General features: G+C 49.1%; 111 protein-coding genes, 1 tRNA gene and 1 other RNA gene (2 of these 113 cut by a window edge). 33 read left to right on the plus strand and 80 right to left on the minus strand.

The features are described 5' to 3' along the window. On the minus strand, positions 1–1,030 hold the 5' portion of the coding sequence (locus tag XMA127_RS08115; protein ID WP_173483025.1) for an NADH-quinone oxidoreductase subunit NuoF. 521 nt of this gene lie to the left of the window's left edge; only the first 1,030 of its 1,551 coding nucleotides appear in the window; the start codon lies at positions 1,028–1,030; its stop codon lies beyond the left edge, outside the window. Next, the gene (locus XMA127_RS08120; RefSeq protein ID WP_173484365.1) at positions 1,023–1,559 is read right to left on the minus strand and encodes a formate dehydrogenase subunit gamma; all 537 of its coding nucleotides are present in this window, start codon (positions 1,557–1,559) and stop codon (positions 1,023–1,025) included. The genes XMA127_RS08115 and XMA127_RS08120 overlap by 8 nt, the downstream gene beginning before the upstream one ends. Before the next feature lie 85 nt (positions 1,560–1,644). Between XMA127_RS08120 and XMA127_RS08125 the strand changes: the two genes are divergently transcribed. After that, entirely contained in the window at positions 1,645–2,712 is a 1,068-nt protein-coding gene (locus XMA127_RS08125) for a substrate-binding domain-containing protein (RefSeq protein WP_173483027.1), read from the plus strand. A gap of 9 nt (positions 2,713–2,721) precedes the next feature. Here XMA127_RS08125 and purU read toward each other — a convergent pair whose 3' ends face one another. Continuing rightward, entirely contained in the window at positions 2,722–3,591 is an 870-nt protein-coding gene (purU, locus tag XMA127_RS08130; RefSeq protein WP_173481212.1) for a formyltetrahydrofolate deformylase, read from the minus strand. 105 nt (positions 3,592–3,696) lie between these two features. On the opposite strand from purU, the gene XMA127_RS08135 reads away from it, so the two are divergent. Continuing rightward, positions 3,697–3,888 (plus strand): hypothetical protein, encoded by a 192-nt coding sequence (locus XMA127_RS08135; RefSeq protein ID WP_173481213.1) that lies wholly within the window; start codon positions 3,697–3,699, stop codon positions 3,886–3,888. A gap of 8 nt (positions 3,889–3,896) precedes the next feature. Here the strand turns inward: XMA127_RS08135 and XMA127_RS08140 are convergent, their stop codons facing one another. Beyond that, on the minus strand, positions 3,897–4,838 hold the full coding sequence (locus tag XMA127_RS08140) for a ketopantoate reductase family protein (RefSeq protein ID WP_173499125.1): 942 nt from the start codon (positions 4,836–4,838) through the stop codon (positions 3,897–3,899). Between the two features lie 5 nt (positions 4,839–4,843). Continuing rightward, a complete protein-coding gene (locus XMA127_RS08145) occupies positions 4,844–5,722 on the minus strand; it encodes a LysR family transcriptional regulator (RefSeq protein WP_173484364.1) in 879 nt (292 codons plus the stop codon). Positions 5,723–5,833: 111 nt separating this feature from the next. Here XMA127_RS08145 and XMA127_RS08150 point away from each other — a divergent pair, with 111 nt between their 5' ends. The 3 genes from XMA127_RS08150 to XMA127_RS08160 all read left to right on the plus strand — a co-directional run bounded on the left by XMA127_RS08150 (position 5,834) and on the right by XMA127_RS08160 (position 9,577). Continuing rightward, positions 5,834–7,333: a CoA-acylating methylmalonate-semialdehyde dehydrogenase gene (locus XMA127_RS08150; protein ID WP_173483030.1), complete on the plus strand. Its 1,500-nt coding sequence runs from the start codon at positions 5,834–5,836 to the stop codon at positions 7,331–7,333. Between the two features lie 80 nt (positions 7,334–7,413). Beyond that, positions 7,414–8,322, plus strand: a complete 909-nt coding sequence (locus XMA127_RS08155) for a DMT family transporter (protein ID WP_173481217.1) — start codon at positions 7,414–7,416, stop codon at positions 8,320–8,322. Between the two features lie 79 nt (positions 8,323–8,401). Beyond that, entirely contained in the window at positions 8,402–9,577 is a 1,176-nt protein-coding gene (locus XMA127_RS08160; protein WP_371731524.1) for a YbfB/YjiJ family MFS transporter, read from the plus strand. A gap of 63 nt (positions 9,578–9,640) precedes the next feature. Here XMA127_RS08160 and pobA read toward each other — a convergent pair whose 3' ends face one another. The 3 genes from pobA to XMA127_RS08175 form a co-directional block, all read right to left on the minus strand. After that, positions 9,641–10,852 carry a 4-hydroxybenzoate 3-monooxygenase gene (gene pobA, locus XMA127_RS08165; protein ID WP_217362084.1) on the minus strand — a complete coding sequence of 404 codons (1,212 nt, stop codon included), beginning with the start codon at positions 10,850–10,852 and terminating at the stop codon, positions 9,641–9,643. 110 nt (positions 10,853–10,962) lie between these two features. Continuing rightward, positions 10,963–11,844 carry a helix-turn-helix domain-containing protein gene (locus XMA127_RS08170; protein ID WP_173495304.1) on the minus strand — a complete coding sequence of 294 codons (882 nt, stop codon included), beginning with the start codon at positions 11,842–11,844 and terminating at the stop codon, positions 10,963–10,965. A gap of 22 nt (positions 11,845–11,866) precedes the next feature. After that, positions 11,867–12,337, minus strand: a complete 471-nt coding sequence (locus tag XMA127_RS08175; RefSeq protein ID WP_173481220.1) for a MarR family winged helix-turn-helix transcriptional regulator — start codon at positions 12,335–12,337, stop codon at positions 11,867–11,869. Between the two features lie 207 nt (positions 12,338–12,544). On the opposite strand from XMA127_RS08175, the gene XMA127_RS08180 reads away from it, so the two are divergent. The 5 genes from XMA127_RS08180 to XMA127_RS08200 are packed head-to-tail and all read left to right on the plus strand — an operon-like array spanning position 12,545 to position 18,669. Then, a complete protein-coding gene (locus XMA127_RS08180) occupies positions 12,545–13,315 on the plus strand; it encodes a crotonase/enoyl-CoA hydratase family protein (protein WP_173481221.1) in 771 nt (256 codons plus the stop codon). A 16-nt stretch (positions 13,316–13,331) separates the two neighbouring features. Continuing rightward, positions 13,332–14,099, plus strand: coding sequence for a 3-hydroxyacyl-CoA dehydrogenase (locus XMA127_RS08185; protein ID WP_173481222.1), 768 nt, complete (start codon positions 13,332–13,334; stop codon positions 14,097–14,099). A 24-nt stretch (positions 14,100–14,123) separates the two neighbouring features. After that, complete coding sequence (locus XMA127_RS08190; protein ID WP_173484361.1) at positions 14,124–15,896, plus strand: acyl-CoA dehydrogenase; 1,773 nt, start codon at positions 14,124–14,126, stop codon at positions 15,894–15,896. A gap of 32 nt (positions 15,897–15,928) precedes the next feature. Further along, positions 15,929–17,779 carry a feruloyl-CoA synthase gene (locus XMA127_RS08195; protein WP_173484360.1) on the plus strand — a complete coding sequence of 617 codons (1,851 nt, stop codon included), beginning with the start codon at positions 15,929–15,931 and terminating at the stop codon, positions 17,777–17,779. An 11-nt stretch (positions 17,780–17,790) separates the two neighbouring features. Then, positions 17,791–18,669, plus strand: coding sequence for an amidohydrolase family protein (locus tag XMA127_RS08200; RefSeq protein ID WP_173484359.1), 879 nt, complete (start codon positions 17,791–17,793; stop codon positions 18,667–18,669). Positions 18,670–18,739: 70 nt separating this feature from the next. Here the strand turns inward: XMA127_RS08200 and XMA127_RS08205 are convergent, their stop codons facing one another. Together XMA127_RS08205 and XMA127_RS08210 are read right to left on the minus strand one after the other, a co-directional pair. Then, a complete protein-coding gene (locus XMA127_RS08205; protein ID WP_173484358.1) occupies positions 18,740–21,508 on the minus strand; it encodes a PAS domain-containing sensor histidine kinase in 2,769 nt (922 codons plus the stop codon). 150 nt (positions 21,509–21,658) lie between these two features. Continuing rightward, positions 21,659–22,825, minus strand: a complete 1,167-nt coding sequence (locus tag XMA127_RS08210) for an MFS transporter (protein ID WP_173484357.1) — start codon at positions 22,823–22,825, stop codon at positions 21,659–21,661. Between the two features lie 88 nt (positions 22,826–22,913). Between XMA127_RS08210 and XMA127_RS08215 the strand changes: the two genes are divergently transcribed. Together XMA127_RS08215 and XMA127_RS08220 are read left to right on the plus strand one after the other, a co-directional pair. Then, positions 22,914–23,345 carry a thioesterase family protein gene (locus XMA127_RS08215; protein ID WP_173484356.1) on the plus strand — a complete coding sequence of 144 codons (432 nt, stop codon included), beginning with the start codon at positions 22,914–22,916 and terminating at the stop codon, positions 23,343–23,345. 2 nt (positions 23,346–23,347) lie between these two features. Beyond that, positions 23,348–23,947: a glutathione S-transferase family protein gene (locus tag XMA127_RS08220; protein WP_173483038.1), complete on the plus strand. Its 600-nt coding sequence runs from the start codon at positions 23,348–23,350 to the stop codon at positions 23,945–23,947. 128 nt (positions 23,948–24,075) lie between these two features. On the opposite strand, the gene dnaB is transcribed toward XMA127_RS08220, so the two are convergent. The 13 genes from dnaB to XMA127_RS08285 form a co-directional block, all read right to left on the minus strand. Then, a complete protein-coding gene (gene dnaB / locus XMA127_RS08225; RefSeq protein ID WP_173481230.1) occupies positions 24,076–26,943 on the minus strand; it encodes a replicative DNA helicase in 2,868 nt (955 codons plus the stop codon). Positions 26,944–27,046: 103 nt separating this feature from the next. Beyond that, positions 27,047–27,493: a 50S ribosomal protein L9 gene (rplI, locus tag XMA127_RS08230; protein WP_173481231.1), complete on the minus strand. Its 447-nt coding sequence runs from the start codon at positions 27,491–27,493 to the stop codon at positions 27,047–27,049. Positions 27,494–27,580: 87 nt separating this feature from the next. Next, entirely contained in the window at positions 27,581–27,811 is a 231-nt protein-coding gene (rpsR, locus tag XMA127_RS08235) for a 30S ribosomal protein S18 (RefSeq protein ID WP_173481232.1), read from the minus strand. A 20-nt stretch (positions 27,812–27,831) separates the two neighbouring features. After that, positions 27,832–28,239 carry a 30S ribosomal protein S6 gene (gene rpsF, locus XMA127_RS08240; RefSeq protein WP_173481233.1) on the minus strand — a complete coding sequence of 136 codons (408 nt, stop codon included), beginning with the start codon at positions 28,237–28,239 and terminating at the stop codon, positions 27,832–27,834. Between the two features lie 144 nt (positions 28,240–28,383). Further along, positions 28,384–28,788: an OsmC family protein gene (locus XMA127_RS08245; protein ID WP_173488680.1), complete on the minus strand. Its 405-nt coding sequence runs from the start codon at positions 28,786–28,788 to the stop codon at positions 28,384–28,386. 12 nt (positions 28,789–28,800) lie between these two features. Continuing rightward, positions 28,801–29,610: an indole-3-glycerol phosphate synthase TrpC gene (gene trpC, locus XMA127_RS08250; RefSeq protein WP_173488681.1), complete on the minus strand. Its 810-nt coding sequence runs from the start codon at positions 29,608–29,610 to the stop codon at positions 28,801–28,803. Continuing rightward, entirely contained in the window at positions 29,610–30,635 is a 1,026-nt protein-coding gene (gene trpD / locus XMA127_RS08255; protein WP_173499126.1) for an anthranilate phosphoribosyltransferase, read from the minus strand. Before trpD ends, trpC begins: the two co-directional genes overlap by 1 nt. Before the next feature lie 142 nt (positions 30,636–30,777). Then, positions 30,778–31,764 carry an AEC family transporter gene (locus XMA127_RS08260; RefSeq protein ID WP_173499127.1) on the minus strand — a complete coding sequence of 329 codons (987 nt, stop codon included), beginning with the start codon at positions 31,762–31,764 and terminating at the stop codon, positions 30,778–30,780. Positions 31,765–31,802: 38 nt separating this feature from the next. After that, complete coding sequence (locus tag XMA127_RS08265) at positions 31,803–32,483, minus strand: phosphoglycolate phosphatase (protein WP_173481238.1); 681 nt, start codon at positions 32,481–32,483, stop codon at positions 31,803–31,805. After that, complete coding sequence (gene rpe / locus XMA127_RS08270) at positions 32,480–33,151, minus strand: ribulose-phosphate 3-epimerase (protein WP_173483045.1); 672 nt, start codon at positions 33,149–33,151, stop codon at positions 32,480–32,482. Before rpe ends, XMA127_RS08265 begins: the two co-directional genes overlap by 4 nt. Positions 33,152–33,242: 91 nt before the next feature. Continuing rightward, positions 33,243–34,049, minus strand: a complete 807-nt coding sequence (gene djlA, locus XMA127_RS08275) for a co-chaperone DjlA (RefSeq protein WP_173499128.1) — start codon at positions 34,047–34,049, stop codon at positions 33,243–33,245. After that, entirely contained in the window at positions 34,049–34,726 is a 678-nt protein-coding gene (murU, locus tag XMA127_RS08280) for an N-acetylmuramate alpha-1-phosphate uridylyltransferase MurU (RefSeq protein WP_217362085.1), read from the minus strand. The genes djlA and murU overlap by 1 nt, the downstream gene beginning before the upstream one ends. Before the next feature lie 5 nt (positions 34,727–34,731). Further along, entirely contained in the window at positions 34,732–35,766 is a 1,035-nt protein-coding gene (locus XMA127_RS08285) for an aminoglycoside phosphotransferase family protein (protein ID WP_173499130.1), read from the minus strand. A 111-nt stretch (positions 35,767–35,877) separates the two neighbouring features. Between XMA127_RS08285 and lptD the strand changes: the two genes are divergently transcribed. The 5 genes from lptD to apaG are packed head-to-tail and all read left to right on the plus strand — an operon-like array spanning position 35,878 to position 42,017. Beyond that, positions 35,878–38,520: an LPS-assembly protein LptD gene (gene lptD, locus XMA127_RS08290; protein ID WP_173499131.1), complete on the plus strand. Its 2,643-nt coding sequence runs from the start codon at positions 35,878–35,880 to the stop codon at positions 38,518–38,520. After that, positions 38,507–39,793 carry a peptidylprolyl isomerase gene (locus tag XMA127_RS08295; protein WP_371731525.1) on the plus strand — a complete coding sequence of 429 codons (1,287 nt, stop codon included), beginning with the start codon at positions 38,507–38,509 and terminating at the stop codon, positions 39,791–39,793. The genes lptD and XMA127_RS08295 overlap by 14 nt, the downstream gene beginning before the upstream one ends. After that, complete coding sequence (gene pdxA, locus XMA127_RS08300) at positions 39,793–40,782, plus strand: 4-hydroxythreonine-4-phosphate dehydrogenase PdxA (protein WP_173499132.1); 990 nt, start codon at positions 39,793–39,795, stop codon at positions 40,780–40,782. The genes XMA127_RS08295 and pdxA overlap by 1 nt, the downstream gene beginning before the upstream one ends. Positions 40,783–40,788: 6 nt before the next feature. Further along, the gene (rsmA, locus tag XMA127_RS08305) at positions 40,789–41,604 is read left to right on the plus strand and encodes a 16S rRNA (adenine(1518)-N(6)/adenine(1519)-N(6))-dimethyltransferase RsmA (protein WP_173481246.1); all 816 of its coding nucleotides are present in this window, start codon (positions 40,789–40,791) and stop codon (positions 41,602–41,604) included. A 26-nt stretch (positions 41,605–41,630) separates the two neighbouring features. After that, complete coding sequence (apaG, locus tag XMA127_RS08310; RefSeq protein ID WP_173481247.1) at positions 41,631–42,017, plus strand: Co2+/Mg2+ efflux protein ApaG; 387 nt, start codon at positions 41,631–41,633, stop codon at positions 42,015–42,017. Positions 42,018–42,030: 13 nt separating this feature from the next. Here apaG and XMA127_RS08315 read toward each other — a convergent pair whose 3' ends face one another. Beyond that, positions 42,031–42,885 carry a DUF72 domain-containing protein gene (locus tag XMA127_RS08315; RefSeq protein ID WP_173494870.1) on the minus strand — a complete coding sequence of 285 codons (855 nt, stop codon included), beginning with the start codon at positions 42,883–42,885 and terminating at the stop codon, positions 42,031–42,033. A 118-nt stretch (positions 42,886–43,003) separates the two neighbouring features. On the opposite strand from XMA127_RS08315, the gene XMA127_RS08320 reads away from it, so the two are divergent. From XMA127_RS08320 to XMA127_RS08335, 4 genes are all read left to right on the plus strand, one after another. Beyond that, positions 43,004–43,080 (plus strand) — tRNA-Met (locus XMA127_RS08320). Between the two features lie 563 nt (positions 43,081–43,643). Continuing rightward, positions 43,644–44,699 carry a PQQ-dependent sugar dehydrogenase gene (locus XMA127_RS08325; RefSeq protein ID WP_173499133.1) on the plus strand — a complete coding sequence of 352 codons (1,056 nt, stop codon included), beginning with the start codon at positions 43,644–43,646 and terminating at the stop codon, positions 44,697–44,699. A gap of 18 nt (positions 44,700–44,717) precedes the next feature. Beyond that, on the plus strand, positions 44,718–45,092 hold the full coding sequence (locus XMA127_RS08330) for a DUF2237 family protein (RefSeq protein ID WP_173481250.1): 375 nt from the start codon (positions 44,718–44,720) through the stop codon (positions 45,090–45,092). A 92-nt stretch (positions 45,093–45,184) separates the two neighbouring features. Beyond that, on the plus strand, positions 45,185–45,988 hold the full coding sequence (locus XMA127_RS08335; protein ID WP_173481251.1) for an ion transporter: 804 nt from the start codon (positions 45,185–45,187) through the stop codon (positions 45,986–45,988). Here XMA127_RS08335 and XMA127_RS08340 read toward each other — a convergent pair. From XMA127_RS08340 to XMA127_RS08350, 3 genes are read right to left on the minus strand one after another with little or no spacing between them, the layout of a single operon-like run. Further along, positions 45,985–46,482 (minus strand): DsrE family protein, encoded by a 498-nt coding sequence (locus XMA127_RS08340; RefSeq protein ID WP_173483052.1) that lies wholly within the window; start codon positions 46,480–46,482, stop codon positions 45,985–45,987. The two genes, XMA127_RS08335 and XMA127_RS08340, sit on opposite strands and share 4 nt — an antisense overlap. A gap of 35 nt (positions 46,483–46,517) precedes the next feature. Then, entirely contained in the window at positions 46,518–48,158 is a 1,641-nt protein-coding gene (locus XMA127_RS08345) for a SulP family inorganic anion transporter (RefSeq protein WP_173481253.1), read from the minus strand. A gap of 14 nt (positions 48,159–48,172) precedes the next feature. Further along, on the minus strand, positions 48,173–48,442 hold the full coding sequence (locus XMA127_RS08350; RefSeq protein ID WP_173499134.1) for a hypothetical protein: 270 nt from the start codon (positions 48,440–48,442) through the stop codon (positions 48,173–48,175). A gap of 169 nt (positions 48,443–48,611) precedes the next feature. Between XMA127_RS08350 and XMA127_RS08355 the strand changes: the two genes are divergently transcribed. The 3 genes from XMA127_RS08355 to XMA127_RS08365 all read left to right on the plus strand — a co-directional run bounded on the left by XMA127_RS08355 (position 48,612) and on the right by XMA127_RS08365 (position 51,216). Continuing rightward, positions 48,612–49,115 carry an LPP20 family lipoprotein gene (locus XMA127_RS08355; RefSeq protein WP_173483055.1) on the plus strand — a complete coding sequence of 168 codons (504 nt, stop codon included), beginning with the start codon at positions 48,612–48,614 and terminating at the stop codon, positions 49,113–49,115. 116 nt (positions 49,116–49,231) lie between these two features. Continuing rightward, the gene (locus tag XMA127_RS08360; protein WP_173481256.1) at positions 49,232–50,239 is read left to right on the plus strand and encodes a CsgG/HfaB family protein; all 1,008 of its coding nucleotides are present in this window, start codon (positions 49,232–49,234) and stop codon (positions 50,237–50,239) included. Beyond that, positions 50,236–51,216, plus strand: coding sequence for an LPP20 family lipoprotein (locus tag XMA127_RS08365; protein ID WP_173481257.1), 981 nt, complete (start codon positions 50,236–50,238; stop codon positions 51,214–51,216). The genes XMA127_RS08360 and XMA127_RS08365 overlap by 4 nt, the downstream gene beginning before the upstream one ends. Here XMA127_RS08365 and XMA127_RS08370 read toward each other — a convergent pair. From XMA127_RS08370 to XMA127_RS08410, 9 genes are read right to left on the minus strand one after another with little or no spacing between them, the layout of a single operon-like run. Further along, the gene (locus XMA127_RS08370; protein ID WP_173494865.1) at positions 51,205–51,903 is read right to left on the minus strand and encodes a tRNA (guanosine(46)-N(7))-methyltransferase TrmB; all 699 of its coding nucleotides are present in this window, start codon (positions 51,901–51,903) and stop codon (positions 51,205–51,207) included. The genes XMA127_RS08365 and XMA127_RS08370 overlap by 12 nt on opposite strands. A gap of 7 nt (positions 51,904–51,910) precedes the next feature. After that, complete coding sequence (locus XMA127_RS08375; protein WP_173499135.1) at positions 51,911–55,228, minus strand: response regulator; 3,318 nt, start codon at positions 55,226–55,228, stop codon at positions 51,911–51,913. 42 nt (positions 55,229–55,270) lie between these two features. Continuing rightward, entirely contained in the window at positions 55,271–55,906 is a 636-nt protein-coding gene (gene leuE / locus XMA127_RS08380; protein ID WP_173481260.1) for a leucine efflux protein LeuE, read from the minus strand. A gap of 3 nt (positions 55,907–55,909) precedes the next feature. Beyond that, positions 55,910–56,683 (minus strand): NRDE family protein, encoded by a 774-nt coding sequence (locus XMA127_RS08385; RefSeq protein WP_173481261.1) that lies wholly within the window; start codon positions 56,681–56,683, stop codon positions 55,910–55,912. A gap of 16 nt (positions 56,684–56,699) precedes the next feature. Next, positions 56,700–58,067 (minus strand): ribonuclease J, encoded by a 1,368-nt coding sequence (locus tag XMA127_RS08390; RefSeq protein WP_173481262.1) that lies wholly within the window; start codon positions 58,065–58,067, stop codon positions 56,700–56,702. 2 nt (positions 58,068–58,069) lie between these two features. Continuing rightward, on the minus strand, positions 58,070–59,287 hold the full coding sequence (locus XMA127_RS08395; protein ID WP_173484344.1) for a multidrug effflux MFS transporter: 1,218 nt from the start codon (positions 59,285–59,287) through the stop codon (positions 58,070–58,072). Between the two features lie 34 nt (positions 59,288–59,321). After that, complete coding sequence (locus XMA127_RS08400) at positions 59,322–59,999, minus strand: glutathione S-transferase (protein ID WP_173481264.1); 678 nt, start codon at positions 59,997–59,999, stop codon at positions 59,322–59,324. Beyond that, complete coding sequence (msrA, locus tag XMA127_RS08405; RefSeq protein ID WP_173481265.1) at positions 59,987–60,457, minus strand: peptide-methionine (S)-S-oxide reductase MsrA; 471 nt, start codon at positions 60,455–60,457, stop codon at positions 59,987–59,989. Before msrA ends, XMA127_RS08400 begins: the two co-directional genes overlap by 13 nt. A 34-nt stretch (positions 60,458–60,491) precedes the next feature. Next, complete coding sequence (locus XMA127_RS08410; protein WP_173483060.1) at positions 60,492–61,004, minus strand: DNA-deoxyinosine glycosylase; 513 nt, start codon at positions 61,002–61,004, stop codon at positions 60,492–60,494. A gap of 71 nt (positions 61,005–61,075) precedes the next feature. On the opposite strand from XMA127_RS08410, the gene XMA127_RS08415 reads away from it, so the two are divergent. Genes XMA127_RS08415 through XMA127_RS08425 form a run of 3 tightly spaced genes read left to right on the plus strand, consistent with a single transcriptional unit; the run spans position 61,076 to position 63,319 of the window. Beyond that, complete coding sequence (locus tag XMA127_RS08415; protein WP_173481267.1) at positions 61,076–61,885, plus strand: symmetrical bis(5'-nucleosyl)-tetraphosphatase; 810 nt, start codon at positions 61,076–61,078, stop codon at positions 61,883–61,885. A 19-nt stretch (positions 61,886–61,904) separates the two neighbouring features. Next, entirely contained in the window at positions 61,905–62,225 is a 321-nt protein-coding gene (gene glpE / locus XMA127_RS08420; RefSeq protein WP_173481268.1) for a thiosulfate sulfurtransferase GlpE, read from the plus strand. A 2-nt stretch (positions 62,226–62,227) separates the two neighbouring features. Further along, the gene (locus tag XMA127_RS08425) at positions 62,228–63,319 is read left to right on the plus strand and encodes a hypothetical protein (protein ID WP_173481269.1); all 1,092 of its coding nucleotides are present in this window, start codon (positions 62,228–62,230) and stop codon (positions 63,317–63,319) included. A 91-nt stretch (positions 63,320–63,410) separates the two neighbouring features. On the opposite strand, the gene secA is transcribed toward XMA127_RS08425, so the two are convergent. The 22 genes from secA to XMA127_RS08535 form a co-directional block, all read right to left on the minus strand. After that, a complete protein-coding gene (gene secA, locus XMA127_RS08430; RefSeq protein WP_173484342.1) occupies positions 63,411–66,155 on the minus strand; it encodes a preprotein translocase subunit SecA in 2,745 nt (914 codons plus the stop codon). A gap of 150 nt (positions 66,156–66,305) precedes the next feature. Then, positions 66,306–67,220 (minus strand): UDP-3-O-acyl-N-acetylglucosamine deacetylase, encoded by a 915-nt coding sequence (gene lpxC, locus XMA127_RS08435; RefSeq protein WP_173484341.1) that lies wholly within the window; start codon positions 67,218–67,220, stop codon positions 66,306–66,308. Positions 67,221–67,320: 100 nt separating this feature from the next. Further along, a complete protein-coding gene (gene ftsZ, locus XMA127_RS08440; protein WP_173483061.1) occupies positions 67,321–68,472 on the minus strand; it encodes a cell division protein FtsZ in 1,152 nt (383 codons plus the stop codon). A 93-nt stretch (positions 68,473–68,565) separates the two neighbouring features. After that, complete coding sequence (locus XMA127_RS08445) at positions 68,566–69,423, minus strand: cell division protein FtsQ/DivIB (RefSeq protein ID WP_371731526.1); 858 nt, start codon at positions 69,421–69,423, stop codon at positions 68,566–68,568. A 2-nt stretch (positions 69,424–69,425) separates the two neighbouring features. Beyond that, positions 69,426–70,376, minus strand: a complete 951-nt coding sequence (locus XMA127_RS08450; protein WP_173484340.1) for a D-alanine--D-alanine ligase — start codon at positions 70,374–70,376, stop codon at positions 69,426–69,428. Positions 70,377–70,381: 5 nt separating this feature from the next. After that, complete coding sequence (gene murC / locus XMA127_RS08455) at positions 70,382–71,815, minus strand: UDP-N-acetylmuramate--L-alanine ligase (RefSeq protein ID WP_173484339.1); 1,434 nt, start codon at positions 71,813–71,815, stop codon at positions 70,382–70,384. Next, on the minus strand, positions 71,812–72,891 hold the full coding sequence (gene murG / locus XMA127_RS08460; RefSeq protein WP_173484338.1) for an undecaprenyldiphospho-muramoylpentapeptide beta-N-acetylglucosaminyltransferase: 1,080 nt from the start codon (positions 72,889–72,891) through the stop codon (positions 71,812–71,814). Before murG ends, murC begins: the two co-directional genes overlap by 4 nt. Continuing rightward, positions 72,878–74,134 carry a putative lipid II flippase FtsW gene (gene ftsW / locus XMA127_RS08465; RefSeq protein WP_173483063.1) on the minus strand — a complete coding sequence of 419 codons (1,257 nt, stop codon included), beginning with the start codon at positions 74,132–74,134 and terminating at the stop codon, positions 72,878–72,880. Before ftsW ends, murG begins: the two co-directional genes overlap by 14 nt. Beyond that, the gene (gene murD / locus XMA127_RS08470; RefSeq protein WP_173481277.1) at positions 74,125–75,486 is read right to left on the minus strand and encodes a UDP-N-acetylmuramoyl-L-alanine--D-glutamate ligase; all 1,362 of its coding nucleotides are present in this window, start codon (positions 75,484–75,486) and stop codon (positions 74,125–74,127) included. Before murD ends, ftsW begins: the two co-directional genes overlap by 10 nt. Positions 75,487–75,494: 8 nt before the next feature. After that, complete coding sequence (gene mraY / locus XMA127_RS08475) at positions 75,495–76,577, minus strand: phospho-N-acetylmuramoyl-pentapeptide-transferase (protein WP_173481278.1); 1,083 nt, start codon at positions 76,575–76,577, stop codon at positions 75,495–75,497. A 1-nt stretch (position 76,578) separates the two neighbouring features. After that, entirely contained in the window at positions 76,579–77,940 is a 1,362-nt protein-coding gene (murF, locus tag XMA127_RS08480; RefSeq protein WP_173481279.1) for a UDP-N-acetylmuramoyl-tripeptide--D-alanyl-D-alanine ligase, read from the minus strand. Beyond that, a complete protein-coding gene (locus XMA127_RS08485) occupies positions 77,937–79,430 on the minus strand; it encodes a UDP-N-acetylmuramoyl-L-alanyl-D-glutamate--2,6-diaminopimelate ligase (protein ID WP_254443123.1) in 1,494 nt (497 codons plus the stop codon). The genes murF and XMA127_RS08485 overlap by 4 nt, the downstream gene beginning before the upstream one ends. Next, positions 79,427–81,136 (minus strand): penicillin-binding protein 2, encoded by a 1,710-nt coding sequence (locus tag XMA127_RS08490; protein ID WP_173499136.1) that lies wholly within the window; start codon positions 81,134–81,136, stop codon positions 79,427–79,429. Before XMA127_RS08490 ends, XMA127_RS08485 begins: the two co-directional genes overlap by 4 nt. Further along, entirely contained in the window at positions 81,129–81,419 is a 291-nt protein-coding gene (gene ftsL, locus XMA127_RS08495) for a cell division protein FtsL (protein ID WP_173481281.1), read from the minus strand. The genes XMA127_RS08490 and ftsL overlap by 8 nt, the downstream gene beginning before the upstream one ends. A 74-nt stretch (positions 81,420–81,493) precedes the next feature. Continuing rightward, positions 81,494–82,432, minus strand: a complete 939-nt coding sequence (rsmH, locus tag XMA127_RS08500) for a 16S rRNA (cytosine(1402)-N(4))-methyltransferase RsmH (RefSeq protein ID WP_173481282.1) — start codon at positions 82,430–82,432, stop codon at positions 81,494–81,496. An 11-nt stretch (positions 82,433–82,443) separates the two neighbouring features. Next, positions 82,444–82,899, minus strand: coding sequence for a division/cell wall cluster transcriptional repressor MraZ (gene mraZ, locus XMA127_RS08505; RefSeq protein ID WP_173494853.1), 456 nt, complete (start codon positions 82,897–82,899; stop codon positions 82,444–82,446). Between the two features lie 343 nt (positions 82,900–83,242). Further along, complete coding sequence (locus XMA127_RS08510; protein WP_173499137.1) at positions 83,243–84,199, minus strand: D-2-hydroxyacid dehydrogenase; 957 nt, start codon at positions 84,197–84,199, stop codon at positions 83,243–83,245. Between the two features lie 9 nt (positions 84,200–84,208). After that, complete coding sequence (locus XMA127_RS08515; RefSeq protein WP_371731527.1) at positions 84,209–85,207, minus strand: 2-hydroxyacid dehydrogenase; 999 nt, start codon at positions 85,205–85,207, stop codon at positions 84,209–84,211. Positions 85,208–85,265: 58 nt separating this feature from the next. Then, the gene (locus tag XMA127_RS08520; RefSeq protein ID WP_173499138.1) at positions 85,266–87,008 is read right to left on the minus strand and encodes an alpha-amylase family glycosyl hydrolase; all 1,743 of its coding nucleotides are present in this window, start codon (positions 87,006–87,008) and stop codon (positions 85,266–85,268) included. Between the two features lie 2 nt (positions 87,009–87,010). Then, entirely contained in the window at positions 87,011–88,237 is a 1,227-nt protein-coding gene (locus XMA127_RS08525; RefSeq protein WP_173499139.1) for a glycosyl transferase, read from the minus strand. A 14-nt stretch (positions 88,238–88,251) separates the two neighbouring features. Continuing rightward, on the minus strand, positions 88,252–89,076 hold the full coding sequence (locus tag XMA127_RS08530; RefSeq protein WP_173499140.1) for a mannosyl-3-phosphoglycerate phosphatase: 825 nt from the start codon (positions 89,074–89,076) through the stop codon (positions 88,252–88,254). Between the two features lie 184 nt (positions 89,077–89,260). Further along, positions 89,261–90,169 (minus strand): homocysteine S-methyltransferase family protein, encoded by a 909-nt coding sequence (locus XMA127_RS08535; RefSeq protein WP_173483069.1) that lies wholly within the window; start codon positions 90,167–90,169, stop codon positions 89,261–89,263. Positions 90,170–90,304: 135 nt separating this feature from the next. On the opposite strand from XMA127_RS08535, the gene XMA127_RS08540 reads away from it, so the two are divergent. After that, on the plus strand, positions 90,305–90,769 hold the full coding sequence (locus XMA127_RS08540) for a cytochrome c (protein WP_173481289.1): 465 nt from the start codon (positions 90,305–90,307) through the stop codon (positions 90,767–90,769). Positions 90,770–90,822: 53 nt separating this feature from the next. Here XMA127_RS08540 and rnpB read toward each other — a convergent pair. Next, an RNA gene (gene rnpB, locus XMA127_RS08545) (RNase P RNA component class A) lies at positions 90,823–91,173 on the minus strand. Positions 91,174–91,205: 32 nt separating this feature from the next. Beyond that, positions 91,206–92,033 carry a 16S rRNA (cytidine(1402)-2'-O)-methyltransferase gene (gene rsmI, locus XMA127_RS08550; protein ID WP_173499141.1) on the minus strand — a complete coding sequence of 276 codons (828 nt, stop codon included), beginning with the start codon at positions 92,031–92,033 and terminating at the stop codon, positions 91,206–91,208. A gap of 42 nt (positions 92,034–92,075) precedes the next feature. Between rsmI and XMA127_RS08555 the strand changes: the two genes are divergently transcribed. From XMA127_RS08555 to XMA127_RS08570, 4 genes are read left to right on the plus strand one after another with little or no spacing between them, the layout of a single operon-like run. Next, on the plus strand, positions 92,076–93,977 hold the full coding sequence (locus tag XMA127_RS08555) for a penicillin-binding protein activator (protein WP_173499142.1): 1,902 nt from the start codon (positions 92,076–92,078) through the stop codon (positions 93,975–93,977). A 26-nt stretch (positions 93,978–94,003) separates the two neighbouring features. Then, entirely contained in the window at positions 94,004–94,369 is a 366-nt protein-coding gene (locus XMA127_RS08560; protein ID WP_173484333.1) for a YraN family protein, read from the plus strand. A 7-nt stretch (positions 94,370–94,376) separates the two neighbouring features. Beyond that, a complete protein-coding gene (locus XMA127_RS08565) occupies positions 94,377–94,964 on the plus strand; it encodes an SIS domain-containing protein (RefSeq protein ID WP_173481293.1) in 588 nt (195 codons plus the stop codon). 6 nt (positions 94,965–94,970) lie between these two features. Next, positions 94,971–95,546 carry a BON domain-containing protein gene (locus XMA127_RS08570; protein WP_173481294.1) on the plus strand — a complete coding sequence of 192 codons (576 nt, stop codon included), beginning with the start codon at positions 94,971–94,973 and terminating at the stop codon, positions 95,544–95,546. Positions 95,547–95,602: 56 nt separating this feature from the next. Here the strand turns inward: XMA127_RS08570 and XMA127_RS08575 are convergent, their stop codons facing one another. The 12 genes from XMA127_RS08575 to aceE form a co-directional block, all read right to left on the minus strand. After that, on the minus strand, positions 95,603–96,052 hold the full coding sequence (locus XMA127_RS08575; protein ID WP_173483074.1) for a ClpXP protease specificity-enhancing factor: 450 nt from the start codon (positions 96,050–96,052) through the stop codon (positions 95,603–95,605). Positions 96,053–96,055: 3 nt separating this feature from the next. Then, entirely contained in the window at positions 96,056–96,688 is a 633-nt protein-coding gene (sspA, locus tag XMA127_RS08580) for a stringent starvation protein SspA (RefSeq protein ID WP_173483075.1), read from the minus strand. A gap of 93 nt (positions 96,689–96,781) precedes the next feature. Next, positions 96,782–97,555: a cytochrome c1 gene (locus XMA127_RS08585; RefSeq protein WP_173499143.1), complete on the minus strand. Its 774-nt coding sequence runs from the start codon at positions 97,553–97,555 to the stop codon at positions 96,782–96,784. Continuing rightward, positions 97,555–98,811 (minus strand): cytochrome bc complex cytochrome b subunit, encoded by a 1,257-nt coding sequence (locus XMA127_RS08590; protein WP_173481298.1) that lies wholly within the window; start codon positions 98,809–98,811, stop codon positions 97,555–97,557. Before XMA127_RS08590 ends, XMA127_RS08585 begins: the two co-directional genes overlap by 1 nt. Continuing rightward, positions 98,811–99,407 (minus strand): ubiquinol-cytochrome c reductase iron-sulfur subunit, encoded by a 597-nt coding sequence (gene petA / locus XMA127_RS08595; protein WP_173481299.1) that lies wholly within the window; start codon positions 99,405–99,407, stop codon positions 98,811–98,813. The genes XMA127_RS08590 and petA overlap by 1 nt, the downstream gene beginning before the upstream one ends. A 289-nt stretch (positions 99,408–99,696) precedes the next feature. Beyond that, a complete protein-coding gene (gene rpsI / locus XMA127_RS08600) occupies positions 99,697–100,089 on the minus strand; it encodes a 30S ribosomal protein S9 (protein ID WP_173481300.1) in 393 nt (130 codons plus the stop codon). 13 nt (positions 100,090–100,102) lie between these two features. After that, positions 100,103–100,534, minus strand: a complete 432-nt coding sequence (gene rplM / locus XMA127_RS08605) for a 50S ribosomal protein L13 (RefSeq protein WP_173481301.1) — start codon at positions 100,532–100,534, stop codon at positions 100,103–100,105. A 293-nt stretch (positions 100,535–100,827) separates the two neighbouring features. Then, a complete protein-coding gene (zapE, locus tag XMA127_RS08610) occupies positions 100,828–101,937 on the minus strand; it encodes a cell division protein ZapE (protein WP_173499144.1) in 1,110 nt (369 codons plus the stop codon). Between the two features lie 70 nt (positions 101,938–102,007). Then, entirely contained in the window at positions 102,008–102,715 is a 708-nt protein-coding gene (locus XMA127_RS08615) for an LrgB family protein (RefSeq protein ID WP_173484331.1), read from the minus strand. After that, the gene (locus XMA127_RS08620; RefSeq protein ID WP_173499145.1) at positions 102,712–103,062 is read right to left on the minus strand and encodes a CidA/LrgA family protein; all 351 of its coding nucleotides are present in this window, start codon (positions 103,060–103,062) and stop codon (positions 102,712–102,714) included. Before XMA127_RS08620 ends, XMA127_RS08615 begins: the two co-directional genes overlap by 4 nt. Positions 103,063–103,198: 136 nt before the next feature. Beyond that, on the minus strand, positions 103,199–105,157 hold the full coding sequence (gene aceF, locus XMA127_RS08625) for a dihydrolipoyllysine-residue acetyltransferase (protein WP_173494845.1): 1,959 nt from the start codon (positions 105,155–105,157) through the stop codon (positions 103,199–103,201). Between the two features lie 39 nt (positions 105,158–105,196). Then, entirely contained in the window at positions 105,197–107,854 is a 2,658-nt protein-coding gene (gene aceE, locus XMA127_RS08630; protein ID WP_371731528.1) for a pyruvate dehydrogenase (acetyl-transferring), homodimeric type, read from the minus strand. Between the two features lie 337 nt (positions 107,855–108,191). Between aceE and XMA127_RS08635 the strand changes: the two genes are divergently transcribed. Further along, entirely contained in the window at positions 108,192–109,091 is a 900-nt protein-coding gene (locus tag XMA127_RS08635) for an AEC family transporter (protein ID WP_173483077.1), read from the plus strand. A gap of 43 nt (positions 109,092–109,134) precedes the next feature. On the opposite strand, the gene XMA127_RS08640 is transcribed toward XMA127_RS08635, so the two are convergent. The 8 genes from XMA127_RS08640 to XMA127_RS08675 all read right to left on the minus strand — a co-directional run. Next, a complete protein-coding gene (locus XMA127_RS08640) occupies positions 109,135–109,431 on the minus strand; it encodes a ComEA family DNA-binding protein (protein ID WP_173481307.1) in 297 nt (98 codons plus the stop codon). A 208-nt stretch (positions 109,432–109,639) separates the two neighbouring features. Then, positions 109,640–110,368 carry an orotidine-5'-phosphate decarboxylase gene (gene pyrF / locus XMA127_RS08645; protein WP_173481308.1) on the minus strand — a complete coding sequence of 243 codons (729 nt, stop codon included), beginning with the start codon at positions 110,366–110,368 and terminating at the stop codon, positions 109,640–109,642. A 1-nt stretch (position 110,369) separates the two neighbouring features. Beyond that, complete coding sequence (gene lapB, locus XMA127_RS08650) at positions 110,370–111,554, minus strand: lipopolysaccharide assembly protein LapB (protein WP_173499146.1); 1,185 nt, start codon at positions 111,552–111,554, stop codon at positions 110,370–110,372. Continuing rightward, positions 111,551–111,856, minus strand: coding sequence for a LapA family protein (locus XMA127_RS08655; protein ID WP_173488704.1), 306 nt, complete (start codon positions 111,854–111,856; stop codon positions 111,551–111,553). Before XMA127_RS08655 ends, lapB begins: the two co-directional genes overlap by 4 nt. A gap of 2 nt (positions 111,857–111,858) precedes the next feature. Next, the gene (locus XMA127_RS08660; protein ID WP_173481311.1) at positions 111,859–112,155 is read right to left on the minus strand and encodes an integration host factor subunit beta; all 297 of its coding nucleotides are present in this window, start codon (positions 112,153–112,155) and stop codon (positions 111,859–111,861) included. A 53-nt stretch (positions 112,156–112,208) separates the two neighbouring features. Continuing rightward, positions 112,209–113,891: a 30S ribosomal protein S1 gene (gene rpsA, locus XMA127_RS08665; protein WP_173481312.1), complete on the minus strand. Its 1,683-nt coding sequence runs from the start codon at positions 113,889–113,891 to the stop codon at positions 112,209–112,211. Positions 113,892–113,916: 25 nt separating this feature from the next. Next, positions 113,917–114,618 (minus strand): (d)CMP kinase, encoded by a 702-nt coding sequence (gene cmk / locus XMA127_RS08670; protein ID WP_173481313.1) that lies wholly within the window; start codon positions 114,616–114,618, stop codon positions 113,917–113,919. A 3-nt stretch (positions 114,619–114,621) separates the two neighbouring features. Continuing rightward, positions 114,622–115,343: the 3' end of a prephenate dehydrogenase/arogenate dehydrogenase family protein gene (locus XMA127_RS08675; RefSeq protein WP_173494844.1), read on the minus strand. Its footprint extends 1,489 nt past the window's final position; 722 of the gene's 2,211 nt are visible here — the last part of the coding sequence; the start codon falls outside the window, past its right edge; the stop codon is at positions 114,622–114,624.

A 115,343-nucleotide genomic window follows, 5' to 3' on the forward strand; every position in this document is an offset into this window, starting at 1 on the left:
GAAAAGCCAGGGTCCCTCTTGAACGACCAAAGCCAACATCGGCATAGGCTTTAGCCCCTTCGCGAAGAATAAATGGAACTGAAGCCAACGTAAGCACGTTATTGACGATCGTTGGCTGACCAAAGAGTCCTTTTATCGCAGGCAGTGGCGGTTTAGCACGAACCATACCACGCTTGCCCTCAAGGCTTTCTAGAAGCGCTGTCTCTTCACCACAGATGTAGGCTTTAGCACCGAGACGCACCTCAAGATTGAAGCATCGTCCCGATCCACAGATATTAGTGCCAAGGAAGCCTTCGCTCTCTGCAGTGTTAATCGCAGCATTAAGGATACGGTGCGCTTCAGGGTACTCAGATCGAAGATAGATGTAACCCTGTTCAGCACCCACAGCCAGAGCCGCGATGGTCATCCCTTCGATCAACTGATAGGGATCCGCTTCCATAGCTAAACGGTCAGCAAATGTGCCAGAGTCACCCTCATCCGCATTACAGACAATGTACTTCGTTTGGCCAGGGTCGGCATCCACATCATGGACCGTTTGCCACTTTATACCCGTTGGAAAGGCAGCACCGCCTCGACCACGCAATCCTGACTCTTTAACCTCATCAACAATCTGCTGCCCCGATAGATTTAACGCTTGGCGCAAACCGACAAATCCACCGGTGGATTTGTAAAATGTGATTGAGAGTGGATCATCCAACCCAGCTCTGGCAAATGAAAAACGCTGCTGCTGTTTTAAATAGGGAATCTCTTCAGTCAGCCCAACAGACAATGGGTGAGATTTGTCTGCATTCAAGATCGCATTTACCAGTGATTGATCAACCTGTTGAGTTGTTACTGGGCCAAATCCAACACGCCCTTCTGGCGTTTCGATCTCAACTAAGGGCTCAAGCCAAAACATGCCCCTAGAACCATTCCTAACAATCTCAATTTCCTGCCCTGATGCACTGGCAAGCGCTAGTATAAGATCAGCCACGGCATCAGAACCTAAGGCTTTTGCTGTCATATCTTGCGGGATAAATAGTTTAGCCATTGGTTAGCTCCAAGTTGTGCGTGCGAAGCCCATCCATCAGGTCGTCAAACTGTTCAAGCGTGACACGAGCATAGGTTTGATCGCCAATGCGTATAGAGGGAGAACAGGCACAGTTGCCCAAACAGTAAACGGGCTCGAGTGTAATCTCGCCATCAGCGGTCGTCTGGTGGTAATCGATACCCAAAGCTTGTTTAGCGTGAGCCTCTAAAGCGCGGCCACCCATAGCCTGACAAGACTCTGCTCGACAGATCTCGACCTGATATTTCCCAGGCGGTGTCATTCTGAACTGGTGATAGAAGGTAATCACGCCATATACATCGGCTTTAGATTGATTGAGCGCAGCCGCTATGAGATCGATCGACTCAGGCGGAATGTAACCGACGGCGTTTTGAATCTCATGCAGAATAGGCAACAGCGCGCCTGGCTTATCTTTCAACTGCTCAATTGAAGAAACAACGCCATCAACCCACTGTTCTGTTGTAAAACCCGTAGGTAGAGAGGACGCCTCTGAATATGCATTTTTATTCATATTTAATCGCACTATATTGGCTGATTTTTTGTTTAAAGAACCTTATCATTGGTTAAAGCCTATACAAATATGCATTTTTATTCATATGAACAAGATCAAAGTCGAGCCTAACTGGACATTTACCGACAGCAGCGGACAGCAACTAAGTCCTCAGCTTTTTGCACTCTTACATGCACTGAAAAAATCAGAGAAACTGACAGACGCTGCTAAACAGATTGGCATCTCATACCGACACGGCTGGAACCTGATCAAACAGTGGACCGATTTTTTTGGAACACCTCTGGTAGAGATGCAGAAAGGTCGTGGAGCGAAGTTAACAATACTGGGGGAAAAACTGCTTTGGGCCGAAGAGCGAGTCCAAGCGAGACTTGGACCTCAGATGGAGAACCTCGCAACCGAATTGAATTTAGAGATCCATAAAGCGCTAGAGATACACAACCCGATCCTAAGCCTTTACGCCAGCCACGGCTACGCGGTTGCACTACTCCCAGAACACATTGAAGAGCTAGAACTTAATCTGCAATACATGCCGGCCGAACAAGCGATCCGTGCTGTGATCGCTGGGGAGTGTGATATTGCAGGCTTTCATCTTCCAAGGGGAGTGGGCGGCAGCCAATTGATTGAACAGCACAAACGACAACTGTTAAGTGATGACCTTACTGTCATTCGCTATATTACCCGCCAACAGGGGTTGATCGTTCAATCAGGGAACCCTAAACAGATTAAGTCGCTTAACGATTTAATACGTTCTGATGTTCGATTTATCAATCGGCAGGAGGGCTCCGGCACCAGCGCACTGTTTAATGAGTTGATTCATCGCGCAGAACTGGACCCGGAAAAGATTAATGGCTACACCACTCGAGAGTTCACACACTCAGCCGTTGCCGCCTATGTGGCATCAGGCATGGCAGATGTGGGCTTAGGTGTAGAACCTCCGGCACGAAACTTCGGGTTGGATTTTATCCCGCTTGCGCTGGAGCACTACCTTTTAGTCTGTAAAACAAACAGACTTGAACACCCTCCGGTTAAAGCACTTATCGGGCAACTCACCAGCCCAGGACTCACCTCAGCCATCGAAGCCCTGCCAGGTTACCAGTTGGATGGAATAGGCTCCCAAATGAGCACTGATAAGCTCTTTGCAGCGATAACCTAATTTGAAAAGCTATGAGAGCACTACAGTTTTCAGACCGTTAACAAAGACGCGCTGTTCGGTGTGAGCACGAACGGCTTTGGATAACGCCAGGTTCTCCATGTTACGACCCATATCTCGCAAGTCATCAGGGCCAAAACTGTGATCAACACGACCCACCTCTTGTTCGATGATCGGACCTTCATCAAGATCAGAAGTAACATAGTGAGCGGTCGCACCAATCTGTTTCACACCGCGATCATAGGCTTGGAAATAGGGTCTAGCGCCCTTGAAGCCTGGCAAGAATGAGTGGTGTATATTGATGCACTGCCCTGCCAACGCCGAACAGAGCTCTGGCGACAGAATCTGCATGTATCGAGCCAGTATCACCAACTCAGAACCTGTCTCTTTGAACGCTTGCAGAATGCGCTTTTCACGAGCAGCTTTGGTCTCAAGTTTTGTCTCCAGGGTAGGCAACAACTCGAAATCTAAGCCGTAGAAATTGGCGACAGGCTCAAGGTCTGGGTGGTTAGACAGAATGCCTGTCACTTCGATATTGAGCTCACCACGTTTCTGCTGGTAGAGCAGCTCCATCAGACAGTGATCGTGTTGCGAAACCAGTATCAGAGTTTTCATGGGCGCTTTAGCGCTGCGCCACTGAGCGTTCATCTCTAACGCATCCGCAACTTCACGATTAAACTCGTCGGCTATCAGGTCTAAATCCAATGGCGTGTGAGTAGTAAACTCTAAACGGCTGAAAAAACGACCCGACACCTCGTCATCAAACTGCTTCATTTCGACAATGAAAAAATCACGATTCGCTAAAAAAGTAGTGATTGCGGCCACCAATCCAGTACGGCCGGGACACTCAACCTTGAGTGTGTAATGATGTGACGTAGACACGCTGTTTCCTAATAGTGCAGTTCGAACTCAATTAGCTCGAATATCTAATATGCGTTTAGAATAAACGCTTCATTTTTATATGCAATCCACCTGAGGATACAAATTGTGATTCGCGACGATGACCTAGCTTTTTTCAAACCCAAAGCTCGCCGCTACGGTACTGTCATATTTACAGGACTTTGGGCTGCAGCCGAGTGGTTCTTTTGGGGTGCTGCCCCATTCTGGTCAATACTCGCTACGGGTCTGTTTGGATACACCTACTGGCGATTGATTCACACCTATCCTAAAGAGTTGTAGCCACTCAGTTACTTCACTCCTGACCAGAACTCAGATGAAATCTGGCGTGCCAATATGAGTGCCGTCATTAGCTCATTTTTGGGAACCGAAACACCCAACCGCTTCGCTTGTTCAACAACAAATCCATTCAACGAATCGACCTCAGTTAAGCGCCCCGCCCGCACGTCCTGCAACATAGAGGGCTGATGAAAGCGGTGTTCGGCACAAGCGAAGTTGATTAGGTTATGCAGCGCCTCTGTGTCCACAGTCGCATCCATTGCGTTCGCGACACTGACAGCCTCATCGGCCAACGCGTGAGCTTCCCGCTTCAATGCCTCAGTGTCGTTAACAATACCCGGGCCGGCATCAGTTAAAGCACAAACTCCGTTCATAGCGACATTGAAACAGGCCTTCTGCCAGATCTTGTTCAAAGGCTGATCGACATTGGCAGCAGTAATACCCGCCTCTGTTAGTATTTTCTCCAACTCAATCGCTGCAGAAAGCGCATGCTGATCATTCGGATTGAGTGGGCCAAACCAAGTATCGCTAAACCCGTGCGAGCGAACAAAGCCAGGCTCAACCTGAGTTGCGGGAATCATCGTAACGCCATGAATCACAGACTGTTTAACATGTTCAGCGATTCGCAGACCATTACCCAAACCGTTTTGAAGCGTTACTATGATCGATGAAGGTGATAGTTTTGGTTCAATGGCCTTGATAGCCTCTACACTTTGGTAGGTTTTAGTGAACAGCAGTACAAAACGAGCATCGCACGCGTGCTCTAACTGCACCGCACTTGGGTGAACAACAAAGGTATCATCACTGGTTTCAACTTTGAGCCCCTGAGCGTTTACCACTTCAGCATTACTGCTTGAGCGATTGACCAGTTGTACACTGTAACCCGCCTCAGCAATGCACCCACCGACATATGCACCCAGTGCGCCAGCTCCTAAAATCATCACATCATTCATAGACACTACTCAGCTTTTAGTCCCTTCATAAATTCGAGGGTAGCACCGATTCGAGGTACCTTCTCGGTACTCTGGTGATATACAAGATAAAACTCTCTTTGTACCTCAATCTCAGGGGTCAAACGTACCAGTTGATCACTCTCTCTTAGTAGAAACCTGTGCAGCATACCGATACCTAAACCAGCTTTAACTGCTTCAACCTGACCAATAGGAGAGTAGATTGCTGTTTGTGATTGCCACTGAGGCCATACAGAGCGAGGTGTATTGAGTTTGTCCGAAAAAAGAAGGTCTTCCACATAACCGATCAAACGATGCTCCGATAAATCCTCAATAGAGTCCGGCATACCGTATTGATCAATATATTGTTGAGATGCATAGAGACCAAGGCTATAGCTACCTATGCAGATAGAGTCCAGCTTGGGTTCGGTTGGTTTACCCACCATCACCGCAATATCGGCTTCACGCCTTGATAACGAAAAGCCGCGTGACTGAGGAACAATTTCTATATTTAGATCTGGGTTATCCTGAAGAAAAGATGACAACTGCGGTGTCAGCACGCGCAGCGCAAACCCCTCTGGCGCTGCGACACGCACAGTGCCACTGACGGAGCTGCTATCACTACCAAAGATTTCGCCGGCTGCTTCTATTTCGGCCTCTGCACGCTCGAGGTAATGCATCAAACGCACGCCTTCGTCGGTCAGTTTCAGTCCTTTACTCAGGCGGATAAAGAGCGGAGTTCCAGTCCTCTGTTGCAAATAAGAGAGGTGACGAGACAGTGTAATCGTCGAGATATTTAGGCTCTCAGCCGCCTTTCCCATCTGCCCTGCCCTAGCAACGGCAAGAAAGTAACGAGCATCTTCCCAGTTAAATGTTGAACTGCGCATAACCCACCCAATTGATCTATCAATTTTGATATATCATACATTAATTATTTTATATTGTTACAACAAATATGATGATGTCTAATAACTCCATACCAATAAAGGAGAAGTTCTATGTCTATCGTAGGTAACTACATCGGCGGCCAGCACGTCGCTTCAAACTCAGGTCGTACAGCACCTGTCTACAACCCTGCGACTGGCGCACAAACTAAAGAGGTTGCGCTTTCAACTGCAGATGAGACTCGTGCAGCGATTGCCAATGCACAAGAAGCTTTTAAAACTTGGAGCAAAGTGACTCCACTTCAGCGCGCTCGCGTCATGTTTAAGTTTAAAGAGCTAGTAGAAGCTAACGCTGATGAACTTGCTGAGCTAATTACTTCTGAGCACGGTAAAGTCTTCTCTGACGCGAAAGGCGAACTAACTCGTGGTCTTGAAGTTGTTGAGTTTGCTTGTGGTATCCCTCACCTTCAGAAAGGCGAGCACAGCCTAAACGTTGGCCGTGGCGTAGACAGCTACAGTCAGATGATGCCTATGGGTGTGTGTGCGGGTATCAGCCCATTCAACTTCCCAGCAATGGTTCCAATGTGGATGTTCCCAGTAGCAATTGCCTGCGGTAACACCTTCGTAATGAAGCCATCTGAGAAAGATCCATCAACGACTATGCGTCTAGCAGAGCTGCTTAAAGAGGCGGGCCTACCAGATGGTGTATTCAACATCGTAAACGGTGACAAAGAGGCAGTAGACGTTCTTCTTACAGATGAAGCAGTTCAGGCAGTAAGCTTCGTAGGCTCTACGCCAATCGCTGAGTACATCTACTCAACAGCGAGTGCACACGGCAAACGTGTTCAGGCTCTTGGCGGTGCTAAGAACCACATGATCGTAATGCCAGATGCTGAGCCATCACAGGTTGTTAGCTCTCTAATGGGTGCTGCATACGGTTCTGCAGGCGAGCGTTGTATGGCGATCTCTGTTGCTGTCTGTGTAGGCGATGCGGTTGCTGACCACCTGATCAAAGATATGACTGCAGAGATCGAGAAGATGTCTGTAGGCAACGGTATGTCTTCACCAGAGCCACACATGGGCCCTCTAGTTAGCCGTGTTCACGCTGACAAAGTATTGGGTTACATCGATTCAGGTGTAGAAGAAGGAGCAACGCTTGTCGTTGACGGCCGTAACTTCAAAGTGGTTGATCACGACAATGGTTACTTCGTTGGCCCAACGCTGTTCGATAACGTTAAGCCTGGCATGCTCATCTATAACGAAGAGATCTTTGGTCCTGTGCTTTCGGTTGTTCGTGTTAACAGCTATGAAGAGGCACTGAACCTAATCAACGAACACGAATACGGTAACGGCACGGCTATCTTCACACGTGACGGTGACACGGCTCGTAACTTCTGTGAAAACGTACAAGTAGGCATGGTCGGTGTCAACGTGCCAATCCCAGTACCTATGGCATTCCACAGCTTCGGTGGCTGGAAACGTTCGCTATTCGGTCCACTGCACATGCACGGTCCAGACGGCGTTCGCTTTTACACTCGCATGAAGACAATCACAGCTCGCTGGCCAACCGGTCTAAGTGCTGGTCCAGAGTTCACAATGCCAACAATGAAGTAATCTTCATTGAGCAACAAAAAGACGACCCTTGGGTCGTCTTTTTTGTTTATGCTATCCACTCAACCTTACGAGATCACACATTGAACCCTCAATACCTTAAATCTGACCTACTCATGCTGCTGGCCTCCCTGTTAGCTGCCATTAGCTGGATATTCTCTAAAGAGGTTCTGCTAGGTCTTGAACCCATTCTATTCATGGGCTGTCGATTTATGTTGGCGGGGCTCCTGATTGCCCTGTTCGCACGCAGTGAGTTGTTACTCTTCACCTTACGTGACCTTTCGCGGGTGACCTTGGTTGGTGTGATATTTGCCGCAGGCCTAGGGTTTTGGATATTAGGCCTGTTCCACGGAACTCATATCGGAATCGGCGCGTTTCTGACCAGTTTAGGTGCCATTTTTGCACCTCTTTTGGCGCCACTATTTGGTGACCAACCCACACGTTTTGCCTGGTTCGCGGTGCCGGTTGCTGTGATCGGTGCTGCTTTTCTCACCTTAACATCTAACTTTGTCTTTGGTTTGGGTGAGTGGTACTACTTAGCGTCAGCAATCTCTTTTGCAATCTACCTAAACATCAATAGTCGCGCCGCCGGTAAAACACCATTAAGAGCACTGACGTCGATTCAACTGCTGACAGCGGGCGCTGTTCTGTTGCCGATCTCATTATTAACCGAAAGCTGGACCATTAACGCCGAGATCTCGATTCTAGGCTGGTTTCTTGCCAGTGTGTTAATTGGGACCAGTCTGCGCTTTTTTGTTCAGACCTACTCACTGAAACTTGGCCCCGCAAGCCGAGGTGCTCTGATCCTGACATTGGAGCCTGTTTGGGTGGCTATCTTAGGTATGATTTGGCTGAAGGAGACGATGTCCGCGTCACAACTACTTGGTTGCACGTTGATTCTGCTCGCGGTTTTCATATCCAGAGCAGACCTATTGTTAAAGGTTTTCTGTAAATCGAAACGACTAAGATCCAATGGGCATTCCGCATCTTAAAATCGATGCACTAAAGGTTTAATACATTTATCTACTTTTTCGCATTAGAGTGATCGATCACCTTTAGGAATTGAGCATTGTGAGCAGCACAGATTCAAACAGACATTTAATCATTGAGCGCAACAAAGTTATCTTTGCTGGCATCTGTTCAATGATCCTGACGGTTGGCATAGCTCGATTCGCTTACACACCTCTGCTACCGCAAATGCTAGAGCAGACAGATCTCTCAAAGTTAGTGGGAGGCTGGTTAGCAACCTACAACTACATCGGCTATTTAGTCGGAGCTATCTTAGCGGCGAATATCAAAGAGCTGTCAGCAAAACTTCATCTCTACCGTTTTTATCTAATTCTTGCGACGGTCACTACGTATGGTACTGGCCTTACAGAGGATCACCTGCTCTGGTCAATACTCAGATTTCTCTCTGGCATCTCCAGTACCGCGGGGCTGCTGCTCGCCTCTGGACTGGTCATAAACTGGTTGCGCGCCAATCATTTCAAGCCACAATTAGGGGTCCATTTCATCGGCATGGGCATCGGTATTGTCTTTACCGGTTTGATCACAGCCCTATTTTCGGCCGATCTAAGCTGGGATCAACAGTGGCAAGACCTTGCATTGATGGGCGCTGTGTTTCTAATTCCAGCTTGGCTTTGGATGCCCTACCCACCTAAATTTGAAGCAGGTACGTCAAATCAAACTGAAGAGCCTGATTCGCGGTTCATGAATCTACTGATCGCCACCTATTTTTGTGCCGGTGTCGGTTACGTCATTAGTGCTACGTTCATTATCGACATACTACAGAACACCCCTCAGTTAGCCGGCAAAGGTGGTTGGGTGTGGGTCATCGTGGGACTTTGTGCGGCGCCGTCGGCACTGATCTGGGACAAGGTAGCTAACCGCATCGGACAGATACAAGCCCTGCAATTGGCCTACATCATTCAAATCGTTTCGTTTATCTTGCCGCTTGTGACCGACCACAGCTTGGCCAGTTTCATTGCCGCCGCTTGTTGGGGAGGCACCTTTGCCGGAATCGTCAGCTTAACCTTGGCTATTGTCGGACGTGCATTCCCCTACAACCCAGCGAAAGCGATGGCAAAACTGACCATCAGCTTTGGGGTTGCTCAGATCGTTGCACCGATTTTTGCCGGTTATGTTGCAGACCTATCCGGCTCCTACCTTGGAGCACTCATCGGTGCATTGGTTGTGATGATTGCAGGTATGATGTTTTTGCATAAGATTGGCTATAACCTGAAGTGAATGACCAAATAAAAACGCCAGGCTGCAACTAAGCAGCCTGGCGTTATTAGCAGATGCGTAAAATTACTCTTTTACATCTTCGTAAGGAAGACCTACATACTGCTCGGCAATAACACGACGACCATTTTCGTAGTTCATGAAGTAGCTGAGCTCAGAATCCATAAAGCGCTGACGCATTTCTGGATCAGTACCTGCATCGCTAACTTCGTCACCAAAGTCGTGAAGCATGTTAGTCATCATCCAGCTGAAACGTTCACCGTGCCAAACGCGGCGCAGTGCGATTTCAGAGTACTGATCAATGTATTTACGATCACCCGTTTCATAAACTTTAGTCAGAATCTTGTATAGCGTTGCCACATCAGAAGCAGCCAGGTTAAGACCTTTAGCGCCTGTTGGCGGTACGATGTGTGCCGCATCACCGACTAGGAAAAGATTGCCGTACTGCATTGGCTCACAAACAAATGAACGGAGCGGTGCAATAGACTTCTCAAGTGCTGGTCCAGTAGTAACATTGTCAGCCGCCTCTTTAGGTAGGCGCTTTTTAAGCTCTTCCCAGAACGCTTCATCAGACCAATCTTCAACCTTGTCAGTCAAAGGTACCTGAATGTAGTAACGTGAACGAGTTGGTGAGCGCTGTGATGCTAGGGCAAAGCCACGCTCTGATTTCGCATAAATAAGCTCATCGTGACATGGAGGCACATCAGCCAGTAGACCTAACCAACCGAATGGGTAGACACGCTCGTGCTCAGTACGTACATCTTCAGGAATCGTTTGACGTGAAACGCCGTGGAAGCCATCACAACCCGCGATGAAGTCACACTCAAGACGGTACTCTTCTCCACCGTGAGTGAATGTCACATAAGGATTATCACTCTTCACATCATGTGGCTGAACATCCGATGCTTCATAGTAAGTATCCAAGCCTTCAGTTGCTTCACGAGCAGCCATTAGGTCTTCAGTAATATCGACCTGACCGTAACAGACAACGACGTCACCGCCTGTCAAACCTTTAAGGTCGATACGATGATTTTCACCATTTACTGCAATGACGACACCTTCATGAACGTGACCACACTTGTCCATGTTTTCAGCAACACCGGCTTCACGGACTAGATCTGCAAAGCCCTGCTCAAGGATACCTGCGCGGATACGACCCAATACGTAATCACCTGTTACACGTTCAAGTATGACGTTAGAGATCCCTTTCTTGTGTAACAGTTGTCCTAACAACAGACCCGAAGGGCCGCCACCAATGATCGCTACTTGTGTCTTCAATGTTTTCATTATTCTGCTCTCGAGATGATTCAAAATCGTTCAAACATAATGGACCGACGGCTCTGCTCCCAACAGGGCCATTAACGATCATTAATAGTACTTTTCCGATCTTAATTAGAGTCGTAGTTATGAGAACTACGGTAGACAGCAGGGGTTTGATCAGTCAGTTTCTTGAAGAAACGCGAGAAGTAGGCAGGGTCTTTAAAGCCCAGATCAAAGGCCAACTCTTCGACACTACCGCGGGTGAACACCAGACGACGCTTGGCTTCCAGCAGCAATCGCTCTTGCACCATCGCCTTGGCGGTTTTACCCACCTCCTGTTTACAGAGGCGGTTAAGATGATCGGCCGATATTCCAATAAACGACGCATACTGCTCTACCGACAGGTGGTCATAAAGGTGTTGTTCGATCAGCTTCCGGTATCTTATTACCGGTTTGGCGGCTTGAAGTGATGGCGCGGTGTCGGCATCAGTCACTAGCAAACGACGCAGCTGCATCAACGTCGCTCGGGCTAACCACTCTGAAACCAGAGAATGCCCCATATCGACAGAGGCCAGTTCCCGCTCGATCATTCCTATATAGCCTTGAATCTCCTGGACAATACGCTCCTGGCCCACCAAAGAGATCACCGATGCACCAGCAAACAGGGAACCAAAATAGGGTTCACAACGCTCATAGGACTCGTTGGTCAACAGCGGTTCTGCCAATGTCAGCACGACACCCTCAGTTTCGGGCGAGAATCGAAAGCCGTGTACAACGCCGGCTGGCAATGAAATCGCAAAGGGGCCTGTGAGAGACTGTTTTTGATCATCGATGGTCACTTCAGCCATGCCATCAAAGACAAAAATGATTTGGAACATCCGTCCATGTCGGTGTGGTTGGATCGACCAACCATTATCACGACTGCGGCTCGCGATGTTCTCAACATGCACAAACACCGGATCATCGATATTAGATTCACCGTAGAGCCCAAACTGGGGAATAGGGTTCATGCTCGTTGAGGCGGTCATGCTTTTACTGAGCCTCAGCTCGATTCGATAAACGAGTCAGCATATCGACCAGTAGTTCGCGCTCTGAATCTTGTAACGGCTCATAGAAGGCCTCTTCGTTAGCCTGCACCTTCTTCTCTGCCGCTTGGTACCACTCGTTGCCATGCTCAGTCATTCTGAGCGCATAGGATCGTCTGTCATTCTCGGCAGCACAACGCTCTAGCAGATTCATTTTTTCTAGCTTATCGATCGCTGCGACCATAGCCGAACGGTCAGTACCAAGGGTATTCGCCACTGCGGTCTGCGTCAGGCCAGGGTTGCGGTAAACAATTTCCAACACTGAAAACAGACCTGGACTGATGCCTAACTCAGCACAACCTTTGGAAAACCCATTAAAGGCAGCAAGCTGAGCACGACGCAGGTGGTAACCCAGGGAGCTCCCCAATAGGCCAAGATCCACATCTAATTCATTTTTACGTTTTGAACGACTCGCCATTCTTTACCCTTAACACTAATACAGCAGCTATAAAGCACTTAAAAAGATAGGGATATTGTAAACACACTTTGTACTTAAATTAAAATTGTTTAGTTACTAAACAGTTTTAGACCAAAGCATATTGCTGAACCCTTTAATTGTTTATATGATAAACAAATATCAGACAGACACTGTGCTTCATAGCACCCAAACAAAATGAGGCTTCTTATGAGCAACTACACTTACATCCAGTTCACTGTTGAAGACGGCATCGGCCACCTACACCTTAACCGTCCTGAGAAGAAAAACGCGATCAACGACGAACTGTGTCTTGAGATCGAACAGGTATTTATCACCATGCCTGAAGATGTACGTGTCGTGATTTTCTCGGGTGCTGGCCCAGAGTTCTGTTCAGGTCTTGATCTTGCGGAACACAAAGCACGCCAAGGCCTAGATGTTGTTAAGCACTCAAACATGTGGCACCGCACCTTTGGACATATTCAAAACTCAGGCCTTCCAGTAATTGCCGCTATGCAGGGTGCTGTTATCGGTGGTGGCCTTGAGCTAGCAACCTGTGCACACGTTCGTGTTTCTGAAAAAGGCACTTACTACCGCCTACCAGAAGGCCGCCACGGTATCTTCGTGGGTGGTGGTGCATCACGTAACGTTGCACGCGTTATCGGTGCCGGCCGCATGACTGAGATGATGCTAACGGGTCGTGATGTCGACGCTGAGGAGGGCTACCGCCTAGGCCTATCACACTACGTTGTTGAAAATGGCCAGTCACTGGAGAAAGCAAAAGAGCTAGCAGCACACATTGCCACCAACTCACCCTACTCAAACTGGGCTATGACAACAGGCCTTCGTCACATCGACAGCATGTCTCATGACGACGGCATGTACACTGAGTCTCTACTTTGCGGTATTACACAGACTCACCCAGACGTTGTTGCTCGTCTAGAGAAGTTCCTAAACCGTAAAAAACAGCCACAGCAGTAAGCGGCCGGAGTTCACTATGCAGATTGCAGATAAACTATTTCTAGTGACTGGCGCTGGCTCAGGCCTTGGTGAAGCAGTGGCACGTCGTCTAAGTGCGATGGGTGGCAAGGTATGTATCGCAGATATCAATGAAGCAGGCGGCAACCGTGTTGCAGCCGATTTGGGCGACTCGGCGATCTTTTGTAAAACTGACGTCTCTGATGAAGCTTCTGTAAGCGCGTGTATTGAAGCAGCAACAGCTAAGTTTGGTGCACTCTCAGGGGTTGTTCACTGTGCTGGTGTTGGCGGTGCTAAACGTCTGGTTGGCCGTGATGGCCCACACGACCTTGCGAGCTTCCAGCGCATTGTAAACATCAACCTAGTCGGTACATTCAACATTGCACGTTTGGCTGCGAACGTCATGCAGAACAACGAACCAGGTGATTCTGGCGAGCGCGGTGTGATTGTCAACACGGCATCGGTTGCTGCATTTGATGGTCAGATTGGTCAGGCGGCTTACTCTGCATCTAAAGCCGGTGTAGCAGCAATGACACTACCACTAGCGCGTGAACTAGCGAAACTTGGCATCCGCATCATGACGGTTGCTCCAGGTCTATTCCGCACACCGCTGATGGACGAACTACCTGAAGAGGTTCAGGCAGCGCTTGGGGCATCTGTACCTTTCCCTTCACGTCTTGGTAATCCAGATGAGTTTGCAATGCTTGCACAGCAGATCATCGAAAACCAGATGTTAAACGGTGAAGTGATCCGCCTTGATGGTGCGATCCGCATGGCCGCCAAATAATCATTAAGCAGAGGTAAGTTAACGATGAGTGACTATCAAGCTCCGCTAAAAGAGATGCAGTTTTTGGTTCAGAACGCTGTTGAAAATACCGGTCTGAACGCCAATGAAGCTTTGGCTGATTTCGATGCCGATACTGTGGCAGCCATTCTAGAAGCGGCCAGTGAACTGGCTGGAAAATCGCTTTCGCCAATGAATGCTGTGGGTGACAACGAAGGTTGTCGCTTTGAAGATGGCAAAGTCTTCACACCTACCGGTTGGAAAGAGGCGTTCGATCAGTTCGCAGCAGACGGCTGGATGGGCCTAGCCCTACCTATGGATTTCGGTGGTCAGGAGCTGCCTAAATTCATCGCGCAGCCTGTTAACGAGATGTGGCATAGCGCTAACCTTTCGTTTGTCATGTTCCACGCAGTCATTCAGGGCTGTAGTGAAATCCTAATGAAGTTCGGCACGGAAGAGCAGAAAGCGCGTTACATCGAGAAGTTCATCACCGGCGAATGGACTGCTGCCATGGCTTTAACTGAGCCTAGCGCTGGTACTGACTTGGGTGAGCTCAAAACCAAAGCGATTCCTCAGGATAACGGCCAATACCTAATTAAAGGTCAAAAGATCTACATCACCTACGGTGAGCACGACATGACTGAGAACAAGGTTCACTTTGTTCTAGCTCGCACACCGGATGCGCCTGAAGGTAGCCGTGGCATCTCTCTATTTGCTGTACCCACTTACCGTATTAATGACGATGGTTCACTGGGTGAATTTAACGACGTTGTCTGTACCGGCATCGAACACAAAACCGGTCTACACGGTAGCCCGACCTGTTCAATGAGCTACGGTGACAAGGACAACTGTTTCGGCGAATTAGTCGGTCCAGAGAACAAAGGCTTGATGGCAATGTTCATTCTGATGAACGAAGCTCGCCTATCTGTCGGTGTACAGGGTGTAGCTCTTTCTCAAATCGCATATCAGCAGGCGTGTGAATATGCACTTGAACGTCCACAGGGTCGTCACTTTGCTACTGGTGAGCGTCGCGTAGCCATCGCACAGCACCCCGATGTTGCGCGTATGTTAATGACCATGAAGTCATTTGCGACTGGTCAGCGCGCGTTAGGTTACCTAATCGCGGCACTGTTCGATCAATCAGAACACGCAACGGACGAAGCTGAAAAAGCTGCAGCAGAGTCGCGTATTGCACTACTCACTCCTATCTTTAAAGCCTTCGCGACTGAACAGGCCAACCTAATGACCGGCACCGGCATTCAGGTATTTGGCGGCATGGGCTTTGTTGAAGAGACGGGCATTGCACAGTTTATGCGTGATGCTCGCATCACGACCATTTACGAAGGCACTACTGGTGTTCAAGGCAGCGACTTGCTGTTCCGTAAGATTCGTATGGATAAGGGTGTAGCACTGACTCAGTTACTTGAAGAGATCGATGCTGTCGCTAATGAGCTCACTACAAACACGGATCTTGCCAAACTGGGCCAGGACCTTACCGCAGCAACCGCAGCCGTTCGTGACACCCTCCCTGCCCTGCTGGCTGAAGAGGCTGATCTACTGCAACTGAATGCTGGCGCAGTCCCAATGCTGGATGCACTGGGCTTCTTACTGACAGCATGGCAACTTGGCGAGATTGCATTGAAAGCAACTGCTGAACAGAGCAACGATCCAGAGTTCTTTGGCAACATGATTGCGCTAGCCAAGTTCTACAATGCGCACCAGTTACCTCAGGTGTATGCAAAAGTGGCTAACTTCAATTCCGCAGCTGACGGGATTGCGGACTACAAATTTGATGCTTAACGCTTAGATGCATTAGGCATCAGGAGATAAAAATGACTGCAGAATTTCATTCAGTAAATATCAAGGACTTCGGCGTGACGATTGAGAACGCTGCCGAAGGCGTGCAATACGTCACCAGTGCAGAGCCATTGGCTGATTACCCAGTTAAGCTAACCGATAAACTGGTTCACTGGGCTAAAGAGACACCAGACACTGTACTGATCAGCCAGCGCGGTGAAAATGGTGAGTGGGAATCACTCACCTTCGCACAGACACTTGAGCGTGTACGTTCAATTGCCAGCTGGATGCTGTCGCAAAACCTGAGCAACGATCGCCCAGTGGTTATCCTGTCAGGCAACTCGACAGAACACCTATTGGTTGCTCTAGCGTCGATGTACATCGGTGTACCTTTCTCACCCATCTCGACTGCATATTCGTTAATCTCGAGCGACTACGGCAAACTGCGTCACGTCTTTGACACACTGACACCGGGTCTTATCTTTACCGATAACCTAGGTCCTTACCGTGATGCCATTGACGCGGTTAACATCGATAAAGCACCAGTACTGACCTGTTCAGCAGACCACGCAACGGATGGCTTAAGCTATGATGTGACCCACCTTGACCTGGCGCTCAATTGCGAAGCTTCAGCAGAAGCTGACGCAACACACGCCGCTCTAACTGGTGATGCGATCGCAAAGTTCTTATGGACTTCCGGTTCAACCGGCATGCCAAAAGCGGTGATCAACACTCAGCAGATGATCTGTGCAAACCAAGAGATGGTGCGTTCGGTCTACGCATTCCTGAAAGATGAGAAGCCCGTTATTCTGGATTGGCTACCATGGAACCACACCTTTGGTGGTAACCAGAACATCGGTATGGCGATCTACAACGGTGGTACTTTCTATATTGATGAAGGTAAACCGGTACCGAAGATGATTCACCACACTATGGAGAACCTCAAAGAGATTTCGCCAACCATCTACTTCAATGTGCCTAAAGGCTACGAGTTGATGGCGAAAGAGCTAAAAGCGAACCCTGAAATCGCTAAATCGCTGTTCAAAAACTTGAAGATGTTCTTCTTCGCCGGTGCTGGCCTAGCTCAGCACGTCTGGGATCAGCTTGACGAGCTTTCGGTTGAACACACTGGTAAGAAAGTACCTATGGTGACAGGTCTTGGCGCCACTGAGACGGCACCGTCTGTCTTGTTCGCATCCGTTGAAGAGTCTGCATCAGGCGTTGTTGGCAGCCCAGCACCCGGCATCACGCTTAAGCTCATCCCTAACGGTGACAAAACAGAAATCCGCGTGAAAGCGGTTACCATCACCCCTGGATACTGGCGTAACGAAGAGCAGACTAAGAAAGCGTTCGATGAAGAGGGCTTCTACTGTCTAGGCGATGCGGTTAAATGGATCGACGCGAACGAACCTAACCGCGGCCTTCTGTTTGATGGCCGTGTCTCTGAAGACTTTAAACTCGATACCGGTACTTGGGTCAGCGTAGGCACACTGCGTGCTTCACTGATCCACCACTTCGCACCTTACGTGCAAGATGCGGTAATTTGTGGTCGTGACCGTGGTTACATTGCAGCGATGCTCTTCCCAGACTGGGCTCACCTTCAGGCACTGGTTCCTGGTGGCAAAGAGATGGACAACGAGACATTGGTTGCTCAACCACACGTCAAAGAGGTGATGGCAGAACGTCTTGAACAGATGGCGGGCACCAGTACCGGTAGTTCAACACGCGTTAAACGCATCACAGTACTGTCTGAACTGCCATCGATCGACGGCAACGAGATCACAGACAAGGGCTCGATCAACCAGCGCGCTGTCATGGCTCGCCGTGCTGATATAATGGAATCACTATACGTTGAGTCATCTGATGACCACGTGATCTCACTTTAAGGGGATAGAGAATGATTAATCTAGACGAAATCATCGCCATCGACTTCCACACACACGCGGAAGAGCCCTGCTCTTGTGATCGTGATGACGGCTACTTTGAGTTCCAAGAAGCGTTCGCGAAGTACTTCAAGAACCCAGCTGGCCACAACATGATGCCATCACCCGATGAGACTGCGGCTTACTTCCGTGAGCGCAAGATCGCATCGGTTATCTTCCCAGTAGACGCAGAACGCAACACCGGCTTCAAGCGTTACGAAAACGAAGAAGTAGCGCGCATCTGTGCTGAGAACGATGACATCCTTATCCCGTTCGCATCAATCGACCCTGCTAAAGGCCGTTTAGGGGCTCGCGAAGCTCGTCGTCTAGTGCGCGAGTTTGGTGTGAAAGGCTTCAAATTCCACCCAACCATGCAGGGCTTCTACCCGAACGATCGCTCGGCGTACGTTCTATACGAAGCGATCGCTGAAGAGGGTGCTATCGCCCTATTCCACACTGGTCAAACCGGTGTAGGTGCGGGTGCTCCAGGCGGCATGAACATGCGTCTTAAGTACTCTCGGCCAATCTACCTAGATGACGTCGCTGCGGACTTCCCAGACATGACCATCGTTATGGCACACCCAGCCTTCCCATGGCAGGAAGAGCAGCTATCAGTACTGACTCACAAGCCAAACGTCTACATGGATCTATCAGGTTGGTCTCCAAAGTACTTCTCACCAATCCTGCTGCAGTACATGAACAGCATGCTGAAGAAGAAGATGCTGTTTGGTTCTGATTGGCCTGTCATCACACCTGATCGCTGGATTGCTGACTTCGAAAAACTCGACGTCAAAGAGGAGGTAAAACCTCTGATCATGAAAGAGAACGCTGCACGCATTCTCGGTTTGAAATAACCCTTCAAACTGACAAAAACGGGCCTCTAGGGCCCGTTTTTTTATTGTCTGAACTCACTTACTGCACTGCTTATTTGTCATACTCAATCAAGAAGGCTTGGAGTTTTGTCAGCTCGATCGGTTTAGAGATCACGATATCAGCGCCGGCCTCTAACATAAGATCGGTCTCTGCGCCGATGGTGGCTGCCGTCAGACCGACAATTGGGCCAGTATAGCCTCTCTCACGTAGCCCTTTCACTAGACCGTAGCCATCCAGTTCCGGCATAAAGATATCAGACAACACCAGATCAAAAGCACCCTCGGCATAGGCGTCTAGGGCCTGTTGGCCATCGCTGTTAACAACCACACTAGCGCCCTGCTTTTTCAACATCTTGGCGGTTAGCATCTGGATGACGTTATTATCCTCTGCCATCAAGACTCGCTTACCCTCCAGTGTATTATCGATCGGCTCTGGAGTTTCACTAGTCTGTTTGGATAGATTGACCACTAACTCGATCACAAATTCAGCGCCGCCCTGTTCAGAGGTTTCATAATGAAGATCCCCGCCCATCAAAGCCACTATCTCTTTGCAGACAAACAGACCCAAGCCAGTTCCCTCTGCGTTAGTGTCACCGCGTTGATATGCCTCAAACAGAGTATCTATTTTAGAGTCAGAAATACCCTTACCGTTATCTGAGATTCGAATCGTCAACGCCTTGGTGTGATTCCCTTTTAGTTCGCCACTAGCATGGAGTTGAACCTTATCCCCACCCGAGTGAATGATGGCGTTTTTAATGAGGTTCGCTATGGCCTGTCTGAGCAACGTGGATTGGATATGAACCGATTCACTGGTTAAATTCGATAAGTCCGCGGTAAGTTCGACACCCGATCGCTCTGCAAGAGCCGATAGGTTTGCAACCTGAGCCGTGAGCATTTCATCTATCACAACATCTTTAAACGCGGCTTTCGCCATACGTTCTGGCTGAGCCACTGCACGCAAAGTATCGATCACACCCAAAAGATGCTCAATATTGCTTTCGACAAGGGCTTTATCCAGCGTCTCTCCCTCTTCAAGATCATCCAGCATCATCTGCAGACTGGCCGCTGGGGTGCGCAATTCATGGCCGATTACGGCGTACATCTGCTTTTGCCGCTCTTGTTCGGCAAGTAATTTTTGTGAAGCTGATACCGCTTTTTCCTTAGCCTTGTGCTCTTCGGTAACATCGATTGATGTACCAAAGGCAAATAACTTATCGTCTTTTAATAGGGTTGTTGCCGTTACTTTCACAATAATAGGATCGGAGTTTACCGGTTGATAAGTGTGAGTAAACGACGTCACCGCCCCGATACCAGCCTCGATAGCATGCTGAACATTTGCATTAAACCCTGCTCGCTCTTCTTCAGGTATTTTAGACAGAACCTGATCCATCCCAACCGTATCAGCTTCAGACAGCCCTTCGCGCGCCATTAAAACTTTGTTACCCGTCATTGTTCCAGACTCTAGATCAACCTCAAAGAAACCGAAATTCCCACTTTCAGCCATAAGATCCAACAACTGGTTTTTCTGTTGCGCCGATCTCTGTGCATTAGTCTCATCAGTTATATCCAAAGATAAGCCAAGGAATGAAACTCGACCATTGAGCTCTCGCCTGATTCGAGTCACACGGTAGTAATGCAGATCGCCATTAGCCAAGTAAAACGGGTGCACAAAAGATTGCAGTTCACCCTTGTTAGAATGAGCCAAATCCTCTCTGGATTTGATAAAAGCTTGTCTAATATCTTCCGTCTGATGAGCGTAAAAGAGCTCTATTGAACGCTCCTCATCTGAGTCATCAATACCCAATCGCTTAGCGACTTCAGAATTACATTTAAAGGTTCGAGTCCCAGGGAAGAACTCAATCAAACCAACTCCACCAGCATTTGAAATAAGATTGATTTGGTCGGTTAAGTCTTCGGCCTCTTTGGCGAACTGAACCTCTTCAGTGATATCAATTGAAACACCGATAAATAGCTTTTCACCCTCACGTTCTATGGACTGACCGACCACTTTAAAATTACACAACACTCCACTTGGCTGGATACGCATATCGTGAACAAAATTCTTATGAGTGCCTACCGGACCTTTGATTAGTTTATCAAACACTTCACTAATAGCTGCCAGACTCTCCTCTGGAAAGCAGTGCGTATAGTCGCTAAACACTATCGGGGTATCAGACTCCGACAGACCGAATCGAGATGAATTGACGGCATCCCCTTTTAAAATTCCAGTTTCCAGACCGTATTCAAAAAAAGCGATGTTAGCCTCAGATGAAACCGCCTTTTGTCGAGCACTTTCCTCTTCAAACCATTTATTAGAGTTCATATGTTGACTTAACAGTTGAAACAACACCTCAAGCCCAATGATCGTCAACCCGGTAAAGGTGACGAACTGAAGCAGCACTCGAACCACTGATAGATCAAAGATAAAAACGGCAGCAGCGCCTACTGAGGCATTCATTACGGCTAAGAGAGCAAAGACCGCAAAACGAGGAAGCAACAGACACATCAACAGTGTGATGATCAGGCTGTAGGTATAACCTACCGTTGGGTTTGAATAACGAAGCGTTGCCACTGCACCCGCTATAAAGATAACCAGGATCGAAATCATTAGTCGGTGCTGATAACGCAGCGGAATAGAACGCAGCGACGCTATGATCAAACAGATGAACAAGACACCCTGGGCCATCACTGGCCCGAACGAACCATCAATAGCGATAGCGCCCCACAGGCTCAGCACAAGTGCTGGCAGCGATAGCAACACCATAAAAAAGGCGACTTTAATCGCTAACTTGTCATAAATCGTTTTTGAAGCACTGTTCATATATCAACCAACTTTTAACTATTTTGCGTTGCAAATTGCAAATACATAGAGAGAATTTGCAAAATAACACCGCTCATTCGAAACAGATGGGGCTAAAACAGCTCAATAAAGCCCTAAATAAAGTTAAGCAATTTTCAGGCCAACTTATCCTCAACTAGAACGCTTTTGATTAAACAGCATCAAACCAAGTACCAACGCAACAATCGGGAAGATCACCAGATTAAGTACCTGCCAACTGGTCGAGTTGAGCAGCAAACCGGACATAAACGAGCCGACCGCGACAATTGAGAAAATCAAAAAGTCGTTTAAACCTTGGGCAACGCTCTTATCCTCTTCCGGAACGCTCTGCGCCACCAACGCCGTCGCACCAATGAAGCCAAAGTTCCAACCGATACCCAACAGAATCAGCGATCCCCAGAAGTGGGTCAATTCCAAGCCAAACAGCGCGATCAATCCAGAGAGTGCAATGAGTAGAAGTCCTATGGCTGTGATACGCGCTTTGCCATACTTAGCCATTAATTTCCCGGTAAAGAAGCTCGGCGCAAACATTGCCAACACGTGCCACTGAATTCCCAGCGCCGCTTGATGCACCTCGTGACCGTGCGAGACCATGGCGATCGGTGCGGCCGTCATAATAAAGGCCATTAGGCCGTAGGAGACCACACCGGCAGCAACCGCTGTCAGATAGGCTGGGCGCTTAAGCAGAGCCAGCGCTTCCAGCTTTGAGCCACCCGACTTCACTTTAGAGGTAGACTCTACCGGTTTCAGCTGAGTCAGCAGCACAATGGCCAGCAAACCCAACACGGACATGGACAGGAAGCTACCGGCATATTGCGCCTCTAGTGCGCCTTCGGTCCAGACAACGACCTGTGGACCAATAATCGCAGCCGCTAGACCACCAATCATAACGCGTGATATCGCCTTACCTTGTTCTTCACTCGCCACCCCTTCGGTAATGGCAAACCGGTAGCTCTGAACATGCGCCGCGTAGAAACCCGCCAAGAAGGTACCGCTACAGAACCAGATAAACGACTGGTTGATGATCGACGTCCCCGCGACAATGCCCGCCAATACGCAGACCATGGCGGCAAACAGATAAGCGGCTTTTCGACCGAACTGTCGCACCATAAAGGCCGCTGGCAAAGTACTGAGTGCAACACCTAAATTGAACAGAAACACCGGCATGGTGATCAGATCTTGCGGTGCATTAAGAGAGAGACTGACCAGGCCGCCCAACGAGATGATGATCGGCGGGGTCGAAGCCCCTAGTGCTTGCGCAACGGGGTAGAGTTTTACATTGGTTGAGGCAGAAGACATAAGATTTCCTTAAAAGCACTAGTGCTGTGTGCGATAACAGGCTAAGTTCTCATATAGGGATTAGTGTTACAAGAAGGATTTACAGCCCATGGCACGTATTAAAATTGATATGCCCGATAACTACCTATTTTCGACGGTAATGGATGTTCGTATCAGCGATATCAACTACGCAAACCACCTAAGTAACGACAGTGTGCTGAGTTTTGTACACGAGTCACGTACCCGTTTTTTGCGACAGTACGGATATACAGAGTTGGACGTGGAGGGGTTAGGCATCATCATGACCGACAGCGCCATTGTCTACAAAGCGGAAGGCTTCCATGGTGACCAAATCCAGATCGACATCACGGTCGGGGACTTCAACAAGTATGGCTGCGACATCTTCTACCTGATGACCAACAGAGCCACAGCCGTTGAGATAGCCCACGTAAAAACTGGCATCGTCTTCTTTGATTATGACGCACGCAAAGTGGTGGGATTACCAGAGGCGTTTCGAGCTAACTTGTTAAAAGAGGCTTAGTCATGCAGTTAATGCTCTCACATACCTCGCCCTATGCACGGGCGGTGCGCATCGCGATCATGCTTAAAGGGCTAGACTCAGAGTGCAGCATGGTTTGGGTTGATCCCGCATCAAACACTCCTGAACTGGTTCAGGCCAACCCCAGTGTCAAAGTCCCCACGCTGATTCTGGATGATGGCACTACCCTGACCGAAACCCTGCTGATCATGCAGTACTTGGAGCGCCGCGCACCCAACCCTCCGCTTTTTCCCAATGCTCAAGCCATTCAAGAGATGTCGCTGGCAGGCAGAGCCATCGGTTTACTCGATGCAACCGTCTGGATGATGCTCTTTAACAAATCACTGGCGACTGACGAGAACCGTAACAGCGTACTACCTACTCGTCGCTTACGAGCCATTGAACGCCTGTTAGATGAGCTCGCTGAACACCCGCCAAGAGTCGTTGGAGCCACGCCTGGAATGGGCCAGATACTATTACTGTGTGCGCTTGAATACTTAGAGTTTCGCTTTCCAGAAATGAACGCGACCGAAAGAGCGAAACTGGTAGAGTGGTGTAAGCCGTTAAAAGCATCTGAGCCGTTTCATCTGACCGAGTTTTATTGACGGTGTCAGCGAGCTCCCAAGGTCTTGGTGACTGGCTTCAGCCTGTCATCCGCTCACTACAAACAGTGAATCTCTAGAAAAGGCTGCAACAGCAGATGACAGGCTAAAGCCAGTCACTTTCCTGCTGTTTACTCATCCGGTGGGTATTCGTAGCTGTGTGCCAGGTTCTCGAAACGGGTGTACTTACCGATAAAGGCCAATCGAGTGGTACCGATCGGGCCATTACGCTGCTTACCAATGATGATCTCTGCAACGCCTTTCTCGGGTGAATCTTCGTTGTAAACCTCATCACGGTAGATGAACATGATGACGTCGGCATCCTGCTCGATCGCGCCCGATTCACGAAGGTCGGAGTTCACTGGGCGTTTATTTGGGCGCTGCTCTAGGGAACGGTTAAGCTGCGACAGTGCCACCACTGGACAGTTCATCTCTTTCGCTAGCGCCTTCAACGAGCGAGAGATCTCAGAGATCTCGGCAGTTCGCCCTTCACTCTTACCGGTCTTAATCTGCATCAACTGCAGGTAGTCGACCATAATCATGCCGATTTCACCATGCTCACGCACAATACGACGGGCACGGGTTCGCATCTCGTTGGGGCTGATACCCGGCTGATCATCAATATACAAGGGTTTGTTCTTCAGCATGTTGACGGCCGCAGTCAGCTTTGGCCAATCATCATCTTCCAACTGACCGTTACGTACACGCGTCTGGTTGATACGACCAAGCGATGACAACATACGCGTCATCAACTGAGCGGCAGGCATCTCGAGGCTGAAGACTAGAACCGGCTTGTCATCCCCCATCAAGGCGTTTTCCACCAGGTTCATAGCGAAGGTGGTGTTATGGACACAAATATCTTCAGCGACAAAGTTGTGTAGTTCAGGGACGGTTAAATCATAAACCTGATCATTTCCAACATAATCGATCGAAACTATCTCATCCCAATATAGATCAGAACTAGAGAGACTCATCAGATAGCTATCATCAAAGAGCTCTGCATAAAAACGAGCTTTTTGGCGACTTAACGAACGCTTACTTACACCCTGTAAATGTGGATTAAATCCATTCGGACACTCTAACCCTTTCTGTGCAAATAGATCTGGCCAGCTCTGCTCGCCTTTCAGTTCAAGGATATAGTCGTTGACTGAATCCGGCAGTGCATCTCGGTTTGTGTGAGATCTTTTTAATGACAACTCAGCTTTGGCTTTTGCAAGACGATCCTCTTTACCAATCATTCCTATCTGAGTGATAAAGGTTTCTATCGATTCGCGCGAAATCAGCTCAACTTCGAACTGGTCACGCTTGTGGTGCGTCTTAGTTCTTAGCTTGGCAACTATTCCAAAACGCAAAAGCAAATGTTGGATATCACTCGCTAGGGATTCACTGGCACTGCTGTAACTAATCCGAATCTGCCCAGTTGAACTGAATGAGACTCCACCATCACATGCAAAAATACGATTTAGGAAGAGCTTCAAATGACTTTTTGGCAAGCTAAAAACTGCTTCTGGAATAACCTTTTCATGCGCTAAACAACCCCAAACACCCTGCTCTTTCAAGAACACTGTCACCGGGTTAATTAACGTTGAACTAGACTCATAAACCTCATGAGTCTCCTGTTGAAATTCGCTTCCAAAAAAATCACAAAGGGACTGGTAACCTAATGGATTTGGCACAGAAACGGCATTACGCCAGGCACTAATTGTCGACGGCTGGAGTGATAATCTATTGGCTAACGACTTACCTGAGAGTCCAAACCTTTGCATCGCGTTTTCTAAATATGCTGCAAATCTAACTCTCATTAGATTGGTATTTTCAGAGCGCCCAGAAACACGGTAGCTTGGCGCACGATGATCGTAACTCGTACGAGTCACCTTAACCGAATTAAACTGTTCAACGGCCTGTTTAAAGTCAGCAACAATGGTTTTATTTACATTAGTAAAGATGGGGTTAGTTTGCGTGGTACCGCCATCGCTTAAGAAATAAGCCAGTGCTTTAACTTGATACTCTGGCAAGGGTGTCGAGCCAAAAATTGGCAGCACCCTTGGCACACCAATTTTTTCACCAGTGGAAATATCGGCTAGTTTCTTCCACCCTTTACCCGTTAAAAATGGGTGAGTTAACGTTGTTTTAATCGATCGACCGAGTGCGGTTTTGACTTCAAATACAGGTTTAACGCCGTCATCCACAAACTGTGAAGCACGGGCTTCCACTAACTTAAACTGATCATTAACTGCAGTAACTGAACCATATTGTTCGGCAACCATCTCATCGATCGTTAATCGTGAACCCGTTTTAGGATCGACTAATCGTGAACCTGAAACAATGCATTTACCCATCGAGGGCCTTGCGGCGACGATGATCAGATCTGACGGCTGGAGACCACCGGTGCGTTCGTTCAGGTCGTCAAAGCCAGTGGTTAGACCGGTCAGTGCATCGCCATTACTGAACAGCTCATCAATACGTTCAACGGCCGCTTTAAGCAGTGGGTTAACCGATTGAGGGCCACTCTGGTTGGGACGGTTCTCTGCAATCTGAAAGATCTTAGATTCCGCCTCATTCAACACCTCATCGGCCGAACGACCATCAGGGAAGAAGGAGGAGTCTGAGATCTCTGTTGAGACCGAAATCATCTGACGCAGCAAGGCACGATCGCGAACGATCTCTGAGTAGGCTCGAATGTTGGATGTACTTGGCGTGTTGCGCGCAAGATCAACTAGATACTCTAGCCCGCCAGCACGTTCCAGCTCGCCGGTACGGTCCAGCTCTTCAGAAAGCGTCACCACATCGATTGGACGACCTTGATCGATCAACTTCTGCATGGTGCGGAACATCATGCGATGCCCACCGGTGTAGAAGTGCTGTTCCAGACAGACTTCCGACACAACGTCCCATGCGTTGTTGTCCAACATCAAGCCACCCAGCACCGACTGTTCCGCCTCTATCGAGTGAGGGGGTACTTTGGCCTGTGTGAGATCGTCGTCTTGGAAATCGAGCATGGTCTAATTACTGCAGAAATAAAATGATTAGAGCAAGTAACTATACCTGTTTAGGCATAAAAAAACCGCGCCGAAGCGCGGTTTTTTTTAAGAAAGCGTCTGATTACTCAGCAGCGATCTTAAGGTTCACTGTAGCAGATACTTCTGCGTGTAGTTGAACAACGATTTCGTATTCGCCAATGTTACGTAGAACACCGTTTGGAAGACGAACTTCGCTCTTCTCTACTTCAGCACCAGCCGCAGTGATCGCTTCTGCGATGTCACGTGCGCCGATAGAGCCGAACAGTTTACCTTCATCACCAGCAGTAGCTGTGATAGTTACTTCTTTGCCTTCTAGAGCTTCACCGCGTGCAGTCGCAGCAGCAAGTGCTTCAGCAGCAGCCGCTTCTAGTTCAGCACGACGCTCTTCGAAGCGTGCAACGTTGGCAGCAGTTGCAGAAACTGCTTTACCTTGTGGGATCAGGTAGTTACGACCAAAGCCAGCTTTAACGTTAACTTTATCGCCTAGTGCACCTAGTTTACCGATCTTCTCGAGGAGGATAACTTCCATCTCTCAAACCTCATTTAGGCTGCAGGTATACCTGCAGTAAAAAATTAAACAATCACCCAAAGATAGCTATAGAGCTATCAATCACTATTAACGGTCGTGACCGTCAGTGTATGGAAGAAGTGCTACGTAGCGAGCGCGCTTGATAGCAGTAGCTAGCTGACGCTGGTACTTAGCTTTAGTACCAGTGATACGGCTAGGTACGATCTTGCCAGTTTCAGTGATGTAACCTTTTAGGACGTCTAGATCTTTGTAATCGATCTCAGTAACGCCTTCTGCAGTGAAACGACAGAACTTACGACGACGGAAAAAACGTGCCATCTGAATATCTCCTACTTAAATTATTCTTCAGAAGCTGCTGCTGGAGCAGTTTCTTCAGTTTTAGCTGGCGCTGGACGCTCTTCGCGACGAGGCTTACGCTCTTCACGTGCTTCAGCAGCTTTGATTGGAGATGGCTCTGTGATCGCTTCTTTAGTGCGAATAACCATGTTACGTAGCACAGCATCGTTGTAGCGGAACAAGTTTTCTAGCTCGTCCATTACAGCTTGAGTAGCTTCGATATTCATAAGAACGTAGTGTGCTTTGTGTACATTGTTAATTGAGTAAGCCAATTGACGACGACCCCAGTCTTCTAGACGGTGGATCTTGCCGTTATCGCCTTCGATCAGAGTCGTGTAACGCTCGATCATTGCAGGCACTTGCTCGCTCTGGTTCGGGTGAACCATGAACAGTACTTCGTAGTGACGCATTGTAGCTCCTTACGGTTTATTAGCCTTTGGATCGTCAGTGACCGGCCCCTTTACAGCCGATCTTTCCAAAAGCAAGGAGGTTGATATAAAAAAGGACGCGTGATCATACTGATCTGCGCGCCCTTTTGCAAGTCCAGTGCGGGATTATACGTCGTTGATCTCCACGCTGTGAGTAATCTCGACTCCACCGCCTTCCAACATCTTAGAGACTGAACAGTACTGCTCTGCCGATAAACGAGCCGCGCGCTCAACCGCGGCCGGTTTAAGATTGTGGCCAGTGACCTTAAAGGTCAGATGGATCTTAGTGAAGACAGCAGGCACAGCGTCTGCTCGCTCAGCATCAATGGAGGCAACACAGCTCACCACATCTTGGCGCGCTTTTTTCAGAATGCTCATGACATCAACACTGGCACAGCCACCTAAGCCAACCAGGATGTATTCCATTGGACGCGGCCCAGTCTCTAAATCACGATCAATATGTGCTTCAAACTTAGAGTCGGTAATCGCTTTAAAACGCTCTTTCCCTTCCCAGCTCACTTCAACGTGCATAATAAAATCCTTTTATTTAAACAGCTCAGCCAGACGTTCACCCGGCACGTCGGCACGCATAAATGCCTCACCCACCAAGAAGGAGTTAACCTGATGCTGACGCATTAGCGCCACATCGTCGGGCCCTAAAATACCACTCTCGGTGACTACAATACGATCATCAGGAATGTCCGCCAACAGCTGTATGGTGGCATCTAAGCTAACGTCAAAGGTGTGCAAGTTACGGTTATTAATACCCACTAGGGTGTTGCCCAGCGGCAGAGAACGGAGCAGCTCGTCACGATCGTGCACTTCGATTAGCACATCCATACCCAGCGATATAGCTAGGTCGTTGAGCTCTTTCATTTTGGCATCATCCAGCGCCGAGACGATCAGCAGTATACAATCCGCACCCATAGCACGCGCTTCATAGACCTGGTACTCATCGACAATAAAGTCTTTGCGAATGACCGGTAGCGAACAGGCTGCACGAGCCTGCTGTAGGTACTCAGTAGCCCCCTGAAAGAAATCAACATCGGTCAATACCGACAGACAACTTGCACCGCCGACGGCATAAGATTGCGCGATATCAGCTGGGTGGAACTGTTCACGTAGCACCCCTTTACTGGGGCTCGCTTTTTTAATCTCAGCAATGACGGCCGAGCGACCTTCTGCCAATGCATTTCGCATCGATTTCACGAAACCGCGCGGATCAGTGGCACCGCCTCGGTTCGCTTCGATTTGAGCTTTCAGATCAGTGATAGAGACCTGCTCTGAACGCTCGGCAATCTCTTCAAATTTACGATCAATAATTCGGGTTAGTACCGTAGGGATATTTGACATTAGGCTTCCTTAAACGCCTGACTGAAACGAGCCAGCTCTTCCATTTTCGCTAACGCCGCACCGGATGCGATCGTCTCCACCGCCAACTGGACACCCGCTTTGAGTGACTCAACCTTGTCCGCTGCGTAGAGTGCAGCACCCGCATTCAGCGCTACCATATCGGCCGCTTTAGGGTTGGCGCCACTCATCGCTGCTCGAATCAGAGCAAGACTTTCGTTCGCATCAGCCACCTGCAAACCTTCTAGGGTTTGTGCTTCAAGACCCGCGCTTTCGGCTGTAATTTCGTACTCTGTTACTTCACCATCTTTAAGCTCGGCTACTTGCGTAGTAGTCGCCAGCGAGATCTCATCCAGACCATCATTAGAGTGAACAACCAAAGCGTGTACGGCACCCAAACTGCGCAAGGCTTCAGCCATTGGACGACACAGAGACTCATCAAACACACCCATGAGGTAGTGTTTGGCACCCGCTGGGTTGGTCAGAGGACCTAGAACATTAAACAGCGTACGCATCGCCAACTCACGACGAGGACCGATGGCATGCTTCATCGCACTGTGATGCTGAGGCGCAAACATAAAGCCGACTCCCACCTCATCAATACAGCGAGCAACCTGCTCTGGGTTCAGCGCCAAGTGAATACCCGCCGCCTCAAGAAGATCTGCAGCACCTGATTTTGAAGAGACCGAACGATTACCATGCTTTGCTACAGTACCGCCCGCAGCTGCGACAACAAACGAGGTCGCAGAAGAGACATTAAACAGGTTTGAACCATCACCGCCGGTACCAACAATGTCGACTGCTTGAGGGTCTGTGACACTCACCGGCACTGCTAGAGAGCGCATAACATCGGCTGCTGCGGTAATCTCTTCTACCGTTTCGCCTTTAATGCGAAGCGCTGTTAGAAAAGCACCGATCTGAGCGTCGGTCGCCTCGCCTGTCATGATCTGGCGCATAGCCGCGGTCATCTCATCACGCGATAGGTGATGTCCCGCAACAACTAGGGCTAATGCCTCTTTAATATCCATGGTATTTCCTTTCTTCGTGCCTGCAGTGCACGCGCAACTGTTATAGCAATCGCTGTTATCTTTTGGTGATGCTGTACGATGCCCAATCCCAATCGGGTTCGCAACCTCTTTAGAGTAAATTCCTTAGCCTTTTGGGCGATCACTAAACCAATTGCATTAAATGCAGAGCGAAGTAGAGCCAAGGGACCACCAGCGCCATCGAAAACGTAGAGACAATCCAGTTTGAGTTGGCCAGATCAACATCCAAATCGTAATAGGCGCTGGCTACCACTGAGTTGACCGCAGGGGGCATGGAGCTCAATATCAACACGACGCCGAGCGCCAAGCCACCGGCGTATTCGCCCAATCCAACCAACCAGGCCATAGAGAGGGTCAACAGCGGTACCAGAGTGACGCGGGTAATGGCCACTTGCAGTGAATATTTGGCGTAGCGCGCGATACTGGTCACTTTCAATCCCAAGCCGACCGACACCAGCATACTGAAGGTCCCGATCGGAATGACCCAATCATTCGCACTGTCTAGAAATAGAGGGCGGTCTATTCCGCTGAGGTTAAACAGAAACCCAAGGCTAAACGCCGTTAAAATGGCGATAAGAAATGGCTGCTTAATCACCTTAATGAGTCGCTGAAAACGAGTCAGCCCCTCACTCCCTTTACCTGAAACCCACTGCGCGACCGGATACCCCACCAAAAAATAGAAGATCTCCTCAAACAGGCGATAGAGGGTAACCAATGCAAAACCTGCTTCACCCAAAAAGAGGTAGACCACCAAGGAGCCCATGGCACCAATGTTGGTAAAGCTGGTGGTTAGACCCATCACAGCGCGACCGGGACGATCCTGTTTATTCAATAGCCCTAAGCCATACCCCAACAGACCGCCGACTATCAAAGCAAATAGGCAGATCAAAGGCAGTGCCAGCAGAGTCGTATCGGTAAACTCGAGCACCCAGATCGCTAATAGAAAGGCGATGGGTATCATCACCATGATACCTAAATCACGCGTCACACGACTGAGTGTTGTTAACGCAAAAGGGAGCCTAATAAGAGACGCTTCAACGACTCTGCGCAGCAGGTAGCCACTGCCCAGACCAGCAAAAATAATGAACAGCGAAAAGGAGAGCTTATCCATAAAGCGCTAACCATCAATCCTTGAAAGTTAATAGCCAATTAGTGGTGAAAAGAGTCCAGTGACTCGACTACTTGATCTGGGTTGCACTCTTCAATAGGGCGCCCATGATTGTATCCGTAAGGCACTGCCAGAGCGGCTACGCCGGCAGCATGAGCGGCATTAATGTCATTGGAAGAGTCACCCACCATGAGCGATTCGTCGGCATTCACACCCGCTTTAACCATGATATCCAGTAACTGATCAGGTTCGGGCTTACGTTTAGGTAGCGAGTCGCCACCGCTCACAAAATCAAACAGATGAGCAATACCCACCCCTTCAATTAATGGTGTTGTGAACTGCATAGGCTTATTAGTAACAACCGCCAGCTTAATGCCTTTTTGACTCCAACGCGCTAGCGCCTCTTTAACCCCAGGGTAGGTACAAGCCGTCACGCCATTAGACGCTTCGTAGTAGTGAAGAAACAACTGATAGGCGTGCTGATACTCCGGCGTATTTTGAAGATCAGCTGGATAGTCCATTGCATCCGACAGCGCCCTAGCGACCAGCGCATGCGCACCATTACCAACCCAGGTTCGAATTTTGGCATCACCCGCCTCGGGTTTACCAACAGCTTTCAACATCTGATCAACCGCGACGGTAAGATCTGGAACGGAATCGACTAGAGTTCCATCCAGATCTAACATGATGAGCTTGGGCGCTTGATCGGCAAAGAGTCTCATCGCGTGGTAGCTAGCTCCGCTCGCATTGTGTCGATGGTTGCTTTGTAGTCATCGGTATTGAAGATCGCAGAGCCTGCAACGAACGTATCGGCACCCGCTTTAGCGATCTCTGCAATATTACTGGTCGTTACACCACCGTCTATCTCCAGTCGGATATCCAGACCAGACTCATCAATACGACGACGTGCTTCACGCAATTTATCCAGCGTTCCTGGAATGAACTTCTGACCACCAAAACCTGGGTTCACCGACATTAGAAGAATCATGTCCACTTTATCCATGACATGATCAAGGTAGTGCAGCGGTGTCGCTGGGTTAAACACAAGACCTGACTTACAACCACCGTCACGCACCATCTGCAGTGAGCGATCGATATGTTCAGACGCTTCAGGGTGGAAGGTGATATAACTAGCGCCAGCGTCAATGAAGTCACCGATCAGACGATCGACCGGCTTAACCATCAAATGCACATCAATCGGCGCTTTTATGCCATGGTTAACCAGTGCCTTACAGACCATTGGGCCGATGGTTAGGTTAGGAACGTAGTGATTATCCATCACATCGAAGTGGACAATATCGGCGCCTGCTTCCAATACGTTTTCAACCTCTTCACCTAAGCGAGCAAAATCCGCTGACAATATCGAAGGGGCAATCAAAAAATCTTTCATGGGTCTAACCTAGCTGTTTAATTTCGTTCATTTTAAGTGAGAGCTAAAAGAGACAACAGAAAGAAAAACTGAAGACTCTTTTAATGGGCCGTTAACTGGCTTTGCGGACCTCTCGAATCAGGTCATAGGCCGTCTGGATCTCTTGTGCCTTCTCTTTAGCCAGCTGCATCATCTCTTCTGGCAAACCTTTTGAGACCAGCTTATCGGGGTGGTGCTGACTCATCAGCTTACGCCAAGCCCGTTTTACCTGTGCATCGGTGGCACTGGCATCCACACCGAGTACACCATAGGCCTCATCGATACGCTGCTGAGTCGGTGCACCGCCCTGCCAGTGCTGATGAAAGCTGCTTTGCGCCTGCATTCGACGAATCAGAGCATCAATGGCATCGCGTTTAAGACCCAGTCGCTGACAGATATCGACAATCACCAAACGCTCAGCATCGCTGATTTCACCATCGGCAAAAGCCGCTGCCATCTGCAATTCAAAAAAGATCATGCGCAGGTCGTTACGATGTCTAAAGACTGCAGCAAGTGGGCGCAACAGTGGATCCAGATCAAAGTCTGGGGACTTACCCTCGGTAAAGTACTCTATCGCCTCTCGGCGCTTGGACTCATCGAGTTGCATTCGATCCATCACGGAGCGGGCGTATGCGATCTCATCTTCGGTCACCCGCCCATCCGCTTTTGCGATACGCCCCATGACGGCAAAGGTCGCTCGGAAGAAGATTAACTGTGGTGCCATCTGCTTGGCTGAACGAATGCCACGCTCTAACTGAAAGCCTAAAAAACCACCAAAAATCAGACCCCAGATACCACCGGTAAACAGGCCTACCAGTGCACCTAACACTACACCGGTACGGTATCGAAAAATTTGTTCGCCTATGGCTTGAGGATTCATCAACCCGCCTCTTTCAAAAAGGTTTCAACATCGGCAAGGCGATCCACCGTACCCACATCATTCCAATATCCGCCTAGCTTAGCACCGGCCACTTTAGACTGCTCTATCATTCTGCGTAAAAGCGGCGCTAATGCCGCTTTTTCGTTAAGCGCCAACGCATCAAACTGTGAAGGTCGTAACAGACTCACACCCGCAAAAGTCAGCTTTTCATCACCCTGAAGTAAGACTCGCTGATCTGACAAGGCAAAGTCGCCATCAATGTGCCAGCTTGGATTATCAACCAACCAGAGTTTAGCCAGGTCGTCTGAATCCAGAGTTAAATCCAGTTCTGAGTACTCTTGGGAGAGGTAGACATCCCCATTGACCAGAAGAAACGGCTGATCTGAGCCCTCTGTTTTGAGCATAGGCAGTGCTTTACGAATACCACCTGCCGTCTCAAGAGGCTCCTGCTCGGCAGAATAACGCAATGAGCAACCAAACTGCTCACCACTGCCCAGTGTCTGCTCAATCTGCTCACCGAGCCAAGCGTGATTAATCACAATATCGGTGATGCCCGCGCGCACCAGATTTTCGATCTGATAAACAATTAAAGGCTTTCCCAAAGCCAGTATCAAAGGCTTGGGGGTTGTCAGTGTCAGCGGGCGCATCCGAGTTCCCAAGCCCGCTGCTAAAATCATAGCTTTCACAGTTTTGGCCACTCTTTAGGCCAATCTGAAGCGATGTACTGGCCAAGCAGCTCGTGTTGACGCATGGCGGGTATCAGCCCTGATAGCGCCTCTTTTAAATCGGAGAATTCCGAATGGGCCGACGCGGCTCGGTAGAGGTATTCGAAGGTCAACGGAATATCTTTAAGGTAGCCCGATTTCCCATCACGCAGGTAGAGTCTGGAGAAGATACCCAACACCTTGAGCTGACGTTGCATCCCCATCAGATCGAAGAGTTTTTTAAAACCTGCTGAGTCTGGCAAAGAGAAACCGACATCCATCAGCATGAGGCGGTAGTTTTCTACCCACTCAGCGACGACTGACTCTGGCCACTCGATGTAGCTATCACGTAACAGTGACACCAAGTCATAGGTGACAGGACCGATCAATGCATCCTGAAAATCGATCACACCCAGTCCGCCATCGACTAACGGCATTAGATTGCGCGAGTGATAGTCGCGATGCACACAAACTTGAGGTTGACTGAACGCCGATTCGATCAACTGCTGATAGGTCTTCTCTAGAAGGCTATCCCAGCCCTCTGTGATGCCAAGCATCTCACCTAAGAACCACTCTGGGAAAAGATTCATCTCACGTGTCAGCACGGCGGCATCATAGTTGGGCAAGCCCTCAGCCGGCAGCATCTGAATACCCAACAGCGTCTCTAATGCCTGAAGATAGGACGCATCACCTTCGGATTTCAGGCGATCTAAGAGCTGCTGATCAGCAAAATCCTCCAGCAGCATAAAGCCTAAAGCAAGATCATCAGCCACCACTTCAGGCACATGAATGCCTTTTTCAGACCACTCTTTAGCGATACGCACAAATGGCTCTGAATTCTCTTTCTCTGGAGGAGCATCCACAGCGATTAACTTTGCTGTTGGCGTCGCCGCACGGAAGTATCGACGGAAACTGGCATCACCGCTGACAGGGGTAATCTCTAGCTGGTCGCGATCGGCATAGGGCCAAACCTGTCTAGCCCAGTTTTTTAATTGCGCTTGGCGCGAACCCATTTACGTTAACCTCTGGTACTGAAGAGCGGGAATCTTTATTATAAGTGCCCAATATTACTCGACTTTTGAGGCTACTTAAACGTCGTCTCGGTAGCCAGCGGATCGCATTCAATGCCCTTCGAAAAAAACGCAATTACAAAAATCATTTTAGGCTTGGTTGTTGCAGGTGGTTCAAACGCCGCTAATGCAGCGGGCGCCTGGGACTGTCAGCAGACTGACCGAGGTTGGAGCTGTGGCGCTTCTGCCGATTACAAACCTGAACCGGTTCCGTTAACTCGCATCTCAGCAACTGAAGATGCGATCGAAGCACAGATCACAAAACCGCTGCCTAAACCGCTGCCAGAGCCCAAAAAAGAGCAAGAGCCCAAAAATGCTCTGACCGCCGAGCCAGAGCAGAAACCAGAACAGAAAATCGCCGCCAAACCTGCACCCGTTAAAACGGACGCTAAACCAGAGCCTGACACAAAAGCTGTTGCAACGACTGCAACGAGCGAAGCGACAGATGAGCCGATTGAGGCAGTCACTCTTCCAGCTCGGGCCATCATTCGTGACCCAAGCGATGATCGACGTGACATCAATCTAGACTGGGTACGTTTAGCACCTCTGGATGCTGAAGGGTTGGTCTGCAAAGGTCGTTATGATGAGCCTGACATCTGGGTTGGCGATCTGGCTCCCGGTAACGAAGAGAGCAGCACCGTCATCAACGCTGATGAGTCCGATGCCGATCTCGATGGCTTATCCATTTTACGTGGCAACGTCATCATCGAAGAGTCTGGTCGCCAGATTAAGTCCAACCTTGCCGAGTTTGAAGCGCAATCGCGACAAGCCCTACTGCGTGGCGATGTGCGTTACCGTGAACCCAACCTGTTGATGACTGCAGATGCCATGTCTGCTGACCTGAACAATAAGATCGCCATCGCCAATGAAGCGCGTTTCGTCATGCATGATCAACATATGCGCGGTGATGCAGAATCGATGACTCGCTTTGGTGATCAGCGAGTTGAAGCCGAAGATACACTGATTACCTACTGTGAACCGGGTAATAACGATTGGGGTATTCGAGCTGCGCAGATGGAGCTCTATCCTCAAGAGGGGTATGGAGAGGCGTGGAATACCCGCTTTGAAGTTGCTGGTGTACCGGTCTTCTACCTGCCCTACTTCTACTGGCCATTGAATGACACGCGCAGAACGGGCCTACTCTATCCATCCCTCAGCACCAGCGAGCAGGATGGTTACGATCTGGCTCTGCCCTACTACTTCAACATTGCGCCTAACATCGATGACACGCTAACGACGCGCATCATCGAACAGCGTGGTGTGCTGTTTGAAAACGAGGCGCGCTACCTCAACAGCTTCAGCATGAACACGCTGAATACCAGCTGGCTTCCCGATGATGATCTTCAGGGGAGTGAACGTTGGTTGATCGACTTCAATCATACCGGCACTCCGGCACCCAACTGGTCGAGTGATGTCAGCTTCACTCGCGTCAGTGATGACAACTACTTTGACGACCTAACGCCGGTAACGCTTGCGGTACCGGCTGCTGATGTTCTGTCTCAGCGTGCTCAAGTAGCCTATAGCGGTAATGGCTGGAGTGCATCGGCACTGGTTAATGATTATCAGATTCTAGATAACTCAACCAGCTACAAGCGCATGCCTCAGCTCAACTTCAGTACCAGCCAAAGTCTGAATGAGACAGTGCTGAATCTCGCCGTGCAGTACACACAGTTTGATTCAACCAATGAGAGCGCAACCGACGGCAGTCGTCTTCATGCCCGCCAGTCAATCGGTTACAGCGCGGAGACCACTTGGGGTTACCTACGACCTGAAGCGGGCGTTTGGCACTCAAGCTATGACTTCTCAGATAATAGCAGTGCGTCGCACACCAACCTGTTTGCCTCGTTGGATTCAGGCCTGATCTTTGAACGTCAGGGCGAGATTGCCACTCAGACGCTAGAGCCACGCATCAAACTGATACATGTTGATGGTGACAACACAAATACTCTGATAGATGGCGATAATTCATTCTTTGACTCTGGCAAAAATCCCCTTGGCTTTAGCTACGGCAACCTGTTCGATAATTTGGGCCACTCCGGTAATGACCGAGTTAGCCATACCGATCAAGCAACCCTAGGCCTAGAGAGCAAAGTCTACAGTCTAACGGGGCGTGAGCTGATCTCGGCAGGCATTGCACAGGCTCACTACTTTGGTGATCACGATGCTCGCCCAGGCGATTCAACCGGTACAGCAGATCAATCGGATTACGCTGTCTACGCCAGCTGGAAGCCCTCTGAAGTGCTGACGCTGAGCCATGACTCGCGCATTGATCGTGAAACAGCTGCGCTACTGACCGAAAACTATCGTGCCTACTACCGTCCAGATGATGAGCGACTACTCTACGCAAACCTACGTAAAACGCAGAGCAGTGACGGCAACAACACCTTCAACCAGATCGATCTGGCCACGCGTTGGCCGATCACGACAGAGTGGAGCGGCGTTGCACGATACACCCAAGATATCAAAGAGTCTGAAAACCTAGAGACGCTTGCCGGTATCGAGTACGAAAACTGCTGTTGGAAGGTCCGCTTTACCGGACAGCGAAGCATTGTCGACGGCAGCAGCGATTTCGAACGTGAGAACAAGTTCTACATTCAATTCATTCTTCGCGGTCTGGGCGCCTTTGGCCAGAGCGAAGGTCGTCAGTTCCTTGAGGATTTAACGGGTTATAACGAGGATGACCGTGACAACTTTTAAACATTTGATCGCATCGGCGATTTTTGCCCTCTCAAGCAGCTCCTTGCTTGCAGAGCCCGTTGCACTGGACCGTGTTGCCGTCGTAGTTAACGAAAGCATCATCATGAGCTCTGAAGTGGATCAGCGAATTCGTGATATCCGTGCTCAATTAACGGCGCGTAAAGCTCAGCTACCACCCGCTGAGGTTTTGGCTAATCAGGTTAAAGAGCAGCTGATCATTGAGAGTATTCAACTGCAACTGGCTGAGCGCCAAGGCATTCGCGTCAGTGATAGTGAGCTGAACAGTACGATGAACCGCATCGCTCAGCAGAACAATCTATCCCTGAGTGATTTCCGTAAAGCGTTAATCAACGAAGGACGTGACTATCAGCAGGTGCGTGATCAGATTCACCGTGAACTGATCATCAGCCGTGTTCAGCAGAGCAACGTCAACCGTCGAGTCAGCGTAACGGACCAAGAGGTTCAGAACTATCTCAATTCAGATCTGGCGAAGAACCAAGACCGCAGTGAATATCTACTGAGCAACATTCTAGTCGCTCTTCCTTCACCTGCGTCGCCAGAGCAGATTAAATCTGCTCAAGATCGCGCCAACCAACTCAAAGCCGAACTGGATCAAGGCGCTAATTTTGCGGATCTAGCAGTACGCAGCTCGGACGCACCCAATGCGCTTAATGGCGGTGACCTGGGTTGGCGTAAAGCACAAGAGCTACCGACCCAAATATTCTCTGCTGTGTCGGGTCTATCAAATGGCGAAGTCTCTAAAGTGGTTAGAACCCCTTCAGGCTTTAACCTACTGCAGTTGCGCGAGCGTCGTGGCGATCAAGCCACACTGGTAACAGAAACTCGAGCACGCCACATTTTGGTAGCCCCTTCAGAGATTCGCACATCAGCACAGGCTCAAGCCTTCGCTGAAGAGCTCTACTCACGATACAAAGAGGGCGAGCCATTTGAAGAGTTGGCGCGCCGCTACAGCGATGACCCGGGCAGCGGCTCATTGGGTGGTGAACTGGGCTGGATACAACCGGGCAAGATGGTTGTTGAGTTTGAACAGCAGATGGACAAACTGGCTATTAATGAGGTGAGCGAGCCTTTCGAATCCCGCTTTGGCTGGCACATTGTACAAGTACAAGAGCGTCGCCAACAGGACTTCACCACTGAGATGCGTGAAAACCAAGCCCGCTCAGAAATCCGTAAACGTAAGTACGATGAAGCACTCTCCACTTGGTTACGTGAACTTCGCTCAGAAGCCTACGTCGACATTAAGGTGAAGTAGTGGCTCTTCGAATTGCACTGACCCCGGGCGAGCCGGCCGGCATCGGTCCAGACCTTTGTGTTCAGATTGCCCAGCAAGGCTCTGAGCACCAACTGGTCATCATCTGTGACCCTGACATTATTGTCGATCGCGCAAAACTCTTAGGCTTGCCGATCAAACTGCATGAGTTTGATCCAGACCAGCCTGCCGTTGGCTGTCAGCCTGGAGAGCTCTTTTACATTGGCACCCCATCGAATGCCGATGTTATTCCAGGCCAACTGGATCCGCTCAATAGCGTCTATGTTCTGAATACCCTTCGTTTAGCTGTAGACGGGGCTTTGGGTGGCATGTTTGATGCCATCTGCACAGCACCGGTTCATAAGGGTGTTATCAATGATGCCGGTTACCCCTTCACAGGCCATACAGAGTTTCTACAATCGCGTTGTGACGTCGATCAGGTTGTTATGATGTTGGCGACCGAAGGGCTACGAGTTGCTCTTACAACGACACACCTGCCATTATCTGAAGTGCCTCAAGCGGTAACGCAACCGCTACTTCGTTCGGTCATCGATATTCTGTTGGATGATCTGAAGCACTACTTTGGTTGTGACAAACCCAGCGTCTTGGTTGCAGGCTTAAACCCCCATGCTGGCGAAGGCGGCCATATGGGACGTGAAGAGATCGACACGATCGAACCGGTATTGAATAGCTACCGGGAACAGGGTGTTAACCTGATTGGCCCACTCCCTGCCGATACGCTCTTCACCGAACTTCATCTAAAAGACGCTGATGCGGTGCTTGCGATGTACCACGACCAAGGGCTGCCGGTTCTCAAGTACAAAGGGTTTGGCCAAGCAGTGAACATCACCTTGGGTCTGCCTATTGTGCGCACCTCAGTCGATCACGGCACCGCGTTGGATCTTGCCGGCACAGGCAGAGCCGATGCAGGCTCTTTGCAGACCGCCCTTAGTTATGCTGCCGAGATGGCTTCTAACCGTAAACAATCATAGGTTGATATGAGCAGTAAAAACCCTGGGCACGTGGCCCGCAAACGTTTCGGTCAGAACTTTCTGCACGACCCTACTATTATTGGTCGTATCATCTCTGCGATTAATCCAAAACCTGAAGAGCACCTCGTTGAGATTGGTCCCGGTTTAGGTGCACTTACAGAAGAGATTCTAGAGCTCGCCGGTGCGCTGGAAGCGGTAGAGTTAGACCGTGATCTCGTCCCAGTCCTGCGTACCAAGTTTTTTAGGTATGAAGATAAGTTTAAGATTCACGAGGCGGATGCTCTCAAGTTTGACTTCTCGTCACTGCAACAAGATGAGCGCCCACTTCGCGTGATCGGCAACCTGCCCTACAACATCTCAACGCCGCTGATTTTCCATCTCTTGAGTTTTTCAGGATTGATCAGCGACATGCACTTCATGCTGCAGAAAGAGGTGGTGGAACGTCTAGCTGCACAGCCGGGTGAAAATCACTACGGCCGCCTTGGCATAATGGCGCAGTACTACTGTCAGGTAGAGAAGCTCTTTATCGTACCGCCCGGCGCCTTTAATCCGGCACCGAAGGTCGATTCCGCCATTGTTAGATTGATTCCGCACAAAACGCTACCCATACAAGCAAAAAGTGCTGAGCTGTTGGCTGACGTTGTCAGAACCGGTTTCAGTCAGCGACGTAAAACTCTGCGTAACAATATGAAGGGTTGGATTACCGGCGAGCAACTTGAAGCCTTGGGTATTGATCCTGGATTACGCCCTGAGCGCCTCTCTCTCGCTGAATTTGTCGCCATCGCTGACGCGATCTATGATTTACGAAACAGCGCTGAATAAGCACTGCACGACGAGACTGTCTATACATGCAAGATTATGAACTGAGCCGAAACGTAGCGATCGATGTGACAACCGACTATCTGACCGACCAATCGGATCCAGAGACACACCGTTACGTCTTTTCTTACCACATCACCATCACCAACCATAACCCTATGCCTATCCAGCTACTGAGCCGCCGCTGGCTGATTACCGATGGTAATGAGAAGACACAAGAGGTATTAGGGGAAGGAGTTGTCGGTGAACAGCCCACCATTGAACCGGGCAAAAGCTACAGCTACACCAGCGGCACGGTCTTAGCGACTGAGGTGGGTGCCATGCAGGGTCACTACGACATGATCACCGACGAAAATGAGACCTTTCAAGCGACCATTGCCCCCTTCACACTGGCACAAACTCACGCGTTACACTAGGAGAACGGACTCTCTAAAATAGAGAGCTCTGTTCCGACGCGAGCAACTCAGGCGTTGCCCCCTGCACAGAGGGTTTTGCCTCTTTCAACTTATCGACAAAACGCGCAGCCAGTTCCGGTGCTTCAGCACAATCTGGCGTATGAAAGAAGAGATAAGGCACTCTCCCCTCATCGATCCACTGCAACACCTTAGTGACCCACTGATCTAAATAGCGATCAGACTCCTGCCACTGCATGGTCGATATGAAACGAACCTGCGGATGCTGACCAGTTGCAAGGACATGCAACGGCACCTTTGGCTTCTTCTGCTGAGCATCTAAGGTAGCTGAGTCCATGGCGGTTACTGCAAAAATGGGACGGGTGTCGAACATCACACGATTGACGCCTGTCTCCAGCAGCATCTGATTAAACGCCCTCTCCTCATCCCCTTTCGCAAAGAACTCAGGGTGACGAACTTCAACCGAGTAGTTGAAGGCTTTAGGTAGAGCCAACAGAAATCGATGGATATACTCAATCCCCTCACTGTTAAAGCTTTTTGGTAGCTGCAAGTTGAGCAGCCCGATTTTATGAGCCAGCGGCTCCAACACTTCAAACTGCTCGGCCACTTTAGGATTAGCCACCTCTAAAGCACTGCGATGAGAAAGATCTTGGTGGAACTTAAAACAGAATCGAAAGTCATCAGGCGTCTCATCCCGCCAACGCTTCACCGTATCCGGTTTAGGCAAACCATAAAAAGTCGTGTTTCCCTCAACCGATGAAAATTGACGAGCATAACGTTGTAGCGCAGTCCCACCCCCTGCCAAACAGCCACCCTCCCAAACAGGATGTTGCCACTGAGGTAAGCCTAAATAGTAATCATGCAACGCCATACTCCTTAAAATAGGCTACAAAGAGTACCAAACTAAAAAAATAGTGGAAGAATATCGTAATATTTTAGAAACAGGCTTGTAGCAACCTTAAACCTATGTATAATATGCCCCACGTTGATGCGGGGTGGAGCAGCCCGGTAGCTCGTCGGGCTCATAACCCGAAGGTCGTCAGTTCAAATCTGGCCCCCGCTACCAACGTAAAAAAGGGAAGTGTACTTCAAAGTGCACTTCCCTTTTTTCGTTGGTGGGGGCGAATATATGAGCACTGACGAAGTCAGTTCACCAAAATGCATGGATAGCATTTTGGGATGCCGAAGGCAGTCCGAAGGACGATTGCACAGGATGTGTAATCGCAAATCTGGCCTTGAACGGAGCACCAAAGGTGCGACGGCCCGAAGGGTGAAAACACAGGAAGTGTTTTCATAAATCTGGCTTGAATCTACGACCCAAAAACCACGTCGGGCTCACTCTTATTAGCTCCGCGGTGAAGGTCACCAGTTCAAACCTCACCCCCGCTACCAACGTAAAAAAAGGTATAGGCCCGCAGGGTTTATACCTTTTTTTTCGTCTGGCGGATGGGCCAGATGCAGAACTGGCGCAGTCAGTTCACAACCAATGCATGGATTGCATTGGTTGAACGGAGCACCAAAGGTGCGACGGCCCGAAGGGTGAAAACAGAGGAGGTGTTTTCATAAATCTAGCCAAAAATCCACCCCAGCCCAAATACCGTAACTACATAAAAACCAACGGTATCTGAAATGAAAGTCATCACTCTCCTATCAGCCTTACTACTAAGCCAGGTTTCTCTCGCCATCACCATCGAAAAAATAGGTTCAGACCTTTCTCACCCTTGGGGTATCGCTGTCCTTAACGATGAAGAGGTCCTCGTGACAGCAAGAGCCGGTGCCCTTTTGCGCATTAACCTTACAACCGGGCAGCAAAGAGCTGTTTTACCCACCCCTTTTGTAGCAAGTTTTAGGCAAGGCGGGCTTCTCGATGTCGCCTATGATGAACAATCAAATAGGGTACATCTTTGCTACAGCAAACCGTTAGAAGGTGGCGCAGGCTTAGCGATTGCATCGGCCAAATTGGATGGGTATCAGCTTTTAACACCCAAGGATATTTTTGTCTCCAACCATCGCTCTCCCTCCGGTGCACACTTCGGCTGTCGGATAGTCATAAAGGGCAACTACCTGTTTGCCTCTTTGGGCGACCGTGGTGATCGCAGTAACGCTCAAAACCCCTCCAATCATGCTGGATCAATTATTCGACTGAACCTTGTTGAGCCGGAGCCAGCCAATACTCAGCAAGATTGGTTGCCTGAGATCTACTCGATGGGTCATCGAAACCCACAAGGTCTTGCATTACAGCCTAATACAGGACTTTTATGGTCTCATGAACATGGTCCACGCGGTGGTGATGAGATCAATCTCATTGAGCAAGATAACAACTACGGTTGGCCAACCGTCTCTTACGGTAAGGAGTACATAGGTGGGGATATAGGTCTTAACTCATCACCCGATGGATATACCGATCCTCTCTGGGTCTGGGATCCAAGCATTGCACCATCGGGAATGACCTTCTATACCGAAGAGATGTTTCCCGAATGGCAGGGCAATCTTTTGGTTGGCGCTTTGAAGTTCACAAGCATCTACCGAATCGTCATAGATCCTGATAGCAATCTGCCCGTTTCAGAGGAGAGATTATTCAATGATGAGATGGGAAGAGTTAGAGACGTTGAACAGGCCAATGATGGCTCAATTTTAGTGTTGAGTGACGCACCCAATGGTGGCCTATATAGGATTAGTCGATAAATCATTAAGGTAAAACAGATGAACAACCAACAGTTAAACGTATTAGGCACGCCACTTGAAACGTGTAGCAGTGATCCGCTAACTGGCTATTACAGAGACGGATGTTGCAACACAGATGAATATGATCGCGGAACCCACACGGTCTGCGCTGTGATGACGGAGGAGTTTCTGCTCTTCTCACTTCGCAAAGGGAATGATCTCATTACCGCCCGGCCTGAATATCAGTTCCCCGGTTTAAAGCCAGGCGACTCTTGGTGCCTATGTGCTCAACGATGGGAGGAAGCTGAGGTTTCAGGGTGCGCCCCGAGAGTTAATCTATCCGCAACTAATGCAAAAACACTTGAGATTATCAGTTTCGAGACGCTTAAACGGTACAGCATAGATCTTCATTAATTTTCACACAGAGCTCAAGAGCTACCCTCTCCACAACTCCAGTATTTTCAATTACTATCAGCGTCCATTTTATGTAGTGAATTTCTAAGCCAATGAACAGCAACGCTTTACTATCGACACTCGTTAAAATCCGCTCTAACAAACTCTTCGAGCTCACCGTAATTGCGGTGATTATTGGCTCGGCGCTCCTTATTGGTGCCAAGACCTTTGACCTTTCTGACACCGCTGAGATGATTGTTGGTTGGCTGGATATCGCTGTTACCGTCTTCTTTCTGGTCGAGATCACGGTTCGTTTCATTGCCGATGAGAACAAGCGCACCTTCTTTAAGGATCCCTGGAACCTATTCGACACCTTAGTGGTTGTGATCAGCCTGATCCCTGTCAGTCAGGCCGATACCGCTCTGGTCGCACGTCTAGTTCGCGTGTTCCGCGTCTTCCGAATGGTCAGCATCATTCCAGAGCTTCGCATGCTGCTGAACTCGTTGATCAAAGCACTGCCTCAGCTAGGGTACGTCCTTCTGCTGATGTTCATCATCTTCTACGTCTATGCTGCCATTGGTGCGACGCTCTTTGCTGCGATTAACCCTGACCTTTGGGGTGATGTCGCAGTGTCGATGTTGACGCTCTTTAGGGTGATGACCTTTGAGGATTGGACCGATGTCATGTACGAAACGATGACGGTCTACAGTCTAAGCTGGATCTACTACCTATCCTTTATATTCTTAACGGCCTTCGCCTTCTTGAACATGGTAATCGGCATTGTCGTCAATGTGATGAATGAGGAGCATGAGCGCATCCTTAAAGAGGAAGCGATCGAGGCTAATGAGCCAACCATCGCTGATCTTCAAAAACAGCTGGCTGAGATTAAAGAGATGTTAAATCAGAGAGCGAATTAAAACGCGAACTGATCCACCAACAGATACCCCATCGCAACGTAGTTGTTGATCTGCGCGGGGCCAGAAGGGGCAACGTCAACGTAGTCTGGAAAAGCCTCTGCAGTGACGTTGCTCCAACTCGCAAAGGTTTCACACACATGCACATCCACGCCAGATTCACCTAGATCACGAACCCCTTGATGCAGAAGTGGGAACTTACTCTCATTCTCAGTGGTCAGAGCGAACTGTTCATTGCCGTGGCTAACCACCGCTATATCGAGATCTGGAAAAGCTGATCGCAAAGAGTCTATGGCGCCCATCAAACGAGGTTGAATCCGTTGCCACTGTTGTGGATTAGGCGCCAAAATTTCAAACACCACTCCTGGTGGCGCTTCTTCAAGTGCAAGGATCTCTTTAACCGTTTTAGCTGAGGCCGCGCCTGAAAAGAGCAGACTGAGCGGAAGCAATACCCTGAGTAACAGGTGGCGAACTGTCTTAAAGATCAAACTGAACATAGTAGACCTCCAAATCTCTTTTGCTTCAGCTTAGCTTATAAACTGGAAAGTGACTGCCTCAATGCCTCGGTTCTTGATTCTGTTATACGATCAGCCGGGAGGCGCTGATCAAGGCCAAGGCGAATCAATCGATCTTTCTCAGCGCCCGGTGCCATCACTAGACGCACCTCTTTACCAAGATCTAAGGCTTCGAGTATGACGTTCTCAATGGAGAGCGTCATGGTGTCATCTAAATAGCTGACGTCACTGAGATCAAAAATAACCGCATCGTGTTTAGCGATGTCTTTTCGCTCACGGGCTAAGGCTTTGGAGACACCAAAAATCATCGCTCCCGAAAGGTAGACCAGTAGGATACGGCCATTCGCCTCATTCAACAGGGACTGCTGTTCAGGGGTCAGCGGAATCTCATCATCGACATCGGACATAGAGCGAACCTTCTCAGCCTCAACATCGGATAACTTACGGATGATGATGACGTTCGCGACAAAGACACCGACACCCACCGCAACGATCAGATCGACAAACACCGTTAGTAGTAGAACGGCATACATGATCATCGTGCTGTATTTAGAGACTAGGTGAACCCGTTTAATGAACGACCAGTCCAGAATATCGACACCCACTTTTACCGCAATACCAGCCAGCACCGCTAAAGGGATATTTTCGATCAATGAACCTGCTCCAAACACAGCTATTGCCAGTGCGAGAACCCTTATAACACCTGAGAGTGGTGTTCGCCCTCCAGACTGAATATTGACCACGGTGCCCATAGTGGCACCAGCACCTGGTAGACCACCGAACAGACCAGACATGATATTGCCTAACCCCTGTCCAAACAGCTCTTTGTTGGAGTCATGCTCTGTTCGGGTCAGGTTGTCCGCCACGACCGAGGTAAGCATTGAATCGATACAACCAAGCATGCCCAACACCATCGCATCGACCAACATAATCTGAAGCTGATCATAGGTGAAATAGGGCAAGGTCATTGAAGGCAGTGACACATCGATCTCACCAATGCGTTGGACTCCATCACTGCTAAAGATGATCACAGAGACCAGAGTAATAAGAACCAGTGCAATCAACTGAGGCGGCACGAACTTTTTGTATTTTTCAGGCGTTTTAAACAACACACCCAGTGTCACTAAGAACAGCAACAACTCACTGAAGTGCACGTTCATGATCAACTCTGGCAAATGAGTTACGGTACCTACCACCCCGCCCGCCGGTGGAGATTGCCCTAACGCAGGGGCTATCTGCAGAATAATCAGTATGAATCCGATGCCTGACATAAAGCCAGAAACCACTGCATAGGGCATCAGGGTGATGTATTTGCCCAACCTGAGATAACCAAACACGATCTGGAATATCCCTGCCATGATCACCACGGTAAACGCCATAGACAGACCATTTTCAGGGTTCGCAGCCACTAGAGTGCTGATCACAGCGGTCATCACTACGGTCATCGGTCCAGTAGGCTCAGAGATCAGAGTAGCGGTTCCACCAAACAGCGCGGTAAAGAGACCGATTAAGATCGCGCCATAAAGTCCCGCCTCCGCGCCTGCGCCAGAGGCGACACCAAATGTGAGCGCCAAAGGGAGTGAGACCACCGCAGCGGTTAAACCACCGAGCAGATCACCACGAAGATTAGAGAGAGATAGAACGTTCAGTTTAAGCATTGATCAACGGCTCACTATCGGTCAGAAGCGTTCGATTTAAACAGACGTTTAGCGTAACGAAGCAGTATATCGAAGGGGGTTTCGTCGCCAAAAAACTTAGGATTCTTGATCAACAGCAGAGACATCACAACAATCCACACCAGCGTATTTTTAATCACCCAACTGGCATTTTCATTAAAGGCCTCTTCGGTATTTTCGGCACCCATTAAAAACATAAATGGGGCAACAATCCCAAAGAACGAGAGAAGAGAGACGGCAGCGCGAATTTTTCTGCGGTTATCCATGACAGACTCTGATTTGTGATTTTGGTTATTTTACGTGATCTGTCCGTAAAGGGGTAATCACACGGGTGAGTTTTATTCCGTTGAGTGTCAATTTTCATCTAAAAATAACCCTGACATTTCTATGGAAATATGTGACCATCATATGAGTAATTTCTAATGGATAATGATCATGAACCTACGCACCAAGTTACTGATGACTGCGACACTTTTAACAACCCTTGCCGGCTGCAGCAGTGAACTGCCTAAACCCGATCTAGTCGAAGGTGGCGAATGCGTCATCCATGGTGAACAAGCACCTATTTGGGCTTGTGGTGGCTACATGGAGGCTGATCGTTATGTCGGCGTAGGATCTGCTCCATTGAGCAAGCTAGGGTATGATTTTTCTCGTAAAGAGGCAGCCATTAATGCTCGTGCTGATATCGCACAACAGGTCGAGGCTCAGATTAAAAGCAAACTAGACTCCTATCAACGTTCAACGGGTGCCGATGAGATGACGGCTGAACGCGTCGTCACTCAAGTCGCAAGACAAACCTCCGAATTGACAATTAATAACTCACAACAAGTGAGCTACTGGCAGCACCCTGAAACAGAGGTCATCTTCATTTTGCTGGGCGTTGAAAAAGCGACGATCAATAACGCGATCGACTCTCAGATTGATCAACTAGATAAGTGAGTTGTTGATGAAACCTCTATTTACTCTACTACTGATAGCTTTATCACTTTCGGCTTGCTCCTCTAACGAGGTGATGCAAGACCCCTCTCCTCAAGCGCAACAACAGAGTGCCGAGCGTGAACTTAACAAACTGTAAATTAAAAAGCCTTGGCCTAGCGGTCACCGCTTTATTTCTTACGGCCTGCTCATCGACCGCTAAGATTACCCTGATCAATCCAGCCATCAGTGATCGGGCTGCCGCCACCAAAGTCGTTGCGGTGCTTCCATTTGAGAATGACTACTCCGGTGTGGCGAACAGCATTGAATCTCGAGTCACCAACCATAGGGTGGCAGGTGAGACCTTTTTTACCGTGGTCAACCGTAAGGATCTTGAATCAATTTTAGACGAGCAAAAACTTCAACACTCTGGGCTAGTCGATGAACAGACGTCTGTTGAGATCGGTCAGCTGATCGGTGCGAAAGGACTGATTACTGGTGAGGTGGAGATTCAGACCACCGACTACTCGCTCTACTACGTTACTCGTGTTGAGTGTGCCGATCAGAAGTGCAAAAAAACTCGTGAGCGCTACATCCCTTGTGATGAGATGCACTCCAACCTGCACGCTACCATCCGACTCGTTGATACTGAACGCGGGGACCTGATTCTCTCTGAACGCTTCACGGCAAAAGAGAGTCACGATGCTTGTCGTGACAGCGCCTACTCTCTTCCAACACCCGAGAGTGTCCTAAGCAACCTAGCTGATGAGATCACCGATCAGTTCATGACTTACATAGCTCCCTATGAGGCAACTGTCATAGTGCAACTGCTCGATGATCCAGAGATCGACTACAGCAGCGAGCAAGAGGACCTTTTGGAGTATGGTATCGAGTACGTTGAGGATCACCGCATCGACAAAGCTGAAGTGCTCTTCTCCGAGCTTCTAACCAGTACAGGTGACCAATGCTATGTGGCGGCTTACAATTTAGCCGTTGTTAAAGAGCAGCTCGGTAAAACTAGCCAAGCTGAGCAGCTCTACCGGTTAGCCGATCAGTTGGTAAAAGAGCCCAACAAGATCATTAACCAAGCCATTTTGCGTGTTGAACGTCAGAAGAGTGAACAGGCGCGTTTAGAGAACCAGCTATGACCCGCAGATTCATTCTCGCTTTTCTAATGTTGGCCAGTTTTGTAACGACTGGGTGTGCAAGCAGAGAACCCGTCATCCTTGTCGCAGAACCTAAGACTCCTGATTGGTTGATGAGTCCGCTAGTCAACACAGGTGATCAATTTTACGGTGTCGGTGAGGGAGGCAGCGCACAAGCCTCTGAGCAGGCTGCATTAGCTCATCTTGCCGAGAGACTGTTAGTTCAACTATCCAGCACACAAGAGCAGCGCCTTTCGTCGGTTAGAGACAGTCGTGAATATACTGAGCGAGTGGTGGAGTCGTCGATTCAAAGCAGAACCGAGCGTTTGCCTTTGGGTGGATATGAGATCCTTAAACAGGATGTGATTGCACCGCAACGAACCGCGACCCTGCTAGCGTTGAAAAAAACGGCCTTAATTAAGAACCTCAAAAACGAAATAGACCCCAGATTAACCGCCTCCTCTGCACAGCCAATCAAGACTCTCTCTGACTGGGCAAGTGCTCGACAACAGCTAACCGATCTAAAGGCTCAACAGCCATTAATATCTCTTATGAAACAGCTGGGGGAATCGGAGATTGGGGAAAAGTACAGCAACCAGGTTGCAGACACTGAATCTGCCATTAAAGATTACCAAACCAACCACCCGGTAATGCTAAAAACCGAACAAAGCTGCATGAGCTTTAAAGGCTCACTGGAGCGTCTAATCCTAGAAGCCGGTTTTGAGATCAACTCCTCATCTGGTGTTATAACCGTCGAGTGCCAGGTCATTGAAGAAATCAGTAGCGCCTATGGCATTCACATTGCCAAAGCCGATTTATCAATTCGCTTTTTGGATGGTCAATCTAAGGTGGAGCATGCCACAACTCTGTCCATTAAATCGGCTTCATCAGCCTCTGAGTCAACGGCCAAGGCGGGGCTGATTCAAGCGTTCAACAGGCGCATACAGGATGAAGAGGCTCTTAGGATCTTAGGGTTTTAAAGCTGAGCCAGACTCTGAAAGCTGCGCTACGCACTGCCAGCTCTGCTGACCACTCTCCCAATATTTCCGTTCAAATGCACTCATCGGTTGGTCAGCGCTGTATAACTGTACGCTAGTTTCATGACCCGCCAACGCCAGTGCCCTGACGAACTCCTCGATGTAGAGTCTCCAGTTGCTTCTAACGGTTAACTCCCCACCCAAGGTCAATAGATCACTGAATACAGGACTGGCATGCCAACGTCTCTGAACCTGAGCTGATTTAGGATAAGGGTTGGGGTAGAGAATAAAATGCTTGGCTAGACGCCACTCTGAAGCTGCAGCCAGGCGCCAAAAGTCGATTAAATCCGCTCGCACAAAGAGTAGGTTATCAAGCTCACCCGTGAAGCAGTTTTCGTGCTTACTAAGACGATAAGCAGAACGATCAACCGCTATGACATTGGCGTCTGGGTATCGATTGGCAAGATGGCGGGAGCTTTCACCAATACCACAGCAAGAGTCCAAGATAAGCTCTCCGGAACGACCTTTGAGCCAATCGGTCACCTGATCAAAGGCGACCTGAGTATGGTCGGCAATGGGTTTGCGAAATGGGTTATTTAAGTTACGCAATACAATCTCATCGAGACGCTCATGCAAACCGGCCTGATTGGTTGTCACGACCTTAGAGACACCCTGTTCTTGCTTACTCATCGGTTATTTATGATTCCAAACTTGTCAAAGCTTCGCGCTTTGTCTCTGCCCAAACAGCCACCAGTGTGGCGACCTGTTCAGCCGATAAATTTTTTCCATTACGAAGATGGGCTTCAAGAAGCAGTAGATTTTCGGTGAGCTGTGGCATTCCCAAAATACTGCTAGCGCCCTTCATTTTATGGATAAACTCAACATTTAGCTCATCGGACTCTTGCTGCAACGACTCAAGAGTTTGGGCGTATTTTTCAATGAATTGTGCAACATACTTTTTAGCCGTTTCATCACTGCTCCAATAATCTCTAGCCAGTGCTATATCAAAGTAGCTTTGAGGCCTATCTATATCGCATTGATTGGTGTTAGTTGAGATCGCATTTTCCTTCAGTGCTTCAGGCGCAATCAGTTCTGCAATTGCGACAACGGCTTTCTCAATATCGACCGGTTTAGTGATGTAGTTATTCATGCCGGACTCTAAAGCCTTTTCAATATCCTCAGCATAGGCGCCTGCCGACAAACCGATTATGGGTAAGTTTTCAAACCGCCGCAGGGCACGAATCCTTTGAGTCGCCTCAAGACCGTCCATGACTGGCATTTGCACATCCATCAATACCAAATCTATCGATGACTCTGCCTCTCTTAAGAGTTTGATCGCCTCACTACCATCATTGGCAAGAAGCACTGAGGCCCCTTCAGCTTCAAGAAATTCGCGAGCAGAATCACGGTTGAAAAGATTATCATCGACCACTAACAGTGTTCGGTTCAAAAGCCGCTGACTGGGAATCTGTTCTGTCTCAGGCTGGGTATCAGAATTGATGATGCGTTTTAATGTAGAACTGGTAACAGGCTCCATTAAACAGTCATAGGGGCTGTTCTCAAACTCTTCAATATGACTGACAGGACTGGTTACAGTGGCCAGTTTTCCAGACCAATCAACGCCCTTGCTCTGTAACTCACTCTGGATCTCTGCTTCTAGACGCTGCAAGTTTTTACCGGACATCTCTTCATCGACATTGACAGAGTCAAAGGAGCGATCCGCCTTTATGGCTGAAACGAGTTGATAGATCAGATAACTCTGCGTCTGTCCAACTTCATGATATAGACCCATGGCTTTGGCAACGGCCACAAGAGAGTTACGTGTAAAGGGGTTTTTACAGGCAATAAGAACTCTAGCCTCTGTTATAGGATCAGGTTCAATAACCTTCACAGGCAGAGTCAATTCGAAGGAGACGGTAGTGCCTCGGAACTGCTGGGACTCAAAACTTAACTCACTTCCCATTAATGAGAGAAGTTGCTGGGTAATGCTAAGCCCTAGACCAGTCCCCCCAAATTTACGCGTTATCGAACCATCGCCCTGCTCAAAAGGCCTTAGAATTTTAGCTAAAACCTCATCACTCATGCCGATGCCAGTATCACGAATCGCAAAGCGAAGACGGGGTACAGAGTCTGCATTGATCACATCAACCGTCAACTCAACATAGCCCCTCGAAGTGAACTTGATCGCGTTACTGATCAGATTGATCAAAATCTGTTCCAGGCGTTGCTGGTCGCCTGATATTTTGATGTTACCCTGATAGCTCGGTGTAATCGCCAGGTGAACGTTCTTACTTTTAACTGAGCTGGACATGAGTAGAGCAAGGGTTTCAAGCAGTTCAGCCAGATAGAATTCGGTCGTTACCAGTTTCAGCTTACCGCTCTCTATCTTAGAAAAATCCAGAATATCGTCGATCAGCTTTTGTAATGACTGCCCCGCTCTTAGGATTTTTTTCGCTTGTTCGAGCACGGGTTTATTGGCGTTTTCAGCACGCGCTAAGGTTTGAGCCAAGGTCAGTACCGCATTCATGGGTGTCCTAATCTCATGACTCATATTGGCCAAAAACTCGCTTTTAACCCGCGAGAGTCTTTCAGCCTCTTCTGCCTTATCAGTTAATGCTTGACGGAGTGCCTGCTCTTCCGAAACATCGCGCATTAAACGGATGGTATGAGCCTCGACTCCATCTTTAGCCGGCTGATAGATCAAGCAGATTTCACCCATTTTAGCCTCAGAACCTGGTGCTGGGCGCAGCTGTTTTTGAAATCGGATTACGGCACCTTGGCGTTTAGCTTCAAGGTGAAATTGGCGGGCAAACTCTGGAGTGATATCCATCAAATCAGGTATCGTTTTACCGATAACCTCTTTAGCAGAATGATATCCCCACCACTGAGCGGTCTTATCGTCAGCATCGATCACCTTCAGGCTCTCAACACCTATGACGGCAAACATATTACCCATCTTAGTTAAGGCATTGAGATAATCTTTTGAGAGTTTTTCAGAGGTTTGAACTTTTGCCGCCTGTTCCGCGTAAGCTTGATTCAAACGCTCTAGTTCAGAACGCTCTTGCTCTAACTGTTTGTTAATCTGCGCTATTTTTGAGCTCTGTTTCGATAGAAGTAGATAGCGGTAAAGCAGCAGAAATATGACGCCCAGTGTGGCGAAAAAGAGATAGAGCAGCTTTTGTAAGCTCTCTTTAGTGAAAGGGCTCAATTCACTGTTTGGCACCATGCCCCACAGCTCTTGTAGCGCCCTGATTTCATCAGGGCTGAAGCTATCGTAGGCTTTATCAAAAAGGGTTTTCAGCATTCTATCTTGCGGGTTAAACGCAAAATGCATATTTAACTGCAGTCCCGATTCAGACTCTAGCAGTCTAACTTGCAGATCCTCATTAAAGAGGTGGGTATGGTTGATCAGATAGTTGGCAATCGAATAGTTCTCTACAAAGAGATCAACCTTACCGTTCAACAGAGCGGCCATCATCTCATCAAATGATAAGTACTCTTTATAGCGAACCTGAGGATAATGCTTCTTAAAATAGCTCTCAAAAATTGAGTCTTTCTGAATACCAACAATCTTACCATCCAGATCGGAAAAGCGCGTGTACCCTTTTAAACTGACTAGCCCAGTCAACAGTTCTAGTGTCTGCTTTTCACTGAAAAGATAGCGCTGTTGGCGCTCTTCAGTCAGCACCATATTACCGACAACATCTAACTGGCCATCGGCCAATTTTTCCATATGCTGCGACCACTCAAACCCATTAACAAAGCGCAGTTCAAGACCTAGCTTTTGGCTAATTTGTCGAGTTAAGTCAATTAGATAGCCTTTCGGCTGACCCGCATCAACATAGTTAAAGGGGCGCCAATTGCTATAGGTGGGCATTCTTATGGTCTGTTTATTCTCGAGATAGTCACGCTCTTGTTGACTCAGTTGAGAGAGTAATTCGGCATCAGAAGCAGCGATCCGGGGAGCCTGTAGTGTTAACGCTAACAATAGAGCTATTTTCAATATAAGCTTCATACCTGGACCAAAGGATCGGGTTATTAATACAAAAACTGAACACTAGTTAGTTGATAGTGCTAGTTTAAGACCATACCCCATAAACAGTGATCCCGCTAACCCTTTCGCAAAGCCTGACAGTTTCCCCCCCTCTGCTAGAAGAGACTTGAAATAGATCGTCATAAGAATCAACACCGCAAGATAGATCTGTGAACAGAGTTGAACAACCAGACCCAAAATGGCGAAAGAGAGCCAGGGGTTGTCGTAGCTTGGATCGACAAATTGAATGAAGAACGAGACAAAAAAGAGTATTGCCTTGGGGTTAAGAAGGCTGATCGTCAGCGCTACTCTAAACGGGTGTTTAGAGTCCTTGGGCAAATCGATGTCCGAATCACTGTTTTGAGGTTTAGTGAAAAGCGATCTTAGCAGACCAAAACCGAGCCACATCAGATAGAGTCCACCGGCATATTTAAGCAGCGTAAAGAGAATTGGGGTGGTTTGAATCAGGCTCGCCACACCGGCGACTGACAGTGTCATCAACGTCAGATCCCCTACAAAAATACCCGCCGCGCCTTGAAACCCTGCGAGAGCGCCACGGCGCCCTGCTACCGTAGCGACGTACATAGAGTTGGGACCGGGCAGCAAAATAATAATGATTGTCCCAATAAGATAGGTGTAGAAATCCACTATTCCAAACATCTGTTACTCCCCGACAAACCAACTAAACGGCTGTTCTGACACGACAGCACCGGTTTTATCTAACTGCTGATCAACAACATCATACTGACCACCAGATAGTCGGAACAAGCAGCGAGATCGAGTGCCGTAGGTTTCACTGATAATCAACTGAGAAGAGAGTAAGCGCTCCCAATCGGCAGGGATACCGGTATCTGGAAGTTCAGCGTCATTCGCTAGGTTAGGGTCCATTAATAGACCAGATCCGTTCAGTTGAGTCTCTAGCAACACACCCTGTTCGGAGATCTGTTGGCGTGCCAGTGTCACTTTAGGCCATGGAGTATCAAGTGCATCATTACTCAGAGCATGTACTCCGGGTTCTATTGGCTGAAGGTCAGGACTGTTTGAACTCATCCAAAACAACGCCCCAGGCTCACCAACAATCAAATTAAAGCCGGCATATTGATCTCTATTCTCTTTTAACGCTTGAGCAATCTTCTGGATTGATTCGTTTGAGTTTAAGAACAGCAGTGGAATCTCACCCCGACTGCGAGCGCCCTCTACGCCAATATAACCAGGGCGAATGTTCGTCAAAAATGCGAATCGACCAGAGCGATTGAACCCCAACCAAGTTCCTTTGGCTTTTAAATCTTGGCCGGCCAACACCTCCGAAGAGTCACTTCGATGAACAGGCCACCAGTGCATAGGCAGAGCTGGCCTGTCATGGAACTCATCTCGATTGGCTACCAAGAGTAACGGGGTAGTGTGGTTAGGACGCCAGTTGAAAGCTAACAGACACATTGCAAAAATCAGACCGCTATTGAACGAGAGCAAGACGGCCGGCGGGCACCTTGGCATAGTGAATACGATGACCTGGCGCCAACTCGTAGAGATCGCCATTTTCACCGATCAGTTGAACCGGTACGGAGTACTTACGAGCAATCTCGGCATTCGCTTTGATGTGCTCAGGCTCACCATGCAATGGCACCGCAATAATCGGTTGTACCCAAGAGTACATATCGGCTAATTCAGCCTGACAAGGGTGGCCAGATGCATGAATCGGCGTCGAGCTGGTGGCCGATTCAACCACTTTAACTTTGCGCGCTTTAAAACGATCCAACATCCGCTCTACCAACCGCTCATTTCCGGGAATAAGGAACGAACTCATCAACACCAGATCGCCCTCCTCCATTGAAAAATGAGGATAGGAGTCTAGCGCTAAGCGATTCAGTGCTGCACGCTCTTCTCCCTGGCTACCGGTCGCAATCGCGAACACTTCTTCGGCTGGAAGATAACCCAAATGAGACTCATCAATGGGTTCTAGCTCATCAGGCCAGTAACCGGTCATTTTGGCGATGGAGTAGATGTTTTTTAGAGAACGACCAATCAGAGCAAAGCGTCGACCTAAAGCATCTGCTACACGGGCAACTGTGACAAGGCGGGCCAAATTGGAGCTAAAGCAACTGACCACAATTCGACCTTGAACCGACTCCAGCTGTTTCAAAATGCCGCGATAACAGATCGACTCTGATTTCGACATTCCCGGTTTCAGCGCATTGGTCGAATCACAAAGCAGTGCACGAATATTCAGTTTAGAGAGCCCTTTATAGAGTGACTCATCGAACGGCTCACCAATGACTGGGTCATAATCGATTTTCCAGTCGGCGGTGTGCAGTACCGTACCAACAGCCGTTTCAATAAGCAGAGACTGTGCTTCTGGAATCGAGTGCGTAATAGGTAGAAATTCAAGGGTGAAGTTACCGAGAGTAAATCGCTCCCGTTGGTTGATCACATGAATAGGTACTCGGCCATCTAAGCCATGCTGTGCCAGTTTTCTTCTTAGCACCTCTGCCGCGAAAGGCGAAGCGTATACGGGTGCTTTCAAGCGTGGCCAGAGGAACGGCAGAGCTCCCAAGTGATCCTCATGGGCATGGGTTATGACAATTCCCTTAAGGTTCTCTTTTTGACGCGAGATGAACTTGGGGTCGGCTGACACTACAGCTGCAGTGCGGTGCGATTCAGGATCAACCACCTCGTCAAAGGTGACACCACAGTCGATCATGATCCAGTCACCGGCGTGACCGAGAAGATTCATGTTCATACCGATCTCGCCTGAACCCCCTAAGGGCAAAAACCAGAGATCTTCCTGGCCGGGTGAGAGCAGAGCTGATGTTTGATCACTCATGATCAGTGTGGCACCTCAACACGTTGCACTCTGGGTTTTGAAAAGAGAATCACTAACATTAAGCCTGATAGGGTTGTAACCGCGAATCCGATCAGTAGAGGCAGAACAGTGCCATCAAACTGCATGCCGATCAGCGAGCCAACCAAGACACCCAGCAACATGGTAAAGGCCCCAATAGTGCCTGAAGCGACACCTGCGATTTTACCGAAGGGCGCCATTGCCAACGCGTTGAGGTTGCCGAACAACAAGCCAAAAAAGAAGGTCGTAACAATCATCATCAGGATAAACACCTGTAGAGGAACCGTCAGCTGCCAAGCACCAATGACGATCGCCTCTAGCAATGAAATTAGACCCGATAACGCCATGACAAAGATGACCAACTTTCTGAGCTCAAAGCGGTAGACCAGCTTTGAGTTCATGAAAGAGGATATCCCAACCCCAAGCGCCATCATTGCAAAGTAGACCGGAAAGAGTGCGCCAGTATCGTAGATGCCTTGAAGTATCCCCTGTACGGAGACCAAAAAGCCAATCAATGATCCATGTACCAAGCCGCCGGCAAAGGTGTAGATAAACCCTTCGCGGGTCGTCACAACCTGACGCATCGCCTTCATCACTGGTTTAAAGGAGAGAGTCGATTGATGCTCTGGATTAAGCGTCTCCTCTTGGCGTAGAGAAAACCAGATCCAGGCCGCCGTTGTCAGCACCAACAGCATGCCAAACACTGCTCGCCAATCGGCGACAAGCAATACCAGTTGGCCCAGCATAGGGACCACAACGGGACTGAATATAAAGATGGTCATGATCAGTGACATCACACGCGCCATGTCGCGCCCAACGTATTTATCACGCACAATCGCCATGGTAACAACACGCGGACCCGCTGCACCTAACCCCTGTAACACTCGTCCCACCAACATGACCTCAAAGGTCTCTGCAAACAGAGAGATCAGGGTGCCGATCAGCATCAGTGTAAAGCCAAGATAGACCGCAGGCTTTCGACCCCAGGCATCGGCAAGGGGGCCATAGAAAAACTGCCCTACAGCCAGACCCAACATAACGCTAGTAATAACAAACTGATAACGGTTGTTGTCGAGGGCGTTAAGATCAGATCCAATTTCATGCAGGGCAGGCAACATCGCATCGACATAGAGCGCCATTAGACATTGCAAAGCGGCCATCAAGAGCAAAAACTCTGGCTTCACGGGAGATTTGGTGTTCATACCATTCCAAATGACGCGCGTGGCATCAATCGAGTTAAAGAGGTGTACCTACCTCTTCGTCTTCAATCACCTCAGTCTCTTCTGAGGCTAGTTGATACCACTCCATCAACTCTGGGGTCTGCAGCAGCCAATCTCGGTATTGTGAGGCAGGCTCTGTCAGTTCGATCTGATAGGTATGAAAACGAGAAGCAATCGGTGCAAAGAATGCATCTAGTATACCTAAGTCGACTCCCTTCTCGCGAGCATTAATGAACCAAGGATCACTCCAGATCTGATCAATACGCTCAATCTCTGATCGCACCGTCTCAGACACACTGATCGATCGCTGTGCACGGCAGTTCATCGGTAGCGCATGCCTTAGATTGGCAAAACCAGAGTGGACCTCAGAGACTATGGATCTCGTTTTAGCACGATCTTGCAGGGATTCTGGCCAACCTAATCCTGCTAGATGCGCTTCACTGAGGTATTCACAGATTGCTAGGGAATCCCAAACCTGAAGCTCAGAATCGATCAGCACCGGCACACGCCCTGCATCACTGTATTGGGAGAGTTTTTCATGGAAGTCCGACTCAAACAGGGCTAAACGTTCCAGATCAAAATAGAGGCCTGATCGCTTCATAAAAAACCAAGCACGCAGTGACCAGCTTGAGTAGTTGTGGTTACCAATAATCAACTTAAGAGCGGATTGGTTGGATGTGGCTAAATTCCACATGCAGAGGCGCCTCGTTTTTTAAGATATTGTTGATGGTACTCTTCTGCAGGCCAGAAGGTTTGAGCCGGCACAATCTCAGTCACGATAGGGTTCGCAAACACGCCACTGGTTCCAAGAACCGCTTTTGACTGCTCCGCTAAGATGCGTTGCGTATCATCTTGATAAAAGATCGCTGAACGATATTGCGTGCCAACATCAGGTCCCTGTCGATTCAGCGTGGTGGGATCATGCCATTGCCAAAAAGAGTCTAAAAGGGCTTCATACGCGATAAGGTGTTCATCAAATTCGATCTGCACCACCTCGGCATGACCCGTCTGGCCAGTACAGACATCCTGGTAGCTCGGCTGATCGAGAGCACCGCCCATGTAACCCACTTGAGTGCCGGTCACACCCGTCAAATCGGAAAATCGCAGTTCAACACCCCAAAAACAACCTGCAGCAAATGTAGCTAATGCCATACAAACACCTCCAATAATATCGAATGGATGTACGTTACTCTTTCAGAGTGTCGATCAGCACAGAGTGCCACGCAACTCTTTTTTCATCTAAGGTCATCGATGCATGCGCCGGACTGGTCGACGGCAGCTGAAAAAAGTCTATCCCCTTTGCTTTAGCAAACTGATCAAACCCAGCTCGTTTGAATAGCCTCATCGCTGCCCCGCCATTTAAAACAATGCACTTCAACTTGGGCAAGCTCTCGATGAGTTGATCAATTGGATTGTAGTGAACAGTCGATGACTTGATATCTGAATCCAGTGATCCCGGCCGTTCGGCTTCAGCAACGACGTCCCAAAACCCAATCCCACCTTCCAAGGCTGCGGCCAACTTCTGTTCGTAACTCATTGAATTTGGCATCTGCAGCCAGTCACACAGAATAGGCCAAAGCGCATTTCTAGGGTGGGCATAGTACTGCTGCTCAGCGATCGATTTTTTACCAGGCAGTGAGCCTAGGATTAGCAGTTTAGTGCTCGTATTGCAGACTGCGCTAAACGAGTGATCAATCATCCTTTTGGGTCCACTGAAGAATTCCTATATGCTATGGCCTTTCAGCCTAACTAAGCGGTTTTAACAACGCAATGTCGACCTATGCCATCGGAGATATTCAAGGGTGCTATCGAACACTGATCGCCCTACTTGATTCACTCCAATTCAGTGAAGATGACCAGCTATGGATTGCTGGCGATCTGGTTAATCGAGGTCCTGACTCCTTAGAGGTTTTGCGATTTATAAAATCACTTGGACCTCGCGCGCGCATTGTTCTTGGCAATCATGACCTGCACCTGTTAGCACTTGCCTCAGGTGTCGATCGAAAGGTAGGAAAAACATTAAAACCGATCATGCAGGCGCAAGATCGCAATGAGTTACTGAGTTGGCTTATACAACAACCACTGATTCAACGCTGCGACGCCTTAGGCTATGTGATGACCCATGCAGGCATTCCCCACATCTGGTCCTTAGAACAAGCTGAGCAACTGGCGAAAGAGGTGACTGATTGCTTAAACAGCACCCTGTCCGTCCACTATTTCGAACAGATGTATGGCAATAAACCCGCCAAATGGAAAGATGAGATCATTGGCTTCGATCGATTGCGAACGATCACTAACTACTTCACCCGCATGCGCTATATTAAACCCTCTGGTAAATTGGACTTTGACGCAAACGGTGGATTAGACGAACAGCCTGAGGGTTTCCTCCCCTGGTTTGAACTACCGACACAGGTCAGTTCTCACAAACAGATTACCGGTCACTGGGCGGCATTAGGGCTGCGAGTGGCACCCAATCATTACGCTCTCGACACCGGATGTGTTTGGGGCGGAGAGTTAACGGCTTTGAGACTAGAGGATGGATCGATCTTCTCGATCTCAAGCCAAGAGTTAAATCGTTAAGAATGACTAAGGATACTAAATGAATCAATTTAAACACGTCGTTGCAAAAGATGCCCTAGAACTCATTGAGAAAGGCGCCGTTGTAGCCGACATTCGTGATGGACAGAGCTTTGCCAACAATCACATCAAAGGCGCTGTTAATCTAACCAATGACAACCTACAAGAGTTCATCGATAGCCACGAATTCGATTCGCCCATTCTTGTCTGCTGTTACCACGGTATGAGCAGCCAATCTGCAGCCGCTTTCCTTTGTGAGCGTGGCTTTGAAGAGGTCTACAGCATTGATGGCGGTTTTGAACGCTGGGTATTGGCCTTCCCTGAGCACTGCGAAAAAGGTTAACCATGCAGATCTATCTGGTGGGTGGTGCTGTGCGTGACGAACTACTCGGTCTTGAGGTTAAAGACCGAGATTGGGTCGTCGTCGGTGCCACACCAGAAGCGATGCTTGAAGCGGGTTATAGGCCGGTTGGCAGTGACTTTCCCGTCTTCCTCCATCCTGAAACGCACGAAGAGTATGCCTTAGCCAGAACCGAACGCAAAAGTGGCCGCGGCTACAAAGGGTTCACCTTCCATACTGATCCAAGCGTCACCCTGGATGAGGATCTACTCAGGAGAGACCTGACGATTAATGCGATGGCCAAGAGTGATACTGGCGTCATTACCGACCCATTCAACGGCCAAAAAGATCTAAATGCTCGCCTACTCAGGCACGTCTCTGACGCCTTTTTAGAGGATCCCCTCCGCGTACTTCGTGTGGCCCGTTTCCATGCGCGTTTTGCCCACCTTGGTTTCAAAGTCGCACCTGAGACCCTAGCATTAATGCAGGGTATGAGCGCCTCGGGTGAGCTGGACCATCTGACCACAGAGCGGGTTTGGCAGGAGTTTGAGCGAGCGCTAAATACTAAGACACCCAGTCAGTTCTTAACTACCTTAGCAAAGAGTCATGCCAACTACCTGCTGGCACCACTGGACAGGATTGCGTTGCAGGATTTGCATAGCGTCGATAGTCCACTCCTTGAAGCGGCTGAGGAGCGATTTGCTCTGTTGTGCCACCTTGCGAATCTGAGCACCGAGGAGGTTGACGCCTTAGCGCTCAAACTCAAAGTCCCCAACCGTTTCAAATCGCTAGCGATTGCCTTCTCTAGACACTCAGCGACTCTGTCGAATTTCCCAACAGCTGATGCCGAACAAAAACTTCAGTTAATCAACGATCTTAAATTGATCAAGCAACCCACCGCCGCTGAGCCTCTGATCCATATTCACGACGCACTGCAGCAGGATAACCGATTCAACTCTGCTGACTTAGCGACAGCCGTTGAGTCAGTCGCAGCTGTTCAGCCAAAACAGGTGATGGCTGATGGATTCTCGGGTGCCGAGCTAGGATCTGAGTTGCGTCGCAGACAGATTGAGAGATTGTCGACTCTCTCTGCTTAACCCTTCAAAATAACGGCTAGAAAATAACCGATCGAAAGTAACGCGCACAAAAAAGGCCGCTCAATGAGCAGCCTTTAATGATCGATTTTGCTTAAGAGATCTTACCGTGACAGGCTTTGTATTTCTTGCCTGATCCACAAGGACAAGGTTCGTTACGCCCTACTTTACGATCATCACGTTTGAAGGTTGCTGGTTGTTCTTCGCCTTCAATACCGCTATCAGTCTCTTCACCCTGCATTCCCGTCGCAGCATCGTGTTTGAAGTCCATAGCCTGTTTCTCAGCCGCTTCACGACGCTGACGCTCCATCTCTTCAACATCTTCAGGAGCACGCACTTGAACGTGGCTGATGATACGAACAACGTCGGCTTTGATGTTCTCTAGAAGCCCCTGGAACAGTTCAAACGACTCACGTTTGTACTCCTGTTTCGGGTTTTTCTGAGCATAACCACGTAGGTGGATGCCACGACGAAGTAGATCCATCGTCTGCAGGTGCTCTTTCCACAACTGATCCAATACTTGAAGCATCACTTGCTTTTCGAAGTTACGGAAGGATTCGGTTCCGACCAACGCCTCTTTCTGGCGATACACGTCAACAATCTGATCAAGAATGCGTGTGCGCAGAGTCTCTTCGTAGAGGTTATCGTCCTCATCTAGCCACTGCTGAATCGGCATCTCAACGGCAAAGCGTGTTTTGATCTCCTCTTCCAGACCCGGGATATCCCACTGCTCAGAGAGTGACTCAGGTGGAATAAAGGTGCTGATGGTGTCGTTAACCACCTCTTCACGGATTGCATCGATGGTTTCAGAGATGTCATCGCTCGACATCAACTCATTACGCTGATCGTAGATGACGGTACGCTGGTCGTTAGCAACATCATCATACTCAAGCAACTGCTTACGAATATCGAAGTTTCGGCCTTCCACTTTACGCTGAGCTTTCTCAATGGCATTGGAGACCATCTTATGCTCAATCGCTTCGCCTTTTTCCATACCTAGCGCTTTCATCATGTTACGAACACGATCGGAAGCGAAGATACGCATCAAGTCATCTTCAAGTGACAGGAAGAAACGTGACGAACCTGGATCACCTTGGCGGCCAGCACGACCACGCAACTGGTTATCGATACGACGAGACTCGTGACGCTCAGTACCGATGATGTGCAGACCACCCGCTTCAAGCACAGCTTCATGACGCTTAGACCAATCCGCTTTAGCGGCTTCGATCTGCTCTTCTGTAGCATTTTCACCTAGGGCTACAAGTTCAACTTCAAGCTTACCGCCAAGCATGATATCGGTACCACGACCGGCCATATTGGTTGCAATGGTGACTGCACCTGGACGACCCGCTTCAGCGATGACACCCGCTTCTCGGTCGTGTTGCTTGGCGTTCAGTACGTTATGTTTGATGCCTGCTTTATCAAGCATCTGCGAAAGAAGTTCAGAAGAGCTGACTGACGCAGTACCCACTAGAATTGGGCGTTGCTGCTCTTGGCAGTGCTTAACCTCTTTAACGATCGCTTCGAACTTATCCTCGATCGACAAGTAGACCAGATCGTTGTAATCGATACGTTGAATCGGACGGTTAGTAGGTATTACCACTACGTCCAGACCATAAATTTGACGTAGCTCGAACGCTTCCGTATCCGCTGTACCGGTCATACCCGATAGCTTGTTGTAGAGACGGAAGTAGTTCTGGAAGGTGGTCGACGCTAGGGTTTGGCTCTCCATCTGGATCTCAACACCCTCTTTCGCTTCAACAGCTTGGTGAAGACCTTCTGACCAACGACGGCCCGCCATGATACGACCGGTATGCTCATCGACGATGACAACCTGACCACCCTGAACGATGTAGTCACGATCTTTAACAAACAGGTGGTGTGCGCGAAGTGCCGCTAGGACATGGTGCAGCAGGGTTAGGTTCTGCGGAGCATAGAGACTATCGCCTTCCGCAAGAAGACCCGCTTCGATCAACATGCCTTCAACTTTTTCATGACCCGCTTCGGTCAACTCAACGGTACGGTTCTTCTCATCGACGTGGAAATCTTCATTGATCACCTGCGTCTCATCTTTGACATCAATCTCACCTTCAAATTGAGTCAGATGTGGAATCAGTGTGTTGATCGCTTTGTAGGTTTCTGAACTGTCTTCAGCAGGACCTGAGATGATCAACGGGGTACGTGCTTCATCGATCAGAATCGAGTCCACCTCATCGACCACGGCAAAGTTGAAATCACGCTGAACCTTATCGGTCAGATTGAACGCCATGTTGTCGCGCAGGTAGTCAAAACCAAATTCGTTATTGGTACCGTAGGTGATATCACAGGCATAGGCAGCGCGTTTGGTCTCACCATCCTGACCTGACACAACGACACCCACTGATAGACCCAGTGCTTCGTAGAGTGGACGCATCCACTCTGCATCACGACTTGCAAGATAGTCGTTGACGGTTACGACGTGAACACCTTTGGCAGAGATTGCGTTTAGATAGACCGCAAGCGTAGCGACCAGAGTTTTACCTTCACCGGTGCGCATCTCAGCCACTTTGCCATCATGCAGTGTCATACCACCGATCAACTGAACGTCGAAGTGGCGCATACCCATCACGCGTTTTGACGCTTCTCGACAGTTGGCAAAGGCTTCAGGTAGGAGCTTATCTAGAGACTCTCCCTGTTCGAGTCGCTCTCTAAATTGAGCCGTTTTCTCTTTGATCCCCTCGTCACTGAGTGATTCAAACTCGGGTTCTAGTTCGTTAATTTGTTTAACGATGCGGCCCATACGTTTAAGTTCACGATCGTTTTTACTGCCGAAAATTTTAGAGAGGAAAGAGGTAAGCATGATTGGGTCAACTAGTGAGTCATTATTAATTAAGTTTTTTATGGGGGCACTCAGCCTAAAAACAACCTTTTACTGAGTAAACCCTTAGCTATTTTGCAAAAAAATAGGGCCGATCTAAGTCGGCCCTGTTTTATAACATGTTTTGTTCAATCAGACAGCAGCTGCTGGACGCTGATATGAAATGGGGGCTTTGTGATCGTCAGTTTCGAAGGTCACCACTTCCCATGCAGATTCATCTTCTAGAAGCGTACGAAGCAGACGGTTATTCAGGAAGTGACCTGATTTATCGCCGTAGAACTCACCGATCAAGCTCTTACCGAGTAGGTAGAGATCACCGACTGCATCAAGAATCTTGTGCTTAACGAACTCATCTTCGTAACGAAGGCCATCTTCATTGAGGATACGGTAGTCATCAACAACGATTGCGTTATCAAAGCTGCCACCCAACGCCAAGTTTTGAGAACGTAGGTATTCGATATCACGCATAAAACCAAAAGTACGCGCACGTGCCACCTCTTTAACAAAGGAGGTGCTCGAAAAATCGAGGGCAGCATGCTGAGTACGGTTTTCAAATACTGGGTGATCGAACTCAATCTGAAAGCCGACTTTAAATCCATTGAACGGAAGGAATTTAGCAATCTTACCTTCGTGTTCAACCTGAACCTCTTTAAGGATACGGATGAACTGTTTAGGCGCGTTCTGCTCTTCAATACCGGCAGACTGAATCAAGAAAACAAAAGGAGCGGCACTGCCATCCATAATAGGGACTTCTTCAGCACTCAACTCGATGTAGGCATTATCGATACCAAGTCCCGCCAGAGCAGATAGAAGGTGCTCAATCGTCGCGACACGAGCGCCGCCCATAGAGATGTTGGTAGACAGCGTGGTGTCAGAGACATTGTGCGCAACAGCAGGGATTTCAACCACGGGATCAAGATCCACACGACGGAAGATAATACCCGTATTAACAGGGGCTGGGCGCAAGGTCAGGTAGACTTTTTGACCTGAATGCAGGCCGATACCTGTCGCTTTAATGCTGTTTTTGAGTGTGCGCTGTTTAATCATCCGCGGGGGCAACCAATCCAGTTATGACGTATTAACAGCACATCATAAAGGAAAGCCACCCCGCTTCCTAGCGTTTACTCAAAAAATATTCAGGTTCCGTTCAGCGACGAAGATAGGTCGGAACATCTAAGTAATCGAGATCCGCGTAGGGATCTTCAGGCTCCGGCTTATCCAGCAGAGCTTCAAGATTAGTTCGCTTCAGAATCTCCGGAAGCTCGAACGTATTGATGTCCAATTTCGCTTTAGGCTCTCTGTTTTCAACAACCAACACAGGTTCCGGTATAACGCTCTGCTGAGTAGAACTTAACCCTGTTGCTACAACCGTAACCTTAATCTCGTCTCCCAGAGTTTCATCGACTACCGTGCCGACCACGATAGTGGCATCTTCAGCGGCGTACTCTGCAACCAGATCACCCACTTCCGAAAACTCACCCAGGCTTAGATCTTTGCCTGCCGCTACATTGACCAAGACACCCTTAGCCCCTTTAAGATCAACCCCTTCTAAAAGAGGACTTTGAACCGCCTGCTCTGTCGCAATTCGAGCACGCTCATCACCTAATGCTCGGCCAGTGCCCATCATCGACATGCCCATCTCTGTCATCACAGTACGTACATCGGCAAAGTCGACATTGATCATACCAGGACGAGTGATCAGATCAGAAATGCCCTCGACCGCCCCTTTAAGAACATTATTGGCTTCCGCAAAGGCTTTGATCAACGTCACCTTACTACCAAGCGCGCTCATCAACTTCTCGTTGGGAATTATAATCAACGAGTCAACCGCCTCTTTAAGCTCAGAGATACCCTGATCCGCAATGCGCATTCTGCTCTTGCCTTCAAACTTAAACGGCTTAGTCACGACCGCAACCGTCAGCGCACCCAATTCACGTGCAACCTCGGCAACCACTGGCGCTGCCCCGGTACCTGTACCACCGCCCATGCCGGCCGTAATGAACACCATATCGGCACCCGCCAACTGTTCAGCAATCGCAGCTCGACTCTCTTGAGCCGCGGCACGCCCAACCTCTGGATTAGCACCCGCGCCAAGACCATTGGTCGTTTCGCGACCAATGTGCAGCGCCTCACTCAAAGTAATATCACTCAACGCCTGGGCATCAGTATTCACACAGATAAACTGAACCCCATCCATGGCTTGTGTACGCATATGAGCAACCGCGTTACCGCCGCCACCCCCGATGCCGACCACTTTGATCTTTGCGCCTTCTGCAGCCTGATCAATTAACTGAAACATCTTCTCTCCCCCTTTCAACTCTATTCCCCAATAGAGATGAAGCATTTAAATACCCTCGCTCAAATTCTGCTGATTGAGTCGTGAAAACCTGTTTTAGGAACGCTTGGTTCCTGAACCCTTTTTCCATTTAACCGCCACACCATTGGTGTAACGGATATCAACCTCTTCAATTGACTCTTGCTGCTTAACCAGCTGCGTTTCATAGACCTGTATGAAGCGCCTTAGTCTGGGCATCAGGTCATCTCGACCTGCGACCACTTTGATTCCATTATTGAGATGCAGTGTCCAAGCACCTCGAGACTCCAACTCCAGTCCAGCCAAGGTAATACCCGATCGAATAAACAGTGAGTTTAGATCCCTAAACTGCTGCATAATTCGAACCGTCTCGTGGGACGGTCCTGACAACTCGGGCAGGGCTTGATAAGCATCGACCCTCTCTGGCCAGAAGATGTCACCCTGGTGATTCAATAAGCCTCGATTTCCCCAACGTGCAACAGGAACCTCTTCAATCAACTTCACTTGTAAAGCCGGTGGCCAAGCTCGGCGCACCTCAACTTCATTGATCCATGGCTCCTCAACAAGTCGCTCTTGAATGGCGCCAAGGTCGAGCTCCAAAATGCGTCCATTGATACCCGCTGCTACCTGATTCGCGATGACAGTTTTATCGATGTGACGGGTTGCTCCATCGACAACAACGGTCTCTACAGGACGATTCAACCACTGGGTATACTCGCGAACCGCTGTGAATATCAGTGACAGCAAAATCCCGCAGATGGTCAGTACCAACACCGGCTTCCAGATCCAATCCGACTCATTTGCCACCTCGGACTCAACCAAACGATCAGCTCGCTCAAAGAGGATCTCCGCCTCTTGCGCAGCTGACTGTTGAGTCTCAACGATCTCAGCCACTTGAGTGGGGATCGTTTTTTTCCAAGGTAGGCTGAAGGCCACGACTATCGAGCCTCCATCACAATTTCGACACAGAGTTCACTAAAACTAATTCCGGCCTGTTTTGCCGCCATAGGCACCAGACTGTGATCGGTCATGCCCGGTGTGGTATTGACCTCTAACAACTGAAACTGACCCGCTTGATCCATCATCAAATCCACGCGCCCCCAACCACTACAACCGACTACATGGAAAGCCTGCTCAACCAGACCTTGCATCTCTTCGATCTGCTCGTTATCCAAACCGGTATCAAACAGGTATTGAGTGTCATTCGCTTGGTACTTAGCATCGAAGTCGTAAAACTCATGGGGTGTCACAAGGCGAATAATGGGCAGTGCACGGCCATTTAGAATTGCGACGGTGAACTCAGGACCATTGACCCACTGTTCGGCGATCACTCGGCTATCAAACTGAGCCGCCACAGCATAAGCATCACGTAACTCTTGAGCGCTGCTGACACGACTCATGCCAATACTCGACCCCTCATTAGCGGGTTTCACCATCAGAGGCAGTCCGAGATCCTCAACGATCTGATCAAAGTCACTGCTTGGGCAAAGCGACGCATAGGCTGGAGTGGGTAGACCGGCACCTAACCAGAGCTGCTTGGTGCGCATCTTATCCATTCCCACCGCAGAGGCTGCGACGCCGCTGCCGGTGTAAGGCTTATTAATCAGTTCAAGAGCGCCTTGTAGCTGGCCATCTTCTCCACCAGGCCCGTGGACAATCAGAAACGCGCGATCAAATTCGGTTTCCACTAATTGAGTTAATGGGTTCTGTCCATTACCTGTCAAATCCAGTGCGAACGCATCGACACCGGCACTCTGCAGCGCCGCTAATACCGCATTACCACTGTTCAGAGATACCTGACGTTCTGACGCATTGCCACCCATGATAACGGCGACACGACCTAGGCTTTGCAGCTCTTGTTTGGAGTATTTAGTAATCGATTCAGCCATCAGACTTAGACCTCACCCCAGTGTTCACGTAGCTGGTGAGCCAGCGTTGTGATGTTCCCTGCACCCTGAGTCAGAAGCAGATCACCCGGTTGCAGAACCTCTTTCAACATCTCGGCTATGTGCTCATTTGATTCAACAAAAATGGGCTCTTTGCCACGTTGACGCAGAGAACGGCAGAGGGAACGTGTGTCCGCGCCTGGAATCGCCTCCTCACCGGCTGCATAGACCTCAAGCAGCAGTAGCTGATCGGGACGTTGCAACACCTGAACAAAATCTTCATAGAGATCACGCGTACGTGTGTAGCGGTGAGGCTGATAGACCATCACTAAGCGACGACCCGGCCAGCCCTCTTCAACCGCACTGATCACCGCTTGAACCTCACGTGGGTGATGACCATAATCATCGACCAGTGTCACACTACCGCTCTCCAGTGGCAGCTCACCCAATACTTGGAACCGACGTCCGACGCCTTCGAACTTCTCCAATGCACGACAGATCGCCGCATCGTCGATCTCTTCATCCGTTGCAACGGCAATTGCAGCGAGTGCGTTCAATACGTTGTGGCGTCCTGGCATATTTAGACAGACCGAAAGATCACTTAGTCCACCTGGACGTCTCACCTTAAAACGGCTCTGCAGTCCATTCTGCTCTAGGTCATAAGCTTGGAAGTCTGCATCTTCAGAGAAGCCATAACTGAGCATGGGGCGCCCAACCTCTGGCATCAATTCGCGCACGACGGGATCATCGATACACATAACGGCCAGTCCGTAAAATGGGAGATTCTGCAGAAAACGGATAAAGGTCTGCTTCAACTTGCCGAAGTCACCGTCGTAGGTATCCATATGATCAGCATCGATGTTGGTGACAATCGCCACCATCGGCTGCAGGTGCAGGAATGAGGCATCAGACTCATCCGCTTCAGCGACTAAGTAACGACTGCGCCCAAGCTGAGCATTGGTGCCTGCACTGGTTAGACGACCGCCGATCACAAAGGTGGGTGACTGTTGCGCTTCTGCGAGAATAGAAGCAACCAAACTGGTCGTCGTTGTTTTACCGTGTGTGCCTGCCACTGCAATCCCATGGCGGTAGCGCATCAACTCGGCCAACATTTCAGCACGACGAACAACCGGTATTAACTGCTCTTTGGCGCGGGCAACTTCTGGATTGGTTTGATCGACCGCTGTTGAGGTGACTAGGACATCTATCCCCTCGACATTCTCAGCCGCATGGCCAATAAAAATGGTCGCGCCGAGTGACTGAAGTCGATTGGTCACTGCCGACTCACGGATATCAGAACCGGAGATAGCATAACCCTGGTTCAATAACACTTCGGCGATGCCACACATACCCACACCTCCGATGCCCACAAAGTGGATTCGGTTAATACGGCGCATCTCTGGCACTTCATACTCTTTACGATGTCCGGCTTTTGGGCTCATAGGGCCACCTCCAAACAGATATCAGCGACCTGACGGGTTGCGTCTGGTTTCGCCTGAGAACGCGAAGCGTTAGCCATGGCCAACAGATCGGTTCGAGATTGATGTTGTTTCAGCCATAGAGAGAGTCCCTCGGCTGTTAAATTCTTTTGTGCAATTAGGTCTGCACCCTTTGCGTCAACCAAATACTGAGCGTTTGCTGTTTGATGGTCATCAACCGCATGAGGGAAGGGAATAAACAGAGCAGGCACACCGGCTATCGCAATTTCAGAGACGGTTAATGCCCCCGCTCGGCAGATCACCAGATCAGCCCAGGCATAAGCCTCATCCATGGATTCAATGTAGGGCACGACCTCAGCTTCAACACCGGCATCTGCATAAGCCTGTTGGCAACGTTCAATGTGCGTCGGTCCAGATTGATGCCACAGATTGGGACGCTCTTCAGATGACAACCTAGCCACAGCTTGAGGTACCAAGTCGTTGATCGCTAATGCCCCAAGACTGCCCCCCACTACTAGGCAATTAATGGCCCCGCTTCGCCCTGCAAACCGTTCAGAAGGTGCTGCAACATCCAAGATAGGGCCACGAATAGGATTGCCGACCACTTCACCTTGTGCGCCCGATTTAAAGGCGTTGGGAAAGGCTTGGAGTACACGTTTAGCAAATCGACGAGACTGTGTATTGGTCAATCCAGCGACCGCATTTTGCTCATGAATCACTAGAGGCTTATTGAGTAGCCAAGCGGCCAGGGCTCCAGGCCCCGACGCAAAACCACCCATACCCAGAACGGCATCTGGCTGAACCTGTTTTACTACCTTATAGGCTTGCCATAGCGCCTTAATTAATTTGAAAGGCGCAGCAATAAGGCTCAGTTTGCCTTTCCCTCTTAGGCCTGAGACATTAATGGCATGCAACCTAATGCCCGCTTCAGGGACCACTCGATTTTCAATGCCACGAACAGAACCTAACCACTCCACCTGGTGACCCTCAGCACGCAACAGATCAGCCACGGCAAGTGCTGGGTAGACATGCCCGCCGGTACCGCCGGCCATAATGAGTAGGCGTTTAGACTGACTCATGAGAGGCCTCCTGTGTCCAGCGTGACCAGAATCGACTCCAACGGCTCTCGACGGGCTTCATCCCCAGACGCTCACGTTTCAGCTCATAATCCACGCGCTGCACGATGGCGATCATCGCCGCACAGATAATCAGCGATGAACCACCGTAACTCATCAGCGGCAACGTCAGACCTTTGGTTGGCAATGCGCCCACGTTCACACCGATATTGATCATCGCCTGACCCGCAAGAATGAACCCGAAACCGTAGGAGATGTAGCTCATAAAAAAGCGTTGCTGCTTCTCAGCCTGGCGACCGATCAAGAAGATTCGAGCGATTAAAACCACATACAAAACAACAACCGCCATGGCACCGATCAGACCGAGCTCTTCCGCGAGAACTGAGTAGACAAAGTCTGTATGGGCTTCGGGTAGGTAGAAGAGTTTTTGTACGCTGTTACCAAGACCGGTTCCAAACCACTCTCCGCGACCAAAAGCGATCTGCGCTTGAGAGAGCTGATAGCCAGCACCGTATGGATCCGCCCAAGGATCCGAGAAAGACTGCAGACGTTTCAAACGGTAAGTTTGAGTCAACGCCATCGCACCGACCAACACTCCGACAACGCCAACAACAGTAACTAACTGTAACAGTCGCATTCCACCCAGGAAGATCATGCCCATAACCGTTGCAGTTGTAACAACGATGGCACCGTAATCCGGCTCTAGGTAGAGTGCAAAAACATAGAACGCCAGTGGAATAGCAGGTTTCACAACCCCCTTCCAAGTCGATCTAACCTCGTGTAGACGGCGCACCAGATAGCCCGCAATAAACATCACCATACAGACCTTAGCGACCTCTGAGGCCTGTAGATTGAAGCTACCCAGTCCTATCCAACGCTGACTACCATTGACCTCGCGGCCGATGCCAGGCACTAAAACAATCAACAGCAACAACAGTCCCAAGAAGAGCAGCCAGACTGAGAAACGCTCCCAAACAGTAATGGGAATTCTCACCAGCAGTGCAACCACTAACAGCGCTGCCACAACAAATAGGCCGTGCCTAAAAATGAAGAAGAATGGCCCACCAAATTTAGCCGCTGCAACATCCATAGAGGCTGAAGAGATCATGACAAGGCCTGTCAGCATCAGTGCTAGCATACTCATCATCAACAGTGGATCGAAAGGTAAAGTGCCCTGAGGAACACGCAGCTCCGCAGGCAATTTAAAATTCCAAAGCTTACTAAAATGGGGAAGTGTTAATCGCATGACAACACCTCTCTCACGGCCGCCACAAACTGATGACCACGATCTTCAAACCCTGTGAACATATCGAAACTTGCACAAGCTGGGGATAACAGAACCGCATCACCCGACTCTGCTTGAGACTCAGCCAAACGCACTGCGTCCATCAATGAATCGGCAAAACAGGTTGCTTCAAAACCGATCTCATCGGCCATCTGTTGGCGATCTTCCCCGATCAGAATGAGTGATTTTAAGTAGCGTTGGCTAGGTAGTTTTAGGCCCGAAAAATCCTGACCTTTAGCTTGTCCACCCGCGATCAAGATTAATGAGTGTGTGCGTTCTTGCGTCTCTCCAAGACCCACAACGGCAGCCAGTGTAGCGCCAAGATTAGTCCCTTTAGAGTCGTTGAACCAGCTGACACCCTCTCGCTCTGCAATCCACTGACAGCGGTGTTCGAGTCCCGGGAATTGAGACAGGGTCTTTAAAAGGGACGATAGTTTCAGTCCCTGAGATTCGCACAGAGCCAGAGCCGCCAATGCGTTCAACTCATTGTGTTCGCCACGCATCTTCATATCGGCAACTGGCATAAGGGCCTCAGCACCTTTTGCTAACCAAGGCTTACCCTCAACCATCAATCGGCCGTACTGATTAAGGTCGGGCGCTCCCAAACCAAAGGAGGTCTGTTTAGTGCTGTTCGGTACTAGAGGTCTTGAAAGAGCATCTTCACGATTAAAAATCGCCTGCTGACAGTGGCGATAGATGCGGTGTTTCGCTGCATGATACCCCTGCATACCGTCATAACGATCCATATGATCTGCCGACATGTTCAATACGGTCGCTGCTGATGCTTTGAGATCATGTGTGGTTTCAAGTTGAAAACTGGAGAGCTCTAAAACATAGAGATCGGCAGCCGGCTTGGCTAATAGATCCAGAACCGGAATACCAATGTTACCGCCAATCTCTGCACGGCATCCAGCATCGACGGCCATCTGCCAAACTAGCGTCGTAACGGTACTTTTACCATTGGAACCGGTAATCGCAATGATCGGAGCCGTTACCTCGCGAGCAAACAGATCAATATCACCGATCAATTTAGCACCCGATGCTATGGCTGCCTGAATCGCAGGCTGATCTTTAGCGACACCTGGACTGATCACTAGCTCATCTGCCTGACTCAGCCATTCACCATTGAGCGGACCGGTTTGTAGCTCAACTTCAGGGTACTGATGACGGAATGCATCAATTGCAGCAGCTGTCTCACGTGTATCACAAGCGGCAAACGGCAGACCACGACTTGCAAAGAAGCGTGCGATGCTCTGGCCAGTTTGACCTAGGCCAATAATGATTCTGCGCTTATCGCTGGTAATCAGTGACACGTTATTTCCTATCGTATTTTCAATGAGGCTAAGCCGATCAACACCAGTACAAAACTGATGATCCAGAAACGGACGATGACTCGTGGCTCAGGCCAACCCTTCAACTCAAAGTGGTGATGGATTGGAGCCATTCTAAAGATGCGACGCCCCGTCAATTTGAACGACGCCACTTGCAGAATGACTGAGACCGTTTCCAGCACAAAAATTCCGCCCATAATGAGAAGTACCAGCTCTTGGCGAACAATAACCGCGACCACACCCAATACAGCGCCTAGCGCGAGTGCACCTACATCGCCCATAAAGACCATCGCTGGGTAGGTGTTAAACCAGAGGAATCCTAAACCGGCACCAATAATGGCGCCGAGCAGAATGATCAACTCACCGGCGCCAGGGATGTAAGGGATATTGAGGTACTCTGCAAACTTAACGTGACCCGTCAGGTAGGCAAAAACCGCCAGTGCACCGGCCACCATAACCGTCGGAAGAATGGCTAAGCCGTCCAAACCATCGGTTAGGTTGACTGCGTTGGAACTTCCGACAATGACAAAATAGGCGAAGGGTATAAAAAGCAGACCCAGTGACAGCGCGGTATCTTTGAAGAACGGAATCAAGAGATCGGTTTCAGCGGGTGTTTCGGCCAACCAAAAGAGCGCCACAGCGGCCGCGGCACCGCCCACAGATTGCCACAGGTATTTCCACTTTGCAGGCAGACCTCGTGAGTCTTTTTCAATGACTTTGCGCCAGTCATCCACCCAGCCAACAGCACCAAACACCACCAGTACAAACAGCGTCACCCAAACATAGGGGTTCGTTAAGTCTGACCAGAGTAAGGTACTGGTGATAATCGCTAGAATAATCAGCGCACCGCCCATAGTCGGTGTGCCAGCTTTGCTTAGGTGTGACTCTGGCCCATCGTTGCGAACAGCCTGTCCTATCTGTTTTATCTGAAGCTTTCTAATCAGGTGAGGTCCCATCCAAAGCGCCATGGCGAGGGCCGTTAACACACCCATAATGCCGCGCAGCGTAATGTACTTGAAGACATTGAAGCCGCTATAAAACTGAGAAAGGTAATCTGCTAAGTAGACCAACATACTATTTTTCCATCTCTATTAGTGCATCGACGACACGATCCATCGCTGCACTTCGTGAACCTTTAACCAGCAGAGCACCCTCTTTAGGCAGGTTATGTGTTAACTCAGTAATCAATTCATCACGCGAAGCGAAATGACTCGCCCCTTCGCCGAAAGCTGACACCGCATTGGCCATCAGAGGACCCGTTGCCATCAGACGATCAACCCCCTGCTGCTTGGCATAACGACCGATCTCTGAATGAAGCGCCTCCGCGTCAGCACCCAACTCGGCCATATCTCCGAGGACAAGCAGGTGCTCGCCATCCAGAGTCATCAGAGTATCGATGGCGGCTTTAACGGCGGAAGGGCTAGCGTTGTAGGAGTCATCAATCAATGCAAGAGAGGGCTTGAGTGAATGAACCTGCAGGCGCCCCTTGAACCCTGTGTAGTTTTGCAGCGGTTTGATTGCGCTGGCAATGGGCTGACCCGAAGCGACCCAAGCAGCAAGGGCTGCAAGCGCATTGAAGACCATGTGACGCCCCATAACAGAGAGCTGAACAGCGTATTGATTGCCTTGATATGTCAGAGTAAATCCAAAGCAACCCTGGTCATTCACTCTCAGATTCGTTGCGGATAACTCTGCCGATTCATTCAAACCAAAACCGATCCAGCGCTTATTCAAACGATCCAGCTTATCTGTCCAAACCTGGGCATGCGGATCATCTAAATTAACGATTCCGACTCCGCTCTCAACGAGGCCGTTATAGATCTCTGACTTAGCCTGCACGATATTCTCAAGGCTACCGAACCCCTCTACATGGGCTTCCATTGCATTGTTAAGAATGGCGATATTTGGCTGAGTCAGTGCAGCGGTGTAATCGATCTCACCGACTGCGCTAGCACCCAATTCAATCACTGCAAACTGATGCTCGGGTGAGAGCTCAAGCAGGGTCAGTGGTGCACCAATGTCATTATTCAAATTGCCCTGAGTAGCCAAAGTGGGCGCCAGCGAGGAGAACATCAATGCGAGCATCTCTTTAACACTGGTTTTACCGGCACTTCCTGTCACAGCAACCAACTGACCAGAAAATTGCTGACGATTCAGTGCACCCAGTTGTCCCAATGCTATTCGGGGATCGGCTACGACTAGCTGAGCAATAGGCAGCTCGAGTGGATGATCGACAACAGCGGCCGATGCACCTTGCTGACTAACCTGTTCAACGAACGCATGAGCATCAAATCGCTCTCCTTTTAGAGCGACGAAGAGATCACCCGAACAGGCTTTGCGACTGTCAGTAATCACACGTTCAATCTTTGTATCTGAACCTTTAAGTTCAGCGTTTAATACGGCCGCAAGCTCTATCAGAGAGTAATCGCGCATCATAGTGTGACACCTCCTCTCAATGCTGACAGAGCCTGTTTTTGATCTGAGAAGGGCAGGCGTTCGCCATTGATCTCTTGATAATCTTCGTGACCTTTACCGGCGATCAAAACGATGTCGTTAACCGATGCCTGAGCAATAATCTGATCAATCGCATCGGCACGACCGATCACTTCAAAGACAGGCTTAACGCCAGCAAAACCTTGCATCACTTCATCAATAATCGCTTGAGGGTTTTCGGTGCGAGGGTTGTCACTGGTCACCCAAATCCGATCCGCCAACTGCTCGGCAATGGCTGCCATCATTGGGCGTTTTCCACGATCACGGTCACCGCCGCAGCCAAACAGAGTCAGCAATTCGCCACCGGCCAAATGCTCTCGACAGGCGGTTAGCGCTTTCTCTAACGCATCCGGCGTGTGGGCATAATCAACGATGACACAAGGCTCGGTTGCGTTAGAGACTACTTCCATACGACCCGGCACCGGCTGAACTTTAGAGACAGATCGCTCTACATCACTTAGGTCATAACCCAGCATCGCCGCTGCACCGATCACCAGAGTCAGATTGGAGAGGTTAAAGCTACCCATCAGTGGTGCGTCTACCCTGATGGTTTGATCCATCATCTCTAGCGTAAATGAGAGTCCTTTGGCACTAAACTTAGGGTCGTACGAAGCGACATCCGCTGATTTCGATGTCGTAGAGAAGCTTAAGCGCCTTGCGTCGGTTGGCCTATTTAACAAAGTTACCGCGTACTCATCATCGGCATTAATCAATTGCAGCGGTGCCCCATAGGCGTCAAACAACTTCGCTTTGGCGGCGGCATAAGCTTCCATCGAACCGTGGTAGTCCAGGTGGTCACGTGACAGGTTGGTGTAGGCCACTAAATCAAAGGCTAGCTGATCGATTCGCCCCTGATCAATGGCGTGGCTCGACACCTCCATCACTACGCTGTCAGCGCCCGCTTCAAGCAACTCAGCCAGAGTTCTTTGCAAGGCAATCGGATCCAGCGTGGTATGACTAGAGACCTTAAGATCGTCTAAAAAGCCAATACCAATTGTGCCCAACATAGCGGCTCGACGGCCCAATTGTGAGAGCAGTTGAACGAGGAAGTGAGCACAGGAAGTTTTACCGTTGGTACCGGTAATACCGACCAGCGTCATCGAACGAGAGGGTGATCGGTAAAAGCGATCAGCCAACTGAGCCAAAGAGCAGATCTCAGGCTGCCAAGCGATCACCTCGACATTCAGTTTTTCAGCTAACTCAGATGCCTCAGCTGCCGTACCCTGCAATATAACCGCTTTAGCGCCCTTGTTAACGGCCTGCTCAGCGAAATCGCATGCACTGTAGTTGGCACCCGAACGCGCCACAAACAGAGAGCCGGTCTGATCTTCACGACTGTCTTGCGATAGTCGCGTAACAGAAACCTCAGAGCTCCTTAGGCCAAATGGCATTAGGAGTTCATTAAGATTCCACTGCATTGATAACTGGGTCATTTTGAGGCCACCTGCATACTTGCCTCTTCCCAGTTATCGGGTGGGATATTCATTAAGCGCAGCACACCGCCCATCACTCGTGAAAAGACGGGCGCAGCAACCGCACCGCCGTAATACTCTTGGCCTTTAGGATTATCGACCATCACCACCATGACAATTCGAGGATCACTGATCGGTGCGATGCCGGCAAATACTGAGGCATAGGCATCTTCTGCGTAACCGCCAGCAACGGCTTTGTGAGCTGTACCTGTTTTACCCCCAACACGGTAGCCGGTCACTGCGGCCTGTTTAGCCGTACCAATTGGCGTAACAACCGTTTCCATCATGCCAAGCACCTGGGTAGCCACCTCGGCTGGCATCACGCGCTCACCCTTGGGCTTTTCGTCCAACTTGTAAAGTGATACAGGCAGTTTGACGCCCCGATTCGCGAAGGGAATGTACGATTGAGCTAACTGCAGCGGCGTCACCGATAGACCATATCCGTAGGACAAGGTCGCACGTTCTACCTCTTGACGTTCACTTAGGAAAGGCAGCACACCTGAGCGCTCGCCTGGAAAACCGGTATTGGTGGGCTGACCCAGTCCCATGTTAAACATCAGGTTACGAACCGCGTCACTCTCCATCGATAGCGCCAGCTTAACGACACCGACGTTACTCGATTTGGTGATGATGCCTGTCATATCCAATTCACCGTAATTACGGTGGTCACGAATGGATGAACCTCGAACTCGGATATAACCTGGGGAGGTATCGATCACATCTTCAAACTGGTAATCGCCACTCATTAAGGCGGCGGCAACTGTGATCGGCTTCATCGTTGAGCCCGGTTCAAAAATATCGGTAACTGCACGATTACGCAGCCCGTTAGGGTTTAAATTTCGGCGATCGTTCGGGTTGTAAGAGGGCTGATTAACTAGGGCCAATACCTCACCAGTACGAGCATCGAGAATAACTGCCGATGCCGAATCGGCCTTATGCGTCTGAACCGCGTCTTTGAGCTCACGGTAGGCTAAATACTGTAAACGCAGATCGATACTGAGCGCTAAATCTTCACCTGGATCTGCCTCCTGCAGAGATTTTAGGTGTTTGATGGGGCGTCCCTTGCGATCCTGAAGAACCAGCGCTCGACCAGGTTCGCCATGCAGCATCTCATCAAAGGCCAACTCAAAGCCCTCTTGCCCTTTTCCGTCCACATTTGTGAACCCAACTAAGTGAGTTGACACTTCGCCGGTCGGGTAGAAGCGACGGAAGGTTTGATCGACATGGATACCACGAATATTGAGATCATTCACATGCTCTGCCAATTCAGGCGTCACCTGTCGTTTAAGGTACATGAAGCGGCGTGATGGATTCTCTTTTAGAGAGTTGAGTAGTGATTGCGGGTTAAGACTCAACAGACGAGCCAACTGAGGCAAGTTTGAATTTTGTAGATCAGTCTCTTTAGGGTCAGCCCAAATGGTCGCCACCGGTGCACTGACCGCCAAGGGGTCACCATGGCGATCGGTAATCAAGCCGCGATGCGCAGGCGTTAAGCGAGTGCGAAGCGATCGAGCATCACCCTGCTTCTTCAGAAACGCCTGCTCCGCTGTATAGAGCGACACCATCTTAGCGACAATCACACCAGAGATTAGCACGAGCGCAATGAAGACCAACCACAGCCGCCAGCCTTTTGCCGCTTGAGTCTGTACCACCTCTTCGTTACTCATCGATCGCCAGCCTAATCTCATTAGCTTTAGGCATCTTCATGCCTAAGCGCTGCTCTGCCAACACTTCAACTCGGTTGTTTGCGCCCCAAGCCGACTGCTCTAGCAACAGCTGCCCCCACTCAATGCGTAGCTCGTCACTTTGACGCACCAGGACCTGATGCTGATTGAACAGACGACGGTAGTCGTAAGCGGTGTAGATCACCGCCAAGGCTGAGATAAAGATGAAAGCAATCAATAAAAAGCCAGAGACCAGAGGTGCAAAAAGCTGACCAAGTTCTAACATGGGCAGCTCTTTAGTTTGTTGCTTTGGCTTCTGCTTTATGGCCAGCCTATCCTTGAAGGGTATAGAGAATGGGATCATTTGAGTTTCTCCGCTATTCTCATCACCGCACTTCGGGAGCGTGGGTTATCAGACACCTCATCCTTGCCCGCTTTGACCGCCTTACCAATCGCCTTCAGCCGTTGATTCAACATATCCTGCGTAACCGGTATACCTGCAGGAAGATGCTCATCCCCTTTCACATAAGTACGAATAAAGCGCTTAACAATTCGATCTTCTAACGAGTGGAAACTGATGACTGCAAGACGCCCACCAACAGCAAGCACCTCTAGGGATTGATCAAGAACCTGCTCAACATCTTCAAGCTCTTTATTGATATGAATTCGAATCCCCTGAAAGGCACGAGTCGCTGGGTTCTTGCCTTTCTCCCATTTAGGGTTAGCTTCTGCAATGATCGAGGACAAACGAGCCGTTGTGGTTATAGGCTCTATCTCTCGCTCACGAACAACCGCCGCCGCCATGCGACGACCAAACTTCTCTTCGCCATAGGTAAATAGAACATCGGCGATCTCTTTTTCAGAGGCACGATTGATCCAGTCCGCGGCACTCTCGCCAGACGTTGTATCCATCCGCATATCTAATGGACCATCATTCTGGAAGCTGAAGCCACGCTTGGGATCGTCCAGCTGCGGTGAGCTAACACCCAGATCCATCAAAACGCCAGAAATCTTGCCCGTTAAACCACGCGCTTCGATAAAGGATTGAAGTCGTGAGAACGAGCCATGCTCAATTGAGAAACGCGGCTCATCCGCAAAACGTTGATGAGCAAAAGCGATCGCCTCAGGGTCTTTATCGATAGCAATTAAACGACCCTCTTCATTCAATCTCTCTAACACCAACGCACTGTGGCCGCCACGACCAAAGGTGCAATCGACATAAATTCCAGCTGGATCTTGCACCAGCGCGTCGACCGCTTCGTTTAGAAGGACTGTGATGTGCTTGAAAGAGTCACTCATTGAGTCACCCCCTAAAGCGAAAGCGTTTGAAGATCATCTGGCAGAGCGCTCGACTCATCGGTCTCAGCCAGGTATTGATCTCGAGCGTCTAACCACTGGTCTTCGCTCCAGATCTCAAATTTGCGGCCCTGACCAAGAAGCACCAACTTCTTGTCCATCTGCGCATATTCACGAAGGGGTTGTGGTAATAGAAAACGGCCGTTCGCATCCAGCTCAAGATCAGTAGCATGACCTATCAACAGACGCTGGATGCGGCGGGCCGCGGGGTTAAAGCTTGGTAGAGACTCAATCTTCTTCTCAATGGTTTCCCACTCCGGTAACGGATAGAGAAGTAGACAGCGAGTTTCTGTATCGATGGTAACTACTAACTGGTTCTCGCAGCAGTCTGCAATTTGGTCGCGATAGCGCGCAGGCAATGCCATGCGCCCCTTCGCATCCAAATTGATTTTGTTGACCCCACGGAACATTCGTTACCACTCCTATCTGTGAATCTCTTGAGTTGCGACTTAAATCGCCACTCACGCGAAGAGCCGGCTCCCCCACCATTTCTCCACTATGACCCACTTTAACCCACTTTTTACCACTCCACGCCACTATAGCCCCACACAAGCTGCAATGCAACTTCAAAAAAGTGGATATAAATTCATCTATTAGGGGTGTAAAAGCGGGGCGGTAGTAGAAATATCGCGCGTAATAAGAGAGCGGGTGACAGGCTAAAGCCAGTCGCCGGTGCAAGAAAATAACTACGGAGTGACGGTGTCAGGCCTTCAGCCTGACATCCGCCATGAGAACATCTTCCAGAGAGGAGAATCAGTTCACCAAATTGCTTGGCTCACCTTTGTGAAAATTATCGATATGACCGATCAACTGATCCCATAAAGTCTGCATCGCCTCTTCACTTGCCCAGGCAACATGAGGTGTCACTATGACATTTGGCCTGGTGAGGATAGCGTGAAACGGGTGGTCGTCGTTGATTGGCTCAGAGGTTAAGCAGTCGAAGCCCGCTGCTGCAATCTGCTGACTGTTTATCGCTTCAACTAACGCCTGTTCATCCACCAAACCACCCCGACCAGCATTGATCAGAATAGGTTGTCGAGACATCTGCGCAAACTCATCCGCACCAATCAATCCGCGCGTTTCCGGGGTCAGCGGGCAGTGAAGTGAGATCACATCACTTTGAGCTAGAAATTGATCGAAGGGGGTATAACCCTCAGGCGGGTTCTGTTCACCTTTACGTCCAGAATAGAGAACCTTCATGCCAAGTGCCGAGCAGAGACGCCCCAGAGCGCTACCCAATGCACCCCGACCGACGATTCCCATGGTTGTTCCAGCAAGGTCTTTGATCGGGTGGTTAAAAAAGCAGAACTGCTGAGCTCTCTGCCACTCACCATCAATAACATCTTGGCGATAACCAACAATGGAACGACGCAGTGCAAACATAAGGGCTAACACATGCTCAGGGACGGTATTAGTCGCATAGCCACGGACATTTACTACACTGACCCCATGGGCACGAGCAGCTCCCACATCAATCACGTCATAACCTGTCGCGGCAACGGCAATCAACTTCAAGTCAGGCAGTTGCTCAAAAGCCTCGGCACGAATAGGCACCTTATTAGAGATCGCAATCTGGGCGCCACGCAGACGCTCGACCACTTCAGACTGAGCGGTGCGATCGTACTCAATCCAATCATGTTCAAAACTTGGCTTGGTTATTGAGACCGTCGGACCAAGCGTTGATCGATCAAGAAAAATGGTTTTTATCATGGGTTACCTTTAAACAAGCTGGTTCTCACAAGAGGCTTTTTGCTCCAGACAGGTTAGATTGTTCGCCGTTGTCTGAGCAATGTTAGTTAATGCCTCTTCGGTCAAAAAGGCCTGATGCCCGGTTACTATTACATTGGGAAAGGTCATCAAGCGCATCAGATCGTCATCCGCAATGACCCGATTAGACTGATCTTCAAAGAAGAGATCCGACTCCTCTTCATAAACATCGATAGCTAGACCCGACAATCCACCCTGTTTAAGTGCATTGATGACCGCCTTGGTATCAACCAGACCTCCACGAGAGGTATTGATCAACATAGCCTTAGGTTTCATCAGTGCCAATGCACGCTCACTAATCACATGATGCGTCTGAGCCGTGAGCGGACAGTGCAAGGATATAAAATCTGATTGTTCCAGCAAGTTATCAAGCTCTACGTACTCAACGCCCTGCTCGATTAGATCTTGAGAGGGATTAGGATCATAGGCTAACAGACGACAGTCAAAGCCCCTCATAATTTGGCAGAAGACTGAACCAATATTACCGGTGCCGACTACCCCAACCGTCTTGCGATGAATATCACGCCCCACCAAGCCATCCAGCAAAAAGTTACCCTCTCGCACTCTATTGTAGGCTTTGTGAACGTGTCGATTGAGTGTCATCAGAAGCGTTAAAGCATGCTCGGCTACCGCATATGGCGAATAGGCCGGCACTCGTACAACCGATAAACCAAGCCGTTTAGCAGCATCTAAATTGACGTTGTTATAACCCGCGCAACGAAGCGCCACTGTTTTAACGCTGAGCTCTGCCAGCCTCTCAAGACAAGACTCATCCAACTGATCATTGACGAACACGACAACAGCATCGAAACCGGCCGCCAACTCGGCAGTTTTTCGATTAAGGTGTACCTCTTCAAACATCACCTCATGACCTGAAGCCTCAAAGGCGTCGATCAGGTAACTCTTCTCATCTTTTCTAGCACTAAACACTATGGCTTTCATTGGCACCATCGCTCTACTCAACCCCTAATAGGTCAAGCTTATGCGATGTGCCAAATAACTGAAAGAATTAGGCTGGTTTATTGGTCAACCAAAGATATTGATAGGGGCGCAGTGTCACTTGTGCCAGCCGGTCATCAAACACCTCTCCACTAACGAGATCTGTCCACTCATCGGTGATCACCAGGTTCAACTGCGACAAATTAAAGGTCTGCGGCTCATTGGTGATGTTATAGACGGCAAAAATACTCTGGAAGCGATTGATACTTTGACGCCAGAATGCAAACAGCGATTCCCCTGTGTGCAAGGTGTACATGGTCGCGTTGGGGTGAAAGGCCGGCTGCTTGCGACGAACCTTCAGCAGAGCCTGCATCGCTTCGAACACCTTTTTGTGATGGGTCTCTGCAGAGAGCTGTTGTTCCAATCGATCAGCATCCCACACATGACGATTGATCGACCTAAAGCTACCCGTGTGCTCGATGCGTTCGACATCATTTTCTGTCGCTAACAATGAATGAATGTAGAAAGCCGGAACACCCTCGAGCGCCATCATTACTGCTGCTGCACAGATAAAGCGTGCAAACTGAAGCCCATCAGGACCCGACTGATGCGTGCCAGCCATAGCATTCCAAAGGCTAATATTGATCTCATAAGGCTTGGAGTTTCCTTCGGCGTCCGTTCGACAACTGACTCGACCACCAAACCTCTGCATGGTGCCAATTAGGTTGTCGATCTCCCATTCGCTCAGCAGCCCTTCAGTCGGTCGCAAGCCAACACCATCATGTGACGCGATAAAGTTGAGATAGGTTGTGCCATATTGGGCAGGAGGCATAGTCATCAACCACTGCTTCAAATGAGTGCAATCACCTGTCACCAGGGTATTAATCAGTAACGGAGGGAGGGAAAAGTTATAAATCAGATGCGCTTCATTAGCGTTACCAAAGTAGGTGAGGTTTTCCGAGTTGGGAATATTGGTCTCGGTAATGATGACGGCGTCCGGTGAGTGGTGCTCTATGAGCAGTCGTAGCAGCCGTATCACCTCATGAGTCTCTGGCAAGTTGATACTGCTGGTGCCAGGCACCTTCCACAAAAAAGCCACCGCATCGAGGCGGAACCAACGTATCCCCTGCTCCAAATAGAGATGTATGATCGAGAGAATCTCTAGCAGCAGATCTGGATTAGTAAAATCTAGATCGACCTGATCATGACTGAATGTGCACCAAACGTGCTTCTCGCCATTCACAGTACGTACCTCTTTAAGAAGAGGCGAAGTTCTGGGGCGAACCACCTGCGACAGATCCCATTCAGGCTCGGCTTCAAAAAAGTAACCCGCCCCTGGATCGATCCCTTTTTTGTAGTTCTCAAACCAGAGGCTGCGACTTGAGCAGTGATTAATGACCAGGTCACCCATAACCTTAAAAGATTGGGTCATGGAACGGATATCAGACCAATCTCCACAGCTGGGATTGACCGTGGTGTAGTCCATAACACTGAAGCCATCATCGGAACTGAATGGAAAGAATGGCAGCAGATGAACCACCGAGATGCTCTCTGAAAGACGACTCTTTACAAAGTCATTCAATGTCTTAAGGGGCACTTCAGCCTCTTTCCTAAGCGAGTCAGCATAAGTGATCAGCATGACATCAGACTGATCCCATATATTTCGATGTGGTTCAGGAGAGGGGGTATCCACCGAGATCTGCATAACCTTTAGACACTGCCGGGTCAGCTCATGAACATCCTTATCAGGGAAGAGTGCCGTTAGATGTGCGGCTACGCGTTGCTCAAGCGGAGTGTGGTTTAGTATCACCATGATCAACCCTCCCCAAATTCGCTCATATCCGCTTCGACCGCATCTAAAATCATCTGCTGCACATCTGGGCAGGCACTGATCACGCGGTTCCAGCTTGGTACAAAGGGGGTCTCCATTGGATGATCCAAGAAGTGAGTTCCCGCCTTCATAATGTTTTGAGCGAACAGCTCAACAGCCTGCTCCTCATGGTGAACGTCTAACTTCAAACCGTTGATCAGTGCGTCATTGCGGTAGGTCTCCACAAAATCGAGAGCAATCCGGAAGTAGGTCGCTTTAATGGTTCGGAAGGTCTCTTGATTAAAGACAATGCCATTGGTCGCCAACTTTCTGAACACCGCTTTGGTAATGTCGATCGACATTTTAGAGAGTCCGGCATTCTCATTATCGAGCGAGATGTCCTGATGTTTATGATCGTAGATGTCGGCAATATCAACCTGACAGAGGCGGTTGTTAGAGTAGTTGCGAGTCATCTCACTTAATACGCCAATCTCCAGACCCCAATCGGATGGGATACGAATATCATTCATCACATCGCGTCTGAACGAGAACTCGCCCGCCAAGGGGTAGCGATAACTGTCCAGATACTCCAGATAATCGAGCGGCCCACACACCTTCTTCAGTGCTCTTAACAGCGGGGTTACCAACAATCGGCTGACCCGACCATTAATCTTGCCGTCTGCAACCCGCGCATAGAACCCCTTACAGAACTCGTAGTTGAAGTTGGGGTTGGCAACCGGATAGATAAGTCGCGCCAGCAGAGAACGGTCGTAGGTCAAAATATCACAGTCATGCATTGCCACAGACTCTGCAACACCCGATGCCAACACATACCCCATGCAGAACCAAACATTCCGCCCCTTACCGGGTTGATCAGGGGATAGCTGATGACTTTGCAAAATCTTATCAACGGCACGCAGACGTGGACCATCATTCCAGAGCACTTTGGTATTTTGTGGAAGATCGGAGAAAAATTTTAAGGCGTCACGATACTGCTGTTCATCAGCCCTATCTAAACCGATCACGATCTGTGACAGGTAGGGGACCTGCTTGAGATGCTCAAGAATATTGGGCATCGCTTCGGTCTCCAACTCCGAGTAGAGACAGGGTAGGATCAACCCCATTGGCCGCTGCTTAGAGAACTCCATCAACTCTGATTCAAGCGCTTCAACCGGTCTATCTGACAAATTATGCAGCGTTGTAATGATACCGTTTTGATAAAAATCGCCCATGAAATACTCCTAAATTAAAATGCATCGGGGAATCGATCAGTGATCAAGGCCTTAACCGCTTGATACCAACCCTCTGGCCCGCAAAGATCTGTTTGAATCACCTCACCTGAGGCATTAATAACTGGAAAGCTATGAATGGGAGATCGAACCTGTATGGCAATATCCGCCATCTCAAGCATCGCGCGATCGTTCTCACCATCACCCAGCGCAACACTTTCAACATTGACGTTCCAAAGCGTTTGGTACTGATCGATCAACCAAGCAAGAGAGAGCGCTTTTGATACTTCACCTTGCAGGTGGACAAAACGCCCCCCTTTAACGACTTGAATACCCACCTTCGCTAGAGATAGCGCAAAACGTTGAAGCTGCTCTTCAGAGTCTCTCCAGACCAGGGGTTCGCTGAAATCCCTATCCAGGGCTAACTCAGCCCGCTCAAGCGAGAGCCCGGTCAAAGCAGCCATCTCATCAGCAGAGACCTCCGACAGACCATAGAAGTTGAACTGCGATCTGAAAGGCTCAACTCGTGACAAAATTTCAGAGCGTGTCAGACCAAGATTGATGACGTTAAACCCGAGGTGCTCTTGCATCTCCCAATCAGCTGCTAACTGACTCCCCTTGGGCAGATAAATAGCTCCACCGTTCTCGACACTGAAGGGGTGTGAGTTGGCCAACTGGCTTCGCAGCGCAATCAACTCAGGTGCTGTTTTACTGGTATTGAAAATCCAAGGGATATTCAGCCGATTTAATAGCGGAAAGAGTGTGTCCGCGGGCGCGGCACTATAGGTGTAGTGATCTAGAAGGGTTCCATCCAGATCGGTAGAGAGCAGTAGTCGACTCATAACAGTTCATCTAAGTATTCGTTATGAAGCTACTGCAAACAGGGTACCAGAAATTATAAACCTTTGTTTTTATAGGATAAAATATAAACAGATTGAGAGTACGCACCAAAAATGCACAGTCAATGGGCAGAGTTATGCACCATGATGGTGCGCACCTAACGACCGCCTAATGGCTTAGTAGCGATTAGGGTTTTAGGATCTGTGAGACCGGCACCAACTGCGCACCCTGAAGAGAGAGCAACTCGGCCGTCTGCTGCATGTGCTTGGGAGAGATCGCGCAACAACCACCGATTAACCGAGCACCCGTTTCAAACCAATCCAGCGCCAGTTCGGCATACTGATGCGGGGTAAGATCTTTACGCTCCATCAACTCGGCGACCGAGTTACCAGCAGCCAGGGGCTCAACAGATGAGAAGCCATTAGCGTAGGCACCAAAGGGTTTGTGATGGTCAGCGATCTGTTTCAATGCTGCAGGCACCTCCTCGGGTGCAGAGCAGTTGATCCAGTACCCATTGGGATCAAACTCTTTCACAGCGGTTAAGAGATCTTCTATCGACTCCCCTGATCTCAACAGACCATTGGGTTCAACACGGATACCAAGAGTAAAAGGCTTACCGGTCTCTTGTGCAGCCCGGCATGCAGCACGCGCTTCAGTGGAGTTGCTCATCGTTTCGATCATTAACAGATCAACCTCTGGCTGCAGCGCACAGATCAATCGAAACTCATCTAACAGGCTTTGGTAGCTGCGTGGCGGATTGGGTAAATAGCTCCCCTCAATCGGAGCCAACACACCTGCAATATCAAAATGAGTGTCAGAGGATTCACGAATGGATTCTAGCGTTTTGCTGGCCAAGCTGTAGATGGACTCAATAGGATGAGTGACACCCGCTCGCTTGAGACGAGTTGGGGTCGCGGTGTAGGTATTTAGACAGAGTGTTCTCGCACCAGCATTAAGATAATCCGAGTGCACCTGACGAACAATATCAGGCTGGTTCATCATAACTTCGACAGACCAGAGAGCGTGACGTGGCTTGCCCGCACGCTGAAAGATCTCCTGACCTACACCACCATCCAAAAAACCAACGTTAACCAAAACCCTAACACCTATTGTTAAATTATCTGCCTGAACGGCTACGCATGAGGTATCGTATACGGCACAAAAGCTAAACGGGTTGCTACCCTAGCGAAATTTGTAATCTATGAATAGAGCTCAATTCAGGCAAATGACATGAACAGAAAAATATCCATCATCACGATCGGTTTACTGGCAATGATCGGTTTATCCGTTTTGGGTTACCAACACTACACCCAAGAGACCGATGGGAAGTATTTTAGAGAGTGGCATTCGCTTCGTACTGACAGCTTTAAGGAGGTACGGCGTAACTTCTCACCACTGGACGATATGGCCAAAGAGCGAATCTCTTTTCAACCAGAGCTGATCAAGAAGTATTCGGCCAATCTAGTCAAAGCGACACAGCCCTTAGCTTCCCAGTTTGAACCAAAAGCCCCTTGGGGTGATGCTAATGCATCGATCTGGAGCGAGGGTTCTGAATTTCAATCGATGATGGCGGAGTTTGTTGCAACCACCGAGCAACTTTCAGAAGAGACTCCAAACGATCTGAAGCGTTTTCAAGACACACTGCACAGCCTTAGAAACCAGTGCATAGAGTGCCATAAAAAATATAAAGATTAGGCGGTAGTGACCAATAAAAAGGCCGCTCTATTTGAGAGCGGCCTTTTTGGTATTGGGTGAGTCTTTCGATAAGCCGGGTTCTGTCGTGGACAGTCATTCATCTAGGATTAGGATCACTCCTAACCTCCAGCGACCTACCCGGACCTAGCGTGGGCCACGCCTAACAGGTCCCTATTTGGTCTTGCTCCGAGTGGGGTTTACCATCGCCGTGGAGTGTTGCCACCCACGCGGTGCGCTCTTACCGCACCTTTTCAACCTTACCGGCGCCGAAGCGCTTAGGCGGTATACTTTCTGCTGCACTTTCCGTCGGCTCACGCCGCCCAGACGTTATCTGGCACTTTGCCCTATGGAGCCCGGACTTTCCTCCCCTCTGCAAGCAGAGCGGCGACTGTCTAAAAGACTCAGAGTAAAGCATAGCACGCTTCGAAACGGCCCCCTAGGAAATTAGCTGCTGATAGAGCTCTTTTTTTCCAACACCCGTGATCTCAGAAGTGATGGCAGCGGCCTTTTTGGGAGGCAGTTCAGCAGCCAATAAATTGAGTACGCGAAGAGTCTCTTCATTCAAAGAGCCCTCCTCTTTGACAGCCCCTTCAACCATCACAACGAACTCACCACGTTGCTGGTTAGCGTCAGCCAACATCCACTCAATCAGCTCTGCAATGGGTGCTGAGTGGATAGTCTCAAACGTCTTTGTGATCTCTCGAGCTACGCCCACCATTCGCTGATCACCAAAGACGCTCTGCATATCTTTTAGGGAGTCGACGATGCGGTGGGTCGATTCATAAAAAATCAGCGTCTCTTCACGATCAGACAACTGCTCTAACGCTTTGACTCGAGCACCCGTTTTAGCTGGTAGAAAGCCGATAAATGAGAAGCGATCAGAAGGCATGCCAGAGGCACTTAAAGCGGCAACAAAGGCACAACACCCAGGAAGCGGTGAGACGGCATAACCAGCCTCCTTAACGGCCCGCACCAGAACAAAGCCGGGATCCGAAATGAGCGGAGTTCCCGCATCAGACACTAGAGCAACACTCTTTCCAGCCGCCAACTGATCAATAATCAATCCCGCGCGTTGGCGCTCATTGTGATCATGTACTGATATCAAGTTCGCTTTAATGTTAAAGTGCTGCAGAAGCTTTCCTGTATGGCGAGTATCCTCAGCCGCAACAAGGTCGACATCGGTTAACACTTGCTGCGCACGAGGCGTAAAGTCCGCAAGATTTCCAATGGGCGTTGCCACAACATACAGGGTAGGCAAAGACATATGATATCCATCCGATTTGAGTTACAGGGTGTGGACTATAACATGAGCAACGCATTGAAGTTGTTAGGAAGAAGCGCAATATTAGCTTTACTAGTGGCAGGCTGTACTCCGCAACTAGAAAAACCAACCGTCGTCGATAAAACACCGGATTCGCCAAAGCAGGCAAGCACGGCCGCAGACATTTTGCTACAAGCGATCAATGCTCGTGGTGATCAAGCAGCGGTACTTCGCCTTAAAGCCGCTAACCTGCTATTTGATCAGCAACGTTACAAAGAGGCGGCGAACAGTCTGTCAGTCATCAACCTAGCAGGCATCAACAGTAATAACGCCTTCAACGTCGTTCAATTAGAGGCAAAAGCCTACCTTAAGCTGGGTGATAGTGGGTCAGCGCTGAACCGCTTAACGGATCAAAACCTTCCTACACTTAACAGCGAACAGCGTGTTGAGATCGCACTGCTCAAAGCAGACATTTTCGAACAGCAAAACAACCCGCTCAGTGCCGTTTTATCTCTGAGTGAACTTAACGAGCTTTCGCTCGATCAACAGCAGAGTATCAACGACCAAATCTGGGCACTGATTAACCAAGTCGATAATGAAACCTTGGTTGCGGCCAACTTCTCAAACTATGGATTTGTTACCCAAGGGTGGATTGAACTCGCACTGCACCTTGCTCCAATAAACGATTTAACAGCCCAACGTGAAGTCGCCTCACAATGGCGAACACTCTGGGACAAGCACCCAGCAAGTAATACGCCACCCGCAGCTCTCGCGTCTCTTCTCGATGGTGATGTTATCTCTGCCAAACGTATCCTAATTGCCCTACCCTTCAGCGGCCCCTTGGCTGAGCCGGCTCGAATCATTTCAGAGGGCGTTATTGCTGCGCTTAAATCGCGCTCACAACGTGGGTTTGAGGCGCCTGAGTTAGTGAGCCTTGATACAGAGGGTGCCAGTGCTGAGAGCATCATCGCCTATACAATAGAGCAGCAAGCCGACCTAGTGATTGGGCCATTGCGCGGTAAATTGATTGATGAACTGGGAAATAACGGCAAGCTTCCAGTCCCTTTTATCACCTTTAACCGAACTGACCGTTTGACTGACAACCTATTTCAACTCGATTTAGGTTCGGACCAAGAGATCAAACAGGTTGTCACCAGAGCCACTCTAGAAGGACACAAACGCTTTGCACTGATCACCCCAGCCGCGGCATGGGGCGCTCGTTTAGCGGATGATTTCAGACAGAACCTAGAATCTAGCGGCGCAGAAGCCGTTGCCGAATTGAGTTATGAGCTGAATGGCGATCTATCCAGTCAGGTCAGCCAACTGCTCAATACGGATCAAAGTACTGAGCGATACAACGCGATTAAAAAACTGTTAGGCGAGTCGCTGGAGTTTGATGAGCGTCCAAGACGCGATATTGATGCCATTCTGCTGGCCGCTCAACCACAGGATGCACGTCAACTGACTCCCATGCTCGCATTCCATTTTGCTGGTGATTACCCCATTTATGCGACTTCCCACCACTTTGAAGGCAACTTCAATGAGACAAGGGACGTCGACCTTAATCGCATCCAATTCCCAGACCAACCCTGGTTACTTCAGCCAACGACAGCTTTGAACCTCTCATTAGCACTCGAGAGACCCGACAGCGCGAGTCGACTTGGACGCCTCTACGCACTGGGTTCAGACGCGGTCAAAGTCTACCCCTTCCTAAGTCAGCTAAAGAGTTCACCAGAGCTAACGGTGCAAGGGGAGACAGGCCGATTAAGCTTAGACCCATCAGGACGATTTAATCGTCAGCTACTCTGGGCACAATTTGATCAAGGTATACCTGTTTTATTGGGCGAACCACAGATACCTGAAACCAAGCCCTTAAAGAGTGACCCTTTGGAGGAGCCTCAGCCAGAGACTATCAACATGCAGACTCAAGAGGTTCAGCTAAACTAAGTTCATAACCACTCAAGGATGAGACTATGAACCGCAAAACCATCGGCAACCAGGGCGAACAGATCGCTGAGCAGTATCTTCGTAAACAGGGTCTAAAATATCTAAACCGAAACGTGAATTACCGTTTTGGGGAGATTGATCTAGTGATGCTGGACTCCGATACCATCGTTTTTGTTGAAGTAAGAGTCCGATCCAATCCCCATTATGGGTCGGGCGCCGAGAGCGTCACGGCCAGCAAACAGCGCAAACTGATTAAAGCCGCACATCTCTGGATCGGCCAAAATAGACGTTATGCAAACCACAACTTTAGATTTGATGTCATTTCTCTCACTACAGGGGGCGAGATAAGCAACTGTCTATGGTATAAAGATGCCTTTAGACCCGATAGCTAGTAGTCATATGGAACTCGAAGAGAGAATCGTCAATCAGTTACACACCGCCTTAGGCATTAGCGCTCAAACCATTGAGCACTACTCGCCGGTGATCGCTGACGCCTCTGAACAGCTGCTAGCCTGTTTAATGTCAGAGCACAAAATCATCTGCGCCGGTAATGGCGCGAGTCAATCGATCGCTAACTACTTCACAACGACGCTTATGCAGCGATTTCGTGAAGAGCGCCCGGGCCTGCCTGCTATCGCTCTTGGGGCTGACTCCGGTGTCACTACCGGTACCGCAGAAGAGTCTGGCTATGTTCAGACCTATGCGCGCCAAATCCAGGCATTGGGTCAACCCGGAGATGTTTTAGTATTAATCTCATCTTCAGGTAATGATCGTAACCTCATTCAAGCAATTCAAGCGGCACACGACCGTGAAATGCAGGTGATCGCGATCACGGGTCGTGACGGCGGAAATATTACGGCGCTACTGGAGCCAACAGAGATTGAGATCTGCGTAGCAGCAGAGGACGATCCAGCGATCCACCTGGCACAGATGCTGACCCTTCAATGCCTTCTCGATCTTATTGAATATCAACTTTTTGGAGCTTAACTTGCCATGAAAAAAGTCCTAGCCACTCTTGTGATGACAACAACTCTAGTAACGGGTTGTTCTACCATCGTAAGCTCATCACGTGAGGAGCCGATTCGCGAAGACGTTGGAAATCGTACACTGGGTAACATCATCGAAGATGAAGCCATTGAGCTAAAAGTCATGGTCAACCTAAGTAAAGGATCGGCACCACTGGCTCAGTCTCACATCAATGTGAAAAGCTTTAACGGCCAGGTGTTATTAACGGGTCAGGTGCCTAATGAGAATGTTCGCCAAGAGGCTGAGCAGATCGTTGGACAGACACGAGAAGTCAAACGCATCCACAACGAACTTGAGATTGCAGGACCAAGCTCAACGATTGTACGCAGTAACGACATCTACCTAACCAGCCGCGTTAAACTGAAACTCCTAAGTGACAAGTCAATTGAGGGGCTACGCGTTAAGGTTGTCACCGAAAATGGCATTGTCTACTTGATGGGCTTGGTTAGCCAGCGCGAAGCCGATCAAGCCGTAGCGATTGTGCGTGAAGTACCCGGTGTGCAGCGCATTGTTAAAGTATTTGAGTACGTGCCACTGCCATAAGCAGCTAACAGGCACAAAAAAGGGAGCTAATTGCTCCCTTTTTATTATCTCATCGCCTATTTAACGACACGCAAGCCAGGCCTTTTGGCAGCATCAGGTTTAGCAGCTGAGGCTTCTGCCGTCACTGCTTCAGTACTCCCTGGCTCTGCATGCGCCTTTTCTAGCACAAGATTAAGTGCTTCGGCACCCGGCTCCATACCAAACCCCATACCGACACCGTTCTCGCGGGCAAAAATAGCGATCAGCGCCGCCATCGGTACATAGACTTGTCGAGGCGTTCCTGAAAAGCGAGCGTTGAAGCTGAGCGCCTCATTGTCCATGTAGAGATCACGTACAGCGCCGGGCGCTATATTGAGTGTGATCTGCCCATCTTTGACAAATTCTTGAGGAACATCGGTGCCTGGTACCAGAGCATCAACAGCAATATGGGGCGTTAGATCCATATCTAAGAGCCACTCATTGAGGGCTCTTAGCAGGTAACCACGCGAGGGGGTTAGTTCAGACACAGATTACTCGCGAATCTCGCGCTCTGCTTCTGATAGTGACTCTTGGAAAGATTCACGATCAAATAGGCGATCCATGTAAGCGATCAGCGGCTTACACTGAGCTTCTGGAAGCTCAATACCCATCGCAGGCAGACGCCATAGAATGGGAGCAATAACACAATCGACCAAGCTAAACTCTTCACTCATGAAGTACGGCTTCTCTTGGAAGATCGGTGAGATTGCCACTAGGCTGTCACGCAGCTCTTTGCGTGCAGCATCGATCTCTTCTTCGCTACCCTTCTTGTTAAGAATGGTATCAGCGTAGCGACACCAGTCGCGTTGAATACGGTAGATGTAGAGACGGCTCTCTGCACGAGCTACAGGGTATACCGGCAACAATGGAGGGTGTGGAAAACGCTCATCCAAATACTCCATCATCACATTCGATTCAAACAGAACCAGTTCGCGATCAAGCAGTGTTGGTAGGCTGTTGTATGGGTTAAGAGCAGCAACATCTTCTGGCAACTCATCATCTTGGCAGTCGACAATATCAACCGCTACACCTTTTTCCGCCAGAACAATGCGAACTCGATGGCTGTAATGATCAGCTCCATCAGAGAAAAAGGTCATTGAAGAACGTTTAGCTACCACGCCCATCTACTACTCCAAAAATTAACAGATATTAGAAACAAAAAATCTACGCACCCCGATGGAATACGTAGATTTTATAATTTAACAGAAATCGAACGTTTAGTGTATGTCTTTCCAGTACTCTTTCTTCAATGCAAACGCGATAAAGAAGAAGAAGAACAAGAAGATCAATACGTTCGTACCGATACGGTGCGAATCTGCTTTAGACGGTTCCGCCATGTAAGCCATGTAGTTAACAAGGTCGTAGATCACCTTATCGAACTCAGCAGGCTCAAGTGAACCAGTGCCATTATCGACCGTTAGACAGCCTGGTTTAGCGACACCTGTTAGTGGATCGATTTCAGACTCTAAACCACGGTGCAGCAGCTCTTCCTGTGAACAACGAAGTGTCACTGTACCTTGAAGATCTTCCAACACATTAGGCATACCCACATCTTTAAAGACGGCGTTGTTAACACCCCATGGGCGCGACTCATCTTTGTAGAAGCTCTTAAGGTAAGTGTATACCCAATCTGGACCACGTAGACGTGTCTCTAGCGTTAGATCTGGTGGAGGATTACCGAAGAATGTTGCCGAATCAGAAGACTTCATAGCGATCGTCATCTGCTCACCGATCTTCTTGTCACCGAAGATGAGGTGCTCCTCAACCAGATTCGCAGGGATGTTTAGATCCGTCGCTGAACGCTCGTAACGCTGGTACTGAGCTGAGTGACAGCCAAGACAACGGTTAACAAACGTCGCCATACCACGCTGCAAAGAGGCTTCGTTGGTACGATCCAGTTCAATATGTTCCAGTGGCATTTTTGCACCACCAGCAGCCAAAGCTACTGATGGAATAAGGGCCACTACTAGAGTAAATAGAAACTTTTTCATTAGCCTGTCACCCTCTCTGGTACTGGTTTAGTGCTTTCCATGCGTGTGTACCATGGCATTAGGATAAAGAATGCAAAGTACAAAGCAGTACAGATCTGAGCAAGCAGAGTACGCTCTGGCGTTGCTGGAATCGCACCTAAAACACCCAGAATGACAAAACAGATCGCAAATACGAGCAACCAGATTTTAGACAACCAGCCTTTGTAGCGGATCGACTTAACTGGGCTGCGATCTAGCCAAGGCAGTACGAACAGGATCGCAATTGCAGCACCCATTGCAACGACACCCCAGAACTTAGCATCCAAGCCAAACAGTGGGAAAGTAATCGCACGCAGGATTGCATAGAAAGGTGTGAAGTACCAAACCGGTGCAATATGCTCAGGCGTTTTCAGCGGATTCGCAGGCTCAAAGTTTGGCTTCTCTAGGAAGTAACCGCCACCCTCAGGGAAGAAGAATACAACCGTACAGAAAACAAACAGGAAGACGACAACGCCGACAATGTCTTTAACTGTGTAGTAAGGGTGGAAAGGGATACCGTCTAAAGGTACACCATTCTCATCTTTCTTCTCTTTGATCTCTACACCGTCTGGGTTGTTAGAGCCCACTTCGTGTAGTGCGATGATGTGAAGTACTACAAGCGCTAGAATGACGATTGGCAGCGCAATAACGTGAAGCGCGAAGAAGCGGTTCAGAGTGATGCCTGAGATCAAGAAGTCACCACGAATCCACTGCTGCAGATCAGCACCTACGACAGGAATAGCACCGAATAGCGATACAATTACCTGTGCACCCCAGTAAGACATCTGTCCCCAAGGAAGTAGGTAACCCATGAACGCTTCAGCCATCAGCGCTAGGTAGATGGTCATACCAAACAGCCACACAAGCTCACGAGGCTTACGGTAAGAGCCGTACATCATGCCACGGAACATATGTAGATAGACAACTACGAAGAAGGCCGATGCACCGGTAGAGTGCAAGTAGCGCAGCAACCAACCGTATTCAACATCACGCATGATGTATTCAACAGAGGCAAAGGCACCTTCAGCACTTGGGTTGTAGCTCATTGTTAGCCAGATACCCGTTAGGATCTGGTTAACTAGAACCAATAGAGCAAGAGAGCCAAAGAAGTACCAAAAGTTAAAGTTTTTTGGTGCGTAGTATTTTGCTAGGTGATCATCCCAAAGTGCTGTCGCTGGGAAACGATCATCGATCCAGCCCATGAAGCCTGGATTACCCTTATTGCGTGAACCAGCCATTATGCAGTCTCCGTATCGACACCGATAACAAGCGTATTGTCATCAAGGTAAGAGTGAGGAGGAATGACCAGGTTAGTCGGTGCAGGAACACCCGCATAAACACGACCAGACAGGTCAAAACGAGAACCGTGACATGGACAGAAGAAACCGCCCAACCACTCAGGACCCATATCATCTGGAGCCACTTCAGGGCGGTAAGTTGGTGAACAGCCCAAGTGTGTACAGATACCAACCATTACCATGATCTCTGGGCGCAAAGAGCGAGCAGATGTTCCTGGAATGTATTCTGGCTGCTGAGGTTTCTCTGAACTTGGATCAGCCAACTGGCCGTTCAGTTTTTCTAGGTTCGCCAATGCTTCTTCAGTGCGTCGTACAACCCATACAGGCTTACCACGCCACTCAACAATCATCTGCTGACCTGGCTCTAGCTTGCTGATATCCGCCTTAACAGGTGCACCAGCGGCTTTCGCCTTGGCACTAGGATTCCAGGAAGCGACGAAAGGTACGGCTACTCCAATTGCGCCCACTGCACCCGCTGCAGATGTAGCACCAATTAGAAGTCGACGCCGGCCTTTATTTACGCCGTCATTGCTCATCAACTACTCTCCCTTAATTGGTCTAATCGAGGGATCACCTCAAATAGACGGAGCGAAACGAAAGATAAAATCCGTTTAACATGAGATCTCGAACTATCGGATTGAGACCTCTATCTGGCGCGAAATGGTAAAGAAAAGACCCTATTTTTTCAAGGTGACAGGTCAAGGAAAGGCCCGCCAATAGTCGTATTCAGGGGTGTTTAGAGAGACTAAATAATCATAAGGTTATAACGAAAAAAAACCCAAGCGATTGCTTGGGTTTTTTTGTGGCTGTAGAGCCGAAAACGAATTAACGTTTTGAGAACTGTGGTTTCTTACGTGCTTTACGTAGACCCACTTTCTTACGTTCAACTTCACGAGCGTCACGAGTAACGAAACCAGCTTGACGAAGTGTAGGACGTAGAGTCTCATCGTACTCCATAAGAGCGCGAGTGATACCGTGACGGATAGCACCAGCTTGGCCGAAACCGCCACCGCCAGTAACCGTTACGTATACGTCGAATTTCTCAGCAGTTTCAGTCAGTTGAAGTGGCTGCATCACGATCATACGTGCAGTTTCACGACCGAAGTACTGCTCAAGAGTACGGTTGTTGATAGAAACAGAACCAGTGCCTGGACGTAGGAAAACGCGGGCAGTGGAAGTTTTGCGACGGCCAGTGCCGTAGTACTGAGTAGTTGCCATTGTTCGTTTTCCCTTAGATGTTCAATTCTTTAGGCTGCTGAGCAGTGTGCGGATGTTCCGTACCTGCATATACTTTCAGCTTGCTGTACATCGCACGACCTAGAGGGCCTTTTGGCAGCATGCCTTTAACAGCAAGTTCAATCGTACGCTCAGGGAAAGTCTGGATCATCTTATTGAAGTTTGCTTCTTTAAGACCACCCGGGAAACCAGAGTGACGGTAGTACATTTTGTCGTTACGTTTGTTACCAGTAACGTGTACTTTTTCAGCGTTAACAACGACGATGTAATCGCCAGTATCAACGTGCGGAGTGTATTCCGCTTTATGCTTACCGCGTAGGCGGCGAGCGATTTCAGTTGCTAGACGACCAAGGGTTTTACCTTCTGCGTCAACAACGTACCAGTCGCGTTTTACTTCGGCTGGCTTAGCGCTAACAGTGTATGACATTGTATTTTCCTACTATAAGTCTCGAATCAAAATCGAGGATAGATCCCGACTTACCTTATAATTATTCGTTGTGTGGTAATCACAACCTTCCATTCCGCAATTACGCGGAGCGCGGATTATACAGGAATTTATGCTTATAAAACCAGTGTAAATTGAATTTTTTTAGGTGGTTGGAAGCGTTGCTTTAAGCTCTGGAAAACCGCCGATAGGGTCGTGTCAGGCTGAAGCCAGACACGGACAGGTTGTAGATAGCACATTCGGTGACTGGCTTCAGCCTGTCACCCGCTTTCAACTTACGCTCTATGCTCTCTCGCCAGGTACTCATGCGACTGCATCTCAAGCAGTCGAGATTTGGTTCGTTCGATCTCAAACTCCAATCGACCCTCTGTGTAGATCTCATGAATGGGCTTTTCGGCTGAGATAATCAACTTCACACCGCTGTCATAAAACTCATCGACTAGGTTGATAAAGCGACGCGCTGCATCATCATTGGTACGCCCAAGCTGTGGAACATTACTTAGGAGTACAGCATGGTAGAGTTTCGCCAACTCAATGTAGTCGTTTTGTGAGCGCGCCCCTTCACACAGCGCACTGAAGTCAAACCAGATCACATCCTCACAAGCTTTACGAGCCGTTAACATGCGGTTGTTGATCTCAATCGACAGATTCTCTTCTAACTCTTCAAGATCTGGTGCCAAACCATTAAAGCTCTTCTCAAGCGACTCATCAGCACCGGCATCCAGCGGCCAGTGGTAGAGTTCAGCTTGCTCAAGTGTTCTTAAACGGTAATCGATACCACTGTCGACGTTCACGACCTCGGTGTACTGATTGAGCAACGCAATGGCTGGCATAAAGCGCGCACGTTGTAGACCATTCTCATAGAGACCATCAGGCACGATGTTGGAGGTCGCAACCAGAGAGACGCCGCGGGCAAATAGCTCTTCAAGCAAGCTACCCAGGATCATCGCGTCGGTGATATCAGAGACGAAAAACTCATCAAAACAGATAATCCGCGTCTCTCTCGAGTACTTCTCAGCGATGGTAACCAAAGGGTTTTTAGTGCCATCTAAAGCTTTCAGCTCAGCATGGACTCGCTGCATGAAACGGTGAAAGTGCGTACGCATCTTTCTCTCGAAGGGCAGCGTGTCATAGAAGGTATCCATCAAGTAGGTCTTACCACGACCCACACCACCCCAGAAATAGAGACCTTTAATCGGCTCCACCTTCTCTTTCACCACTTTTTGCTTAAGACGACCCAGAAGTCCTGGAGCCGGCGCATTCTCAGCTTCAATTAGCTGATCATGAAGTCGCTGCAAGTGTTCAACGGCCATCTCTTGAGTGGCGTCGTATGAAAAGTCGTCGCGCTGCAAATCCTTTTTGTAGCGCTCTAGTGGAGTACTCATTGGCAATAATGACCTATTAATCCTTCAATCTCGGCGCGAACTTTACTGCTGTTGCCTCTCTATTTCAAATTCAGCCGATAACAATTGGTAGTAGGAAGGCTGTTAATAGACCGGTCAATCCCATCGCCAAGCCAGCAAAAGCACCGGCTACTGCACCCACCTCCAACGCTACGGCCGTGCCAAAACCATGGGAGGTCAAACCCAATACGAAGCCTCGAACAGCCTGATCCTCAACTCGCATTCGCTTAAGAATGATCGGCACCAAAATACTACCCATCACCCCGGTCACTAACACCAAAGCAGCGGCCAAGGAGGGTAACCCTCCAATCTTCTCCGCAATACCCAAAGCGATAGGCGAGGTAACTGACTTCGGTGCTACTGACATCATGGTTTCAAATCGAGCATCAAATAGCCAAGTCACACCAACTGCAGAGAGTGAGGCCACCAGTGCACCCACTGCACTGGAGACTAATATCGGCAACCAGAGCCTACGAATCTCATCAAAATATTGGAACATCGGTACTGCCAGCGCCACCGTCGCAGGCCCGAGTAGGAAGTGAATAAACTGAGCACCTGAGAAATAGGTCTCATAAGGCGTTCCGGTCACCAACAACATAAGAATCAGGACAACCATGCTGATCAAGACAGGATGTAAGATGGGCGAACGATCTGCACGTTGATAGAGCAAATTCGCCAAGGTAAACACAGCCAAGGTCAACACAATCCATATCAGAGGTCGGGCAGCAAAGTAGACCCAAAAGTCGGTTCCTATAATCACTTCTCACCCCCTACCCGCTTCATTAACCACTGAAACAGAGCCGCCGTCACAATTGTCGCCAGAATGGTCGATATCAATAGAGCCAATAGAATGATCCACCACTCGCTGGCCAGTAGATCAAAGTGCAGCACCAATCCCACACCAGCAGGTATGAACAGAAGCGCTAAATTCGATAGCAATCCATCGCTGGTGATTTTAAGTGAATCTGGAATACGGCCGAGCCCTAACAGACCAAACAACAGCAGAACCAAACCGATGACAGGACCCGGTAGCGGCAACCCAAATACAACAACCAGCGACTCACCCAACAGCTGAAATGCCAGCAGTATTAAAAACCCTTGAATCATAATGCACCTCCAAATTTAAAGCGTATCACGATCGCTAATTCCGAATAACAAAATACATTTTACTTTGTAAAAAATAGAGAGTTTGAAACAAAAAAAACCCTGCAGTGCAGGGCTTTTATAAGTGAGTTCTCTTAACTTACAAAACCAAACGACGAATATCGCTTAGCAATCCGTTAAGATCTGTTAGGAATCGACCCGCATCGCCGCCGTTGATCGCACGGTGGTCATACGACAGGCAGAGTGGCAGCATCAAGCGAGGCTCAAACTCCTTACCATTCCAACGCGGCTTGATATCCGCTTTAGAGACACCCAGGATAGCCACTTCAGGCGCATTCACGATAGGGGTGAAACCTGTACCGCCGATACCACCAAGACTAGAGATTGTGAAACACGCTCCCTGCATCTCATTTGGCTTGAGCTTACGATCCTTCGCTTTACCCGCCAGCTCAATCGCTTCATTAGAGAGCTCGTAAATACTCTTCTTGTCTGCATCCTTGATAACAGGAACCATCAGACCGTTAGGGGTATCAACCGCAATACCAATGTTTACAAACTTCTTGTAGACAATGTGCTCACCATCCGCATCCAGAGAAGCGTTAAACTTCTGATGACGCGTTAGTGCAATCGCAGCCGCTTTGATCAAGAAAGGAAGTGGTGTCAGTTTCACACCCTGCTTAGCCGCTTCATCCTTCATCTCCTTACGGAAGGCTTCAAGTTCGGTAATGTCAGCATCATCAAACTGAGTCACATGAGGGATGTTCAACCAGCAGCGAGACATATTGTCACGGGTGATCTTATCGATCTTGCTTAGCTTAACTTTCTCGATCTCACCAAACTTACTGTGATCTACCGCAGGAATTGCAGGTATACCACTTCCACCAGTCACCGCGGTAGCAGGAGCTGAATCCAACTTCTGTAGCGCACCTTTAACGTAGGCTTGAACATCCTGCTTAACAATACGACCCTTGCGGCCAGAACCCGTTACTTTGGAGAGATCCACACCATACTCACGCGCAATGGCGCGAACGGCAGGACCAGCATGAACTGAGCGATTACGCTTCTCTAGATCCACTAAATCCGTTGTTGATGCAACTGGAGCTGGTTTCTCAGGTGCTGCTGACTGCGCTGGAGCAGGCGCTGAAGCCGCTGGTGCAGGTGCAGGTGCAGAAACAGGAGCTGCTGCAGGAGCAGTGCCTACCACCTCAAGCTCTAATAGAAGATCACCTTCGTTAACTTTATCGCCTTCGCTGATCTTCATCGATTTAATGACACCAGCCGCTGGTGACGGAACTTCCATTGAAGCTTTGTCGGTCTCAAGCGTAATCAGGCTATCGCCTTCAGCGACACTATCACCCTCTTTGACCAACACCTCGATCACATCGACATCCGATGCACCACTTAGATCTGGGATTAATACAGACTCAACGCCGCCTGTCGGTGCCGCTGCAACAGGCGCTGACACTTCAGCAGGTGCCGCAGCAGGTGAAGCTTCAACAGGTGCTGATACTGGCGCAGCTGCACCGGCTACTTCAAGCTCGATCAGTAGATCGCCTTCATTGACCTTGTCACCCTCGGCAATCGTTAGCGCTTTAACGACACCCGATGCTGGAGAGGGAACTTCCATAGAAGCCTTGTCTGTCTCTAGAGTGATTAGGCTATCACCTTCAGACACCGCATCACCGACAGCGACCAACACCTCGATTACATCCACATCAGATGCACCGCTCAGGTCTGGAATTAGAACCTGTTCGATAGTCGACGCAGCCGCCACTGGAGCAGCCGACTCTACAGGCGCAGAGACTGGCTCAATCGATTCTGGCTCAGCAACGGCTGCTTCAGCCGGTGCAGACTCAGAAGAGGCAATCTCAATTTCCATTAACAGATCGCCCTCATTGACTGTGTCGCCTTCTGAAATTGCCATCGACACAATCTTACCTGCTTGCGGTGAAGGCACTTCCATAGAGGCTTTATCGGTCTCTAGTGTAATCAGGCTATCGCCCTCAGCGACCACATCCCCAGCAGCCACAAGTACTTCAATCACATCAACGTCAGTTGCGCCGCTGAGATCTGGAATGTTTACAGTAATAGTACTCACAGTTATCTCCTTACGAATTCTTCAAAGTTCTCAATCGACTTAAACCGTCCAAGGTGCTGGTTTATCCGGGTTGATGTTGAACTTCTGAATCGCGCTAGCGACAACTGAAGCTTCGATTTTGCCCTCTTCCTGAAGTGCTTTAAGCGCTGCTACAGCGACGTAGTAACGGTTAACTTCGAAGAAGCTACGCAGTTTGCTGCGTGTATCTGAACGACCGAAACCATCAGTACCCAGTACTTTGTAGCGACGTGGAATGTACTCACGCAGCTGATCAGCATACATACGCATGTAATCTGTAGAAGCGATAACAGGACCCTCGTGACCTTTCAAAGATTGCTCTAGGAACGACTCACGTGGTTGCTCTTCTGGGTGAAGCATGTTCCAGCGATTCACTTCCATCGCATCGCGAGTCAGTTCGTTGATCGATGTTGTGCTCCAGACATCGGCCTCAACACCAAACTCCTCACGAAGGATGGTGGCACCTTCGCGCACTTCACGAAGGATTGAACCACAACCGAACAGCTGAACACGAAGATCAGCTTTCTTACCCTCTTCAAGCAGGTAGATACCCTTAACAATACCCTCTTCAGCTCCGACAGGCATCTCAGGATGCTGGTAGTTCTCATTAAGGGTAGTGATGTAGTAGAACTTATTCTCTTGCTCTTGATACAAACGACGCATGCCGTCTTGCACAATCACCGCAACTTCATAGCCGTAAGTTGGGTCGTAAGAGATACAGTTTGGAATCATCTGCGCCATCAGGTGTGAATGACCGTCCTGGTGTTGCAAACCTTCACCATTTAACGTCGTACGACCTGAGGTTGCACCAATCAAGAAACCGCGCGCTTGTGAGTCACCCGCCGCCCAAGTTAGATCCATAACACGTTGGAAACCGAACATTGAGTAGAAGATGTAGAACGGAATCAGCGTACAGTTACTATTCGAGTAAGCTGTTGCACAAGCCAGCCATGCAGAGAATGCACCCGACTCGTTGATACCCTCTTCAAGGATCTGACCTGACTTGCTCTCTTTGTAGAACATGATCTGGTCATGGTCATGCGGTACGTACTTCTGACCTTCAGAGGTGTAGATGCCCAACTGACGGAACATACCTTCCATACCAAAGGTACGTGCTTCATCAGGGACGATCGGCACGACTCGCTCACCAAGATTCTTATCTTTAACGATAGAACTTAGCACACGGTTAAATGCCATCTGTGTTGATAGCGAACGTTCGCCACTCGATTTAAGCTGACCTGCGAAGGTGTCCAGAGCAGGCACTTCAAGCTGTTCAAACTCAGTACGACGAATTGGGTAGAAACCACCAAGTTTCTTACGCGCACCCAACATGTACTTCATCTCAGGTGAATCTGGACTTGGGCGGTAGTATGGCAGCTCTTTTAGCTGATCATCTTCAACTGGAATATTAAAGCGATCACGGAAATCTTTAAGATCATCCAGTGCCACTTTCTTCATCGAGTGAGTATCGTTTTTCGCTTCACCCGATTTACCAGTACCGTAACCTTTTACAGTTTGAGCCAAGATAACCGTTGGCTGACCTTTGTGCTCAACCGCAGCCTTGTAGGCAGCGTACACTTTGTATGGGTCATGACCGCCACGGTTAAGGTTCATGATATCGTCATCAGACATATCCTTAACCAGCTCAAGAAGCTCAGGGTATTTACCAAAGAAGTGCTCGCGTGTGTAAGCACCGCCGTTCGCCTTCATGTTCTGAAGTTCGCCGTCGACCACTTCGTCCATACGCTTCTGCAGTAGACCCGTCTTATCGCGCTCAAACAGCGGATCCCAGTGACGACCCCATAGACACTTGATGACGTTCCAACCCGCACCGCGGAAGACACTCTCTAGCTCTTGAACGATCTTACCGTTACCACGAACCGGACCATCCAAACGCTGCAAGTTACAGTTAACAACGAAGATAAGGTTCTCTAACTGCTCGCGACCAGCCAGTGAGATAGCACCCAAGGATTCTGGTTCATCACACTCACCATCACCTAGGAATGCCCAAACTTTACGATCACCACGTTTAACCAAATCACGTGCAGACATGTAACGCATCACGTGTGCCTGGTAAATGGCTTGGATTGGACCTAGACCCATAGAGACGGTTGGGAACTGCCAGAAATCAGGCATCAACCAAGGGTGTGGGTAAGACGATAGACCATTACCATCAACTTCACGACGGAAGTTGTCTAACTGCTCTTCAGTCAGACGGCCTTCAAGGTAAGCACGTGCATAGATGCCTGGTGAGATGTGGCCTTGGAAGAAGACCATATCAGCATCTTGCTCGCCTTCGTTACCACGGAAGAAGTGGTTAAAACCGATATCATAAAGTGTTGCTGAAGATGAAAATGAAGAGATGTGACCGCCAAGTCCCTCATCGTTGTCATTCGCTCGCATCACCATCGCCATCGCGTTCCAGCGGATGAAGGAACGGATGCGGCGCTCCATAAATAGATCACCAGGAAGAGGCGCTTCGTTCTGTGGCGCTATAGTGTTTTTATAGGGTGTGCTCAACTCTGAACAGTTTTCAACACCTAACTCAGCCGCTTTGGCACCCAATTTTCTAAGAAGGTAAGACGCTCGATCGCTGCCTTCATGTTGCGCAACTGACTCTAATGCCTGAAGCCACTCATCCGTTTCAATTGGGTCGATATCTTCAATGATTTCGTTCACAGTACTCTCCCTTTTGCGCCATTTCCGTTGACGCTTGGACCTTGTAAAAAAGGTACCTGGTTGATCGTTTGAAGCGCAGTCAATCTGCGTCTAGCTTTGATTTATGTAAAAACACTACACAGGCACTCGACTTTAGTCCAGAGATATTTCAGATTTTAGCGACAAGTGTAGCACTATTACGACAACACCCTCTTTTTGCTACGGATAATTGAAAGTTTTTACGCATATGCGAAATAAATAACCAATTTAATTCAATAGTAACGTTTTGTTATATGAAAAATTGAGTCTATTTGGAGTATCCTTTGCCATACTTATTTTTTTGATGTCAGGACTCTCAATGACAACCAGCGCCGATCTTTTATTACTGCTTGAGCGGGTCTTCTCAACCGTATTTCCAATCATTGCCATAGTCACTGCTGGCTACCTTTACGCAAGAAAGGCAAATCCCGACTTACAAGTCGCAAACCGCATCAACATGGATATCTTTTTGCCGGCGCTTATATTCAGTGTTATGGCTGGAAAGAGTTTTGATCTGTACGCACACTTAGATCTAGCGTTAGGGTCGATCGTCATGGTGCTAGGTGCAGGAATAGTGATGAAACCGGTTGCGAAGCTTCTGGGCATCTCTTCTAAAACCTTTGTTCCGCCAATGATGTTCAACAACTGTGGCAACCTAGGTCTGCCTCTAGCACTTCTGGCTTTTGGGGATGCCGGCCTTGCCGCTTTTGTGGTGATGTTCTTAGTGAGCAACCTGTTGCACTTCAGTCTGGGCATTCATATTGTTGATGAGAACGCCAAACTCACAGGGCTTTTTAAGAATCCGATTATCTTATCAACCTTTGCTGGATTAGCTTGGGCGCTATTCAAATTGCCATTGCCTACATGGCTGGCTACACCCATCGATATGTTGGGCCAGATATCGATTCCATTGATGCTGTTTGCATTAGGGGTAAGGATGATCAGTGTCGATCTAAGCCAGTGGAAGATCGGTGTCTATGGAGCCATCTTTTCACCATTAAGCAGCCTAGTATTCGCGATACCCTTTGCTTGGATTATGGGTCTCTCTAAAGAGTTCACCGCCTACATTGTGTTATTTAGCGTACTGCCACCGGCGGTTCTGAACTATATGTTTGCTGAGCGCTACAATCAGCAACCTGAGACGGTTGCTTCTATTGTACTGATCGGAAATTTAGCCAGCCTGGCATTCATTCCTCTCACACTCTTCTTCGTACTTTAATCAGGTTTAGGAGGCCCCTCTGGAGCCTCCTAAGCACTATTCGTTATTCACTCATAGGTTTAGCCGGTTCAAGAAGAATGTATTCCACATTTTTCTCAACGGTGGCGACACCTATTCCACGAACTGCTGTGAGCGCTTCAACAGAGTTAAACGGACCATTCGCATCACGGTAAGCAACAATCGCTTCAGCTTTAGATTGGCCAATCCCATCCAAAGCATCCGCCAGCTCAACGGCATCTGCTGAATTAATGTTAACCGGATAACCTGCCATCGCAGTCGATGAAAACAGTGTAAAGAAGAGTGGTGCTAGAACTCGTGTAGAGAGAGATTTGATGTTCATAGTGAACCTCCATGTCTTATTTGAAATGAGAGCAATCCTTACTCTCACTATTCACACTAGACCATGGATCAAAAAACACCAAAAAATATTTATATTTTTTCGCAGTAAGGTGTCTGGCTTCAGCCTGACACCACTTTAACAGCGGTTATCCAGTAATGCGTGTCATTTGAAAGTGGTGTCAGGCTAAAGGCCAGACACCTCAAAATGTTTACCTTGAACCTAAAGCCAAATCTACTTCTGACTGCACCGCAATGGCCGCGGCTTTAGGATCTTCTGCACCGGTTATTGGACGCCCAACCACCAAATAGGTGCTACCTGCAGCGATTGCTTCAGCAGGTGTCATGATGCGACGCTGATCACCGACTACAGAACCCGCTGGGCGAATACCCGGAGTCACAAGCTGGAACTGATCGGAGGCTTGAGCTCTGATTGCAGCCGCCTCTTGTGCTGAACAGACCACGCCATCAAGTCCTGAACTCTCTGTCAATGTGGCTAAGCGCTTAACCTGATCAATGGGATCGATATCCAAACCCATCTCGGCCAGATCGCTGCGCTCCATACTCGTTAGCACGGTCACCGCAATCAAGGAGGTACGTTGCGGCCCCTGGCTACGCTTCTCAACCTCTTCACGAGCCGCTTCCATCATTCGACGGCCGCCACTGGCATGGACATTAACCATCCAGACCCCCAGCTCGGCTGCAACACCACAGGCTTTTGCAACGGTATTGGGGATGTCATGAAACTTAAGATCCAAGAAGACTTCAAAACCGAGAGCGTGCAGACGTTCAACCACATCAGGCCCACAACGAGTAAATAGCTCCTTACCCACTTTGACACGAGAGACCTCAGGATCTAACTGCTTAGCCATCGCAATGGCGCTATCAGCTTCTGGATAATCTAGGGCAACAATAACGCGTTTGTTATCTTCAATGGACACTCTATTCACCTTCTAAACCTTGGATTGGGCGGATACTACCCCATCGCTTACAACTTGGACACTGCCAAACTAAACTGCGTGCTGCATAACCACAATGACCACAGCGGTAGACCGGTTTTGACATCTCGAGCTGCTGCGTCAACGACCGCAAATTCAACAGACTCTCTCGTGCACTGGATGAGCCATGCTCAATATGCATATCAATTAGGCGGTTAAAACCTTTTACTGATGGGCGACTCTTCAACGCCTCAGTGATAAATAGGCCCGCAGCAAAAACCCCTTCCCTATCTCTTTTCAACTCAGCCAAGGCAAGCATCACGCTGGTTGAGGGGTACTGCTTCATTAAGTCATTTAGATACTGGCTCAAACCAAGCTCATCACCTAAAGCGTCAAAACATCGCCTGAGTGGATTGAGTGTTTCTGGTATAAACAGTGGGTCTTGATCGGCAATGCTTTGCAAGGCTCTAATCGCCGAACGCCATTGCGACTTCAACATGAATACTCGAGCTGAGATGAGATTGGCTCGAAAACACTTTGCATCGGTAGACAACGCAAACTCTAACTCTTTAAGTGCAGGGTCTAATTCACCATTAGAGATGTGATTTTGGGCAAGCTCACAGTGATAGTGTGAGAGCTCATTAACAAGCTCTATACGGTTTTTCTTTGGCAAAATATCAGCACTTTGCAGCGCCCGATGCCACTCACCCTCTTGCTCATAGAGACGGATTAGCAGAACGATGGCGCGATATCTTAATTCTGGATAGTCGGTCTGTTTGGCTAGAGGTGCAGCAGCGTCTTCTGCACGATCTAGCAAGCCTAGAGCAAAAAAGTCTCGTGCTAAGGCCAATTTCACACGCTGACGATCATAAACTGAGAGATCTTTACGCTTTAACATGCGCTCATGAATTTGAACGGCACGATCGATATCGCCTTTACGCCTCAGCAGCTTGGCCAACGCAATGTGTGCCGGCAAATTGTCAGAGTTAACCTCAAGGGCATGAATGAACGATTCGATCGCCTCTTCCGTTCGGTTATCAATGAGGTGATCAAGACCTGACAGATAGGCTGGTGGTAGTGCTTGATTGCGACGATCTTTTCTTTTCAGGCGTCGATTACCCAGGTACCAACCTATGGCAACGGCAATCAGTAGAAAGAGAAAAATTAGGTAGGGGGAGTTGGCACTCATTCTGCGCCTCGTTGAACCTCACGATTCAACGTCTCAATCTGTTGCTCAGCATTACGCAACTTACGAGCCGAATTGAGCAATTTAGCACGCAGTGTCAGCACTCGTGCACTGGTCAATAGAATACCGACTAACAGGCCGACAACCATTGAGATGATCAACCAGATCGATAGGCTTGCTTCGGGTAGCTTCACCCAGACCAAATCAATGATGACCGGTGTTGTATTATGAATGGTGAGAACAATGCCCGTTAAAAGAACCAACAGAGCAATCGCTGACGTGATAAGAAGTTTAATCGCTCTCAAACTTAATACTCATCTTTCAAGCTTGCATTCACTTGCTCGCGCAGCTCTTTGCCAGGCTTAAAGTGTGGTACATGCTTGGCCGGCAGAGAAACGGATTCACCCGTTTTTGGGTTGCGACCGACGCGGGGGGCACGATAGTGAAGTGAGAAGCTTCCGAATCCGCGAATCTCAATACGCTCGCCATCGGCTAAGGTATCAGCCATTTGAGTTAACATGATTTTCACTGCCAACTCGACATCTTTCACAGAGAGTTCCGGATGTTTGTCTATTAGGCGTTCGATCAGCTCAGACTTAGTCATACCCACTTCCTATCGATACTGAAAACAGGGTAATAAGCTCACCCTGTTTTCTATCACTCTTTCTTACCCATCTGCTCTTTGATGAGATCACCAATCGTCGTTGCGCCTACATCCATATCTTTTGGAGCAGACTGAACCGCTTTAAGTGCTTCTTGCTGCTCTTTGGCTTCAATCGCTTTAACTGACAAGAAGATAGAACGATTACGACGATCAACATTGATCACAATCGCTTCAACACTATCACCCACAGAGAGCTCTGCAGATAGATCTTCAGTTCGTTCACGGGCAAACTCAGCCACTTTCAAAATAGCGTTTAGACCTTCAGCCACTTCAATTTCAGCTTGACGAGCATCCACTGCTACAACCGTACCGGTAACTTTAGAGCCCTTACCGTTCGCTTCAGCAAAGCTGCTAAATGGATCAGAGGCAAGTGCTTTAATGCTCAGAGAGATACGTTCACGCTCTGCATCCACTTGCTGGATAACCGCTTCAACCGTATCGCCTTTATTGAAACGTTTAACGGCCTCTTCGCCAGACTCATCCCAAGAGATGTCAGACAGGTGAACTAGACCGTCTACACCACCATCTAAGCCGATGAAGATACCGAAGTCAGTGATTGAGCGGACAGTACCAGAAACTTTGTCACCCTTGTTCGTTGACGATGCAAAGGCATTCCAAGGATTTTCGCGGCACTGTTTAATACCTAGAGAGATACGGCGGCGCTGTTGGTCGATATCGAGAATCTGAACTTCAACCTCATCGCCAACCTGAACAACTTTAGATGGGTGGATATTGCGGTTAGTCCAATCCATCTCTGAGACGTGAACTAGACCCTCCACGCCCTCACCGATCTGTGCAAAACAGCCATAGTCAGCAAGCTTAGTCACCTTAGCAGTAACGCGCTGACCCACAGCATAGTTTTCGATAGCCGTAGTCCAAGGATCTGCAGCCAACTGCTTCATACCTAGGGATACGCGCTTACGCTCTTGATCGTAGCGAAGAACCTTAACGTCGATCTCATCACCAACATTAAGCATTTCACTTGGGTGTTTGATACGTTTCCAAGAGATATCGGTAATGTGAAGAAGACCATCGATACCGCCAAGGTCAATGAACGCGCCGTAATCAGTAAGGTTCTTAACAATACCTTTAAGCGTTGCGCCCTCTTCCATCTGCTCAAGCAGCTTCTCGCGCTCTTCGCTGTTGGCCTCTTCTAGAATCGCACGGCGTGACACAACAATGTTGTTGCTCTTCTCATCGAGTTTAACAATTTTAAGCTCTAGATCTTGATCATCAAGATGGCTGGTATCGCGCAGTGGGCGAGTATCTACCAAAGAACCCGGTAGGAAGGCGTTGATGCCGTTAACCATAACCGTTAGGCCGCCACGGACACGACCACTGATGCGACCAGTAACCGTCTCGCCAGCTTCATACGCTTTTGCAAGAACAGCCCATGCTTCTGCACGCTTGGCACGTTCACGCGAAAGTTTGGTTTCACCGAAGCCATCTTCTAGGGATTCAAGCGCCACTTGCACTTCATCACCAACAGCGACTTCAAGCTCACCTGCACCGTTTTTAAACTGATCGATGGGAATAACCCCATCTGACTTAAGACCCGCTGTTACAACAACAAAGTCATTTTCAATACCTACTACGGTTCCAGTAATGATGGAACCTGGTGTCATATTGACCTGTTCAAGACTCTCTTCAAACAGATCTGCAAAGCTTTCGCTCATGGTCTAAGCCTCAGTTTACGGAGTGCTAACGCAACCCTTTGTGGCGTGCTTGTTCTAGCACAGTTTTCATAACTTCATCGATAGACATAGATGTACTATCGAGAATCACGGCATCATCGGCTGGGCGAAGTGGCGCAACCGAACGGTTCATGTCACGATCATCTCGCGCACGAATATCTTCTAATATAGTTTCAAGGCTAGCACTCAGCCCCTTATCTATCAACTGCTTATAACGACGATCCGCGCGAACCTCTGCGGAGGCATCCAAGTAGATCTTCAACGGTGCCTGAGGAAATACAACGGTTCCCATATCACGTCCATCGGCCACCAAGCCGGGGGATTGAGCAAAATCGCGTTGACGTTTCAACAGTGCAGAGCGCACTTCAGTAATAGCGGCCACTTTAGAGGCATCGTTACCTATCTGCTCCGCACGAATAGCATGAGTGACCTCTTCACCTTCAAGTAAAATAGTCACCTCATCGCCCTGTTCAGAGGCAACAAAGCGCACATCGAGATGCTCAGCCAACACCTGCAGTGCCTCTACATCACTAAGATCAACACCATGATGGTTCGCAGCCAAAGCCGTCAGGCGATACAAAGCCCCGCTATCCAACAAGCTCCAACCAAGCTCCTGCGACAGCAATCGACAGATCGTACCTTTACCTGAACCACTTGGCCCATCAACGGTAATGATAGGGCATGAATTTTCATTATTGAGTGGATCCATCCACTACTCCTCAATCAATTTAATACCGACCCTTCGCGCCTGATCAATCAGTTCAGGAAAGGCGGTACTGATTGCTCGACATCCGTTAATTCGGATGGAACGATCAAAACGTAAACTTAACATCAGTAGAGCGAGTGCAAGTGCTGGGTGCTCTGCAGCTTCCAACTCACAGGGACGCCAATCTGAAACCGGCGAAATAGTGACATCAGTATGTGACATACTGATGTCGGCACCCGCTTTACTTAACTCATCCACTGTCGTCTTGAATAGGGCTCTCTGTCGTTCTGGAATTCGATCGATACCTAATATAGTCGAATCACTCTGAGCAGACGCCATCGCTAACAGCAGTAGAGGGAGATCATCCCCAACCGAGGCCAACTCAGATGAGAGGCACTCGATACCTGATAACAACGAGGCTTTTACCTCTAAATCAGCGACCGGCTCACCGCCCGCATGACGATTGTTATTCAGCGCAATGTGCGCACCCATGCGTTCAAGTAGACGCAAAGAGTGAAGTCGAGTGGGATTCGCACTGACATTTTCAATAACCAGACTCGACTCTTGTTGTAAAAGAGCACCCACCGCGAAGGCGAAGGCGAAACTCAGATCCGCTGGTACCTGAACCGAACAGGCTTTTAGCGAAACGCCCGACTCGATAAACAGTCGACGCCCCTCTCTCACCAATTGAACACCAAAGGCATCTAGGAGACGTTCAGTGTGATCAC

The sequence above is a fragment of the Marinobacterium sp. xm-a-127 genome (genome assembly GCF_013283425.1).
Lineage (GTDB): Bacteria > Pseudomonadota > Gammaproteobacteria > Pseudomonadales > Balneatricaceae > Marinobacterium_E.

Excerpts from the sequence above, each read along its gene's own strand:
- XMA127_RS08285 (WP_173499130.1), bottom strand. The coding sequence starts at position 35,766 with ATGGGTTCGCGCCAAGCGCAATTAAAAAACTGGGCTAGACAGGTTTGG.
- XMA127_RS08150 (WP_173483030.1), top strand. The coding sequence starts at position 5,834 with ATGTCTATCGTAGGTAACTACATCGGCGGCCAGCACGTCGCTTCAAAC.
- XMA127_RS08640 (WP_173481307.1), bottom strand. The coding sequence starts at position 109,431 with ATGAACATCAAATCTCTCTCTACACGAGTTCTAGCACCACTCTTCTTT.
- XMA127_RS08140 (WP_173499125.1), bottom strand. The coding sequence starts at position 4,838 with ATGAATGATGTGATGATTTTAGGAGCTGGCGCACTGGGTGCATATGTC.
- XMA127_RS08400 (WP_173481264.1), bottom strand. The coding sequence starts at position 59,999 with ATGTGGAATTTAGCCACATCCAACCAATCCGCTCTTAAGTTGATTATT.
- XMA127_RS08520 (WP_173499138.1), bottom strand. The coding sequence starts at position 87,008 with ATGGTGATACTAAACCACACTCCGCTTGAGCAACGCGTAGCCGCACAT.
- XMA127_RS08540 (WP_173481289.1), top strand. The coding sequence starts at position 90,305 with ATGAACAGAAAAATATCCATCATCACGATCGGTTTACTGGCAATGATC.
- XMA127_RS08120 (WP_173484365.1), bottom strand. The coding sequence starts at position 1,559 with ATGAATAAAAATGCATATTCAGAGGCGTCCTCTCTACCTACGGGTTTT.
- petA (WP_173481299.1), bottom strand. The coding sequence starts at position 99,407 with ATGAGCAATGACGGCGTAAATAAAGGCCGGCGTCGACTTCTAATTGGT.
- sspA (WP_173483075.1), bottom strand. The coding sequence starts at position 96,688 with ATGGGCGTGGTAGCTAAACGTTCTTCAATGACCTTTTTCTCTGATGGA.
- rpsR (WP_173481232.1), bottom strand. The coding sequence starts at position 27,811 with ATGGCACGTTTTTTCCGTCGTCGTAAGTTCTGTCGTTTCACTGCAGAA.
- XMA127_RS08370 (WP_173494865.1), bottom strand. The coding sequence starts at position 51,903 with ATGAGTAAGCAAGAACAGGGTGTCTCTAAGGTCGTGACAACCAATCAG.
- XMA127_RS08375 (WP_173499135.1), bottom strand. The coding sequence starts at position 55,228 with ATGAAGCTTATATTGAAAATAGCTCTATTGTTAGCGTTAACACTACAG.
- XMA127_RS08340 (WP_173483052.1), bottom strand. The coding sequence starts at position 46,482 with ATGTTCAGTTTGATCTTTAAGACAGTTCGCCACCTGTTACTCAGGGTA.
- XMA127_RS08525 (WP_173499139.1), bottom strand. The coding sequence starts at position 88,237 with ATGGGCGATTTTTATCAAAACGGTATCATTACAACGCTGCATAATTTG.
- mraZ (WP_173494853.1), bottom strand. The coding sequence starts at position 82,899 with ATGTTCCGTGGGGTCAACAAAATCAATTTGGATGCGAAGGGGCGCATG.
- rpsI (WP_173481300.1), bottom strand. The coding sequence starts at position 100,089 with ATGGCAACTACTCAGTACTACGGCACTGGCCGTCGCAAAACTTCCACT.
- XMA127_RS08385 (WP_173481261.1), bottom strand. The coding sequence starts at position 56,683 with ATGTGTCTGTTAGCTTTCAACTGGCGTCCTAACCACACTACCCCGTTA.
- XMA127_RS08530 (WP_173499140.1), bottom strand. The coding sequence starts at position 89,076 with ATGAGTCGACTACTGCTCTCTACCGATCTGGATGGAACCCTTCTAGAT.
- lapB (WP_173499146.1), bottom strand. The coding sequence starts at position 111,554 with ATGAGTGCCAACTCCCCCTACCTAATTTTTCTCTTTCTACTGATTGCC.
- rpsA (WP_173481312.1), bottom strand. The coding sequence starts at position 113,891 with ATGAGCGAAAGCTTTGCAGATCTGTTTGAAGAGAGTCTTGAACAGGTC.
- XMA127_RS08220 (WP_173483038.1), top strand. The coding sequence starts at position 23,348 with ATGCAGTTAATGCTCTCACATACCTCGCCCTATGCACGGGCGGTGCGC.
- lptD (WP_173499131.1), top strand. The coding sequence starts at position 35,878 with ATGCCCTTCGAAAAAAACGCAATTACAAAAATCATTTTAGGCTTGGTT.
- XMA127_RS08560 (WP_173484333.1), top strand. The coding sequence starts at position 94,004 with ATGAACCGCAAAACCATCGGCAACCAGGGCGAACAGATCGCTGAGCAG.
- djlA (WP_173499128.1), bottom strand. The coding sequence starts at position 34,049 with ATGAATCCTCAAGCCATAGGCGAACAAATTTTTCGATACCGTACCGGT.
- XMA127_RS08555 (WP_173499142.1), top strand. The coding sequence starts at position 92,076 with ATGAGCAACGCATTGAAGTTGTTAGGAAGAAGCGCAATATTAGCTTTA.
- XMA127_RS08245 (WP_173488680.1), bottom strand. The coding sequence starts at position 28,788 with ATGCACGTTGAAGTGAGCTGGGAAGGGAAAGAGCGTTTTAAAGCGATT.
- XMA127_RS08125 (WP_173483027.1), top strand. The coding sequence starts at position 1,645 with ATGAACAAGATCAAAGTCGAGCCTAACTGGACATTTACCGACAGCAGC.
- XMA127_RS08205 (WP_173484358.1), bottom strand. The coding sequence starts at position 21,508 with ATGAACAGTGCTTCAAAAACGATTTATGACAAGTTAGCGATTAAAGTC.
- rpsF (WP_173481233.1), bottom strand. The coding sequence starts at position 28,239 with ATGCGTCACTACGAAGTACTGTTCATGGTTCACCCGAACCAGAGCGAG.
- XMA127_RS08390 (WP_173481262.1), bottom strand. The coding sequence starts at position 58,067 with ATGAGTGATCAAACATCAGCTCTGCTCTCACCCGGCCAGGAAGATCTC.
- rplM (WP_173481301.1), bottom strand. The coding sequence starts at position 100,534 with ATGTCATACACTGTTAGCGCTAAGCCAGCCGAAGTAAAACGCGACTGG.
- XMA127_RS08620 (WP_173499145.1), bottom strand. The coding sequence starts at position 103,062 with ATGATTCAAGGGTTTTTAATACTGCTGGCATTTCAGCTGTTGGGTGAG.
- rpe (WP_173483045.1), bottom strand. The coding sequence starts at position 33,151 with ATGAAAGATTTTTTGATTGCCCCTTCGATATTGTCAGCGGATTTTGCT.
- rsmH (WP_173481282.1), bottom strand. The coding sequence starts at position 82,432 with ATGAGTGACTCTTTCAAGCACATCACAGTCCTTCTAAACGAAGCGGTC.
- XMA127_RS08190 (WP_173484361.1), top strand. The coding sequence starts at position 14,124 with ATGAGTGACTATCAAGCTCCGCTAAAAGAGATGCAGTTTTTGGTTCAG.
- trpD (WP_173499126.1), bottom strand. The coding sequence starts at position 30,635 with ATGGATATTAAAGAGGCATTAGCCCTAGTTGTTGCGGGACATCACCTA.
- XMA127_RS08265 (WP_173481238.1), bottom strand. The coding sequence starts at position 32,483 with ATGAGACTCTTTGCCGATCAAGCGCCCAAGCTCATCATGTTAGATCTG.
- XMA127_RS08395 (WP_173484344.1), bottom strand. The coding sequence starts at position 59,287 with ATGAACACCAAATCTCCCGTGAAGCCAGAGTTTTTGCTCTTGATGGCC.
- glpE (WP_173481268.1), top strand. The coding sequence starts at position 61,905 with ATGAATCAATTTAAACACGTCGTTGCAAAAGATGCCCTAGAACTCATT.
- XMA127_RS08365 (WP_173481257.1), top strand. The coding sequence starts at position 50,236 with ATGACCCGCAGATTCATTCTCGCTTTTCTAATGTTGGCCAGTTTTGTA.
- XMA127_RS08565 (WP_173481293.1), top strand. The coding sequence starts at position 94,377 with ATGGAACTCGAAGAGAGAATCGTCAATCAGTTACACACCGCCTTAGGC.
- XMA127_RS08660 (WP_173481311.1), bottom strand. The coding sequence starts at position 112,155 with ATGACTAAGTCTGAGCTGATCGAACGCCTAATAGACAAACATCCGGAA.
- XMA127_RS08485 (WP_254443123.1), bottom strand. The coding sequence starts at position 79,430 with ATGACCCAGTTATCAATGCAGTGGAATCTTAATGAACTCCTAATGCCA.
- XMA127_RS08330 (WP_173481250.1), top strand. The coding sequence starts at position 44,718 with ATGAACAACCAACAGTTAAACGTATTAGGCACGCCACTTGAAACGTGT.
- XMA127_RS08415 (WP_173481267.1), top strand. The coding sequence starts at position 61,076 with ATGTCGACCTATGCCATCGGAGATATTCAAGGGTGCTATCGAACACTG.
- murC (WP_173484339.1), bottom strand. The coding sequence starts at position 71,815 with ATGAGCCCAAAAGCCGGACATCGTAAAGAGTATGAAGTGCCAGAGATG.
- XMA127_RS08195 (WP_173484360.1), top strand. The coding sequence starts at position 15,929 with ATGACTGCAGAATTTCATTCAGTAAATATCAAGGACTTCGGCGTGACG.
- leuE (WP_173481260.1), bottom strand. The coding sequence starts at position 55,906 with ATGTTTGGAATAGTGGATTTCTACACCTATCTTATTGGGACAATCATT.
- XMA127_RS08315 (WP_173494870.1), bottom strand. The coding sequence starts at position 42,885 with ATGGCGTTGCATGATTACTATTTAGGCTTACCTCAGTGGCAACATCCT.
- XMA127_RS08570 (WP_173481294.1), top strand. The coding sequence starts at position 94,971 with ATGAAAAAAGTCCTAGCCACTCTTGTGATGACAACAACTCTAGTAACG.
- XMA127_RS08355 (WP_173483055.1), top strand. The coding sequence starts at position 48,612 with ATGAACCTACGCACCAAGTTACTGATGACTGCGACACTTTTAACAACC.
- XMA127_RS08585 (WP_173499143.1), bottom strand. The coding sequence starts at position 97,555 with ATGAAAAAGTTTCTATTTACTCTAGTAGTGGCCCTTATTCCATCAGTA.
- XMA127_RS08515 (WP_371731527.1), bottom strand. The coding sequence starts at position 85,207 with ATGGTGCCAATGAAAGCCATAGTGTTTAGTGCTAGAAAAGATGAGAAG.
- cmk (WP_173481313.1), bottom strand. The coding sequence starts at position 114,618 with ATGGATCCACTCAATAATGAAAATTCATGCCCTATCATTACCGTTGAT.
- XMA127_RS08635 (WP_173483077.1), top strand. The coding sequence starts at position 108,192 with ATGACAACCAGCGCCGATCTTTTATTACTGCTTGAGCGGGTCTTCTCA.
- dnaB (WP_173481230.1), bottom strand. The coding sequence starts at position 26,943 with ATGCTCGATTTCCAAGACGACGATCTCACACAGGCCAAAGTACCCCCT.
- rsmA (WP_173481246.1), top strand. The coding sequence starts at position 40,789 with ATGAGCAGTAAAAACCCTGGGCACGTGGCCCGCAAACGTTTCGGTCAG.
- XMA127_RS08450 (WP_173484340.1), bottom strand. The coding sequence starts at position 70,376 with ATGGCTGAATCGATTACTAAATACTCCAAACAAGAGCTGCAAAGCCTA.
- trpC (WP_173488681.1), bottom strand. The coding sequence starts at position 29,610 with ATGTCAAATATCCCTACGGTACTAACCCGAATTATTGATCGTAAATTT.
- XMA127_RS08510 (WP_173499137.1), bottom strand. The coding sequence starts at position 84,199 with ATGATAAAAACCATTTTTCTTGATCGATCAACGCTTGGTCCGACGGTC.
- murU (WP_217362085.1), bottom strand. The coding sequence starts at position 34,726 with ATGATTTTAGCAGCGGGCTTGGGAACTCGGATGCGCCCGCTGACACTG.
- XMA127_RS08410 (WP_173483060.1), bottom strand. The coding sequence starts at position 61,004 with ATGATTGATCACTCGTTTAGCGCAGTCTGCAATACGAGCACTAAACTG.
- XMA127_RS08180 (WP_173481221.1), top strand. The coding sequence starts at position 12,545 with ATGAGCAACTACACTTACATCCAGTTCACTGTTGAAGACGGCATCGGC.
- XMA127_RS08260 (WP_173499127.1), bottom strand. The coding sequence starts at position 31,764 with ATGGATAAGCTCTCCTTTTCGCTGTTCATTATTTTTGCTGGTCTGGGC.
- XMA127_RS08210 (WP_173484357.1), bottom strand. The coding sequence starts at position 22,825 with ATGTCTTCTGCCTCAACCAATGTAAAACTCTACCCCGTTGCGCAAGCA.
- murG (WP_173484338.1), bottom strand. The coding sequence starts at position 72,891 with ATGAGTCAGTCTAAACGCCTACTCATTATGGCCGGCGGTACCGGCGGG.
- XMA127_RS08170 (WP_173495304.1), bottom strand. The coding sequence starts at position 11,844 with ATGAACCCTATTCCCCAGTTTGGGCTCTACGGTGAATCTAATATCGAT.
- rplI (WP_173481231.1), bottom strand. The coding sequence starts at position 27,493 with ATGGAAGTTATCCTCCTCGAGAAGATCGGTAAACTAGGTGCACTAGGC.
- XMA127_RS08145 (WP_173484364.1), bottom strand. The coding sequence starts at position 5,722 with ATGCGCAGTTCAACATTTAACTGGGAAGATGCTCGTTACTTTCTTGCC.
- XMA127_RS08350 (WP_173499134.1), bottom strand. The coding sequence starts at position 48,442 with ATGGATAACCGCAGAAAAATTCGCGCTGCCGTCTCTCTTCTCTCGTTC.
- msrA (WP_173481265.1), bottom strand. The coding sequence starts at position 60,457 with ATGGCATTAGCTACATTTGCTGCAGGTTGTTTTTGGGGTGTTGAACTG.
- XMA127_RS08215 (WP_173484356.1), top strand. The coding sequence starts at position 22,914 with ATGGCACGTATTAAAATTGATATGCCCGATAACTACCTATTTTCGACG.
- ftsW (WP_173483063.1), bottom strand. The coding sequence starts at position 74,134 with ATGCGATTAACACTTCCCCATTTTAGTAAGCTTTGGAATTTTAAATTG.
- XMA127_RS08425 (WP_173481269.1), top strand. The coding sequence starts at position 62,228 with ATGCAGATCTATCTGGTGGGTGGTGCTGTGCGTGACGAACTACTCGGT.
- zapE (WP_173499144.1), bottom strand. The coding sequence starts at position 101,937 with ATGAGTACTCCACTAGAGCGCTACAAAAAGGATTTGCAGCGCGACGAC.
- XMA127_RS08590 (WP_173481298.1), bottom strand. The coding sequence starts at position 98,811 with ATGGCTGGTTCACGCAATAAGGGTAATCCAGGCTTCATGGGCTGGATC.
- mraY (WP_173481278.1), bottom strand. The coding sequence starts at position 76,577 with ATGTTGGTCTACTTAGCAGATTACCTTTCTCAGTTTTATAGCGGCTTC.
- XMA127_RS08345 (WP_173481253.1), bottom strand. The coding sequence starts at position 48,158 with ATGCTTAAACTGAACGTTCTATCTCTCTCTAATCTTCGTGGTGATCTG.
- ftsL (WP_173481281.1), bottom strand. The coding sequence starts at position 81,419 with ATGTTAGAACTTGGTCAGCTTTTTGCACCTCTGGTCTCTGGCTTTTTA.
- murF (WP_173481279.1), bottom strand. The coding sequence starts at position 77,940 with ATGATGCGCGATTACTCTCTGATAGAGCTTGCGGCCGTATTAAACGCT.
- XMA127_RS08490 (WP_173499136.1), bottom strand. The coding sequence starts at position 81,136 with ATGAGTAACGAAGAGGTGGTACAGACTCAAGCGGCAAAAGGCTGGCGG.
- XMA127_RS08185 (WP_173481222.1), top strand. The coding sequence starts at position 13,332 with ATGCAGATTGCAGATAAACTATTTCTAGTGACTGGCGCTGGCTCAGGC.
- XMA127_RS08335 (WP_173481251.1), top strand. The coding sequence starts at position 45,185 with ATGAACAGCAACGCTTTACTATCGACACTCGTTAAAATCCGCTCTAAC.
- apaG (WP_173481247.1), top strand. The coding sequence starts at position 41,631 with ATGCAAGATTATGAACTGAGCCGAAACGTAGCGATCGATGTGACAACC.
- rsmI (WP_173499141.1), bottom strand. The coding sequence starts at position 92,033 with ATGTCTTTGCCTACCCTGTATGTTGTGGCAACGCCCATTGGAAATCTT.
- XMA127_RS08175 (WP_173481220.1), bottom strand. The coding sequence starts at position 12,337 with ATGGCGAGTCGTTCAAAACGTAAAAATGAATTAGATGTGGATCTTGGC.
- lpxC (WP_173484341.1), bottom strand. The coding sequence starts at position 67,220 with ATGATTAAACAGCGCACACTCAAAAACAGCATTAAAGCGACAGGTATC.
- XMA127_RS08200 (WP_173484359.1), top strand. The coding sequence starts at position 17,791 with ATGATTAATCTAGACGAAATCATCGCCATCGACTTCCACACACACGCG.
- secA (WP_173484342.1), bottom strand. The coding sequence starts at position 66,155 with ATGCTTACCTCTTTCCTCTCTAAAATTTTCGGCAGTAAAAACGATCGT.
- XMA127_RS08325 (WP_173499133.1), top strand. The coding sequence starts at position 43,644 with ATGAAAGTCATCACTCTCCTATCAGCCTTACTACTAAGCCAGGTTTCT.
- ftsZ (WP_173483061.1), bottom strand. The coding sequence starts at position 68,472 with ATGTTTCAGTTAATTGATCAGGCTGCAGAAGGCGCAAAGATCAAAGTG.